Raw genomic sequence first — 115,343 nt, 5'->3', positions numbered from 1 at the left:
CCGTGCCAGATGGGCGGGCTTCAATAAACACCAGTTCACCCAGTTCATCAGCCGCATGGCGAGTGATGCCCACGGTTGCTGTTTCACCCTCAACGCGCAGCCATTCGTGTTCTTTTGTGAAATACAGGGTCATTTCTCAATTTCTCCAGTTAAGCGTAAATTAATGTATCCATGGCCTAGCGTTTGAAATGCGCTGGCACAAAAGGCAGTGTGCTCACGACGGAAGGTACGGAACGCCCCCGCAATTCAGCAAAAATGGTGTGCCCTATTTGGGTATCATTGCTTGCCACATAGCCCATCGCCACCGGGCCACCCACTGTGGGGCCAAATGCACCAGACGTTACCTTGCCGATATGCGTGGCAAATTCTGCATCTGCATATAAAGGTGCATCATGACGCACAGGCGCACGCCCCTCCGGTCGTAACCCAACGCGGCGGCGGCTTACACCATTTTCAAGCTGGCCAAGAATAATATCGGCGCCCGGAAAACCACCTGCACGCGCACCACCATTGCGGCGAGACTTCTGGATAGACCATTCAAGCGCGGCCTCAACCGGAGTGGTGGTTGTATCAATATCCGCCCCATACAGGCACAGCCCGGCTTCAAGCCGCAGACTGTCTCGGGCACCTAAGCCAATCAGTTTGACGTTTGGCTGTTCTAGCAATTTACGGGCAACCCGATCTGCATCCTTAGCGGAAACAGAAATTTCAAACCCATCTTCTCCCGTATAGCCGGAACGAGAGATAACGCAGCGGGCACCATCTACATCCAGCGTGCGCACATCCATGAACACCATCTTGCGCACATCTTCGGCAAACGCTGCCAAAACTTGTTCAGCTTCTGGCCCCTGCAAGGCAAGCAACGCGCGGTCTTCCTGCGGCTCTACAACGCATTCTGCCACCAGTGCAGATTGCAGAAGCTCAAGATCGGCTTCCTTACATGCGGCGTTAACAACCAGCAGAAGACCATCTTCCAGACGCGCCACCATCAGATCATCCAGAATACCACCTTCGGCATTAGTGAACTGAGTATAACGCTGGCGGCCATGTTTAAGGGCGGCAATATCTGCTGGCACCAGTTTTTCCAGCGCCAGAGCCGCATCATCTACATCCCCCGAACGCGGGCGCAGCAGCACTTGCCCCATATGGGAAACATCAAACAGACCAACATGCTCACGCACATGCCGATGTTCGGCCATAATGCCATCTGCATACTGCAAAGGCATGGCATAACCCGCAAACGGCACCATTTTGCCGCCGGATTCTTCATGCAATGAATAGAGGGGAGTATGAAGGAGAGTATCGGTGCCCATGCACGCCGCCTTGCCAAAAAGGCCGGAACCCACTGCAATCTGACAAACACATCAGCACAACACGAGGCTCCGGATTATATAATCCGCTGCCCCTTCTGTGCTTTTGCCTGAGATCGCTATCCCGTCGGCGGGTGCGATTGCACCTCTCTCCAGAAGTTTTAAAACGCAGGGTCCTTCTGCCTGAGAGTTTCCGGGGCGGTTGCTCCTTCGGCGCTGGCTAAGCCAGTCTCTCCCTCTGCGTTAAGGAACCGTGACATCATTTCGCTTTCAAGTCAATCACGGCCCCTATTATGCGTATTACCCCGCAGCTTTAGGCAAATGCTGGGCAATATAAGGCGGCAGATTAAACGAACCTACGTGGATTTCAGGCGTCCAGTACTGGGTTTTTTCCAAAATGCCGGCTTCCTGAGCACGGGCACGCACCCGCTCTACATTCTGCGCTTGCAGGTTGCGGCCTTTGCTGGCGATCCCCAGTGTCATAAACCCACCTACATAGGTTGGCACAGCGGCCACATAGGCAGACACATGCGGGAAAAATTTTGCACGCCGCACACTGGTTTCATGCAGTTCATCCGCCTGCATAAACGGCACACCGCACTGGTTTACAATCAGCCCTTCGGCGGTAAGGATACGTGCGCAATGTTCGTAAAATGAATCTGTAAACAGCACTTCGCCCACACCTATCGGGTCTGTACTATCAACAATAATCACGTCAAACGAGGCATCAGCTGCGCGGGCAACGTAATCTATTCCATCCCCCACAATTACTTCTGCCCGCGGATTATTCCACGCATCACCGGCAATAGATGGCAGATGCTGTTTTGAAAGTTCTATAACAGCACCATCAATTTCCACCATCACAGCTTTTTCGATGCCGGGATGTTCCAGAACGCGGCGCAGTACCCCGCCATCCCCCGCGCCAATAATCAGCACATTTTTCGGGTTGGGGTGGGTAAACAACGGAACATGCGTGAGCATTTCCTGATAAACAAATTCATCCTTTTCGGTAATCTGCACCACGCCATCCAGCATGAGCACACGACCGTGGGATTCACTTTCAAAAACAACAATATCCTGAAACGGGCTTCGCGTGCGGGCCAGTTCCTTTACCACACGGAAATGCTGCCCCCAGTTATCGTATAGGGTTTCTTCAATCCATGTTTCAGCCATACCAGCCTTATCTTCCCACATACGTAATGGGCCGCACTGATACAGCCCTTTTGCAGAACTGTATCAGCACGACAATCAAACAGAGTTTTACAACTTTAAGAAAAACAGCCTTTAGGCGACCACGCGACCACGGCGTTCTTCATCCACCTCAAGCCGTTTGGCCTGAAAGAGACGCTGCATAACAGGGATGGACAGGTGCGGATCACACGCACCACACATAAAGATGTCCACCGCAGCAAAGTTGCGTTCTGGCCATGTGTGAATGGAAATATGGCTTTCAGCCAGCACCACCACGCCAGAAACACCCCCATTGGGTGAAAAATGATGGAAATGACTGTGCAGGATTGTAGCCCCGGCAGCACGCGCTGCTTCGCACAGTGTTGTGTCGATCTTTTCTGGATCATCCAGATTTGTGGCGCCCCACATATCGACAAGCAGGTGAGTACCTGCAAACTTCTCGCCATTCTTTTCGACGAAGTAATCTTTACGCTCTTCGTCAGCAGACGAGACCGGAACAGAAAATGCCTGGTTATTGCTCGGGTGTTCCGAGACCATCCCCAGTTGAGCAAGTGCGTTCATAGACGTACCCCCAAACCAGTAGACAGCCTGTTGGGCAAAAATTGCCCCCTTGGGCCAAGAGCGCGCTTGGTAAGACCCCTGCGCCTGCGTTGCAAGCATTATTTACGTGTTTCATAAATTTTTCAGAAACACGCCACCCCAAAATACAGAATAATCAACGCTCTGTAGAATAATGCACAGTTTGTTTCACAAGCATGTCAAGCTGACGATCGCGCTCTTTTCCCAGCGTTCGCCCGGCTAACCAAGCCTTTAAACGTTGTAAGGTATCTGCATCGTGTGCAGCGGCAGAATCGGTGGCAAGCTGCATGGCAAGGTCTTGCTGCGGTTCTGTTAAAGGCCCTGTTTCTGGTAAAGCACGGCTGGCCAAGCGGCCTACTACGCGCACAGCATCCGCCCATTGCTTGCCTTGCTCATACAATTGCCCGCGCAGCTCTAAACCGGTGTCGGATTCATCATCCGCCAGCAAGGCCAATGCACCAGCTCTATCCCCTTTTGTAAGCGCAAGATGCGCTTCATCATAATGGCGGCGGGCAGCCATATCCTCCGGCAAGCCGGGAACAGTGCTTTGTTCCAATGCTTCCATGGCGGCATTCACATTTCCCGCCTTGAAAGCTGCCTGAACAATCTGCTCCTGTATTTCTGCGCGCGCTACCGGATCAGCCGTCAACACAACGGCTTGTTTGAACGCCATAACAGCAGCCTCGGCTTGCCCTATCTGCAATAGAAGCGTTCCGTAACCTCTTAACAGTTTTGCCTTAGATGTATTATCTTCCAGTAAAGGCAATTGGGTCTGCAAAATATGCACCCGTTGCTCTGCGGATAACGCCCCATCCTCTCCGCTCACAGCTTTACCGGATGGCAAGGTATTAAACACAAGCACATACAAAGCCTGCCGTCGCACAGCCTCCAACCTGTCATGTGGCGTTTGTGCAGAGGCAGAAAGCCCGCCCAGCACAGCTAAAGCCTGCCGTGCCCGACCACATTGTACAAGTGCTGTAGATAATAACAAACTGGTATATGCCCGAGCAGTAGGCGCAAGCTTTCCAACGCCTTCTTTTCCATCAAGAAGGTTTTGAAAGCTCTCGGCAGCCATGGCCGCAGCAATCTGATCGTGCTGCAACAGAAAATTCACCAGATCTGCACGCGCATAAGCGGCTTTTTCTGGATCTGCCGCAGCCGTTAGATTTTCCAGCGTAACCCGTGCAGTTTCTGCATTCCCTTCACGATCCTGCATGCGCGCACGTGCAAGATCATAAACGCCATCACTGGGTAAAGGCTCCAAAATCAGAGCGGCTTCATCCGCACCATAACGCGCGATATAATTTGTAACTTGTGGAAGGAGCAGATCACGCAGCGGTTGTGGATAGCGCAGAATCTGTTCGTAATGACGCGCAAGCAAAACAGAAGCATCTTTGCTGTTTGCGCCACTCATCATAAGATACAATGCGTGCCATATTTCCAGTTCTGGAGGGGCACCATCCATCTGCGCCAGAACGGATGCCGCAGCATCCACATCATGGCTTAATAACGCTGCACAGGCCCGCAGAAAGAGCACTCCCGTTGGGGGGCCTCCCGGTTCAGACCGCTGAGGCATATTTTTTACCAGACGCCATGCATCTGCTGGATACCCGGCTACAAAAGCAGCACGTGCAGCAGCAACCTGCGCAGGCCATCGTAAAGAAGGTGGTGCTTTTTCGGCGTCAACCTTCGCGCTAAGCCAGTTCTTTTGTAAAATGGCAACTGGTGCAGCATGCAACCCTAGCCAGAACCAGTCTAACCCACCTTCCGGTAGCACTGTCTCTGCTGTTCCCTGCCCTACAGGCAAAGCATCCAGCCCTATAGCAGAGAGGAACACGCCTTTATCTGCAACAGCATCTAATCTGATTTGTGATGAATCCGCCGCCACGACAACACCTTGGGCAGAATCTCGCACACCATACCCTATGGCCCGATAAGAAGAGCGATATCCCGTTTCCATGACAGACGGCGTTATCAGCAAACGTGCGCCAGTTGTCGGATCTGGAAACGAGATAGCGTGCCCAGACTGTTTTTGTGGAAACAGAACGGCTTCTGGCATCATAACCGCAGGCGGTGCAGGCCTTACGCTACCTGTATCGCCTTTTGGAAGCTGTTCCAGCAACCAGCCATCCAGCTTTTTATGTAACGCAATATGTGGATGAGACGGTACATGAACGCGCAAAACAGTAGCGTATTCCAGAACCGTCACATCCGTATCTGCAAATATACCCTGCCCCGTAAAATTATGAACTAACGAAGTCACGGGACGGTCTGCCACGATCAGCAAATCAGACCCAGACCAGAAAGCCGCAAGGGCAACCTCCGCTCCTATAGGCAGAAAAAGAGATGCCCCTTGCTGGCCATCGAGAGATTCCTCCTGCACTGCGGGAACGGGAAGCGCATGCAGGCCATCTTCACCCGCTACAGCCGGCAACGTAGGCAGCAACAAATAGGCGAAAAGCATTCCGCACATATATCTGCCCATTACGGATTTACCTGTTGCCACATCTTCTCCAACCTCAAACGTGCTGCAACGCTGCTTTTGGCAGCATACGGCCTGCATGACAAAGGAGCCACGGCCTGTGCTAGAAAAAACTCACCATTTCCATCATGCCGGGGCACTATAAATGCTCGATCGCATCACCAGTATGCAGATTTTTGTCAAAGTTGTAGCTGCGGGCAGCTTTACAGGGGCAGCACGCCTTATGGCGCTTTCCCCAACAATGGTAACCAAACATGTAACTGCACTGGAAACCCGGTTAGGAGTTTCTCTCTTTCAGCGTAGCACGCGGCATCTTTCCTTAACCGAAGCCGGACGCCTGTTTTTGGAAAGCTGCCAAAAAATTCTGGCCGATGTAGAAAACATGGAGCAAACTGTAAGTGAGCAGTACCGTGAACCACGTGGGCAATTACGCCTTAACGCTCCGGTTTCCTTCGCTATTCGGTATGTCGCACCTTATCTGCCTGAATTTAGCAGAAGGTATCCGCAGGTTCAGGTAGAACTTGGCTTGAATGACAGACCCGTTGATCTGGTTGAGGAAGGGTGGGATCTTACGCTGCGTATCCGCAACCTAACAGTCAGTACGCTGCGTGCACGTAAATTGGCTGCTGTGCGTATGATTATCTGTGCCTCTCCTGCCTATTTAGAAAAGGCTGGCACACCCATGCATATAGATGAATTGCAGCAGCACAATTGTCTTGGATACACCCTTAGCGGAAACAATAGCGCATCCCGTTGGCATTTTGGAGAAAGCGGAGAAAAAACCGTTTCTGTTTCCGGCCTACTTTCCGCCAATAATGGAGATGCTTTGCGAGAAGCCGCAGTAGCTGGCGCAGGCATTGCTTATTTGCCGCTTTTTGTTGTGAGCCAAGAACTGCAACAAGGCCAACTTATTGCTTTATCATTGGATTACCCCACCACACCGGGGCCAGACTTACACGCCGTGTATGCACCCGGCACAAGTATTCCCTTAAAAGTCCGCGCCATGATTGATTATCTTGCGCAATGCTATGGCCCGATTCCACCATGGGAAAAAGCGGCATAACCCAAGGGATATATGGGCTAAAACTGTCTTGATATTTTGGAAGATTTTAAAATGGTGAGCCGGGAGGGACTCGAACCCTCGACCATTCGATTAAAAGTCGAATGCTCTACCAACTGAGCTACCGGCTCACACCTTTAACCGTGCAAAACTTAATGTCTGCGCGATGGAGGTGTTCCTAAACGGATTACCTAACCTCTGTCAAGCAGTAGAAAGAATTTTGTGCCATTCCTGAAAAATCAGATGGTTTGATCGGTTTCAGACATAAAAAAAGCGCCACCCCAACCGGAGTGACGCTTTTTTTGCATATCTTCGAAAAATCAGGATTTTTCGCCAACTGCCGGACGCATGCGAGAAATCCGATCCGGATCCTTCACCATGCCGGACATGCCAGACCCATGTTTGATTTTATCGACATTTTCCATACCTTCGATCACTTCACCCACAATGGTGTACTGGCCATCAAGGTGCGGAGAAGGTTCAAACATGATGAAGAACTGGCTATTAGCACTGTTCGGATCAGACGTCCGCGCCATGCCAATGGTGCCACGTTCAAACTTGGCTTTGTTTGTGAATTCTGCGGGCAGATCCGGTAATTTGCTGCCGTGCATACCCGTGCCCGTTGGATCACCACCCTGTGCCATAAAGCCGGGGATAACACGATGGAAGGGTACGTTATCGTAAAAACCTTCTGCCGCCAGCGTGCGAATACGTTCCGCAGCCTTGGGGGCCAGATCTGGACGCAGTTTAATAATAACGCGACCGTGCGGGATATCCATATGAATGATATCGTTTTTATCTTCTGAAGACATCAGAAACTCTCCTTGTGTTTGCAACACCCATGTTTGCCACGTCAGGCAGAAACGTTTTTCCTGTCAGCAAGGTGTGCCAACAAACGCACCTGCGTGCCCGGTGTTACAAATTCCGAAATATCCCCGCCGTAACTGGCAATTTCTTTCACCAGACGGGAAGAAATAAATTGGGTGCGTTCTGAAGCCATAAGAAACACGCTTTCAATTCCGGCATCCAGCTTGCGGTTTACGCCGCTCATCTGGATTTCGTAATCAAAATCAGAAAGCACCCGAAGACCACGAAAAATCAGTGTTGCGCCATGTTCTCGTACAGCTTTCACCAGCAGAGAATCAAATGGCACCACCACGATATCTCCACCCGTGTTCTGACGAATAGCTGGCAAGGCTTCTTCCACACAGGCAATCCGCTCATCCAATGGCATAAGTGGATTTTTGCCCGGGTTATGGGCCACACCTATCACCAACCGATCCACCAAACGGGATGCGCGTTCAATCACATCCAGATGGCCAACCGTTACCGGATCAAAGGTGCCCGCATAAAAACCTACACGTTTGGGCACCACAGAGCCTGCGGGGGCGTTCATTCCCCCTCAGCCTCTCCTGCTTCATCTTCACCATCATCCATAACGGGGAAGACACTGGTTACGCGCTCATCATCATTCAGGCGGAACAACGTTACACCGCTTGCCTGACGCGCCATGACACGCACCTGATCAACCGGCACACGGATAAGGCGGCCCGCATCCGTTACCAGCATAACATCCGTGCCTGCCAGAACCGGCAGGGTGGCAGCCACTTCTTTCCCACGCTTGTTGGCCGAGAACGTCATATTGGTAATGCCTTGCCCGCCACGCCCGCTGACACGGTAATCATACGCGGAAGAGCGACGCCCAAATCCACCATCACTCACGATCAGCAGGATTTCCTCGGCGGCTTCAAGCTGCTCAAACCGTTCTGGAGAAAGCAGAGCATCCGTATCGCTGCCTTCTTCATCCGAATCGGGCTGCACAGTATCCGCGTCTTCCTCTGCCGCTTCCGCAGCATTTTCCGCTCTGCGCTTGGCATTCGCCATCCGCAGATAAGCCGAACGTTCTTCCACCGTTGCTTCAACGTGGTTCAGCACAGCAAGACTGATCACGCGGTCACCCTCGGCCAAGCGGATACCCCGCACGCCAGAAGAGCCACGACCGGCAAAAACACGCAATGTGTCATCGGTAATCTGGAAGCGGATACAACGTGCCCCACGCGTGGCAAGGAACACATCCTGCCCTTCACGGCAGGTAGCAACACCTATCAGGCTATCTCCTTCATCCAACTTCATGGCAATCATGCCAGACGAACGGATATTCCGGAAATCACTCAAACGGTTACGACGCACATTGCCGCTGGCCGTTGCAAAGACCAGATGCAAGGCTTCCCACAGCTCTTCATCCTGCGGCAGCGGCAGCACGGCCGTAATGCTATCAGAGCCCAGATCTGGCAACAGATTCACCAAAGCGCGGCCTTTAGCCGCAGGCCCGGCTTCTGGCAGACGCCAGACCTTCTGACGATATACTTTACCGCCTGAGGAGAAGAACATGACCCACTGATGGGTGTGCGCATTAAAGGACCGCACAACAATATCATCGCCACGTGTGCTGGCCCCCGTACGGCCACGGCCACCACGGTTTTGCGCCCGGAACACATCCAGCGGCGTGCGTTTAATAAACCCTTCCCGCGTGATGGTTACAACCATCTGGCCGGGTTCGATCAGGCTTTCATCGTCCTGATCCCCTGCGTAATCCGCAATTTCGGTCATACGTGGGGTGGCAATTTCCGCCCGTGCGACGGAAAGTTCATCACGCAGCACTTCCATACGGCGGACGTGGCTACCAATAATTTCCAGAAGCTCGTTAATACGCTGAGCAACTTCCGAGAGTTCCTGCTGGATCTTGTCTCGTTCCAGCCCCGTCAAACGTTGCAGGCGCAGTTCCAGAATGCCACGTGCCTGTGCTTCTGTTAGCCGCACTTTGCCATCCACAACCACGTTGCCGTCATCATGAATCAGGGCCAGCAGCGGTTCCACTTCTGCGGCGTCCCACTGGGCGGCCATCAGGGCTTCACGCGCTGCGGCTGCATCTGGCGCGCCGCGAATAAGAGCAATAACCGCATCAATATTGGCAACGGCAATAACCAGCCCAACCAAAATGTGCCCGCGATCTCGCGCCTTATTCAGCTCAAAACGCGAGCGGCGCAGAATTACTTCCTCACGGAACGCAATAAAGGCTTCCAGCACATCCTTCAGGCCCATCAGGCGGGGCTTGCCACCATCCAGCGCCAGCATATTCACGCCGAAGGAAGTCTGAAGCTGCGTGAAGCGATAAAGCTGGTTCAACACCACTTCTGGTGTGGCATCCCGCTTGATTTCGATAACCACACGCATACCGGAGCGGTCAGATTCATCGCGGATATCAGCAATGCCTTCAATCTGCTTGTTACGTACCAGATCAGCAATACGTTCCTGCAAGGTGGCCTTGTTAACCTGATACGGAATTTCCGTAACGATAATGGCCTTACGATCCTTACGGATTTCCTCAATATCTGCCTTGGCACGAATAATAACGGCACCGCGCCCTGTGGCAAAAGCACTGCGGATGCCAGAACGCCCAAGAATAATACCGCCTGTGGGAAAGTCTGGCCCCGGCACATATTCCATCAGATCATCAAGTGAAAGATCCGGGTTGGCAATCAGCGCCAACGTAGCATCAATAACTTCTGATGGATTATGCGTAGGAATATTGGTGGCCATACCCACCGCAATACCTGTGGCACCATTGATCAGCAGGTTCGGGAATGTAGCAGGAAGAACAGTTGGTTCTTCCTCGCTCTCATCATAGTTCGGCTGAAAATCTACCGTATCGCGGTCAATATCATTCAGCAGAAATGTAGAAGCTTTGGCCAGCCGAGCTTCCGTATAACGCATGGCCGCGGGGCTATCACCATCCACCGAGCCAAAGTTACCTTGCCCGTCAATCAGCTTGACCCGCATGGACCAAGACTGCGCCATACGCACCATGGCATCGTAAATGGAGGAGTCACCATGCGGATGGTATTTACCCATAACCTCACCAACTGCACGGGCAGATTTGCGGTAAGGTTTATCGTAGGTAAAACCACTTTCATGCATGGCATACAGGATGCGACGATGAACAGGTTTAAGACCATCTCGCACATCCGGCAGCGCACGGCTGACAATAACCGACATCGCATACGCGAGGTAGGAGGAGCGCATCTCCTCCTCAATGGTTACGGGCAGAAGGTCTGAGGGTTCCGGTACACCCGGCTGGTCAGAAATCTCGGTCAAGGTTTATCCGCTCTGTCATGCTGCACGCCCCGGATTATGGAGCATGTGCCAAATCCACTTCTGCACCGGTTACCCGGCACTTGCAGAATATTTTCTAGCACACAAAACCCGCACCACCTAGCGGCTGAAATAGCAGACTTGCTTCAGGCAAAAGGCTGTGCCCATCATGATGCACACTATAAGGAGTTTCAGCCATGCGCCTGCTTTTGGCATTACTGTTTCCGTGGTTTCAGTTTTTTACAATTGGCCGCCCTTTTTCGGGCATTATCTGCCTAATATTGCAGATAACTGTTATTGGCTGGATTCCGGCAGCCATCTGGTCTGTTTACGCACTCAACCAGTATGAAACAGATAAAAAAATTTCCCGCATGGGGCGATAAGCCTCCAATTTATGAGGTTAGTAAAAAAGGCGGCTCCCAATGGGAGCCGCCTTTTTTATAGAAATCAGCCTTTATATCTGACTGGCTTAACGTCCTGTCATAATCCGATCCACCAACTGCTGCACCGTTGGCACAAACCCGTTGGCATAGAAAGGATCGGTCGCAAAGCGCCAGGCGTTTGTGCCACCGAACATCAGATTATGGTCCAATACCTGAGCAGCATCTGGCCCGCTGGCATGAGCCACAGCCTGAAGCGTTTTCTGAATACAGAAAGAACGTGGATCTGCTTTATGGCCCGTTGAATACTTGGGGCCACGCTGGCTCCAGTTAGAGAACTGACATTCAGACAGGCAGCCCATACAATCAGCCTGATCTGCCAGAATTTCGCGCGCTCTGTCTGGCGTTACAAAAATCAGGGTGGAATCCTGTGTACGCAAAGCTTCGGTAAAACCCTGCTGTTCCCACTGCTGGATGCGCGGCAAATCTTCTGCTTTTACAAACACTTCACGCTTACGTGCGCCAATGCCGTAGGGTGTAACCAGATCTTCTTCTGCCGCCAGAGCAAAAGGAACCTGCCGCTCTGAGCGCTCGCGCAGTTCCTGTAAGAAACTGTTGTTAACCGCAGAAGAGTAAAAGCCCGTAGGAGAGAAGCGGTTCAGATACACATCCCCTTTTTTCAGGGTGAGTAAGCGCTGCTTCCATGCTTCTGGAATAGGGCTTTCCTTCGTCAACAGCGGGCGCGTGCCAAACTGGAACACAATGGGGCCAAGCTCTGGATTATCAATCCAGTCTTCCCATTCTTCCAGCCACCACACACCACCAGCCATGATGATGGGCGTATTATCCAACCCAAACCCGCGCATAAGTTTACGCAATGCTGCAACACGCGGGTAAGGATCTTCCGGCTTTAATGGATTTTCCGTGTTGGAAAGGCCATTATGGCCCCCTGCACGCCAAGGATCTTCATAAACCACGCCACCCAACAGATCGGCGGATTTATGATAGGCCCGCTTCCACAATGCATTGAAAGCACGTGCAGATGACACGATGGGATAATAATGCACCCCAAACCGTGTTGCAATTTCAGACAGCCGATACGGCATACCTGCGCCGCATGTAAGACCGTGAATAAGGCCCGGCGCACCTTCTAGCACGCCAGTAATCACCCTTTCGGCTGATCCCATTTCCCACAGAATATTGGCATGAATCCGGCCTTTTCCGCCGGATATTTCATGCGCTACACGCGCTTGGGTAATACCGCCACGAATGGCGTAATCTACCAGTTCCTCATGCCGCTCACGGCGCGTACGGCCGTGATAGATCTGGGGAACTGGCTGCCCGTTTTCATCATAACTATCTGCATTGACGATAGAAACCGTGCCCGCGCCACCTGCTGCAGCCCATGCCCCGGCCGATACGCCTGTGGAGACAGAAACCCCCTTACCGCCTTCTACCAGCGGCAGGATATCCACACCCCCCATGCGAACCGTATTGATCGCCTTCATGACCGTCCTATCGTTCCTGCAACTATCCGTATGATTGAAAGTGACCCGAAAAAGGATGCTTATTCAGCATCCCGACGGGGGCCACGTGAGGGCTTTTCACCCACAGTTTCCGTGATATCCGCACCCGTGTTCTGATCAACAACACGCATGGACAGCTTAACCTTACCGCGATCATCAAAGCCGATGACCTTAACCTTCACGGTATCGCCTTCCTTCACCACATCCGTGGTTTTACCAACGCGGCCCTGCGCCAGTTCGGAAATGTGCACCAAGCCATCACGTGCACCAAGGAAGTTTACAAACGCACCAAAATCGGCAGTTTTAACAACCTTACCATCGTAAATGCGGCCCAGTTCCGGTTCCGCCACAATGCCGTTGATCCGGTCAATGGCCTTCTGTGCCTGATCATCAGAAGCGGCGGCAATGGTGATTGTGCCGTCATCCCCAATATCAACCTTGGCGCCAGAATATTCCACGATTTCGCGGATCACTTTACCGCCAGATCCGATCACATCACGGATCTTTTCCCGAGGCACCTTCATGGTGGTGATCTTCGGTGCTGTGGAAGACACGTTGGTGCGTGTTTCTGTCAGCGCCTTGCTCATTTCACCCAGAATATGCATCCGGCCATCACGAGCCTGACCCAGAGCAATCTTCATGATTTCCGGCGTGATGGAGGTAATCTTAATATCCATCTGCAGGGCTGTCACACCCTGTTCGGTGCCAGCCACCTTGAAGTCCATATCCCCAAGATGATCTTCATCGCCAAGAATATCAGACAGAACAGCGAAATCATCGCCTTCCTTGATCAGACCCATGGCAATACCAGCAACCGGACGCTTCAACGGTACACCAGCATCCATCAGAGCCAGAGAGCCACCGCATACGGTTGCCATGGAAGAAGACCCGTTGCTTTCCGTAATTTCGGAAACCACGCGCACTGTGTACGGGAATTCCTTGCGGGAAGGCATCAGCGGGTGAATAGCGCGCCATGCCAGCTTGCCATGCCCGATTTCACGACGGCCCGGAGAACCGATACGCCCACATTCACCCACAGAGAAGGGCGGGAAGTTATAATGCAGCATAAAGTTGGTGCGGTATTCACCTTCCAGCGCATCAATAACCTGTTCGTCCTGCCCTGTACCCAGCGTGGTCACAACCAGCGCCTGCGTTTCACCACGAGTGAACAGAGAAGAGCCATGTACGCGCGGCAGAATACCAACTTCCGGCACGATCGGACGGACAGTTACCAGATCACGACCATCAATGCGCTTGCCGGTTTTCAGAACGGAAGAGCGCACAACGTCAGCTTCCAGATCCTTGATCATCGGCTTGGCGGCTGCAACGTCCAGTTCATCAGCAGTCAGCTTTTCAACAATCGCTGCACGTGCTGCTTTCAGCTTTTCGTAGCGCACCTGCTTCTGCTTTTCCTTGTAAGCATCAGCAATCAGCTTGCGCCCAGCTTTTTCCACCTGCTTGCGCAGCTGAATTTCTTCCTTGGTGGGCTCTGCCAGTGCCCATGGTTCCTTGGCTGCGTGCTCTGCCAAGGAGATAATGGCATCCAGAACCGGCTGGAATGCTGTATGGCCGAACGTTACGGCATCCAGCATAACTTCTTCAGACAGTTCGGAAGCTTCGGATTCCACCATCAGCACGCCTTCTGCCGTGCCAGCCACAACCAGTTCCAGATCTGATTCTTTGATCTGTTCCTGTGTCGGGTTCAGGATGAATGCGCCATCCTTAAAGCCAACGCGGGCAGCGCCAACGGGGCCGAAGAACGGGATGCCAGACAGGGTCAGAGCAGCAGAACAGCCGATCAGCGCAGGAATGGAAGGATCATTTTCCATATCGTGCGTCAGCACGGTTGCAATCACCTGCACTTCGTTGCGGAACCCTTCTGGGAACAGCGGACGCAGCGGGCGGTCAATCAGGCGGGAAACCAGTGTTTCATTTTCAGAAGGACGGCCTTCACGCTTAAAGAAACCACCGGGAATCTTACCTGCCGCGTAAGCTTTTTCCTGATAATTAACTGTCAGCGGGAAAAAGTCCTGACCGGGCTTTACGTCTTTTGCACCAACAGCGGTGCACAGCACAACGGTTTCACCGTAAGTAACCATCACGGCGCCATCAGCCTGACGGGCAACTTTGCCGGTTTCCAGAATCAGCGGGCGGCCGCCCCATTCAATCTCTTTACGGAAGTAGTTAAACATTCTGTAAGCCTCTGTTCTATTTCACTTCAGAGCCACAGAACAACAGGACAGACCGGCTGGGCGGACAGCGCCTCGGACGGCATGGTGACTGGCGGAACAAACCTCCCAGGCGCCATGTGGTCGGAAACGCCGTGGCTTACCGGGCACGAAACGCCCTGATGCAAAACCTGTGGCTGTATCCAATATGGTGACGCCAGCAAACAAGTGCTAGCGAAAATTCCGAACGGGAAGAGAGATCATGCCTACACACCCCCTCTTCCCGCCCGTTGAGCCGTTTTTAGCGGCGCAGGCCCAAGCGGCCAATCAGCGTTTCATAACGCGTCTGGCTCTTGCCCTTCAGGTAGTCCAGCATGCTGCGGCGACGACCAACGAGAATCAGCAGACCACGGCGAGAATGGAAGTCCTTCGCGTGAGTCTTCAGATGTTCGGTCAGGTTGTTAATCCGTTCGGTCAGGATTGCCACCTGCACTTCCGGGGAGCCCGTATCACCCGGTGCAGTCTGGTATTCAGCAATAACTTGCGTGCGACGTTCAGCAGTAATCGACATCACATGTCTCCATCAAAAAACATATCAGGTTTTAGAGAATCCGTACCGGCTTCAACCACCCGTCTTCCAGGCGGCCAATACCCAGCACGTGCTCACCGTCCATAACACGCACAACGCCCCCATCCTCGGCGGTCTGTGGGATACGCCCCATCAGATCAACAAGGCCGAGAGCTTGCCCGTGCCGTAGCAGAACCGCTTCATCCTGTGTCAAGGCCAGCGCCGGGATGTCGGCCAGCGCGGTCGAGACCGGACGCAGAAGTTCCGGTGAAGCATGGGCGTTGTCGTCGTTTGGGGTGATTTTGTCCAGCACAATCGCATCGGCTTCTGTAAAAGGCCCCACACGCAGGCGGCGCAGCACGGTAATATGCCCCACTGTTCCGCATGCCAAAGCCACATCACGCGCCAGCGCACGCATGTAAACGCCCTTGCCGGATTCGACTTCAAACACTGCTGTATCCCGATCTGGCCGCTCAATCAGTTCAAACCGATCTACGCGTGCGGGCCGCGGCGGCAATTCTGGCGGACGGCCTTCTCGCGCCATATCGTAGGAACGCTCTCCACCCACTTTCAAGGCAGAAAAAACGGGAGGTACCTGCATGATATCGCCCGTAAGCGCTGGCAAGGCTGCTCGCAGTTCTTCATCAGAAGGCCGCACATCAGATGTACCAATGACATTGCCATCGGCATCATCGCTATCTCGCGCTTCACCCATTTTAAGAGTGAAGCGGTACACCTTGGTTCCATCCATCACGTAAGGCACGGTTTTTGTAGCGGCACCAAAAGCCAGTGGCAGCAAACCGGTCGCCAGTGGGTCCAGTGTGCCGCCATGCCCAACTTTTTGTGCATCAAACAGCCGTTTGGCGCGCCCCACTACCTGTGTTGATGTCATGCCGGAAGGCTTGTCTACTATAAGCCAGCCGTTAAGTGGCCGCCCACGTCTGCGTCGCATGAAAACTCCCGTATGCGATTCATCAAATACCATGCAGCAGCCATGAACGGCTCAGCCAGAAGGTTTTTGCGTTAGTACAACACTTAATTAATGGAATATGCACTCCATCTGGGGGTGCATGTAGCCGAAGGCTGCCATGCCATGCAATGCTGCCATTAGGCGCAACGCTGGCCTGTTAAAAAGGACTGCCGACCAAGTTATTGTTCTTAAACCAAGGCAAACCCAAGGTTTACCACTTCTAGCATGTATGAACCAAGGGGGCTGGTCATAGGCTTGCCTGTGCCGTAATGTCGCCACCAAATTATGGTTGATCAATCTCCCTCTTCCGGTCTTCACAAGACTGCCGACACCCCTTCGTGGTCTCTCCAGAACACGGCAGATGGTGTATGCTTGAACGTCGAAGGGGCTTGGACAGTTCAGGCTGGGGGCGCAACACCCTTCCCGCAAGATAAACTGCCGGTAGAGCCAGGCCATACCCTCCATATTAATACAACCGGTTTAAAAAACTGGGATTCGGCTTTTGTTGCCTTTTTGTGGGATGTCAAACAGGCCGCCAGCAAGGCGCAGCTTCATTTTGATGAGCAAAACCTTCCGGCTCCCGCGCAAAGGCTTCTCGCCCTTTTACCCGATGCACCTGCCGAGCCTGCACAACCTCCGCACAACAACGAAGGTATTTTTGCGCGTGTAGGTGATATGACCCTGAATGGGTTGACCGAAACAGGCACAGTAAGTGAGCTGGCATTAGATACCGCCAAAGGTGCCGCACAGGCTGTGCGTGGCAAAAGTGCCATGCGCATGAAAGACCTGTTGCTGGATATCTGGAATGCCGGGCCAGATGCCTTGCTTATTGTCGGCATCGTCAACTTTTTGGTGGGTGCCATTCTGGCTTTTGTCGGGCTGGTGGAACTACGAAAATTTGCTGCGGAAATTTACGTTACAGACTTGGTAGGCATTGCCTGCGCGCGTGAAATTTCTGCTATCATGACTGCCATTATCATGGCGGGCCGAACTGGCGGCGCTTACGCAGCCCGCATTTCCACCATGCTGGGCAACGAAGAAATTGATGCCCTACAGGTGTTTGGCATTCCCATCTCCAGTTACATTCTGCTGCCATCCATTGTCTCTCTCGCACTCATGATGCCGCTGCTCTATCTATATGGCACCATTGTTGCGATTTTTGGTGGCTTTGCCGTTTCCATGAGCATGATGGATGTTTCCCCCATCGGCTATTGGATTTCCACCTTTGATGGCGTGGAGCTGAAGGAATTTATCTTCGGGTTTATCAAATCCTTCTTTTTCGCCAGCTTTATTGCACTGGCAGCTTGCCGTGTGGGCTTAAAAGCCGGACGCAGCGCGGCTGATGTTGGCGTTGCCGCCACACGCGCTGTGGTTATTGGCATTGTGGGTATTATTGCCATGGATGCCATTTTTGCCGTGATAGCCAACGCGCTTGGAATCTGATGATGTCTGATGCAGAAACCCTTATTTCCGTTCGCGATCTGCAATTATCGTTCGGCCCCAAGATCATTCAGCAAAATGTTTCCTTTGATCTGAAACGTGGCTCCATCTTTGCCATCATGGGTGGTTCAGGCTGCGGCAAAAGCACACTACTTAAAAGCATGATCGGGCTGCTGCGACCAACTGCCGGGCAGATTCTGGTAGATGGGGAAGATTACTGGGCGCAATCAGATAACCGTCGCACTGATATTAACCATCGTTACGGTGTGCTGTTTCAGAGTGGTGCTTTGTGGAGTTCCATGACGGTAGGGGAAAATGTAGCCCTGCCCTTGGAAATGTTCACCTCACTCAAGCCTGACACCATTCGGCGGTTGGTGGAATTAAAACTCGGGTTTGTTGGTATGGAACAGGCGATTGATCTGTTCCCCTCTGAAATCTCCGGTGGCATGTGCAAACGCGCAGGCCTTGCGCGCGCCATTGCTCTGGAACCCGATATTCTGTTTTTTGATGAACCCTCCGCAGGGCTAGACCCCATTACGTCTGCCCGGCTGGATGATCTGATCCTGACATTACGGGATGGGCTGGGGGCAACCATTATGATTGTCAGCCATGAACTGCCCAGCCTGTTTGCCATTGCAGACGATGGCATCTTTTTAGATGCCAAAACACACACACCCATTGCGCATGGTTCACCACGCGCATTGCATGACACCTGCAAGATTCCGGAGGTAACGGCGTTTATGAACCGATCTGCCTCTATTCCCTCCGCAGATAAGACAGAAGGCTGAGCGGCATGTCTCAAAGCACAAACCGGAAAACTCTGATCGGCGCGTTTGTGATCCTTGGCGGCTTGCTGGGCCTGTTCATTATTATGGCTTTTGGGCACATGCGCTTTTTCACACCCTCGCGTGAAGCCGCTGTTGTGTTCCAGAACTCTATCACCGGTCTTTCTGTGGGTGCGCCTGTAAATTTCCGCGGCGTTAAGGTTGGAACGGTTAAAAACATTACGCTGCGTTTTGATCCGCAGGACCGCAAAGCTTACATCCCTGTTGTGCTTACGCTGGAGCCAGATCAGATTCATGTAGTGCGGGATGTGCCGGGGGGCACAAAAGTAAGCATTCAGGAAATGATCAGCAACGGACTCCGCGCTGAACTAAACCTGCAAAGCTTTGTAACGGGCCAATCCAATATTGAACTGGATTTTGATAAATCCGTCACACCCGTTTTACACCCACGCATTACCGACTTGCCGGAAATTCCTGTGCGTCTTTCCACTATGGAAAAGCTGAAAGACACTATCGGCCAGATTCCGATCAAGGATATCAGCCACCATGCTGATCTGGCTCTGCTGTCTATTACATCCCTAAGCGATCATCTGCGTGATGATCTGCCGCCGTTGATTTCCAGCGTAAAGGAAACAGCGGATCGCTCCCACGAGACGGTGCAGGCCGCAACCGATGCCATTAAGGATCTACAGGCTAAGCTGGATGTAACGCTCCTGAAAATGGACAAGCTGATGGACACCGGAAATACGCAGCTTGATGCACGCGGCAAAGATCTGCACGCAACATTGGCTTCTGCTACAAAAACTCTGGATTCCTTGCAGGATATCCTCTCACCACGTTCTATCGACCGAGCAAATCTGGATGCCTCACTGCGAGATATTGCTGCTGCTGCAGCCTCCCTACGTGGCTTCGCCAGCGATGTGGAACGTAACCCGCAACTTCTGCTGATGGGACGCCGTCCATGATGTTTCCTCCTCGCCGTATTGCTCTGGTTTTTCTGGGAGCCTGTACCCTGCTTGCAGGCTGCGCCTCTCCTCCCCTTCGGCTTTACACACTTGGCATGCCGGGAGATCGGGACGTTCAGCAGCCCCACCTTTCTGCCCGCCTGACCACCATAGAAGTTAGCCGTGCGGTACTGCCTGATTATCTTGATAGCCAGGACATGATCACCCGGCAGGGAGAAGAAGTTATCCGTAGCCCGCGCTCACGCTGGGCAACACGCCTTTCTCTCGGCATTACGGATTTGGTGACCAACGAAATTGCATCATCCCACCCCAACGAACTGATTACAGATCAGCCATTGGCCGATGCAGCCAATATGCGCGTTCAGATCAACGTTTCTCGTTTTGATGTGAATGTCGATGGGCAGGCGGTCTTGGATGCAAACTGGGCCGTTATCCCACGGGATCCTAAAAAGCCGCTTATTCGTAACCGTGCGCATCTTACAGCTACCGGGTCTGTTTCTACGGATGCGGATACAGCATCCTTAATGCGCAATCTGGTTATTCAACTGGCAGACCAAGTTAATCTGTCCATTCCATCCACGCAGTAACAAAGCCGCCCGATATAACCACTTACGCGTAATTGCTGGTTATATCGGGTTGGGCTTCTAGCTCCGCCTTTTAGCAGAAGCGGTTTTACGCGGCTTTGCGGCTACTTTCTGAGCCACAGGGCGTATCGTTTTTGCCGCAACAGAAGACGCTGCTTTTTTGGTAGTACGTGCAGCAACAGTTTTACTGGCAGCACGACGAGCCACTGGCTTTCTTACAGGCTTTGCTGGCTTTTGTGTTTCTTCCAATTCTTCAGAATAAGAAAGACCAGCCTCAGCCCTGTGCGTTGCAATCAAACGCGCAATAAGCGCTTCATATTCAGCCAGATATGACTTGATACACAGAGTCTGTTCAGCTTTTTCTCTAACTGCGCGACGCAAACGGGTTGCCAGCGGCTTATTGTTCAGCAGTTCCAGCACACCATCGGCAATTTTGTCTGGTTCTGTAAACGGCACCAGCACAGCCGTTTCCTGATCTGTCAGAAACTCCTGCACTGGGGCTGTCGCGCTTCCAACAATAGCGCACCCCATAGCCATTGCCTCACGCAGAGACCACGAAGCCACAAAAGGATATGTGAGATAAACATGCGCATCTGAACGTTGTAGAAGACGCAGAAAATCTGGGTAATCAACTTTGCCCGCAAAGTGTACCCGGCTTAAATCCAGTTGCCCTTCCAGCTCCTGAAGCATTTTCTCCCGCCAACAACCAGATGCCAGCGGTGCTCCGTAGCTCACACCGTCTCCCCCAACCATAATGACATGCACGTTGGGTTCTTCTTCCAAAATTCGGGGAAGCGCACGCATAAACACATGGAAGCCGCGATAAGGCTCCAGATCGCGCGAGACATAGGTAATCAGCTTGTTCTTAGGTGAAATTTTGATATCACCTAGCTTGAAAATCTTTTTTGCAAGTTTTGGATCTGGCTTACAGGTCTCCAGATCTACACCTTCACGCAACACGGTAATTTTGTCTGCGGCCCATGCTGGGTAAGCGCTCTTCTGGAAATCAGTAGGCGTCTGGCCATAACTAGGGCCTGTAAGAGCCAATAAGTTAATGGCGTTCTTGGCCCGCACAATAGGCAACATTTGGGGCTGAAGCGGAAATTCCGGATCAAACCCAACATCAAACCCAGGTTCTGTATGATAATAGAACTCAAAATACCCCAAGACAGGCACATCAGGGTACACATCCTGAATATTCAGCAGTTCTCCCCACCCGTGGTGGCCGATAATAATATCAGGCTGAAATCCTAGGTTTTTGAGGGTGCGGGCGGCTTTTTCCACTTCATTGGCCCGCACCATTCCCATATCCAGCTCGCGCACGGCCAGATGAGCCTGCGCGGCAGCCCCACGGGGCATACGGTACCTTACGCGACGCACACCCTTAATGGCGTTTTGATTATCTTCACTAATGAAAACAACTTCGTTATCACCGTTTTGCACCAGATGGCGCACAATGTGCAGATACTGGCCGGGAAAATTTTGATGGATAAAAAGGTATTTCAAACCTGCACCTGCGTGCTGCTCTAATCACAAATAAAAAACAGGCCCGATATTTCAACCGGACCTGTTCCTACATATTTAACGGCGAGAAGGCTTACGCCCACGTGCTCCACCGCGCCCTGCTGCTTTAGGCTTTGCCGCTTTCTGAGCGGCAGAAGAAGCACGACGAGGCTGAGGTTTGGCTGCACGCCTTACTGGTTTAACCAGAATTTCCTCTTCAACATCTTCTTCTATTTCTTCTTCAAGCTCTTCTTCCTCAAGAAGTTCTGCAGCCTCTTCCAGAACTTCAGCTTCCAGTTCTTCTATTTCTTCTTCCAACAGAGCGGCCAAGTCTTCTGCAGCATTCTGCTTCCGTTTACGCCCACCCCGCTTGGCTTTGCTTTCTGCATCGCGCGGAAGAATTTCAACAAGGAAAGCTTCTAATGGTGCAAGGCTATCAGCTTCTACGGGTTCACCGTTATCAACAGGCCCAATTTTGGTGCCATCCGTAAAGCTGGCTGTAACTTGGCAAATGAATTTTTTAGCCGCGGCACCTTTCAGGCGCACACACAAACCCAAAATAGGCAATGCCATTCCGCGGCTGCCACAATACTGGCCACCTTCTACCCACGGAGAGAGCCACCCTTTACCCAGAACAGCCTGATATTCAATATCATCAGACTGAATGAGATGAGCGGGTGCAATACCAAAACCTTCAATCCACGCCTGGCTACCCGGCACACCCATCCATTCACCAAGGATACCGGTAACATCACCACGCCGTTGGATATGGGCCCCAATTTCTGGCTTCTGGGCCAGCGGAGCTTCTGTGGGTGCTGTTTCTTTTGGAGCAGCAGCGGCCACTTCAGGTGCTACAGACACCGCAGCAGTGACAGGAACAGGCAGCGGATCAGATTCCGCACTCAGCTGAATCACTTGCAAACGCGGTGCATCATGCCGCGTGTTCATTTCCTGATAAATAGTGATCATCACCTGCGCTGGGCCGCGGCGCACACGTACCAACGCAGCATTGTTTCTGCCGCCCATCCAGCCATCTTGCTCAAACGTTACAATCTGCACATTGCCCGGAGCAGAAACAGGAGAAAGAGAAACACGAACCCCAGGCAAACCGGCAGATGTTGGCGGCTGCTGACCTGCTGCATGGCTGATGCAGAACAGACCGGTCTGGAGTGTCATCAGATGACCTGTGACTTTCAGATCAGTAATCCGCTGCTGGCTTGCCTGAGACATAAAACCTCTTCCATCCTAAATTTTCAGCTAAACTGTAAAACAAAAAAACACCGGTAAGTAAAGAAAGAGTTAGGTAAGCGAAAGCCTTCTTTTTTTCTCCATCTCTCTCCCCTTTTCCAGTAATTTCTTATTCAACTCCTGTATGGAAATACCAAACGGTACCACGCTCCCCAATCCTGTGGAACGAATGCGCTCTGCTGGGGCTCCCAGATCAAATGCAACAACATGTAATCCGGCTTTCCAGATATCCCCCAAAGCAAAACACCATGTTTCCGGCCATACAGACGGAAGCAAAGCGATGTCCGCATCTACTGCATGGATTAAGGAAACAACATCCTCTTTTTGGAATTCACCCGTTACAAAAATGCGTTCTGTTTTTAACAATCGCGCATCATCACGTGTATGGCCTACAACCACAAACTCCAGCGGCAGATCGCGCAAGGCAGCATCCACTGCCGCTTCAAACAAAATGTCATAACCTTTTTCTGGCCCTATGCCACCCACAACACACACCCGAATACGCGGTGCAGTGCGTTTAAGACCTTGCGCCAAAAATGCACTTGCTTGTGCTGTTTTACGTTCAACCTGCTCTGGAAACTGAAATTGCTTTTTTAGAAAGCTGTCTTTTTCCAGCCTTCGCACAGAAAACCGGACATCAGAAAAATATTTTTGCATCCTTCGCCCTGTATCGCGCGAGGGCACAAAAACCTGCTCTGCTTTTTGTAGAAAAATATGTGCCGCTTTACGATAGGCCGCAACACTCAGCGTATCATCCACGCGCCGCCCTAGTACCGTCACGCACACTTCACATGTGGCCACATCGGGTTCACCGCAATAACGATTTTCCCACCCCATTAATGAAATACGCGGGCAAAACCAGATATAATCATGCACAAACACATCATATGCGCATTTTAAACGTGCAGGCAGGTCCATAACTTGCTGATCATGCCCGGCAGTTTGATGGAACTCAATTCGTCCCACACCTTCTGCACGTAAAAGACGCAGCAAAAGCGCCATCTCCTTGGCAAACGTAAAACATAAGGAAGGATATTTTGCCGCGCTCCCTCCATCTTCCAGCACACATCCCTGCTCAGATGGACGTAAGATAAGTGGGCGTATTTTCCGATCACACCAAAAGGCTATGCGCTCTTGCACAACCTTTTCCACACCACCACCTACGGCATGTGTGACCAACAGGACGGCTTGATCTGAAAAATCTTCTGCCCTGGCACTTCTAAAACGGACAAGGTCAAGGCGCCTGCGTTCTGGAAAAAGTGGATCTGCCGCCATCCAGCGCGCAACGTAATCATGATACCCAGGGTGCAATTGCTCCAGAACCTTTTGGTTCCGCACCATTAAAGGGCTCCCACTTTCACCAAACGAACTGCTGCCCACATGCGCCACAAACACGCCGGAAGCAGCCATATGCTTCCACCCAAGAGCACGGGCACGCATACAAAAATCGTTTTCTTCACCATAGCCTTGTGCAAACACATCCTCACGGAGCAACCCGGTCTGCTGCAAACAGTCATGGCGGATATACATGCAAAAACCATGAGCCGTGGGTACTTCCACAGCACGCCCCCTATTGGCTGCCTGTGCCATTTGCATGAGCATATCTGTTTCTTCCTGATCCGGTACCGGATTTGCACCGTTTTTATCTGGATAGGAAAAAATACTGGCATCATTAGAAAGGGGCGTTACCGTTCCTGTATCTGGTGCTGCATAGGCAATTTTGCGTAATGCTTCCAGCCATCCTTCCGCCACCAATGTATCGCTATTCAGCAAGACAGCATCATGCGTAGTGAGATGGCGAAGTGCTTCGTTTACCGCGCATGGGAAGCCACCATTGCGCACCCTTTCCAGATACCGGAAACCTGCCTGCTGGCAAAAATCTGAAACAGAGGTGACCAAATCTGGCTCCGGGGATGCATCATTCACCACCCAAACGTGCACAGCGGCTTTTGGTTTCAGGCTTGCTTGCACACTATGCAAACACGCCAAAGTACGCGTAGCATTTTTAAAAACTGGAATAACAACAAAGGTTTCAGCAGTATCACCCGAAACCTTTGGTTGTGCGCTGTCCTCTTCCATAACTGGAATAGGTATAATTTTTGGAACAGGCACGCATGCTTGAGACAGATCTTCCCCTTTGGTCTGCTCTGCTACGTAGTGTGCAATCTGACTGCCCCCAGAACGCAGCATATCTGGATCTATCGGACTCCCGGCTAGATCTTTCCCATCAGGCCCCACCACCCTTACCGGGCCTTCTGGCAATGCAGAAAAAGGAACTGTGAACGCCCTATATCGCGCTAGTGGTTGTTTTGAACTCACAGAATCACAAAAATCTTCTGCGGAAAACGTTAGAATTTTCTTATTTGTTTTTGCATCTAGGATGTTCAAAAGAGGCGCGTTATCAGAATCATGCGGTAGCCAGACCCAGCCTGTCAGCCCTTCTTCTCCTACATCCACCAATCCTTCGCACTGCATGATTTTTTGTGGACACACACCGCCATCTGGAAAAATCATGCCCTGAGCAGACATTATGCAAAGCGTATGCGCCGTTTGCCACCCTGAGGGACAAAACCAGCCCCCCTTTTTGCGCACGGCTTTTTTTACATGACCATCAACAACCAGTTGCAGCCCTTTTTCTGGAAGGCCTACCCCTACAATTTGGCCATTCCCCCGCACTCCATACCAACAGGGCACACCATTCAAACGCGCAATAATTGTTGCCAATTTTTCTATATCTGGTGTGCAGGCATAATATGTGAGCAAATGCCGTATAGAGAGCAAAGCCTGATACCCAACACCATTGGCCTGCTTTAATGTTGCCCGCAGGCTCCACCCTTCGCGAAAATCAAATTTTTCTAAAAGCTGATCTAAAAGTTCAATAGCAGCGTCATTGTCTCCCACTGCCTGACGCGCCAAAACCAGCGCAAACATAACATGTGGGTTATCACGCGCTTGCCTGTTTGCTCTTTCCAGCCAATCCCGCGCTAGGGCGTAAGCCCCTGCTTGCCAGGCGGCATTTCCCTGCCTGAAAGATTCCTGTGCTGCCGCACTCGCGCGTTGTTCATACGCTGTTCGGTCTGCCTCCGTGACAAACCCTGCCTGCTGACTCTCAGACTGTTTCAGGGCTGCCATAAATATGCACCTACTCTTTTAATGATACTGTAAAATAAAATGCCAAACCTTTTGAAATTTGAAGAACTTTTCTAGGAAGGTGCTTTGACGCCCTCATCAACTCCAAGCTTGGAAAGCTCAATACTTGCCTGCAGAATATTCTGCTTTTCTGCTTTGCGATACCAAGATCTGGCTTCTTCCAGATTCTTGTCTCCACCAATTCCATTGGCCAGATAACGCCCCATCATCAACTGCGCAAGACCATGACCGCCTTCTGCCGCCTGCTGAAACCATGACCGCGCCAGAACCAAATCTTCTGGAATTTCATGGCCGCCACCATACATGGCGCCAATAGAGAACATGGCATCCACATTGCCAGAATCCGCTGCTTTTCTGTACCATTGTAGGGCTTGTGGATGATCTTTTGCACCACCTGTCCCTGTAATAAGCAAGTGTCCATAGGTAAGCTGCGCTTCTGTCATGCCAGATTCAGCGGCCTTTTCTACCCACTCCCGACCTTCTTGAGGGTTACGTTCTGCACCGCGCCCCTCTAGCAGCATACGTCCGTACCAATACTGCGCATTTACAACTTTATCGGCTGCTTTACGTATCCACTTAAGAGCCTCTTCCTCATTCTTCTGAGAGCCAAGCCCTTGGGCAAGCGCAACACCAACATTAAACGCAGCCAGAAAATCATCCTGTGCCGCAGCTTTCCGATAACATTCTAAAACTTCGGCTGCTTCTGCTGTGGGAACAATACCCGCCAAGGCCAGATTGCCCAATTCAGCTGTAGCTTCCTTATCGCCCTGCTCTGCCGCAATTTTAAACCACTGCGCGGCTGCCTGCGGATCTTTCGGCACCCCCGTGCCACTCAAATAAATATTGCCTAATATACGACTAGATGCCGCATGCCCCTGATCCGATGCAAAACGATACCAAGAAATAGCTTCTGCATAATTGGGGGGCATATCGCCTCCCCGTCCGTGCATATCCCCCAAAATGGCAGCGGCTTCACCATCCCCCGCCAATGCGGCGCGCCTTAACCACGTTTCACCCCGCACAGTATCGCGCGCGACGCCTTTGCCAGAAAGCAGGGCCAAACCATATTTTGCTTGCGCACCACGAACTTTCTTTTCCGCTGCTTTTGCAAAATATTGTGTGGATTCAGGAATGTTTTGCGGAATACCTATGCCACGTTCCGCCATAACACCCATAAGATATTGAGCAGTACCCATATCGCCATCAGCAGCTTTTTTTAGCTCAACAGCAGCGGATGCGTAATCTTCCTGCGTTTTTGCTTTAGCAAGCGCTGCAAGACCAAGCCCCAGATGCCCCTGCACGCAACCACTGGCAGCAGCCTTCTGATACCAATCCAAAGCCTGTTCGGGATTACGAATTTCTGCCGGGCCAGCTGTTAAAATATACCCATACAGGGCCTGACCATCAGCATATCCGGCCTCTGCTGCACGCTGGGCCCATTCTGCCGCTTTAAAAAAGTCCGGTTCCCGCTTGGAATATTCGGCAGAATTATCAAAAATCGATTTCGGCGCATGATCTTCCACTTCCTGTGGCAGACCATGCAGATACAACGTTGCAAGAATAAAAGAAGCCTGCGCCCATCCATTCTGGGCAGCACGGCGCATCCAGCGCGCGCCTTCCACCAAATCTGGCGGCGCCCCTTTTGCCGTTAAATAACATTGACCTACTAGAAATTCGGCTTCTGGAGATCCTTCCCGTGCAAGAACAGCCAGTTGGCTGAACGCGACATTAGGTTGGTTTTCCAGTTGTGCTTTGGCCTGCTCAAGCCGCGTTTGTATATCTTTGCCCGACTTGCCAAACGTTTTCTGAAACAGTTTCCAGACCAAAGCACCAACCCTCTACAACTCAGAGTATTATATTCCACCCTTTCTAATCAGGGTTCGCGCATACCATTTGTCATCAATGGCACAAAGCTATTCAGCATATATTGCATGACAGTACGCTTACCAACACGAATATCCGCCGTAACTGGCATACCTGGCTGTGGGTGAAAGAAATTGGGTACATTATGCAATGTATATTTATCTACCCGCAGACGAACTCTGTAAAAGGACTTGGAAGTGTTATCGGGCGTAACATCTTCTGAGCTTGGCCCACTCCCGTTACCCGACACAAAAGAGTCTGCACTGATAGTTTTTACAGTTGCTTCTGCACCACCATATTGCTGGAAAGGGAAAGTCGCAAACTTCACCAAAGCCTTATCACCAAGACGCACAAAACCTGCATCTTCTCCGGACATAGCGGTTTCAATTTCCAGCCCCTTACCTACAGGCACAAGAGTCATGATTTTTTCGGCTGGCGTGACAACAGATCCGACTGAAACTTTGGCAATATTAAGCACAACAGCATCTTCATCCGCTTTAAGCCCTACCATACTGTTATGTAAAACAGCTTTTTGATAAGAGCCTTTGGCTTCGGACAGCTTATGCTGTGCGGAAATCAGATCCTTATAAATCTCTGCTTTCCACGTTTGAATGTAACCTTCTTTTTCAGATATAGCAGCCGCCAGCTTGTTCCGTGTTGAAGATGCCTGCTGCTGGGCCGAAATCTGTGAGCGCTCAACTTCCATCAAATCGTTCTGAGCACTTAAAGTGGAAAGTCGGCTCCCTACCTGATCCTTCTGCAACTGCATACGCATTGTATGCACATCCCCAGCTACCTTTGCGCGGGCGGCATACATGGCAGCATTTGCAACGTACCCCTGTAAATCACTTTGCAAACTGGCAATCTGCCTGTTGTAGTTTTCAACTTTGGCATCAAATTCTGCCATCCGTCGCAAATAGGCTTCGCCCTGCGGCAAGGTTGCAGCATTGTTTAGGTCGGGTTTGTAAGTCTGGCCGTTAGCTTCTGCTGTAAGACGATCCACCTCGGCTTGATACTGATCCATCTGAGTTTTCAGATTTTCACTATCTGCGCCAGTTTGCGTGGGGTCTAGATGCGCAAGAATATCACCTTTATGGACAAAATCCCCTTCCCTCACATCAATAGACCGCACAATTGATGTATCCAAAGGCTGTATTACCAATGAAGCTTCACTGGAAACCAATCGCCCTTGAGTAGAAACAACACGATCCAGCGGAAACACTGTAAGCCCGATTAAGGAAAACAGCATCAATCCGCCAATAATCCAAATCATATACTGAGCGGTGGGCGTAGGTGGCATATTGACCAGCGCCGCAGTTGGAGAATGAAACTCCAACAATGCAACGGGCATATCACCTGGTGCATACGGATCATCCGCCTGCTTAAGGAAATCATCCGAAGAGGGCACTACCTCTTGCTGCTGGTTATTGCCTGAAGAACCTTGTGGCACAATATGTGCATCCTGTTCGCTCATGGGATTATTCTCCTTCCGCGATCAAAGATGCATCTCCAGATTGGGCACGAGATTCCGTATGCCGGTTCTGCTGCATCCAAAGTGTCCGATAAATATCACACCGTTCAAGCAGAACGTCATGTGGCGCAATATCAACCACTGCGCCCTGATCCATCACGCAGATCTGATCACAATTCACCAAAGAAGACAGTCGGTGAGAAACAATCACCATGGTACGGCCTTTACCAATCCGTTCCAGGTTGGCGTTAACCAAAGCTTCACTTTCTGGATCCAAAGCGGACGTTGCTTCATCCAAAATCATCAGCTTAGGATCAGTAATAACAGCACGCGCAATGGCTAGGCGCTGACGTTGCCCACCAGAAATGTTGGTTGAACCTTCCTCAATAAAGGTTTCGTAACCTGCTGGCATACGTTCAATAAATTCTTCAGCACCTGCCATTCTGGCAGCGTGAACGACATCATCTATCGTAAACCCTGGGCGGCCAGCGGTAATGTTATCACGAATAGTGCCGCGGAACAGAAAGTTATCCTGCAACACAACCCCGAACGAACGGCGCAAATGGGTTAGATTGATTTCACGCAGATCAACACCATCCAGCTTGAGGTAGCCTGTATAAGAACGGCTAACACCTTGCAGCAGACGTGTAATGGTGGATTTACCTGAGCCGCTTCGGCCAACAAGCCCAAGCATGGTACCTGCGGGAACTGAGAAGTTTACATCCTTCAAAGCCAGCCGCGTAGAACCCGGATAAGAAAAATTCACATCTTCAAAGGAAAGCGCCCCTTGAATACGTGGACGCATACCCGTTGTAAGAGCCTGTGTTTCTGTAGGCTGGTTCAACACCGAAGCAGCTTCCCCCAAGGATGCCATAACTTCATTGAAGTCATCCATAAGCCTTGCCAGTCCAACCAACGGAGAAGCCACACGGCCACCCAGCATCATGAACGCAATCAAGCCGCCCACGCCCACTGTGCCGGGGCTAACAAGAGCCAGATAGGCACCCACAAGAATGATACCGCGACTGATAAACAGATCTAGCGGCATAACCAATGTCTGAGGCCAGTTTGAAAAACGCCCCACGGCAAGCTTCCAGCGGATAACGTTTGCCGTAGCATCATCCCACGTCTGTTTGCGGATCGGCTCCAAGGCCAGTGTTTTCAGCGTACGAATACCGGCCACGCTTTCATACAAAATAGCGCTTCGTTCCCGGTCTGCAGCCAACTGATTTCCCATCAGCTTGGCCAGCGGCCCCATAGCCACCACCACAATCAAACCAATAAGGCCAGCACATGCCACAGTCATCCATGCCAACGTCGAACTGAGGATGAACAGGAAAGGCAAAATAACAACCAGTGTGAACAAATCCAGAAAGGTCGACATCAGCCGACCTGTCAGAAAATCTCGCACTTTATAAATGGCCATTACACGCCCAAGCACGTTACCCGCCTGTTGCCGTTCAAAATACTCCAACGGCAAGGATACAAGGCGATTAAACAGATGCAGCGAAATACGAGAATCGATACGTGTTGTGAGCACCAGGGACAGCTCACGTCGGGCGTAACTGATTAAAACTTCATAAATCGAAAATATAAAAAGCAACCCAGAAATCGACACGAGTGTCGACATCGAGTGGTAGCCCACAACCTTATCCACCACCTGCATAACAATAAGCGGGGGGAAAATTTGCAGCAAACTCAATGTCATGGATGCAATGCATATATCACGCAAGGAGCGCTTTTCACGCAGCACCATCTTGGCCAGCCAGCCCAGACTGACTGGTGCCTCGGCTTCTGATTCCCCTTTGCGCTGCTTAATAAGCAGAATATCGCCCGTCCAGATTTGGGATAGGCGCAGTTCATCCACCGGCACGGCGGCTACGGCGGCCCCTTTAAGCGGGTCTTGCAGCCAGACAACACCGCGCTCTGGTGTTGCGTTGGTCATCAACGCGGCCGAACCATCACGGAACATCAGAACGATTGGCGGCGAGTTCACCATCTTAACAAGATAACGCCACTTTATCCGTATTGCCTTTGCAACAGCACCCTGATCTTCCAACCAGCGCACCAACGTTGCAGGAGATGGCGTACTTTCCCCCGGTTCTGCCGCAAAATCACGGATATCCAGCTCCAGACCGTGATACTTGGCAGCTGCAATAACAGCTTTCAGCCTGATAACCGGTGCAGAAACAGGAGCCCCTTGGCCGCGCTCTGTATTTGAAGAAGAACCGGCCTGTTCCGGCACATGATCAGTCTGGTCCACGCACAACCCTTTTGGTTAAACCAACTCAACAAACAGCAATACCGTACAAATATAGCAGAGACTTGTTCGCCCGGCACATGCGCCGTTATGACAGGAGAAGACACACTCTCCAAGTTTTTCTATGTGGTTTATCACAAAATCCATAAAGAAAACGAAGCAGTAACTAAAGTTAGAAACCATTTTAAGCAGGAAATTGATAAAAAGAATTTAAAAACCCTTCTTTTCGCAACCGGTTGCGCACTTTTTGTGCTTCATTTTCGCAACATATAACCCATACTGAACGATACGGCTCGCAGCGCCCCAGAACACTTTGTTGGGCCTGCGCCAACAAAAAAGCCGATAGGCTTCCTTGCCCCACACAACAGACGCATTGGGCAGAATGGCGCCCAAATTCTGGCCCCAGCACTCCGCTCCAGCGCCAGACATGCTGCCATTTTGCCTTCTGTTCTTCTGTTACTTCTGTATTAACAAGTAAAAGCGCATCTTTGTGCCCGTATGCTGCATCATCTGGCACTGATGTACAAACATGCAGCATTATCCGGCCATCCTTGGGCTTGGCGCTCTGCTTCATAAGGCTAGTGGACATACGGGCTGCTCTCTGAAATAACGTGAAACCCTGTGCTTTGCGGTGTTGGGAAAGCACTCTTCCCTTTCCTTTTATATTTTATGGTCGCCATGTCTTCTCGTCTGCCTCTTCTTGATGCCCTCCGTGATCAGGTTCTGCTTTGTGATGGAGGCATGGGCTCACGTATCCAGATGCTGGATCTGGATGTCCAGCGTGATTACTGGGGGCAGGAAAACTGCACCGAAATTCTCACGCTCTCACGCCCGGAACTTATCCGTGAAATCCATCGCGGTTATTTTGAAGCTGGCGCAGATATGGTGGAAACCAACACGTTTGGTGGCTCCCCCATCACATTGGGCGAATTTGGTCTGACAGACAGAACGCGGGAGATCAACAAAAACTCCGCCCTATTGGCACGCGAAGCCGCAGAAAGCTTTGCCGATGGGCGCGCCCGCTATGTTCTGGGTTCCATGGGGCCTGGCACCAAGCTACCCTCTCTGGGCAATATTGATTATGATAGTTTGGAAGCTGCTCTGGCAGAGCAAGCACGCGGCCTGATTGAAGGCGGCGTAGATGCCATCCTGATTGAAACCTGCCAAGACACACTCCAGATCAAGGCCGCCGTAAACGGTGTGAAAATTGCCCGGGCAGAACTTGGTGCTTCCACACCTATTTTTGTGCAGGTTACCGTAGAAACCACAGGCACCCTTCTGGTAGGGCCAGATATTGCTGCGGCAGCCACAGTCATTCACAGCCTTGATGTAGATCTGATGGGCCTGAACTGCGCGACAGGCCCGCAGGAAATGGCCGAACATGTAAAATGGCTGTCTGAAAACTGGCCGCGGCTAATTTCCGTGCAGCCCAATGCGGGCCTGCCTGAGCTTGTAAACGGCCAGACCCATTACCCCCTAAGCCCCGCAGAAATGGCCACATGGGTTGAGCGCTTTATTACAGAAGATGGCCTAAATCTGATTGGCGGCTGCTGTGGCACTTCCACACCGCATACAGAAGCCCTGGATGCCATGTTGCGCCGCCGTGCAGAAGGAACAGGCCGCCTGCGCCCTGCCCCTGTGCCGCGCACATCCGTATGGGTGCCTTCTGTTGCCAGCCTTTATTCTCAGGTGCCCCTCCGGCAGGAAAACGCCTATTTCTCCATTGGAGAACGCTGCAATGCCAACGGCTCCAAGAAATGGCGCGAACTTCAGGAAGCGCATGACTGGGATGGCTGCGTAACTGTTGGACGCGAACAGATACGAGAAGGCTCTAATGCGCTGGATATCTGCACGGCCTTTGTAGGCCGTAACGAACGTGCAGAAATGGATGAAGTGATCAAACGCTTCACCTCATCCGTAAACGCACCATTGGTGATTGATTCCACCGAAACACCGGTTATTGAAGCCGCTCTCAAGCTGCATGGTGGCAAGCCCATCATCAACTCCATCAACTTTGAAGATGGTGAAGGCCCTGCTTCAGACCGCATGACACTGGCCCGTAAGTTTGGTGCCGCTGTTGTTGCCCTGACCATTGATGAAGAAGGCATGGCCCGCAAGCCAGAAGACAAGCTGCGCATTGCCAGCCGCCTTGTGGAATTTGCCTGCGAAAAATACGGTCTGCCACAGTCTGATCTGATGATAGACCCCCTCACCTTTACCATCGCCACCGGTGCGGAAGATGACCGCAAACTGGGGCAATGGACGCTTGAGGGCATTAAAATGATTCGGGATGCCTTCCCGGATATTCAGATCGTACTGGGCCTCTCTAATATTTCCTTCGGGCTGAACCCAGCTGCGCGTGCCGTGCTGAACTCGGTCTATCTGGACCACGCCGTCAAAGCAGGCATGACAGCCGCTATTGTGCACGTTTCCAAAATCCGTCCTCTGCACCTGATTGCCCCCGAAGAGGTAAAGGTTGCGGAAGATCTGATTTTTGACCGCCGCACAGAAGATTATGACCCACTGCAAACACTTCTGGCCATGTTTGCAGACCGTAAGGCAGCGGATGCGGTGAAGCGCAAACGGGCTGAAACGGCAGAAGAACGCCTGAAAGACCGTATTGTTGATGGGGACCGAAAAGGGCTGGAAGCAGACCTTGAAGAAGCCATGCAGAACATGGCCCCACTGGACATCATCAACACCGTTCTGCTGGATGGCATGAAGGTGGTTGGAGAACTGTTTGGTGCAGGCAAAATGCAGCTACCATTCGTGCTGCAATCTGCCGAAACCATGAAAGCCGCCGTTGCCTATCTGGAACCGCATATGGAGCGGATAGATGGCCAGCAACGTGGCACAATCGTGCTGGCTACAGTAAAAGGTGATGTGCACGATATCGGCAAAAACCTTGTAGATATCATTCTCACCAACAATGGGTACCGTGTTGTCAATCTGGGCATCAAAGTGCCTGTGCAGGACATGATCGAAGCCGCACGCAAGGAAAAGGCCGATGCCATTGGCATGTCTGGCCTGTTGGTGAAGTCCACCGTTATCATGCGTGAAAATCTGGAAGAAATTTCCCGCGCTGGGCTGGATACACCCGTTCTGCTGGGTGGCGCCGCCCTTACCCGCAACTATGTGGAAGAAGATTGTGTTGCCGCCTATGCGCCTACAGGCAGGGTGGCTTATGCGCGTGATGCTTTTGATGGCCTGACCCTTATGGATCAGGTTAGCCAGAAAAAATTTGATGATTATCTGGCCGCCATCCAGAAACGGCGTGAAGGCAAAGCCACCCGCACCAATGCCCGCATGCCAGAAACAGCAGAAACACGCGGTTTTGGCCCTGTTGATGTTGCTGCAGCCCGCGCACGGCGCGAACGCCTGACTGCAGATGAAGCGCCCATGGTTCCGCCATTCTGGGGTTCCCGCGTTCTGGAAGCTACACCGGAAGCCGTTCTACCGTTCCTGAACGAACGCGCCCTTTACCAGTTCCAGTGGGGCTTCCGTAAACAAGGCCGCTCCTTGGATGACTTCTTGATCTGGGCTCGGCAGGAATTACGCCCGATCCTGCGCCGCATGCTGGACCTGACAGCCAAAGAAAATATTCTCAAACCGCAGGCCATTTATGGCTACTGGAAAGCCGCCGGCGATGGCAACGATCTGGTGCTGTTTGAAGAAGACGGCACAACCGAAGCCTGCCGTTTCACCCTGCCACGGCAGCCAAAAGCGGATGGCGAATGTATTGCTGACTTTGTGCGCGATATATCAGACCCAGAACGTGATGTTATCGGCCTACAGGTTGTAACAGTCGGCCAGAAAGCATCCGACATCGCCCGCGATTGGTTTGAGGAAAACCGCTATCAGGATTACCTGTACCTGCACGGTCTTTCCGTTGAAATGGCAGAAGCCATGGCCGAATACACCCACAAACGTATCCGGGCCGAACTTGGCTTTGCTGGGGAAGATGCCCGCGATATGGAAAAGCTGCTTCAGCAGGGATATCGCGGATCTCGCTATTCCTTTGGGTATCCGGCCTGCCCGCGCCTGGAAGACCAGCACCCCATTCTGGCCCTGCTGGATGCCGAACGCATTGGGGTTTCCCTAACAGATGGAGATCAACTCCATCCGGAACAGTCCACCTCCGCTCTTGTTATTCTCAACAAGCACGCAAAATACTTCACAATCTAACACCATTGACCAAGGGTGAAGATGCAGCGCATCATTCACCTTATGGTTACCTCACCCCCACCTGCCTCTCCTCCAGCCAGCGTTGCTCTCAAGCGGCTCTGCCGGCAGGTTGGGCTGCATGCTACAAACTGTACTGCCGCGTTTATAGATAACCGGCAGCAGGATGTTGTGCATGAAAGTGCCTTGTTCCTGCAAACCCTACACAAATTGTGGGAAAGCCAAGACGTTGATGCGGCTGAAGTATGGACAGAACTGCTGCGTAGGCTGGAAGTGGCAGAATTGCTGATGAAGCTGAACCAACCCCCGCACAGAAAAAAACGAAACGGCAAGATCATGCGCCCTTGGCGCGTCACCACCAGCAAGCTGCCATAAAATACAGAAGCGCATGACAGGTCGCTCATTCATTGGCATAAAGCGTCCCTCATGGCTGCCATAGATGCCCTCTCTCTGCTGATTATTGGCCTGTCTGCCCTGCATGGCGCATGGCGGGGGTTTACGCGGCATGCGTTGGGCTTTGTCAGTTGGGGCATTGCCATTGTGCTGGCCCTGCGCTTTCACGCAGTTTTTCTGCCCTATGTGCAGCGCTTTATTACCTCTTCTGCTGGCGCACAGATAGGCGCCTTTATTCTGCTGCTGCTGGGCGTACTGTGCGCTGGCTATATGCTTTCTGCAGCTATTGTCCGAATCGTGAAAGCAACGCCATTGGATGCGCTGGATCGGCTTCTCGGGCTGCTTTTTGGTATTGTGCGTGGGATGTTTTTGGTGGTCGTGCTCTTCATGGCCGCACAATGGCTTCTGCAACCCCAAGACATGGCCGCCCTGACAGAAGATAGCCGACTGACCCCTTACATCCGGCTCGGCGCATCCCATATCCAGCCATATCTACCGGATTTAAGCGCAAAAGGGGTTGCGCGGAATCCTTCTACAGGTCATGACGCCACCTTGTGATCCCATACGGCCAGTTTCTGACCTTCTGCGGAGGCCCTGCACGCTTATGCTCGCCCATCCCACGCCGTCTGCTTCCTTGCCTGATCCACTGACACTGGATGATGATCATCCACACGAAGAATGTGCTGTCTTTGGTATCTGGAACGCTAAGGATGCCGCTCCCCTTACCACTCTGGGTTTGCACGCCCTTCAACACCGCGGGCAAGAAGCCGCCGGTATTGTGTGTTTTGACCCGCAGGAACGTCGCTTCCACTCTCACCGGGGCCTTGGCCTTGTCAGTGATGTGTTTGCAGATTCCCGCGTTATGGCCACGCTTAAAGGCACACGCGCCATTGGCCATAACCGCTACGCCACAACAGGCGCCACGCTGCTCCGCAACGTGCAGCCTTTGTTTGCTGAATTTGCGTTTGGCGGGTTGGCCGTTGCCCATAACGGCAACCTCACTAATGCAGACACCCTGCGCAGCGAACTTATCCGCCGTGGTTGCCTGTTTCAGTCCACCACAGATTCGGAAGTTTTCATCCATCTGATTGCCATCTCTCTGTATGCAACAGTGGAAGACCGACTGATTGATGCGCTTAAACGGGTAACCGGCGCGTATTCATTGGTTGTGCTATCTGAAGAAGCGCTGATTGGCGTGCGAGACCCAATGGGTGTGCGCCCACTGGTGCTCGGCAAGCTGCCATCTGAAGATGGTAAACAACCGTCTTGGGTGCTCGCATCAGAAACCTGTGGTCTGGACATTATCGGCGCAGAATTTGTGCGTGATGTGGAACCGGGCGAACTGGTTGTGATTGATGAAAACGGTATCCGCTCTTTGCGCCCGTTTGGTGACACGCACCCACGCTTTTGCGTGTTTGAATACATCTACTTCGCCCGCCCCGATTCTGTTCTGGAAGGCTTGCCTGTTTACGAAGTGCGTAAGCAGATCGGCCACGAACTGGCGCGCGAAAGCCATGTAGATGCAGATGTTGTGGTGCCAGTGCCCGATTCAGGTGTGCCTTCTGCTATCGGCTATGCTGAAGCCAGCGGCATTCCTTTTGAACTGGGTATTATCCGTAACCATTACGTGGGCCGCACCTTTATCGAACCCACAGATCAGATCCGGCATTTGGGCGTGAAGATGAAACACTCCCCCAATTGCCCTATTCTGAGCGGCAAGCGCGTTATTCTGGTGGATGATTCCATTGTGCGCGGCACCACATCCCGCAAGATTGTGGATATGGTGCGGGCTGCGGGTGCAACAGAAGTGCATATGCGCATTTCTTCCCCACCCACACGGCATTCCTGCTTTTATGGCATTGATACGCCAGAACGCAGCAAATTGCTGGCTGCCCAGAATGATCTGAAAGCCATGGCGGAACTCATTGGCGTAGATAGCCTTGCCTTTATCTCGCTTGATGGGCTGTATCGCGCTATGGGTTATAAAGACCGTCAGTCTAGCAATGCCCGCTATTGCGATGCCTGCTTTACGGGGGAATATCCTATCCCCCTTATTGACCATGATGCGGAGTTTGGCCCAGGCACCGCCTGAAGCCAGATTCTCACCAAATAAAAAAGCGGCCAAGTTGGCCGCTTTTTTTGTAACCTTTATTCTCCACGCTTTCGCGCAAGATCACCCCTGCTGTGCTTTCTTACGCACAATAGTATGCCGCCCAGTGGATTGCCCGGAAGGAAGCTGGCGCAACTGCTGCGCAGCAACATCTGCCAATTGGCCCAGAAGCTGGCTTAACACCTGTACCATTGGCATGGTGGCACTTGCCTGTGTGCCCTGCAGTGTAAAGTTCTGCATATAATACTGCTCATCCTTACCGGGAGCACCAGCAGAAGCAGGCTGGATGGATAACGTGGCATCCAACTCCACATTACCTGATGGACCAGTTGAGAAGCGGCTGATGGACATATCCACATAGGCCTCTGGTTCTGTCGCCACTGTATCATTCTCTACAAACACGCCTGTACCCGGCAGGCGCTGTGCCAGATCACCCGCCATAACGCGGCTGATCTGCGCTGGCAGGGAATCACTCCATGCATCAGCAGAAGAGACTGTAAGCTTATAGCCACTATCTGCCGTAACAATCCGATCCCGATCCAGACCAGATGCCACGGTTGGCAAGCGCACTTCTACAAAGCGCGGGCCACCCGGCTGCGGTTGGCCAGGCGTCACCGCCAATGTGTAAAGCGAAGGGCTACCGCCAGAGCAAGCCGTTAGCGTAACGGCCATAACACCCAACCCGGCCACACCACTCAGGCGGAGCAACATACGCCGGTCAAGACGGGTGTTCATGGGCTTACAAGAAACAGTTTGCGTCATGATCTTATCGTCCTGAAAGCAGCGCAGAAGGATGGTTGGTCAGGAAGTCTGACAGGAAACGCAGGGAGCGCGCTGTCTGCCCCAACTGCACCACCATGGATTGCAGATTCCGATGGAAATCACTGTTGCCGCCATAACTGGCCAGCAAGCGGTTGGCATTTTGCAGGGTTTGATCAAGCTGCTGTGCCATTTCTGGCAGACGCTTGCTCAACGGTGCCATGCCATTGCGCAGATCCTTTGTAAGAGCCTGTAGGTTCTGCATGGAATTCCGCAACCCAACCAGAGACTGCTTTACGTCTGGGCTAACCAGTGTCTGATCTGCATGGGCCAGTAGATTATTGGCGTTTGTACCAATCTGTTCAAACGGCATCGCGGCCAAACGAGACGTAATGGTGGACAGGGAATCCATAATCCCGCCCATACCACCAGCTTGGCTTGGAATAACCAGCGTTGCGCCTTCCATGCTGGTTGTAGCGGGCGCTGGGTTCTTGATAAAGTTGAGGGAAATCATCCCCTCACCCGTCAGGAAGCTAACGCTATCTGTTGAGGCACGCAGGCCGTTCGCTACCAAAGTGCGGAACATGTCTGTCAGATTATTATTCCGTAGCTCAGCCGAAGACAGCACACGTTCAGGCTGCACTTCCATGCCAATACGTACGCGCGGATGCCCGGGGTTGGAACTTAGATCCAGCTTTACACTGGTTACATTCCCCACCTGAATCCCAAACATCGTCACCTGGCTGCCAACATCCAGACCTTTGACAGAAGACATCACATAAGTCGCAAGGGGCACGCGCTCACGGTAGCCCGCGTTATCTGCATCCTCATGCGTGTCATACAGCTTGAACACCGTATTGGCCGGAGCCTCTGATGCCGGGTGCATGCGGCTTTCTGCAACAGGTGGCAAACCAAAAGCCACGCCACCAGAAAACAAAGCCTGCAAGGATTGCAGCTGCACTTTAAGCCCACCGGCACCAAATCCAACCTTAACGCCAGACACATTCCAGAAGCGGGAATTGGTGTTCAGGTAATGGTCATAAGGTTCGCGCACAAAAATCTGGATCATCACCGGGCCGCGTCCGCCGGGTGGCATGGTGTAGCCCAGCACTTCCCCAACATCCACATCACGGAAGAAAACAGGGGCGCCCTGCCCGATAGACCCAATATTACCCGCTACCAGCGTGTAAATACGGCCCGGCTGATCAGACCGCACACCCGGAGGCGCTTCCAACCCTTCAAACGTTGTGGTGCGTTTGCCTGCGGGGTGGCCATTTTTGTTCAGGCCTGGATCAAACGCAATATACGCACCAGACATCAGGGTTTCCAAACCGGTAATGCTGGCCCCGTTGATACGCGGACGCACAACCCAGAACCGGCCGCTATCCGTAAGCATATCATTCGTACCCTTGTTCATACGGATACGCACTTTGACATGCCGCAGATCATCAGTCAGCGAAACACCTTCCACCGTACCTAGAACCACAGATTTGTTTTTCACCTGTGTCTGGCCGCTGGTCAAACCATCTGCCGTATCAAATACAACGGTAATTTCTGGCCCGTTGTCCATAAAACTGCGCCAGACCAGAAAGCCCGCAATCAGCACGGAAACAATGGGAATAATCCAGATAATGGAAAACCGAATGCGCCTTACCAGAGCATCCTGAGCACTTTCCCCTTCTGGAGGAGAGAAATGATTATGACTGTGTCCGTTCACGCCCTGTCCGGCTCCATGTTGTCCCAATATGCAGCGGCCTCAATTTTTGCCGGACAATTTTGCCCGGCATCGGCTGGGGCCGTATCGCCGTTTTTGCCCGCTGCATCCCACATCAGCCGAGGGTCAAATGCATGCACTGCAAAAATTGTCAGCACCACTACGGCGGCAAAACATACCACACCACCATTCGCACTGATGCTGGCCATACTGCTGAAGCGCACCATAGCCACCAGAATGGAGACCATGAACACGTCAATCATAGACCAGCGCCCGATAACATCTACCAGCCTGTAAAGTCTGGATCGGGCAGGCAGATTTCGCGCAGAATGGCGCTTGGTGCTGATCACCATAAACATCAGCCCGATAATTTTAAGAACGGGCACCAGCACACTGGCAAAAAGTACCAGCAGGGAAAGCGGGATCATGTTGCTCTCCCACAGCTCTATGGCCCCTTCCACAATAGTATGCCCTGTTCCCGCACCCAGCCGGATAACGGTCATAACCGGGTAAATATTGGCCGGCAGGTAAAACACCACCGCAGAAACAAGCAGTGCCACAGTGCGGGCAATGCTGTCTGGCTTGCGTTGCCGCAACACATGCCCACAGCGTGGGCAAAAACCCAGTGGAGCTGTTTGATCCAACTTTTCATCAAACACCAGCACCGCAGAGCAAGAAAGGCAGGATACCATATGGCTGGCTGGCGGGATCTGATCATCCGGCCCGATTTCCTCACAGGTCAGACGCACACGCTGATTATCCATCCGCCGCAAACTGGTATCTGTTTGCCTGCGTCGCCAAATCAGTTCCGTATCCAAAGTGGCATCTGTGGCGGACATGGTGACCATAAGCGAAGCAACCAGAAAGACCGCCGCCCCCACTTGTACGTAAGCCATATCTGACAGCTTGGTGTAGGCCACGAAAACGCCCAGAATATATACTTCCACCATCGACCACGGGCGTAAGCGTTCATACCACTTCAGAAGATGCGGCACCCAGAACGGCAGCTTGGGCTGAAGCGCACCCACCAGCACAAGCATCATCATGCTGATAACAAGCCCCGGCACAATAATGGTGGCTATTGCCACCAACACGCCAATTTCGCCCCAGCCCTCATGCAGCAATTCTATCGGGCCGGTAAGGATATCTACGGTTCTCTCCCGCCCATACAGATCCAACATCATCAAGGTGGAAAGCAGCATGGCCAGGTAGAGAGATGCCGAACTGATGCAGAAGGCCAATGGCGTTGCGATAGGAGAGGTACGATTACGCCGATCCAGCAACTGCCCACACCGGCAACACCGTGCCTGTGTTCCGGGTTTAAGCTCTGAAAGATGCTGGTAATGGCCACAACAGGGGCATTCAACAATGCCCTGCACAAGCCGAACATGCCGCTTTTCATCAACCGGAACATTCTGCCCGGGATTAAGGGCCTCCCGCACCAGGCCAAATAACTGCGACATATTCATACGGATAGTTCTTAAAACGAAAAAACCGTTCCGTCACACTCAAAACAGAATGGCACCCCTGCTTAAAGCCAGAAATGCCGTTTTGTTGTTGTTCAAAGCACCGGGTGAATTGCAATTTCTCCTTGCGTAGGCATGGGGATCATGATAGTCACCGCCCCGCAAACAAAATGTGCCCGCTTAGCTCAGTTGGTAGAGCACGTCATTCGTAATGATGGGGCCGGTGGTTCGAATCCGCCAGCGGGCATTTCCTTTTGCACTTCCCAAAATACTCAATACGCTTTTGCATTATGCTGTAGAATTGCGTTTTATATCCGCCCAATCAAACAGATTTACTGCTTTGGTGGCGTATTCAGCTTGTACAAACTTATAAGCAAATGGCGGCCGTTAGAATAATTCATCCCACCTACAGTGCCCAGACTGACGGCATCTTTCGCTTTATTCCCCAGCGCTGCCATAAATACTGAGGTATCTCGCTTATCAACAAGCGCGACCGTGCACTTTGCATCTGCCTTCATGGCTGATGCTGCATTTTCTGCGCCTGTTAGCAGCACTTTGCCCCCAAGCAAAAAGACCAGACTAGGTTCAGAAAATGATACTGAAACAACATGCGACTCTGCACATGGTTGGTGTGCCTGCACCAATGCTGTTAGGCGTGGTGCCAACCAGATGCTCTGAATCTGCGGCACAACAACTGTAAACAGCCCTACATAAAGCAGTACGGCAGCAGCCACACTGCTTAACGCTGCCTGCTGCAAACGCCCACGCGTAATGTACCATGCAGAAAGACCAACAAGCGGCAACACACCCACAGCCAAAACAATTGCTGCTGCAGATATCTGGTGTTCAAGCACCCAAACAAGCGTTGGACCGGCAACCGCCAAGGCAATGCCTACCAAAGCCCATGCAACAGCATAAATGCCTAGCAATACCCTGCCCCAAACACGAGCAGGCCAATTGCGCCATACATCCCCACCCTGAACCAGAAACGCGGCTGTAAGAATGGCAATAGCTGGATAAGTAGGCAGCACGTAATGCGGAAGCTTTGTAGCAATAGCTTCAAACACCAGCCAATGCGGCACAATCCAGCACAGCAAATAGCGCACAGTCTCTTGCTTACGCGCATGCCAAACCAAGGGCACCACGCACGCAGCAAAAAATGAGCCAGGCCAGAACGCCAGCAGGAAAACCAGCAGATGGTAACCTGGCGGCAGCCCATGCGCCTGCTGCCCGGAAGCCACTTTACCTAAAAAATTAGTGCCAACAGCATTCCGAAAAAATTCACCGTGGCTCACAACCCCAATAGCTACACACCACGGCACCAGAATAGCAGCAGACAAAAGCCAGCCCCATGCCGGACGCATTCTGCGCCACAGACCAAAATCCCGCTCCAGCATCCCCAACACCAGTGGTGTGGCAAGAGATGGGATAAGAATGACCGGCCCTTTCAACATCAGGCCGCAACCAATAGCGCCCCAATACAGCAAAGCCCGCTTTACTGGTGTGGCCGCGCCTTGCTGGCGATCTCGCAAAGCACCTGTTAGCGCCCATTGGGCCAGCAGCACCGTAAACAGCAAGCAGGAATCGATCGTAGCCATCCGGCTTTCTGCTGCCACCAGAACAGAAGCCATAAACAGCAAGCCCGCACCAAGTCCGGCCGATGCCCCAAACAGCATGGAGCCAATAAGCGCCGTTAGAACAACAGCACCAGACATGGCCAAAAGCGAGGGAATGCGATACGGCCAAACAACCCGCTGATGCTGCATGCCTGTAAGAGAAACAGCAGCAGCCTCCAGCCAGTAAATACCAGCGGGCTGTAAATAACGTGGTTTGTCCTGAAAGCGCACATCTACAAAGTTGTGCGATTCTAGCATCTGCGCCGTGGCTTCCATGTATCGGGGTTCATCCCGATCGAATGGTGGCGTAACGGCCCGCCCTGGCAAAAACAGCAAAAAAGCAGCAAGGCCTAACAGCAGCAGGGCTTTAATAGAAAGTGGTTGGTGACCGTTTTTCTGCTTCAGCATTCACGAATCGATTTTGGAAGATGTGTGCGATTCCGTAACCACATCACGCCCAGCAGATCCCGCACCCCAACTACAGCGCGATTGAAATTGGTATATTTAGACTGCCCATGCAAACGCGGCCTGTGTGTAACAGGGTGGCACACCAACGGCACACCGTAAGATGCAAACAATGCCGGAAGAAAACGATGCAAACCTTCAAACTGCGGCAAGCGCAGAAAGTCTGCTCGCTGAAAAATTTTGATCGGCGCACCTGTATCCGGGCATTGATCATTTAGTAATTTTTGCCGTAGCCCGTTAGCGAAACGTGTTGCAAAGCGGCGAGACCACCCATCTTTACGGCGCGTGCGCACCCCTACAACAAGCGGTGGCCTACCCTTGGTAGCCTGTGCCTGCGCAAGGGAAACCAAATTACCAAGTTCACGCGGGTCATCCTGGCCATCGCCATCAATTGTGGCAATCCAAGCCCCTCGGGCTGCTGTAATGCCTGTACGTAACGCGGCAGACTTACCGCAACGCCGATCATGAGAAAGAATGCGCAAGCTCGGCAAACACTCATCCCGCAAGCGTTGCAAAACTTCTACGGTTTGATCTTGGCTGCCGTCATCCACAAAAACAACTTCGGCTGCAGGCAATTGCTGCATGGCCTCGGCTAATTCTCGGCAAACCTGTGGCAGGTTATCCTGTTCATCCAAAACAGCAATAACGATGCTCAGTTCATACTGAGCATCGTTATGCTGTGACGGTGCGGCTGAAACCAGACCTGTCACGTATTCACCATTCAGCTGATAATGTTTCAGGCTGCCTTGCGCGCAAGAGCGGCAGGCAAACCAGCCAGCGCCTGATCAACAAGCCCTGCGGCTTTCTGTTCATCAAGCGTCTGAGGAATAACACCGTTGGCGGCCTGTACAGCCACATCAATTGCAAGCTGGCGCACTTCTTTAACAGCAGCACGTTCTACAGCAGCAATACGATCACGTGCCATTTGTTCATGGCGCTGCACAGCGGCTTCTGCCTCTGCACGTGCTTTCTGGGCCATTTCGGCAGCCTGCTGATGAGCCTGCTCCACATAAGATTTGGCTTCTGCCAGTGCCTGCTCACGATCACGCGTGGCATCTTCTAGCATCTGCTCTGCTTCTCTTCTCAAGCGGGCAGCTTCATCCAGTTCTTCACGGATACGGTTGGCGCGGCTATCCAGAATGGTGGCGATAGGCCCCCAAATCTTTTTACCAACCAGCACAAAGAACAGAACAAACGAAACAGCGACCCAGAAACCCGCTTCGTGAAAAATGCCAGACATGACGAAAATTCCCCCGGAGCTGGTCAGATAGTGCTGTGCGCCGAAGCGCTTTCAACCTTCTGGGCAACAAGCTGAGCATCAGGCACAATACCCGTCAGACGCTGAACCAGAGCCTGCGTGGTATCACCCGCAATTTCTTTAAGCGCGCTTAATGCACGCGTTTTTTCCTCAGCCACGCGTTTTTCGGCATCAGCAATTTCTGCTGTGACCCGCGCGTTGATTTCCTGCATCTGCTGTTCGGCTGCTTTATGTTCTTCTGCCAGAACCTGATCAAGATGCGCCTGAGCTTCTGCCATGGCATCTTTACGGGCCTGCTGAAGTTCAGCAACAGCTTTATCGGCGTCCTGCTTGGCCGCACGTGCAATTTCCAGATCCCCGGAAATACGCTTGCTACGGTCTTCCAGCACCCGGGTAATACCGGGCAGCATGGCTTTGCTGAGCACCATATAAAAGACGAAGAAAATTACCGCGCCCCACATAACCTGACCGGTTACAAGGGGGTTGGCAAAATCTAGCTGAGGCATTCCCGTGGCGTATGCACCAGGCGCGGAAACGGCCAGAAGAGACACACCGGAAACCGTTGCGAACAGGCCGGCACGAAGCATCTTCTTAATCACACCCACAGGAATGTTCTCCTCTTTCCTGAAAGCTTTCTCAGACGAACAGGATCAGGAACGCGATCAGCAGCGCGAACAGAGCGATAGCTTCTGTCAGAGCAAAGCCGAGCATACCCAGACCGAACACATGCGGACGGGAAGCCGGGTTGCGCGCAATGCTGCTTACCAGCGTGGAGAAGATGTTGCCGAGGCCGATACCAACGCCGGCAAGGGCGATCACGGCGATACCTGCACCGATTTCCCGGGCTGCAGCGATGTCCATATCAGTCACTTCCTTGTTTCAAGTACAGTTCAAACGAAACGGGCAAAGCAGCTCCTCAGTGAGCCACGGCCTCCCGCAGGTAGATGCACGTTAGAATGGCAAACACATAGGCCTGCAACACACCAACAAGCAACTCAAGAGCCATCAGTGCCACGTTAATGGCAATCGGCCCAACCGCAAACACGTCACCCACCACACCAAAACCGGCGAGCATGACAACAAAGCTTGCGAAAATATCGAACATGACATGCCCGGCAACCATGTTGGCGAACAGTCGGATGGAGAGGCTGACAGGACGCGAAAGAAAAGAAAGAATTTCAATCGGGATCAGCAGCGGAGCCAGGAATGGGCTAGCGCCTTCCGGCATAAAGTGCGCAAAGAAACGCAGCCCCTGCACCTTAAGGGAGACAATAACCGTAAGCACAAACACCATCATGGCCAGTGCAAAGGTTACAGCAATATGGCTGGTAAACGTAAAGGAAAACGGCAGCAGACCAATATAGTTACCGGCCAGAATAAAGAAGAACAGCGTGAAGATGAACGGGAAGAAAGCCGTGCCTTCTGGCCCGATCGTATCAACCGCCATGTTATGAATAAATTCGTAACAAACTTCTGCCGCAGCCTGCAAACGACCGGGAACCACCGCAGCTGGGCGCATACCAAAATACAGGAATGCCAGAACCAGACACACTGCCACAATCATGTACAGGGGGGATTGGCTGAAACGCAATGCTTCACCCAGCCCACCAAGAACGGGATGAAGCTCAAACTGTTCAAGTACGTTGATGCTGGAACCGCCCGCCACAACCGCTCTCCTAAAACCCTTTACCGCATCCGAATCGTATCCGGATTACAGCTTCTTACTTGCCGTCTATCGACTTGACCAGCCGCCAAACATTCAGCACGCCAGCACCTCCGCCCATCAGTGCGAAAATAATGAGAAAAACTGCCCGGGTTTTCAGCCAGTGATCCAGCTCCCACCCAATGGCAACGCCCACTATCAGTGCTGAAAGCATTTCTGCCCCAGCTCTTAGCGCCAACCCAGGAAGAGATTGCTCTACAGCATCTTCTTTCTCGGCTGAATCTTCCTTTTTTTCCAGGCCGGAGCGGCGTTCTGCCGCCTTTAGCCGAGCATCAAAGGAATCGTTACCGTTCTTACTCATTCTTCGCCCCTTCAGAGGGGTGCAGGCGCTTGCTAACGGGGCTGTCATATCCTGTCAAGAAACCATGATGGGTAGATGCATCAAAATCTGTCTTTTCCATCATAATTCCCCACAAAAAATCAGACTGTGTCCGTCACACCCACTAAACCGCGCGCATAATCCACAGCGGAGAAAGGCCGCAGATCTTCTGCCTGTTCACCCACACCCACAGCATGCACAGGCAGCCCAAACTGATCAGCCAGCGCCACCACAATGCCCCCACGGGCAGAACCATCCAATTTTGTCACCACCAAACCGGTCACATTCACAAGTTCGCGAAACACCCGCACCTGCTCCACGGCATTTTGGCCAGTTGTGGCATCTAGCACCAACAACACGGAATGTGGCGCCGTTTCATCGAACTTACGCATGACGCGAATAATCTTGGCAAGTTCTTCCATCAACGCACTTTTATTGTGCAGACGGCCAGCCGTATCTACAAACAGCAGATCAGCCCCTTCCGCCTTACCGCGCTTAAGTGCCTCAAAGGCCAGACCAGCCGCATCTGCACCGGGAGGACCAGCAATAACCGGGCAACCCGTTCTTTCCCCCCAGATCTGCAACTGCTCTACAGCAGCGGCGCGGAAGGTATCACCCGCCACCATCATCACCTTCTTACCTTCTTCGGTAAAAAAGCGGGCCATTTTGCCAATGGTGGTGGTTTTACCTACGCCATTTACACCCACCACCAGCACAACATGGGGTTTGTGTTCAGGATCAGGTTCAAAAGGCTTCGCAACGGGCTCAAGAATCGCGGCAATTTCGTCTGCCAAAGTTGTCCGGATTTCCTCATCCGTCACTTCGGTTCCGAAACGGGAGGAACGGAAGGATTCGATAATACGCTCTGCAACAGCCGGGCCCATATCTGCTGTAATCAGCAGATCTTCCAGCTCTTCCAGCGCTTCGTCATCCAGCTTGCGCTTGGTGAAAATGCCCGTAATCCCCCCACCCAGCTTTTGGGTGGAACGTGACAATCCCTGTTTGAGACGAGAGAAAAAACCAAGCGCCATCTCAGATCCTTTCCACCACCAGCCCGGCCTTATCGGCCATTGTGGGCTGAAGGGTTATAATTTCCCCCACTTCGGCTTCACCCTGCGCAAGCCGCACCGGCGCAAACTGTTCACTATGGCCGGTTATGGGGGTTTCCATCAGCACACGTAGGGGCTGACCTATAAGACTTTCATAATACCGAGCGGCAGAAACCGCCCCCACCTCCCGCAACTGCGCAGCACGTGCCTTACGCTCGGGCACAGGCACCGCACGCATACGCGCAGCAGGCGTTCCTGGGCGCTCACTATACGGAAAGACATGCAGATACGGCAGCGCCTGCTGGGCAAGAAAATTGCGTGTTTCTTCAAACAGCGATTCGTCTTCTGTTGGAAAGCCCGCAATAATATCGGCACCAATTCCAATATCTGGCCGCAAGCCCCGGGCACGTTCCACCACCCGCGCCGCATCGGCCACCAAATGCCGCCTCTTCATACGTTTGAGAATAAGGTCTGACCCAGCCTGCAAGGAAAGATGCAGATACGGCATAAAACGCGGCTCTTCTGCCAGAAGCTGCCAAATATCCTCGTCAATCTCTACCGGATCGACCGAAGACAGACGCATCCGCTCCAACTCTGGCACCAAACGCAACACGCGGCGGCAAAGCTGACCAAGCACCGGTTTGCCGGGCAGATCTTCCCCCCAGGATGTCATATCTACCCCGGTGAGCACGACTTCCCGATATCCAGACTGCACCAAAGCACGCACCTGCTCCACCACCGCACCCACGGGTACAGACCGGGAAGGCCCACGCCCAAACGGAATGATGCAAAACGTGCACCGATGATTGCACCCTTGCTGAACCTGCACAAAGGCCCGTGTGCGGCCTGCAAATTCAGTAACCAGATGCGCAGCGGTTTCCTTGGCGGCCATGATATCGGATACAGCAAGCGGCTGAGACAAAGCAGAAGCAGACCAACTTTCGGCCTTTAGCTTTTCCTCATTCCCCAACACACGGGCTACGCCGGGCAGATCACTCCAGCTTTCGGGGTTAATCTGGGCAGCACACCCGGTAACCACAATACGGGCATCCGGGTTTTCACGATGCGCCCGACGAATAGCCTGCCGCGCCTGCCGCTCTGCTTCTCCCGTAACGGCACAGGTGTTCACGATAATTACATTATCCAGTGAAGCTGCGTGATTACGCATCACTTCACTTTCCCATGTATTCAAACGGCAGCCAAATGTGAGAATTTCCGGCTTGCTCATTCCGGGTACACGGCCAGATCAACCGTCCCTTCAAAAGCTGTTGTTGCAGAGCCTGTCATGAGCACATGATTGTTAGGTGCCCATTCAATCTGCAAAATACCACCATCCAGCTCGACTTCACACACACGTTCTATCAAGCCGCGCCGCGCCGCATTCACCACCGCGGCACATGCGCCAGAACCACAGGCCTCCGTCACACCAGCTCCACGTTCATGCACCTTAAGCCGCATACGTGCAGGCCCATCAATACGCGCAAACCCAATATTGGCTCGTTCAGGAAAAAGCGGATCATGTTCCAGCGCCTGCCCTTGGGAGAGACGCGCAAAATCTTCCACAAAAAACGTTGCGTGCGGGTTCCCCATAGATGCAGCCGCAGGATCACCCGCCAATGGCAGATGCAACGTATCCATTTCCGCAACCAAAGGCACATCCTGCCAGTTCAGGCGGGGTTCACCCATATCTACCGTAATCAGGCCGTTTTCTTCTATCCGTGCGGGCAAACGCCCAGCGCGCGTTTGCAGCACAGGCGTTCTGTTACCCGTTTCACGCCAGATCAGATCAGCCACACAGCGTGACGCATTTCCGCACGCGCCTGCCTCTGATCCATCGGGATTAAAAAAGCGCACAAAAACGTCTGCCCCTTCCGCACAGGCCGGACGCAACGTTACCAACTGGTCACACCCAATACCACGGCGCCTATGCGCCAAGGCAGCAATACGGGCTGGCGTAAGGGACAAATGCCCACCACGCTCGTCCAGAATGATGAAATCATTCCCCAGACCATGCATTTTACGGAAAGATGTCAGCATGCTGTGGCTTATACGCCACTTTAAGCGCCGATGCCATGAGAGAAAGCAGCCAACAGGCCCGGAAATCAGTCTTTTCCGCGCCCTGCTGGCATAATTGTAACGTGCTTACACAAAGCGCCCCGGAGCGCCGCGCTGCAATACTTCAATTTTATAACCATCCGGGTCTGTCAGAAAGAAGAACTGCCCAACCACCTGGCCTTTGTTTTCCAGCGTTTTAACCGGTGTAACCGGGTGCCCGGCAGCTTCCATACGCGCATGTTCACGCTGCACATCTGCAACAGACACGGCAAGATGGCCGTAACCCTCGCCTAAATTATAAGGCTCTGTCCGCCCGTGGTTAATTGTAAGTTCAAGCTCAAATGTCTGCTCATCATTTGCCAGATATACCAATGTAAAACTCTCAAATTCAAACCGGCCCACAGGTTTAATGCCTAGCGTATCTGCATAAAAATGTGTGGATCGTGCCTCATCCAACACCCGCAACATGCTGTGGATCATCTTGGCCATAAAAATATTCCTTTACCAAACAGAGCATAATAAAAACCGAAGCCTGTGCTTAACGCACATCTTTTTTCCCTGAAATTATTTTTTAAGGAGAGGGCTCTTTACGGCAAGCCAAGGAAAATGGTTCACATTCATATAAGAACCACTTCAACAATATTTGAAAAGCGAATGCGCATCTTCCGCCAGTTTTCCTGCCGCATGGCACATCATATTAAAACAGGCCTATGCATGGGCACTGTGCTGGCTTCTGGCGGAATGGCCATGAATTACGCTTTTCCGGCTTATGCCGCGGCAGATGATGCGGCCTCTCTTGATGCGTTAGAACAGCAAATTTCGCGCATTCAAGCCGAGCAGCACGAATTGCAAAAAGCGTTGGTAAGCGTGCAAAAGCAGATCGCCCAGCGGCGCGGCACAGCACATGCCAGCAATGGCAATTCCTCTACGGGCAGAGCTGTTTCTGGCAGCCACCACGCAGTTGCCAACTCAGGTTCAGGTTCTGGTGTTACCGTTGCCATGCAGGATGGTACAATTGCCAGCACAGCCTCCACTGATCCGGGCATTAGTGCGCCAGCCTCAACGCGTTCTAGCGGCTCCTTGCGCCATGCTATAGGCCCAGATGCACAACCTGTGTTTTCTGGCAAAAATGATACCCCGGAAGTGGAATCTGTTGTCGGGCATCGCGCAGAAGACATGATTGCCCGTATTGCAGACAACCAGGTTGGCGCGCATCAGCGTGAAACTGCTGGCGCACAGGCTGCTGGCGCGCTGGGTGACCACGGGGTGTTCCACCTTGGGCCGCTTACCCTGATTTTGGGTGGTTTTCTGGATGCAGCAGCGGTGGAATCAAACCGCCACACCTCCACTGGCACCTTCAACTATTGGGCGGACATGCCTTACAAAGGGGATGCCCGTTACCATACCGACAACTTTGAAGGCAGCGCACGTTACAGCCGCATTTCCCTTATGGCCCGCGGCAACGTAGATAAAAACTCCACCATTTCCGGCTTTTACGAAATGGACTTTGGGGCTGGCGCTTCCACAACAGATCCGTACGAAAGTAACAGTTACACTTTCCGTATGCGCCAGCTTTATATGGCCTACGACAACAGTGCTCTGAACTTCCACTTTCTGGCTGGGCAAGCATGGAGCATGCTCACACCAGGCCGTGTGGGTATTATTCCTCGTCAGGAAAATCTGCCGCTCACCATCGAATCCTCCATGCTGGCAGGCCAGACATGGGCCCGGCAGCTACAGTTCCGGTTTGTAAAAGACTTTTTCCAACACAGACTGTGGGCCGGTCTTTCTATCGAAAACTCGGCCACGCTGTATAATGTTGATAGCTTTTCCAGTGTGACGGATGGGCAAGTGCGCTTGCCAAACGGGCGTATTGCAACCGTGGGGTATGACGGCACCGGCCTGACCAACGATGCCCTTTTCCCCAACGAAATTGCTCCAGACATTATTGGCAAACTGGCATGGGACCCACACTGGGGCCACTACGAAGTTGAAGGCATTCTGCACTTTCCTCATACGCGTGTTTCTGAACTTGGGGGCGGACGCAACCATACTGCCATTGCTGGTGGTGGCGGTGGCTCTGTTGTCCTTCCGGTTCTGCCGCATAAGGTGGAAGTGCGTCTTGCTGGTTTGGCTGGGGTAGGTATTGGCCGTTACGGGTCTGTGCTGCTACCGGATGCCACGCTTAATTCTAAAGGTGAGCCCTCACCAATTCCATCCATACAAGGCACGGCTGGTGTCATTGCCCATCCTAACCAACTTATCGATGTGTATGGTTACTTTGGGTATCAGCAGGCTGGACGTCGTTACTTTGATGCCAATGGCTCTGCCTATGGGTATGGCAATCCATCGTTTGATAACAGCGGCTGTAATGTTGAAATGGCCACCGAGCTTTCAACCCTTGGCTGCACAGGCAACACCCGCAGCGTGATGGAAGCCACCGTTGGCGCATGGTATCGTTTCTTCAAGGGCCATTACGGCACTGTGGAAGCCGGTTTGCAGCTTGCTTATTCCCGCCGCAAGGCTTGGGAAGGGCTAGGTGGCGCGCCAAGTGCTGGTATGAGCCAGGTTTTTATGGATTTCCGCTATCTTCCTTTCCAGTAAAAGCGCATAATTCCTGTGCTATAAAATCATGCAGTACAGGGTTCTGCCGTCAAACTACTAGCTTTTCCGGGCAGGAACCTTTATCTCGCATTTCTATTCCCGTTGCCCGGATCCGGATTGTATGCCTTTTCAGAATGCTCCTGCCCCTCTCGCTCGTGCTCTTGCTGCACGTGGCTTTACTGCTCCTACCGCTGTTCAGGCCGCCGTTCTGGCCGATGATGCCAAAAATCGCGACCTGCTGGTTTCAGCCCGCACCGGATCTGGCAAAACTGTTGCTTTCGGCCTAACGCTGGCTGACCTGCTACTGAATGATGCAGGCCGCTGCGTGCCGTCTGGCGCGCCTATTGCTCTGGTTATTGCCCCCACGCGTGAACTTGCTTTGCAGGTACGCAGTGAGCTGGAATGGCTGTACGCCGAAACCGGCGCACGGATTGTTTCTTGCGTTGGTGGCATGGAACCCCGCAAGGAAGCCCGCGCCCTTGCCTCTGGCTGCCACATTGTTGTGGGCACACCAGGCCGCCTGTGTGACCATCTGCGCCGTGGTGCACTTGATCTTTCACACCTGAAAGCCGTGGTGCTGGATGAAGCAGACGAAATGCTTGATCTGGGCTTCCGTGATGAGCTGGAAACCCTGCTGGACGCCATGCCCAAAGAGCGGCGTACCCTGCTGTTTTCCGCAACCATTGCCCGCGATATTGCAGCCCTTGCACGCCGCTATCAGCAGGATGCCCTGCGCATTGACACGGTGGGGACAAACACCCCCCATGCCGATATTACCTACCGCGCCGTTCTGACAGAACAGGGCGATATGGCAGGCACGGTTGTCAACGTGCTGCGGCTAATGGAATCCTCCGCTGCCATCGTGTTCTGCCATACGCGTGAAGCTGTACGCCAGTTGCAGGCGATTCTGACAGAGCGCGGTTTTTCCTCCGTCGCCATTTCAGGTGATCTGGGACAAAATGAACGTAGCCGCGCCATAGAAAGCCTGCGCCACGGCCAAGCCCGTGTATGCGTGGCAACAGACGTGGCCGCTCGCGGTATTGATATTCCAGATCTGGGGTTGGTTATCCATGCCAGCCTGCCTTCCAATCCCGCAACCTTGCTGCATCGCTCCGGTCGTACAGGCCGCGCAGGCAAAAAAGGCACCTGTGTACTGCTGGTACCGCCAGCACGCAGAAGATTGGCAGAACGTCTGCTTCAGGCCGCCAAGGTAACCGCAGAATGGAGCGGCGCCCCTACTCCGGCAGCTATTGCTACTGCGGATGCCGAACGCCTTTTGGCTGCGCCATTCCTTTCTGCTCCAGCACCAGAAGATGCAGAAACACAAACGCTGATCGGTCGCCTAGCTGCCGAACACACACCAGAACAGCTCGGAGCGGCCCTTGTTGGCCTGTGGCATAAAAGCCTGCCGGCCCCTGTTTCCGTGCGGGTGCTCACGCCAGATGCACGCCGTGCTGCCCCGCGTGAGCGTGATCCCAACCGCCCTGTGCGCGAAAGAGAACGCGCACCTGCCATGGATGGCAAATGGTTCCGTCTTTCTGTTGGTCGTGAAGATCGGGCAGACCCCAAATGGCTGGTGCCTATGCTGTGCCGGTTGGGGAACATTAAAAAGCAGGATATCGGGTCTATCCGTATCACGCAGGACCATACACTGGTTGAAATTTCTCCAGATAAAGCCGAGCAATTTGCATCTTGCGCCTCTGCTACGGACCCGGATGAAATTACAGTGGAACCCGCAGCAGCACCCCGCAAAGGTGGTGGTGGTGGCGGATCTCGCCCAGCCTATGCTGATCGGAAACCAAAAGGTGGTCGCTCTTTTGCACCACGTCGGGAAGGCGCTAGCAAAAGTAATTCTTCCCGTAAGCGTAAGCCGAAATAAACTTTATACGCATCAACTCATCAGGCCGCATTCCAGCGGCCTGATGTCTTTTAAGCCAGCCTTACAAAGGCGGTAGAGTGGTTGCATCCCGAAGGTCGGAAGAAACCCGGTCTCTCTGAGCTTTCCAAGCCTTCCGCGTATTTTCCCCTGCATTATTCCAACGATCTGTAACGTTCTTTTCTGCGTTGGTTACACGGTCACGCTGAGCTTGCAGCTTCTCACGCGCTTCCTCGCCACTGTTGTTCCAACGGTCACGCACATTCTTTTCCGCGTTGGTTACACGATCGCGCTGAGCTTGCAGCTTCTCACGTGCTTCCTCGCCGCTGTTGTTCCAACGGTCACGCACATTCTTTTCCGCGTTGGTTACATTGTCGCGTTGCTGCTGTAGCTGTTCACGTGTTGCTTCGGTGCTGTTGTTCCAACTATTTCGCACCTGATCCCGCGCAGCCTGACCACTATTTCTGAAACCAGATGTCAGATTATTTGCATCATTACGCACGCTGTCACGCGTTGCATTCAATTGGTCTTTTGCATCCTGCTGTAAGCAACCTGTTAGAGACAGACACGGATCAGCATGTGCCAAAGATGTCGTACCCGCCAGAGCTGCTACAGATAAACTCATCACCGCAAATTTCTGAACAAATCGCATAATAACCTATTCTTTCTTCAATCCTGTCCACATGAAGCGGAGCGTTGATGAATTTTTAGACATGTAATTCTGGCAAAAAATAGTCCACCCCGGCCCTTGCTAGAACACGATTGCAGACGCAGCATAGCGGTAAGTATTTTCGACAGAACCGAGGATCATGCGTATCGTGATGAAACCTGTTTTCTACCCGGCAAAATGGCCAAATTTTAACAAGCTGAAGCTTGCTGGCTCTTTGGCTGTTGCCCTTAGCCTCTCCACTACAGCCATAGCCGCAACTGAACCATCACCACCGCCCGCCAAGCCCGCTCCTCCGGTAACGGGGCCTGCCCCAGCGCAAATCCAAACAGATACATTCCACAATGCAGCCGCCCTGCTGCCGCAAGATGCCATCACACATCACACTGGCATTTTTGATAAACGAAAGATCTCCTACACAGCCCATACCGGCACCCTGACTTTACGGGATGATGATGGCGCACCTACCGCACGTGTTTTTTACGTTGCCTACACGCAGGATGGCGTAGATCCGGCACATCGACCTGTTGCCTATTTCTTTAACGGAGGGCCCGGCGCAGGCACGGCTTACCTACATCTGGGCGCTGCTGGCCCCTCCATTCTTTCTTTCCCCAATGGCAACCCGGCAGACGGCGCCAACGCCCAGCTTATCCCCAACACAGAAAGCTGGCTGGCTGCGGCGGATCTGGTGTTTATAGATGCCCCCGGCACTGGCTGGTCTATCCCCACTGATACCAAAAAAGCTGCCAAAACATTTTATGGTGTCAAACAAGATGCCCACGCATTTGCCAAGGCCATTCAGCTTTGGGCACAAAGCAATAACCGCCAGATTTCTCCGCGCTATCTTGTAGGTGAAAGCTATGGTGGCCTACGCGCCATTGAGGTGGCAGACGCCTTAGCGCAGGATCAGAATATTCTGGTGAATGGGATCATTATGATCTCACCTGCACTGGATATGACATTGCTGGATACGGCCAACGATATTCTGGCAACCAGCTTTGTCCTGCCTTCCTTAGAAGCATCTCAACTAGCGCTCCAACATAAACTGACCCCAGAAAACGCTGCGGGGCATTTGGATAGCGCATACCATTACGCTATTGGCCCTTACCTGAGCACATTGGCCAACGCGCCACTTGCCGGAAACGCCGCGCAGGATTTTTACGAAGACGTTGCCACGCATTCCGGCATACCGCTTGAAACGGTGGCAAAAGAACGCGGCATGCTGCAACCAGAAGCCCATGATGTGCGCAGCCGCAATGGGCGGCTTTATTCTCTGTATGACGGCACGTTTTCTATTGCTGACCCGTTCCCCGAAGGTGTGGAAAATGGTGCAAGCCCTGACCCCATTCTGGATGGCTTTACCCGTGCCTATGGCAGCGCGTTTGAGCAATATGCCGCAACCAGCCTGAACTTCCGCACATCACTGAGCTATTCACTTTTGAACATGAAGGTGAATGAGGTGTGGGATTATCGGGATGGTGGCAGCCCCATTGTCCGCCCTATTCCAACACTTCGCCGCCTTCTGGCACTTAACCCAACCCTGCGGGTTTTTATTGCCAACGGGTATTATGATCTGGTCTGCCCTTTTGCCTCATCCCGCTGGGTGGCTGAGCATATTCCAGTCGGCAGAAACCGCATTGCCCTGCACACGTACCCCGGCGGACATATGATTTACATCCGGGCAGACAGCCGCGCAGCACTTGCGCAGGATGCCAAAACTTTCATGACACCATAAAAAAAACGGGTGGGGAATTTCTTCCCCACCCGTTTTTGCCAAACGGTAAACCGTTTTTCCTGACAGATCAGCGCTTGCTGAACTGGAAGGAACGACGAGCCTTGGCGCGACCGTATTTCTTACGTTCCACCTTACGAGAGTCACGCGTAAGGAAGCCAGCAGCCTTAAGGATGCTGCGCAGTTCTGGTTCGTAATGTGTCAGCGCACGGCTGATACCATGACGAACAGCACCTGCCTGACCAGACAGACCACCACCCGTTACGGTGCAAACCACATCGAACTGGTTGTAACGGTCAGACACAAGGAAAGGCTGGGTCAGCAGCATGCGCAGCACGGGGCGCGCAAAGTAAGTGCCAACCGGGCGACCGTTAACGGTGATTTCACCCTTGCCAGGCTTGATCCACACGCGAGCAACTGCGTCCTTACGACGGCCTGTTGCATAGGAGCGGCCCTGAGCGTCACGCTTGGCTTCATAAACCGGGGCATCAGAAGCAATTTCTGGAACCACGGTCTTCAGATCGGCCAGCGTGCCTGTACGTTCCTGAGTTTCAGACATTCTGCTCAGCCCTTCTGCACGTTAACAACGTTCTTGCGGTTCATGGCCGCAACATCAAGCTGCTGGGGGTTCTGGCCAGCATGCGGGTGTTCTGCACCAGCATAAACATGCAGGCTGCGCATCTGCTGACGCTGCAGCGGACCGCGCGTGATCATGCGCTCCACAGCTTTTTCAACCAGCTGACCCGGATTTTTGCCTTCAAGGCGCTGCTTTACAGTGCGTTCCTTGATGCCGCCGGGGTAACCGGTGTGATAGTGGAAGAGCTTCTGATCAGCCTTGCGGCCTGTCAGGGCAACTTTTTCCGCGTTGATGACAACAACGTGGTCACCGCAATCAACATGCGGAGTAAACTGAGGCTTATGCTTGCCGCGCAGGCGCTGGGCAATGATGACGGCGAGACGACCTAGAGCGAGACCTTCGGCATCGATCAGGATCCAGTTCTTCGTCACCTCCGCGGGCTTCAGCGAGAGGGTGGTCTTCATGACACTGATTCCATACTAGAACAGTTGTGTATCCAAGATGGCGCCTTATGCGGTGCCTAAAACAAAACGTCAAGCATTGTTTGCGTTGATGTCTGTATTTTCAGGGGGTTTTCTATAGGTAACATGTTACCGTATCAGCGCTTGCAGCCCCTTCCGCCATGCACTAAAGCTGGTTTTGTGTCCCGAAACAGTAGGATTTCCAACGGGTGAAGAAGAACGTTCTGGTCATGATTTCCGGCATTGCCATTCTAGGTGGCATTGGTTGGCTTGGTGCACGCCATGCCGAACACCTTATGCTGGACAAAAGCATAGAGCGTTTTAGGCAAACCTTGGGGCCTGATGCTTCTTTTACCTACAAAAAAGCCACCCCCGGTGTGCTGGGGCGCAGTGTAAAATTTACCAGCCTTGTGTTCCGCCAAGGGCCAGAAACCATAACGGCAGATGAAGCAGAGGTTTCTAAACCCGTTACCAAGGGTTCCGAGTCTCCGCTTATCGAGCATCTTTCCTTCCGCAACTTTCAGATGGCAGATACGGCGGGCAGCCTGCATCTGGCAAAGCTGGCCATGGAAGGCGTTACACTTCCGGTAAAGGAAGACGTGCACACGCCAGCCCATACGCTTTCCATCCAACATGCAGAAGCCACAAAGCTGCACGGGTTTATTGATAGCCTGCAATCCGATATCTCTGCTGATACTGTTACAGTAGATGATTTTGGAGAAAGCATGGCCTCGCACCTTGAGGCCACAAAGCTGCAATTTTCTGCGGATGTCCCCCCTGCCCGCCATGTTTCTGCTGATCATGTTGGCATTGATGGCCTAGATCTGGCTGGGTTGTACAATAGCCTCACAACCGGTGCGGCTTATACTGCCCGCAACGGCACCCGCGATATCCAAATTGATCATCTTGCCATTGATGGCGACAGCCCACTTTTACGCGCTGTGAAAATTCTGTCTCATTCCAGCAAATCCGAATCTGCTGAGCAGGAAGTTTCCAGCGTGCAGGATGCAGAACTCTGGCCGAGCATGCCTAATCTCGCATGGTTACCCACCCTGGGTTATGATCGCCTACACGCCTCTCTGGTTTTGAACGACACGCATGATCTAAAAACAGACAAACTGCATATTGAAGAACTGAGTATAGATGCTGCCCAAATGGGCCGTCTGCACTTGGATGGAGATTTTGCGCAAGCAGGTTCCCACGCTGTTGTGGCTGCAAACGCAGATATGCAGGTTTTACACATGCACATGAACTATATGGATCATGGGCTTGTGCCTAAAATATTGGATCAGGCTGCCAAGGCCCGCAACATGAACCTGCACGATATGCTGGCCACATGGCAGGAACAGACCAAGCAGGGCAATAACCCGATTTTGACCCAAGCACTTACCTATGCCCTACACCCTGAAAAAGGTCCGTTGGATATTTATATCCAGCCGCAGCGTCCGCTCCCACTCATGACAGTTCTGGCATCTTTAGGGGCTGTGGGTGTGGCACCACAAATTGCGCAGCAGGTTGGCCTTTCCCTGCATACGCCGTAATGCTGCCTCTTTATACACTTCAGCCTGCGCCAGATCCGGTTCATGTTATTGGGGCCTCAGGCCGTTCTGGGCGAGCTGTGTGTCAGGCTTTGCTGGCACAGGGTATTCCCATCATCCCGGTTGTGCGTAACGCCAGCCGGGCTAACGGGTTAGAAAATATTCGCATTGCCGATCTGACAGCCCCTACCGAGCTTTTAAAACCCGTGTTGGCAGATGCCACGCGCATTGTCTGCACAGCGCACGCGCGTAATATCCCTGCCTTGTTGGCCGCTGCACCGGCTTCTGCCAAACTGGTATGCCTTGGCAGCACACGTAAGTTCACACACTGGCCCGATGCACATGGCAATGGCGTTCTGTTAGGTGAAAAAGCCCTTATGGCTTCGGGGCGAGACAGCATTATTTTGCACCCCACCATGATTTATGGCGCTCAGGGTGAAAATAATGTGCAGCGCCTAGCTGCACTCCTACGCTTTTTGCCAGTTATCCCTTTACCAAATGGCGGAACAGCTTTGGTGCAGCCTATCTGGCAGGGAGATGTAACCGCCAGTATTCTGGCCGCACTTGCACAAACATGGCACGGCCCACGCAGCCTTGTTATTGCTGGAAAAAACGCCGTAACCTACAAACAGTTTGTCACTTTGGTGGAACAGGCCAGCGGATTACGCCCGCGCCCATTTATTTCATTACCTGCCAAACTGCTGATGGCGTGCGCCCATGTAACCTCTCGGATTCCGGGGTTACCTGTAATCGGGCCAGACGAAATTCGCCGCCTGCTTGAAAACAAGAATTTCGATATTTCACCAATGCAGCGTTTTTTAGGCGTGCAGCCCATAGATCTGCAGGAAGGATTAGCGCGTACCTTTAAAGGCTGATACGCGCCAACCTTATGATCTTATACAATCAAGATTCTTTATGAGTGTCTTTTCTGGCAGCGCCACCGCGTGGGCGCACTGCTGGCAGCATATTGCCGGTTACAGCGTAGTAAACCCGCTCTGCAATGTTGGTGGCGTGGTCACCAATACGTTCCAGGTTTTTCGCAACAAACAAAAGATGGATACATGGGCCGATCTTACGCGGATCTTCCATCATATACGTGACCAGTTCACGGAACATGGCTGTATATAGCTCATCCACAGCGGTATCTGCATTCCACACTTCCATAGCGCGGGTGCTGTCATTTTCCACCATGGCTTCAATGGCCTTGTGCAGATTTTCCTGAACAAGACGCGCCATTGCCCGTAACGGGCTAAAGGAAAACGCACCGTCCAGCGGCTCCACCTTCATGGCGCGGCGGGCAATACTAGAGGCGTAATCGCCAATGCGTTCCAAATCACCGCTCATTTTCAGAACGGCAACAATCATGCGCAAATCCACCGCCATTGGTGCGCGCAGAGCCAGAATGCGGATCGCCAGCATTTCTGCCTCACGCTCCAGCGCATCCACCTCTGTATCCAGTTCGGGTGGTTCAATAGCGGCTTCTTCGTCCTGATCCACTACTGCGGCAATGGCCTGCGCGGTCTGGCGTTCTACCAAGCCACCCATGCGGGCAACAATTCCACGCAGTCGATCAAGCTCCTGATCGTATCGGGTAACGGTATGTGCGGGTTCGTTTCCCATAACGTGTTCCTTTCTGCTTACCCAAAGCGGCCGGTAATATAATCCTGCGTCTGCTGTTCACGCGGGGTTGTGAACATGCGCGCTGTGCTGTCCACTTCAATCAGCTTGCCCATATAGAAAAATGCGACCTGATCCGCACACCGCGCAGCCTGCTGCATGTTGTGCGTTACAATAGCAATGGTGAACTCTGTTTTCAGTTCATCCAGCAACTCTTCAATACGGGCTGTAGAAACTGGATCCAACGCACTTGTGGGTTCATCCAGCAGAATAACTTCTGGCCGTACGGCAATCGTGCGGGCAATGCACAAACGCTGCTGCTGGCCGCCAGACATAGCCGTAGCAGAACTGCTGAGCCTGTCCTGCACCTCAGACCACAAAGCCACGCGCCGCAGAGCATCTTCTACCCGCCCATCCATTTCTGAACGGGAAACACGCTCATGCAGCCGAATGCCAAAAGCAATATTATCGTAAATGGACATGGGGAATGGTGTGGGTTTCTGGAACACCATGCCAATGCGTGAACGCAGCACGTTCAGGTCCACTCCGGCAGCCAGAATATTCTGGCCATCAAATATCACCTCGCCCGTGGCCTTTTGCCCCGGATACAGATCATACATCCGGTTCAGCACACGCAGCAGAGTAGATTTACCGCACCCTGAAGGGCCGATCATACCCGTTACGCTGCGTTCGGGAAAATTAAGAGAAATATCGTGCAGCGCGTGTGACTTGCCATAATAGAAATTCAGATCCCGCACTTGCAACGCAATCGGGCGGGCATCTTTTTCTGTCTCGGCAACAGTCACTGTCTGCTCTGCGGCAACGGTTTCCGTTTGGACCTCTATGCTCATGTCCGTCCTCCACGGGTTCCGACCCGCACCACAATATTAATAACCAACACACCGAGTGTAACCAGCAGCGCGCCTGTCCAAGCCTGCTGCATCCAATCCTGATAAGCTGAACCTGCATACTGGTAGATAGCCACAGGCAGGCTGGCCATGGGCCGGTTCATATCAACAGACCACTCAGAATTCCCCAGTGATGTAAACAGCAGCGGTGCTGTTTCACCCGCCACACGCGCCACAGCCAGCAGCACACCTGTAAGAATGCCGCCACGTGCTGCGCGCAGGCAGATAAACAGGATCACCCGCCATTTTGGAGCCCCTAGCGCAATACCGGCCTCACGCATGGCAACGGGCACCAGATAAAGCATATCTTCGGTTGTGCGCACCACAATCGGCATGGCCAGAATGGCAAGGGCCAGAGAGCCTGCATAACCAGAAAAATGTCCTAGCGGCGCCACCAGCACCATATAGATGAACAGGCCAATCAGAATGGATGGAGCAGAAAGCAGCATGTCAGAAACAAAGCGCACCGTGCGCGCCAGCACGCTGTTTGTTCCGTATTCTGCCAGATAAATACCTGTCAGCAGACCTGCTGGCGTGCCCAGCAGAATTGCCAGCCCGGTTTGCAAAATGCTGCCCATAATGGCATTGGCCAGGCCGCCATTCTGGCCCGGTGCGGCCATGGAATGTGTAAACAGGTTAATGCTTAGGCCAGCTAACCCGTTTTTAAACAGTGTCCATAAAATGGACCCCAGAACACACACAACAATCAGCATGGCCAACCAGCTCAGGCCGGTTGCCATTCTGTCGGTCACTTTCCTGCGCAACAGAAGCGAGGCAGAGCGATCGGACCGAAGCAGGGAACGTGATGTGGCCATCCTTAACCTCCCGCAGCTTTCTGCCCACGGGCCAGAAGCCAGCGGGAGAACCAGAGTGTCAGGAACGAAATCGCCATCAGAATAGCCCCCAGCGCCATAAGAGACGCCAGCTTCAGGCTCCCTGCCGGGCTTTCGGGAAATTCCAGAGCAATAAGAGAGGCAATAGTGTTGGCCGGTGCAAAAAGTGACCAACCAATATGGTTGCTATCCCCAATAACAAAGGTCACAGCCATTGTTTCACCCATGGCACGGCCCATGCCCAACACAACAGCGCCAATCACACCCTGCCGAGACCACGGAAGCACCACGTTGCGCATAACTTCCCAACGCGTTGCGCCCAACCCGTAGGCACTTTCACGCAATACCGTGGGCATGGAAACAAACACGTCCCGCATAACGGCGGTAATGGAAGGCGTAATCATAATCGCCAGAATAAGGCTGGCAGTGAACAGGCCGGTGCCAAACGGTGCGCCTGCCACAAGCGCGGAAAGCCCAGGCACATGCCCGAACAGATGCCGTGCTGTAGGCTGCACATAGTGGGCCACCAACGGCACCACCACAAAAAAGCCCCACATCCCGAAGATAATGGAAGGAACAGCAGCCAGAAGCTGCACAGCCATGCCAATAAAAGCTGCCGCTGCCGGAGGCGCAAGGGCTGCCAGCCAGAATGCAGTGCCAAAAGCCAATGGCACCGCCACAACAAGTGCCATCGCACTGCTGACAATGGTGCCAAAAACGGGTGCCGCTGCCCCAAAATGCTGGGTAACGGGGTTCCACACCGCAGATATAAGGAATTCAGGCCCAAACACAGCAAAGGCTTTCCAGCCTCCTACTGCCATCACACCAATAATGGCCCCTAGCACCACCAGAACACCAACACCGGTTGCTATCACCAGCATCCTGAAGAAAGGATCTGCTGTGCGAACACCTCCGGCTGGGTGGTTCTTTTTTGCTGCGGGCAGGGGCTGCCTTGCGGAAATTTCCATCTGCTCTCCGTTCCGAACGTCCGCCGGATGCGAGGAGGAATACTGAACGCCTCCGTCTCCTGCAACATAATCCCCGCAAGAAAGCTGGGTAAAAGCAGATTTGTCACAAAACTGTAGCAGGAAAAACCACTATCCGCGGTCTGGCCACAATCCCGGCCTGACAGAAGTTTCTTTGTAGTCTAATGTGCAGCCCCCATATATCTGGCGGAAGCCAGATTGCTCCGGAACCACACAGCAGACAGAAACCAGAGAGAAGACCCCACCATGGCCGGTTACAGATCCCGCACCACCACACACGGGCGCAACATGGCAGGCGCTCGCAGCCTGTGGCGTGCCACCGGGATGAAAGACTCCGATTTTGGCAAACCCATTATTGCGGTTGCCAACTCCTTTACCCAGTTTGTGCCCGGCCATGTGCATCTTAAGGATATGGGCCAGCTTGTGTGCCAATCCATTGCAGAAGCTGGTGGAATTGGCCGTGAGTTCAACACCATTGCGGTGGATGATGGCATTGCCATGGGCCACGGCGGCATGTTGTACAGCCTACCCTCGCGCGAGCTGATTGCCGATGCTGTGGAATATATGGTGAACGCACATTGCGCGGATGCATTGGTGTGTATCAGCAACTGCGATAAAATTACGCCGGGCATGCTTATGGCCGCCATGCGGTTGAATATTCCCACCATTTTTGTTTCCGGCGGCCCGATGGAAGCCGGGCGCGTAACATTGGCGGATATTGAACAGCGTGCAGACCTTGTGACCTCCATGGTTTCTGCTGCCAACCCGAATGTGAGCGATGCCGATTCGCTGGCTATTGAACGCTCAGCCTGCCCCACCTGTGGCTCCTGCTCTGGCATGTTCACGGCCAATTCCATGAACTGCCTGACCGAGGCACTGGGCCTCTCTCTGCCCGGCAATGGCAGCCTTGTGGCCACACATTCCGCACGCCGCGGCCTGTTTGTAGAAGCAGGCAAGCGTATTGTGGATATGGCCCGGCGTTATTATGAGCAGGACGATGCCTCCGTGCTGCCACGCAGCATTGCCACAATGGATGCGTTTGAAAACGCAATGTCCGTGGATATCGCCATGGGCGGCTCTACAAACACCGTACTGCACCTTCTGGCTTCCGCCCATGAAGGTGATGTGCCTTTTACAATGAAGGACATTGATCGCCTTTCCCGCAAGGTGCCGCATCTGTGCAAGGTTTCTCCTTCCCGCCCGGATGTGCATATGGAAGATGTGCACCGCGCTGGTGGTGTTCCGGCCATTATGGGTGAGCTGGATCGGCTTGGCCTGTTGCATCGCGATGTGCCCATGGTGCATGCCGCCAACTTGCCTGAAGCCCTGAAAAATTGGGATATCCGTGCACCGGGTGCTGAAACCAACACCATAGCACGAGACTTCTTCCGCGCCTCTCCGGGCGGGGTGCGCACCACAGAAGCATTCTCGCAGTCCAGCCAGTATCATGAACTGGATATGGATACGGAAAACGGTGCCATCCGTAACGGTGCACACGCGTATAATCAGGATGGTGGCTTGGCTGTTCTGTACGGCAATCTGGCCGAAGATGGCGCTATTGTTAAAACGGCAGGCGTTGCCGCTGGCTTGGAAACATTTTCTGGTCCGGCACGTATTTTTGAAAGCCAGGATGCCGCTGTTTCCGCCATTTTGGGCGACAAGATCAAACCCGGTGATGTGGTGTTGATCCGCTACGAAGGCCCCAAAGGCGGCCCCGGCATGCAGGAAATGCTCTACCCTACCAGCTATCTGAAATCCAAAGGGCTGGCTGAAAAATGCGCCCTCATTACAGATGGTCGCTTTTCGGGCGGAAGCTCCGGCCTGTCTATTGGCCATATCTCCCCTGAAGCAGCCGAAGGCGGGGTTATCGGTTTGGTAGAGGAAGGCGATACTATTGAAATTGATATCCCCAACCGCAAACTGGCTGTAGCTGTGCCGGAAAGCGAGTTGTCTGACCGCCGGGCACGTATGGATGATCTGGGTGATCAGGCATGGCAGCCTAAGCGTGACCGTGTGGTTTCCAACGCCCTGAAGGCCTATGCGGCCCTGACCACCAGCGCGGCCCGTGGCGCCGTAAGAGACGTAAGCCAGCTTACGCGGCGGACACCGCGTTAATACGCAGCTTTTCAGCACATTAAGCAACAAAAAGCCCCGGTGGAAAAAATCCACCGGGGCTTTTTGTTGCCGTTTCATCCAGACCGGATATCACCTCAAAAAGATGATATCCACGCAGATAAACTCTTACTGGCCAGCTGCTGCCGGAGCTTCAAGCGGAGCTGCAGGAGGAGCTGCCTGTGTTGCTGGGGCTGCTACGCTATCACCACCCGGAGCGGCAAGCTGCGGCCCATTGGTGGGCGGCTGGGGCACGTTTTCATTGGTGATGACGTAAGAAATGGATTCCGCACGTGTAATATCCACCACGTCACCAATTTTCAGAGTCGCCAGAAAATCCTGCATAGCCTGCGTACGCAAAACGGCAACATGCAGTGCGCCATCGTCCGTTACAAAGGAAGCTGTGTGGGTTTTCAGGTCAATCGCCTTAATGGTGCCACGTTCACGATTGAAAGCTGCAATAACACCACGCGGATGGCCATGCGCATAACCACGGGCAGTTGTTAGTGTGGATTCGGGCAGCGGGCTATCTGGGGGGGCCATCTGGGCACCCAGTGTTTCCACAAAGCGAATTTTGAGGTGATCACCTTCATGCAGATGCGGCAGATCACGCACAGCACTACCATATTCAATAGTGATCAGATGCCCATTGCCTTCACGCAGCAGCACTTCACGCGCATCACGGTCCACTGTTTCAACCACAGCGGTTGCGGTCTGGTTTTTCAAAAGCACGGAAGCCTGAGCATGAGCTGCGGAAGGAGCAGCAGCCAAGCCAGCTACAGCGAGCGTGCACACGGCCACAGAACCTGTGACCAAAGAAGACATACGGGAAACGAGAGGATGCAACGCTCTTAATCCTTTCCAACATCAGTCTGATGCAGCCATGCGCCAGACACTGGGTTATTTTAATGCCCGTGATACAATGGTTTCACCATAACACAAGCCATGACGCCATGTTATGGGGTCTGACAACGACGCGATCAGAAAACAGAAAGCCCGTCTGGCAGACCAGACGGGCTTTGCTGCATGAAATCTGCAAGAAGCAAATTTTATGCGCAGGACTTCTTCTTACGCAGAAAATACACCACTGTTGCAATCAGTCCGGCAACCAGAAGGCCACGCACACACGGAGATTTCGGGCACTTAACCGCACACTTGGACATGTTTTGTTATCCTTGATCTATTCCGCCCGTTACAATCAGGCAGATAAGTTATCCTACCCTATACGGGCCTGCACGTCATGCCATTGAAACAGATGTTGGCACATGTTCATGACAGCTGCGCAAAAATCTAGACTGTCAGAATCGTACTACCTGTTGTGCTGCGCGATTCCAGCGCCCTATGCGCTTGCTCGGCTTCTGCAAGTGGGAAGCGTTGGCCAATTGCTGGCTTCAACACCCCCTGCTCTACCATTGCAAACAGTTCCTGCGCCCCAGACTCCAGCTCCTTGCGGTCTGCAATATATGTCATCAAAGATGGGCGTGTCAGATACAAGCTTCCATGGGCACTTAAGGTACCTACAGACACCCCGGTAACCGGCCCGGATGCATTACCATAACTGACCATAAGCCCACGTGGCGCAAGACAGTTCAGGCTGGTTTCAAAAGTATCCCGCCCAATGCTGTCATATACAACGGGTACCATTTTCCCGTCAGTCAATGCCCGTATCCGGGCAGGTAAATCTGATATGCCAATAACAACATCTGCCGCACCGCAAGCCTTGGCAATAGCCGCTTTTTCCTCTGTAGAGGTTACGCCTATCACCCGCACACCCAGATGCCGCGCCCACTGGCATACAAGCTGCCCAACACCCCCTGCCGGGGCATAAACCAAAATATCCTGTCCTGTACGAACCTGATAAACTTGGCGCAACAACATATGGGCCGTAAGGCCACGTAAGGTAACTGCCGCAGCAATCTCAAATGGAATAGCATCTGGCAGCACCACCAGCCTGTCTGCTGCAATGGTGCGATAACGGGCATAAGCCCCCAAAGCTCCGGCGTAAGCAACCCGCATACCGGGCCGAAGGTGTTGTACCCCTTCACCCACTTTTTCCACCACGCCTGCGCCCTCATTCCCGGGAATGGCTGGCAAAGTTGGAAACGGGTACAGACCGGAACGGAAATAGGTATCTATAAAATTAACACCTATGGCTTCCTGCCGTAGCAGCACTTCCCCTTTTTGAGGCTGGGGAACAGGAAGCGTTTCAACACGCAATACATCTGGTGGCCCTGTGTGATGTACACGCACAACTGTGTTGAGATCACTTGCCATTTCTTGCCTCATTTTCCACTGCCCGCTGCATGCCCCTCCGTCATGTTTCCAAGCAACACAGCGGCCAATAAGTTTACAGCGTTCCAGACATGCAGGGCCTGCCTTCCTGAAAATCAGGGGCGGTCTGCGTCATCCTCACCCAGAAAACTGATAATATGCTTCAGATCCGTCAGCAGGATTCCCACAACAAAACGTATGATGGGGTCTGCCGTTTCATCTTCTGCTGGAAGGGCAGAAATAACTTCTGCCGCCACACGGCTATCATCACCTGAACGGGCAGTGGCTTCATCATTGCAGCGCTGAATAACCCATTGGAACCCACGCAGCAGGCCAGCACTAATGGTGGCCACCTGTTGTGGAGGGATAGTGGACCCTGAATGTGGAAAACGCAGCATGGCGCGCGCTACCACCAATGCATCCATCTGCAATTGCCGCACTTCCTTGGGCAGTTGCGCAAGCATGGGGTCTCGTTGCTCCAACGGTTTCCAGTGTTCGCGCCGCGCCTCTTCCAACGCGGCCTGAACCTTGCGCAACGATGCCGCGCAATCATCATTCATGTCCTGAATGGTCACCCAGTCTGTATCTCCAGAGCGGGCTTTTTGCAGCATGGCTACAATTTGCGTCACCGTTTCCGCAGCGTTGCGAAAGGCATCTCGTCGTGCCTGCTCATGCAGCACAACGTAAGTAACCAGTGTGGAAACACCTACCCCGATCAGAATAGCCAACACGCGCTCGATAGGCCGGAGGTAAGGATCTCCTTCTGAAGGAAACAAAGTGGCAATCATAAGCGTAACCACGCCCATGCGTGCTGCGGGCTTCCAACTGACCAACACAGCCAGTGGAATAAAGGCGATTGCAAAGGCCTCCCATAATGGCCAACGCAAAAACATCATCAGCGTAATGGGTACAATACTGGCAACCGCTCCAATCAGGGTGCCAACAATCTGATCCCGCCCTTTGGAAATAGTGTCCGTAATGCTGTTTTGCGTGACAATGACGGAGGTAATAATGGCCCAACCCGGCTCCTGCAGATTGGTAAGCCACACCATAAAGCCAGAAAGACCAACGGCACTCAGCAGCCGTACGGTCTGCCGCGCCACAGCATTGTTCAGCCATGGCGCCTGAATAGAAAATGGAACCATTTATTGAGACGTATCTTCACCCGTTAGGGAAAACGGAATCCAGCGCAAACCATCCGAATCATGCACAAGCAGCAGCACTGAACGCTTTTTGTCCTTTTTGGCTGCTTCAATCCGTTTTTTCAGGTCTGCTGGCGTATTTACTTCTGCCTGCTGCACTTCGGTAATCACATCTCCGGGCTTTAACCCTCGGTCTGCTGCAAGACCATCATCCTGCACCGATGTCACCAGCACCCCTTTCTGATTTGCAGACAGGCCGTATTTCTGCCGGGCTGCTGTATCAATCACACCAACAGAAAAACCAAAATCTGCAAAACTGACAGTTTCCTTGGTTTTAGATGGGGCCGCTGGTTTCTGCGGCGTATCAGCCGCAGGTTCTGGCAATGCTGCAATAGTTACAGGCAGATCCAAGATTTTACCGTGCCGCCATACGCCAAGATGGGCCACACTGCCTACCGGCAGTTGGGCAGAAAGGCGTGGCAATGCCTTGCCTTCAATCGGCTGCGCATTCAGCGCCTGAATAACATCGCCGGTCTGCAAGCCTGCTTTGGCAGCGGGGCCATTTTTTTCCACCCCAGCTACCAAGGCGCCGCGTGCAGGCGTAAGCCCCAGACCATCCGCAATATCCTGCGTAACATTCTGAATTCTCACACCCAGCCATCCGCGTGAAACCTTGCCGGTTTTACGCAGTTGCTCGACCACATTGCGGGCCTCGTTGGAAGGAATGGCAAACCCAATACCAACAGATCCGCCGGAGGGCGAATAAATGGCTGTATTTACGCCAATAACCTGCCCATTCATATCAAACAGCGGGCCGCCGGAATTGCCTTTGTTGATAGGCGCATCTGTCTGGATGAAATCATCATACGGGCCTTGGTCAATATTGCGCCCGCGTGAGGAAATAATACCTGCCGTAACCGTGCCAGACAAACCAAACGGATTGCCAATAGCCAGCACCCAATCCCCCACCCTGTGGCTATCACTATTACCAAACTGCACAAAAGGCAGAGGCTTTTTGCTTTCTACCTTCAGCAGCGCCAGATCTGTTCTATCATCATGCCCAACAGCCTTGGCCGTTAGTACCGTGTTATCCTGCAAGGTAACCGTAATACGGTCTGCCTTACGGATAACGTGGTTGTTGGTCACGATGTACCCGGTAGGATCAATAATAAAGCCAGACCCCAATGCCTGCATCCGCCGTGGCGGCGCATCTGGCTCGGTCTGCCTGTTCATGAAATCATGAAAGAACTTCTCAAACGGAGAGCCCTGCGGAAAATTGGGCATCTGTGGCAGTTGGTCATCTTCATCATCATCGTCCGAATCTGCCCGCACTGTCTGGGTGGTGGAAACATTCACCACAGCAGGCAAAAGCTTTGCCGCCAGATCTGCAAAGCTTTCCGGCACGCGCTGCGCAACCACTACAGGTGGTGCAGCCGTGGAAGCCTGATCTGCCTGCGCAGGATGCACAAAGCTTGCCCCCGCCAGCAAAAGACCAGACAGAGAAAAAACACGGGCAAAACGGGCAGATATACGCATGAAGAAACAGTCTTTCTGTCAGACAGCGGCAGGAAAGTATATTGTGAGTTTATGGCATGAACATACTGAAAGGTCAGCCCGATTTACACATGCGGTTTTTTGTTCTGCCCATATCAACCCAATTTGAAGCCGTTATTCCGCCGCCAAATCCAACACCCACTGAGCCACGGCCTCACCTAACAGGCGGTAGCCCGTATCCCCCATATGAATGCCATCGGGGGAAAGGTCTTCCCGCCCTAAACCGTATGTTTTGCTCCACAGCTTCATCAGCTCAAAACGCGGGAACACGGGCATTTCCAGTTCCTGCCCCAGCGCATGCACCGATGCCTGAAAAGCCGGTGCCACGGGGCATTCATCCAACAAACGGCACCATTGCAAATCCATAAGCGCAACATCTGCTCCATTTTTGCGCAGGGCAAGCAGATCATCCCGCGTTATCTGTTCAAAATCTGTCAGATTTACGCCTGTCAGCGGATCATTTACACCGCCTTGCCAAATTACAAGATCTGCCTTGTCTGCCAGAACCTGTGCCAGCCGTGCATGCATCTGCACGGCCCCTTGCCCACCAATACCGCGATTGATGACTTCCAGCTTATCAGGCACCGCAGCGCGCATTTTTTGCTCAAAAATACCTGCGTAACTGGCAGCGAGTGATGAGGCTCCTACCCCTTCTGTGGAGGAAGATCCAAACAACGTCATTCTTACTGGCTTTTTGTGCCGCAAAAGCTGGGCCACATGCGGTAGGGAAGAAGCCTTGGTTAAGGACATGGTGTTTCCTTCACAATAATCGCTGGCGCTGTCTTACTTACTGGCAGCCAATGCAGCCCGTTGGCGTGTACGGCGGGCATCCAGCCAAGCGGCCAGCCAGAACAACACAGCCAGCCCCACAATGTTGACCGCCACCTGCAAGCCCCAACCTTCACCAAACGTGCTAAAAATGAGCCGTGCGTACAGATCCAGCACCGTGCCCACCACAAAGATTTCTAAGGAATGACGGCCAACCCGTGCCAGAATTTGCCCCAGCTTGCTTTCCGCCGCCCACTGCCGCGCTTTATCTGAGGACTGAACCAGATAAAAAATGGCCACAACATCCAGCAGACGAAACGGAGAAAGCCATGTTTTGGCAGGCGCTATGGAATCTCCAAACGGACGGAAATCTGGCAGCCCCCACAATGTCCACGGAAAAGCCTGAATGGCAGAAAACACCAGATACAACACGCTGGCTATCACCAGTAACCGCTTCTGCGGCAGATCACCCCCACGCCGTTCGGTTTCGGCAGAGGCCGTAAGACCCAGCGCAAACAGAAACTGCCATGCAAACGGGTTGAAGTACCACCCATCCGGGTCCAGCCAGTTAGGAAAGTTTATTTCCGGATCAAAATTGACGAACAACCATACGGCACCAGAAAGCACGAGTGCGAGCGAGCGATGCACACGCATTAGCACATAAAAAAGCGGGAACCCGCCCAGCAGAACAATATAAAGAGGCAAAATGTTAAGGTTGCTGGGCAAGGCATCAAACATCATCACACGCCAGACCCAGCCCATGCCATGTGCCAGTTCAGGCTCCAGATAATCAACTGAAACCGGAGTGAAATGACGCCATGCCCTTACGGTGAAGACATAAGCCGCCACCATAATAGTTTGGCCAATATAAAGCTGCACACACCGGCGGAAAATCCGCTTTAGAATTGTGGGTACACCGTATTTTCTAAAGCCACGCCCATATGCCAACCACGATGCATACCCTGCAAGCAGCACAAATACTTCCGCCGCATCTGCAAACCCGACATTGCGCATGGTAAAACGGTTGAGCAGGTTTTGAGGGATATGGTCTATAAACATCATCAGCAGCGCCACACCACGCATGGCATCAATCCGATGATCTCGCCCTCGGCCCGCAACAGGTTTGGGTGGCTGTGCAGAAACAACACCAGATCCTGAAGTTTTTTCAGCCTGTGAGGTCATTTTGTCCACCCGGCCATCCGCCACTGCATTTACCATGTGCGTCATCTACCGGCCTCATCTGTTCTGTGCCAGAAAAAATCTGTCACACGCAGGAAACACGCTAAGCCTGCACACCACCCCGCGCAGCCCTGCCTCTTGACGGCAAGCCATGCTTGCTGTTGCCAACACATCAAACCTCATCACCTTCAACAGGAGCAAAATTGTGGCCCAGCCTCCCTCCATTTCCTCTCAGGACATCGCGCGCGTTCTGGAAAATGTAAAAGACCCACAAACGGGCAAAAACCTGCTGGCTTATGGGCATCTGGAAGGCTGTTCACTCACAGAAGGTAAACTTTCTGTGGCCTTTGCTGTCGCGCGCGAACACGCCCAAACAATTTCTGCTTTATGTGATGGTGCAGCCCGCCAACTAGAAACACTCCCGGGTGTGCAAAGTGCAAGCATCATTCTCACCGCACATCGCCCCGCCGGAGCAGCAGCCAAACCCAAATCAGCATCTGGCGGACATCGCCCTTTAGGGGGCACGGCACCGGCTGATGGCAATGCCCCCATTCTTCCCGGTGTAAAAACCATTATTGCCGTAGCTTCAGGCAAAGGCGGTGTGGGCAAATCCACCACTGCAACCAATCTGGCTGTTGGGCTTGGTTTAGAAGGCCTGAAAGTTGGTCTGCTGGATGCCGATATTCATGGTCCTTCCCTGCACCGCATGTTGGGCGCAAGGGGCAAGCCTGAAGTTGTAGATGGCAAGCTGCAACCCGTTGAAGCATGGGGCATCAAGGCTGTTTCCCTCGGCATGCTGGTAGATGAAAAGGCCGCCATGATCTGGCGAGGCCCCATGGTGATGGGCGCCATCAACCAACTGCTGACAGATGTGACATGGGGAAATCTGGATGTGATGGTGGTGGATCTTCCACCCGGCACTGGGGATGCGCAGCTCTCTCTTACGCAAAAAGTGCCTCTAACTGGGGCTGTTATTGTTTCCACTCCGCAGGATATCGCGCTGATTGATGCGCGCCGTGGGGTGACAATGTTTGAAAAAGTAAATGTGCCCGTATTGGGGCTAATTGAAAATATGTCCTATTTCTGCTGCCCGAACTGTGGACACAACACAGAACTATTCGGCCACGGCGGCGCCAAAAAAGAAGCCGAAGCCATGGGCGTGCCTTTCCTTGGGGAAGTTCCTCTACTGGCAGACATTCGCGCCAGCGGAGACAAAGGCGTGCCTGGCATTATTGAAAACCCAGAGGGTGAAGGCGCCAAAGCGTGGCGCCACATTGCACATACAGTTGCAGAAATGCTGCGACCACAGATACAAAAGTAAACAGTTTAAAAAACAGAAACCGGCCTTTCCGTTAAGCTAAGAGAATGGCCGGTTTTTCTATAAACCCAGCAAACAGTTTATTTGGATTTCGGCTTATGTGCCGGAGATGTTTTTGAACCTTTCTTGAAAAAAGCCCGGCACTTGGGGCTAAGCTTATCCTGCTTACGTTCCATACATGCTGTAATTTTCTTTTCATTGGGAATAGCCAGAGCACAAAGGCGCACAGCATCCCCTTTACAGGCTTCTGTCTGCTTATCCCGCAATGTGTCTGCATGAACGGGATATGCCAGCCCGATCATGGCCACACCAGAGAATACCATAGAGATACGCCGCATAAAATTTGTCATTCTATACTCCATTAAATTTCAGAATTTTCCAGGCACTTGTAACATGCCGAGATTAAGGATTTGTACATTTAAAAATACTCACAAACCCAAGCAGGTTGAAAGACATATCCTTACCTGCCCCGTTGCATGACATCCTTACGGACCAAGCTGAGGGCAGATATTTTTCATTCCACCTTGCGCATGATCACAGAATTGAAAATGCCAATTATCTTTGGTGGCTGGAGCATTCAAAAACAGAACACCCCACACAACTACAAGCGCTACGGCAATAACTACAAAAGGCCACAGTGGCGGCAAACGCCCTGCCTTCAAAGATTTCCGTAGCGTTGTACTTTGCTGGCCTTCCTGCACAATCTGCTCAAAGAACGGTGTTCCCCCCTTTGATGCATCTGTATCGTCCGGCGTGTTTATCATGATCAGGATAACACTCTAGCAATCAGCCTTTCAAACTGGCCAGCATTTCATCCCATTCACGGCGGCTAAGGCCAGAACCTTTCTGCTCCACCGTTTCTCCAGCCAGCATACGGCGCAAAACCTGCATCATTGTTGCCGAGAACGTGACAGCACCACGGCGATATTCTTCAAAGGCGCTGGCCGTTACCGGCACCCATGCATGCAGAATTTTCAGCATGATTTCTGCATAAACACGGATTTCATACTGCGCATGCGGGTCTATCCGCAGGGCCAGAAAGTGCATAAGGTTATGGAGGTCTATTTTCCAATACCACTGGGTATAGGTGTTCAGGGTCAGATTGATACGCCCCAGTTCACGCGCCAGACCGTATCCATTTTCTGCATCCAGCATTTTTTCGTAATCACGATAGGTGCGCATGGCATCATCACGCAGGATATCCAAAACTTCCGCTGCCTGCTCTGGAGCCAGAATCTGCCCTCGGCCCTGCCGGTTTACTTCGCTTTGGGCGGCCATATGCTCTGGCGCAGGCAGGTAAAATTCACTGTCCAGAATGGAATAGCGTGCCGAATATTCATTCACGCTGGCCATACGATGGCGAATCCACTGCCGCGCCACAAAAATCGGCAGTTTGACGTGAAATTTCATCTCACACATTTCAAACGGTGAGGAATGGCGATGGCGCATCAGATACCGGATCAGCCCCGCATCTTCTGAAACCTTGCGGGTGCCCCGGCCGTACGAAACGCGCGCAGCCTGCACAATGGCAGCATCGTCCCCCATATAATCAATAACGCGCAGGAACCCATGGTCCAGCACTTCCTGCGGCTCATACAGCATGGCTTCCAGCGCCGGCACGGTGGGCCTGCGCGTGGCAAAGGTTTCCTGCCCGTGAGCTGCGATTTCCGCCCGCTGTTCTTCCGTAAGTGCCATGCCGCTTTGTTCCTAACCGTGGTCTAAATTTAGACTTCCATACTCCATAGAGCACCATGGATGCTACTGTCGCACGCTGTAATTTTCTTACCACAAACACCTTGCGCACCCCTGCGCACCTGCCTATGTTTGGTGTGTCGGAAGTTCACTTCCGACTATGGCAATAAACGGGGTATGGAATAGGCGTAGTGGACCCGGGGGCGGTACCCGGCGTCTCCACCAATCATTCAGCCTGTAAAGGTTTGGACAGATGGGGACGAAATAGGCTCGACACGCGCAGTAAAGATATTCTTTTTGCCCGGTATTGTACCACCGTTATCGGGCTATTTCTACAAGTGCCAATGATAACACTGAGGTGCTCGCTGTCGCTGCATAAGCGATAAGCGCGGTTCGGGAGGGCACCGGGCAACAGAAGCCCTCCCACCTCATTCCCCAGTTCAGTTCTGCTTCAAACACCACGGCTTGCATGGCTGGTGTTGCAACAAACATGCCCGGCGTGCTTGCGCTTGCGTGATCTTTCGCGCATCCCTGCGTTATATAGATATCGATCAAAAAGCCGGGGTCTCCCCGGTGGCGGCAAGGAGCAAATGATATGGCTGATGACCACGACCCCACACAGGACGAATCCCTTTTCCCGGCCACCAGCCTGCTGCCTTATGAACGCTGGCTGAACGATGCCTCACGCAGCGTGATGCTGAATGCGCTCGAACATGTGAGCCGCGAAGGGCTTGCAGGAGAGCACCATTTCTATCTGACTTTCCTTACGGATTTTCCCGGCGTGGATATTCCTGCCCGACTTCGCGCCCAGTATCCGCATGAAATGACCATCGTGCTCCAGCACCAGTTCTGGGATCTGAAGGTGGACCGGGCAGCCAAAACTGTTTCTGTCGGCCTTTCCTTTGGGGGTGTTGGCTCCATACTGGTTATTCCCGTGCAGGCCATTACTGGGTTTGCTGATCCTGCCATAAGGTTCAGCCTGCATTTTGCTGCCATGGAGCCAACGGAGGAACCCACACCGGAAGAACCCACCACTGGCCAGCCCGAACAGGACGGGCCGGAGGAAAGCGACTCGTCCTCACAGGTCGTGAGTCTTGACGCTTTCCGCAAGAAAGGACCATCACCCGCCTGAAGCCCCGGCGCAAACGGGGCCAGGTTGACGGAGAAGACACGAAGAAATGACCAGCCAGCCCCCTCGCCCCCCGGTGCCGGAATTTGCCTATTCTCCCCTATTCCCGATGGGAGAGGATAAAACCACCTATCGCAAGCTGGATCTTGCAGGTGTGAGCACATCACAGTGCGGTGGCAAAACCGTGCTGCATGTTACCCCCGAATCCCTTACAGAACTGACAGCGCAGGCTTTTCATGAAGTGGCGCATTTTCTGCGGCCAGCACATCTGGCTCAGCTTGCTTCCATTCTGAAAGACCCCGAAGCTTCAGATAATGATCGCTTTGTGGCGCTTGATCTGCTGAAAAACGCCTGCATTGCGGCAGGTGGCGTGCTGCCCATGTGTCAGGACACTGGCACCGCTATTGTGTTCGGCAAAAAGGGCCAGCGCGTCTGGGTGGAAGGGAACGAGGAAGTTGCCTTCTCCAAGGGTGTGTACGAAACCTATACACGCACCAATCTGCGCTATTCCCAGATGGCGCCGCTAACGATGTTTGATGAAAAAAACACCGGCACCAACCTGCCCGTTCAGTGCGATCTTTTTGCCAGCCCCGCTGGTGAGCACGATGAGCAGATGGATCTGATGTTCGTGGCCAAGGGGGGTGGCTCTGCTAACAAAACCTTCTTGTTCCAAGAAACGCGCGCCCTGCTGGGGTCTGAACAGCAGCTGCTGGATTGGCTGGACACCAAAATCAAGACGCTTGGCACATCTGCTTGCCCGCCGTACCATCTGGCCATTGTTATTGGCGGTATGTCTGCCGAACAGACACTCAAAACAGTTAAGCTGGCTTCCACCCACTGGTACGATTCCCTTCCGACCAAAGGGGATATGACCGGCCACGCCTTCCGTGATGTTGAGATGGAACAGAAGGTGCTGGAACTTACCCGCAAGTTGGGCATTGGCGCACAGTTTGGCGGCAAATATTTCTGCCACGATGTGCGCGTTATCCGCCTGCCCCGGCACGGTGCATCTTTGCCTGTTGGCATTGGCGTTTCCTGTTCAGCAGATCGGCAAATCAAGGCACGCGTTACAGCCGAAGGTTTCTTTTTAGAACAGTTGGAGCATGACCCTGCCCGCTTCCTGCCTGAAACCACAGATGAACATCTGGAAGGCGAAGCCATCAAAATCGACCTGAATCGGCCGATGGATGAAATCCGCAAGGAGCTTTCCAAATATCCCGTCAAAACCCGTTTGGCTCTTACGGGTACCGTGGTGGTTGCGCGTGATATTGCCCATGCCAAATTCCGCGAACGCCTGCAAAAAGGCGAAGGCCTGCCGCAGTATTTAAAAGATCATCCCGTTTATTACGCAGGACCGGCCAAAACGCCGGCTGGCATGCCTACAGGCTCCTTTGGCCCCACAACTGCTGGCCGTATGGATTCTTACGTAGCAGAACTTCAGGCCAATGGCGGTTCCTACGTCATGCTGGCTAAAGGCAACCGCTCCAAGGCTGTAAAGGATGCCTGCCAGAAATATGGTGGCTTCTATCTGGGATCTGTCGGCGGCCCTGCCGCACGCTTGGCCAAAGACTGCATCCGCAAAGTAGAAGTGCTGGAATACCCCGAACTGGGCATGGAAGCTGTCTGGAAAATTGAAGTAGAAGATTTTCCTGCGTTTATTGTTATTGATGATAAGGGCAACGACTTCTACGCTGAGCTGTAAGACAGCAGCCTTGGCCCCTTTGCTGCAAAGGGGCCAACAGCAAGGGAGCGATGCGGGTTCATGCGTTTTACAGTAGATCGGTTAGACCATGTGGTGCTGACCGTAAGGGATGTAGAAATTTCCGCCTCATGGTTCCAGCGCGTGCTGGGGATGGATCGGGAAGAATATGGCCGTAACAATCGCACGGCGTTACGTTTTGGGGGGCAAAAACTTAATCTGCGCCCTTACAACGCCGAAGGGTGGGAAACTGCCACCCACGCCCTGCCCGGTGGAAACGATTTATGTTTTGTAACTGCCATTACCAGTGAAGATGTTTGCGAACACCTGAAAACCTGCGGTGTGACCATTGTAGAAGGCCCCGTGGCACGCTTGGGTGCATTAGGCCCTATTACATCCGTTTACTGCCATGATCCGGATGAAAATCTTATCGAAATTGCATCTTACCAAGGTTAAAAAAAATGGCTTCCCTCTTAAAAGTTATAAAAGAGGGAAGCCTGTTATTTTCAGCCTTTACGGCGCACAACTGATGAAGGCTGTTGCGCAACCTGTTGCAGCCACCCGCCATGAAAACCAGCTTGAAGCAGGCCGCGGCGAATAACGGTGCTTTGCCGCATTGTGTCCCACACAAGGCCACTCCGCCAGTTTTCCACCATCAGCAAAATAGGCCCTTGGTCGATACCCAGGTAAGTATTATCCGCCCAGTAATCCTGCTTTTCATCATGAAAACTGGGATTGAACGAATCTGCAAAACCATACTTGCCATAAATATGGTTTCCGTATTTGCTTTTCATGGTGCGTAGCGCTGGAATAGCAATTTCTGGCGCAAAGGCAACAGAACCACCGGCGGCCGTTGGGGCAATGGTGCCATCATCCTGCGTATAATCACGCCCAACACCGCGTGCACTGTAAGACAGAAAATGGCGCGTTTGCCCGTTTTCTGTTTTGGTTACATCGCCGGGGCCATCACTGGCTGTCAGGCCCCATGTATTGGCATCGTATCCCTGCCATTTACCGGGGTTAGACACAGCATAATTACGTTGTGCGTACACAGCGCGCCGGCTGTTTTCAAAATAATCAATGCCCTTGCTGCTAATCCAATTATCCTGAATGCCACGGAAATCTATCCATGCGTGGGAATACTGATGCCCAAACAACGGCGCAAAATTCAGGAATGTCTGCCCGTATTCCTCGCCCCATCGTTTATCATTTGTTGCCAACCACGCTTGCCAAGAAGCAGGCTGCAAGCCATGTTCTGGGGCACCTAAAGCAAGAATATACAGCATCATCCCTTCGCTGTACCCTTCCCAATAATTGGGGAGGAAGCCATGCTCGGGTGACCACCCCATGCTCAACCGATGGTCCGGACGTTCCATCCACTGCCAGTCCACCCGATTAAAAAGTTGGTCTGAAAGCTGGCGAATTTCTTTTTCCTGCGTTGTATCCTGCGTATAAAAATTACGACAGAACAGAACACCCTGCATTAATAATGCGGTATCAATACTGGAAAGTTCAATATCCGGATTCAGACGCAAGCCTGTGCGGTTATCCAGAAAATGATAAAAAAACCCGTGATAACCAGAGGCTTTATCCGCACTCTCATTTTGCGGTAGTTTCCACATATAGCGCAGCGTTGTAAGCGTACGTTCTACAGCCTGCTGCCGCGAAATATAATGGCGCTTAACACCAATACCATAAGCAGTTAGGCCAAAGCCTACGGAAGCAACACTATCCTGCTTTTGATCTGATGGATAGCGATCTGGAATAAGCCCCGTAGCTGGATCTGCTGAATCCCAAAACCACTGGAATGTACGTTGTTCCAGATCCGATACCATAGCCACATCAGCCGGTGTGGGAACATAAGCCTGTGGTGCCTGCACAGAAGGTGCAAGCGCATAGGCCGGCTCACTGATACTGGCAACACCAAGAAAGAGGCTTCCGGCAAGGAGCAAAGCTCCTGTTTTTAGAAAAGATTTTCTTTTTTCAGAAAGATCCGGCTTTTTACTTTTCCATACATCAGGCACGCACTTTGTTTTCATAACCGCCAAAAATCCGATTGTTACCCCAAACCGCCCCGACCATTACGTTACAAAACCGCACTGCCACGGCTTGTATGCAAGACGCATGAAAACATTCCAGCAACTGTGTAAAGTTCCCACAAACGCGAGCATGAAACACAGAGCATGCAAAAACAATGTTTTTTAGGATAGATTTTTTGCGGTGCGCACAAGCGGAAAACGCATAAAGCACTTTCCGCCCGCACCTAAAAACAATTTCTGATAATGAAATTATGACTGACGATAACGGAAGATATTCAAATCAGCCGTATCAATATCTGGCTTTTTGTTAGACATAAGATCCGCCAAAACTTTGCCAGACCCACATGCCATAGTCCACCCTAACGTACCGTGCCCAGTGTTCAGGAACAGATTATCCAAGCCTGTGCGCCCGATAACAGGGGTGCCGTCTGGAGTCATTGGGCGCAGCCCTGTCCAGAAAAGCGCCTGCTCTACATCGCAACATCCGGGAAACAAATCTGTTACGGAATGTTCCAGCGTTTCACGCCGCGGTTTCCGTAAACGGCGGCTAAAACCAGCCAATTCCGCAGTGCCCCCAATACGCACTCTGTCTCCCAGCCGGGTAATACCAATTTTGAATGTTTCATCCATAATAGTAGAAACCGGCGCAGCATCTGCATTTTGAATAGATGCTGTTAAAGAATAACCTTTTACAGGATAGACCGGAAGATCAATCCCCAAAGGCCGTAGAAGTGCGGGAGAAAAACTGCCTAATGACAGCACATAGGAATCTGCCGTTAATACGCCGTGAGACGTTTCTACACCCGTAACACGCCCACTTTCTGAGCGAATGCGGCGCACAACCGTATCGTACAGAAACTTCACGCCTGCTTCCTGCGCCATGCTGGCCAAACGCTGCGTGAACTTAAAGGCATCTCCGGTTTCATCACCCGGCAAACGCAAACCACCAACAATCTTTTGGCGAGATGCGGCTAAACCTGGTTCGGCAGCCACGCAGCCTTCTACATCCAAAAGTTCGTAGGGCACATTGTATTGTTTAAGAACAGCAATATCCTTGGCTGTTGCATCAAGCTGTTTCTGGGTTCTAAAAACCTGTAGCGTGCCTTGCTGACGGTCATCATACGTAATGCCTGTGCTGGATCGTAAATCCTGCATCACATCACGGCTATATTCTGCCAACCGGACCATACGGCCCTTATTGCGATCATACGCAGCAGCTGTACAGTTTTCCAACATCTGGAAAAGCCATTTCCACAAATGCGGGTCTGGCATTGGCCAAAATACAAATGGCCGATACTTCATCATCAACCAGCTAATGGATTTTAGCGGCACGCCCGGTCCCGCCCATGGCGCAGAATAACCGGGGGAAACCTGCCCCGCATTAGCAAAACTGGTTTCCATACCAGCTTCTGGCTGGCGGTCCACCACTGTAACCTCATGCCCTGCCTTGGCCAAATACCAGGCAGAGGTAACCCCTACAACACCACTTCCCAGAACCAGAATTTTCATTTCTGCTTATCTTTCTGTTGGGTAAACTGTTCAGGCGGCCGTTGTGTAAACACGGTGATAACGCCGCCCCAGAGATGTCAGTACTTCGTAACCAATTGTGCCTTCTGCTTTGGCTACAGCATCCACGCCGTAAGACGCGTTTAAAAGTTCCACCATGCTATCTTCCTCCAGCAACCCTTCGGGCACTTCAGAAAGATCAACAGTCATGGAATCCATAGAAATGCGGCCCAGAATTGGCAGCCGATACCCTTTATACCAAGCACAGCCAGCCGCAGCCCCAGCTCGGGCAAAGCCATCTGCGTAACCAGTTGCAATGGTGGCAACACGGCACGGACCATGAGCTTGCCATGTCAGCCCGTAACCTACCCGATCCCCTTTGGATAAATGACGAATTTGCAGAATATGGGCTTGCAGGCCAACCACTGGCTTAAGTGGGTTCTCACCCTCATTTTGTGGTGCCACGCCATACAAAGCCGCACCGGGGCGCACGAGATCAAACTGAAACTGCGGCCCCAGAAAAATGCCAGATGAGGCAGAAAGGCTTAAAGCCGCTTTGGGCAGCATACGCGCATATGCCTCAAACCGTTCACGCTGCATGGTATTTGCTGGGTTTTTTGGGGTATCTGCGCAAGCAAGATGGCTCATCACCAAGCTGACGGATAAACCTTCCAGAAGTTCTGGAGATACTGCCAGTTTATGGATATCAGCCTCTGAAAGACCAAAACGAGACATGCCCGTATCAAGCTGAATGGCCACATCCAGCGGCTTATCTATTTTAGCCGCCAGCTCTCGTAAAACAGCGACTTGTTCTAAACTATTCAGAACAGGCCGCAAATTATTGCGCACACAAATTTCAGCTGCATCTGGCCGAGGGCCATGCAACACCGTTACCGACGTTGTGGGAGATAAATAGGGCCTAAGAGCAAGCCCTTCATCTACGTGTGCAACAAAAAAATGTTCTGCACCCGCTTTTTCCAAAACAGGAGCCACCTGCGCAACACCCAGACCATAGGCATCCGCTTTAACCACTGCGGCACAAACTGTTTTGCCTAATCGACCCTTAAGGTAACGGTAATTTTCAGCAATGGCGGATAGATTTACCGTAAGAACTGCCCCAGCGCGAGATGCTGGCCACAGTGTTCTAGCTGAGGACGAAACAGTATTCACAACCGCCACCCTTATTTGTTTCGATTCCAGAATTTTAACAGGTATTTTATAAGATATCCTGTCTGTGTGTTGCAGAATATATTATTTTTCCTGTATTTTAGAATAAAATTTCAATATCAGCCCACAAAAGGCAGATTATGCCAGACCGTGTAACAGAAGCTATTTTACGGCACCTTGAACATAATGGCCGCCTAAGCAATGCTGAACTGGCTGAAAAAGTGGGTCTTTCACCCTCTGCTTGCCTACGCCGAGTACGCATGCTTGAACAACAGGGCACCATACAAGGCTACCGCGCCCTTATTACCCGGCAAAAAAGCCCGGCAGTTGCCACGATTATTGTGCAGATCACGCTGGAGAAGCAGACAGAAGAATGCCTTCGGCGTTTTGAAAGCCGTATCAAGGAATGTGCAGATGTTAAGGAGTGTTACCTGATGACAGGTGATGCCGACTATCTACTGCGCGTAGAAGCCCGAGACATGCAGGATTACGAACGTATCCACAAAGAGGAATTATCCCGCATGCCGGGTGTTGTGCGTATTCAAAGCAATTTTGCCATTCGCCCCGTTGTGCAGCAGGGCAAATGTAACTGAAGAATTAGTCTTCCGGCTCTTCATCTTCTGATGAAGCACCCAAATCACGCTGCACTTCGGGTGAGCGCAGCAGTGTATCCATATGCATAGCCGTATCCAGCGCTGTATCTGGCTGGAAATGAAGCTCTGGCACAGTACGCGCACGTATTTTATGCGCAAGCTGTGTTCTTAACCACGGAGCCACCCGTTTTAAAGCAGGCAGAAGCTCAGCAACATCACTACGCCCCAAACGGGTAATAAAGACCGTTGCGTGACGAAAATCTGGAGAAAGCCGTACCTCTGTTACCGTAAGGGCAACATCTACCAGATCCGGATCACGAAACGTGGTGCGTGCAAAAACTTCAGCCAGCACACGCCGCACTTCTTCCCCTACCCGCAACTGACGCTGAGAGGGGCCAGATGGAGCAAGACCGGCGAGATACCCCGCCGGCCCTGCTACTTTACTGCCTGATCCGTTCTTACGGCTCATGCTGGAACCAGCTCACTTTCAAAGCATTCCACCACGTCGCCTTCGCGCAGATCATTGTAGCCTGCAAAGGAAAGGCCACATTCGTAACCTTTGCTGACTTCCTTCACATCGTCCTTGAAGCGCTTGAGCTGGCTCAAATCACCTTCATGAACCACTACGCCATCACGCAGCAGACGCACGCCACAGCCACGTTTGACAACGCCTTCTGTAACGTAACAGCCAGCCACTTTGCCCACCTTGCTGATTTCGAACACACGGCGGATTTCGGCATAGCCAAGGAACTTTTCACGATGCTTAGGTGCCTGCTTACCGCGCACAAGCTGTTCCACATCATCAGCAACCTGATAGATGATGGAATAGTAGCGGATATCCACACCTTCGCGCTGCGCCAGTTGGCGCGCCTGCGCTGTAGCACGCACATTGAATGCAATAATCACTGCATCCGATGCCTTGCCAAGCTGCACATCGCTTTCCGTGATCTGACCGACAGAAGCATTAAGAACGCGAACGCCCACTTCTTCATTTGCCAGCTTGAGCACGGTTGTCTGAATAGCTTCCGCAGAACCCTGAACGTCTGCCTTGATCAGAACAGAAACTTCTTTCTGATCACCCGCCTGAATACGGGCTAGCATCTGATCCAACGTGCCACGTGCAGCAACCTGACCAGCCACCTGATGTTCTTTCAGCTTACGCTGACGGAACTCGGAAATCTCACGTGCGCGGTTTTCGTTTTCAACCACCACGAACGGAGCACCGGCAGATGGCACACCAGAAAGACCCAGCACTTCAACCGGCATGGAAGGCCCTGCATCCGTAACCTGGCGGCCACGATCATCCAGCAGAGCACGCACCCGGCCCCATTCGGTGCCAGCAACCACGATATCGCCTTTATGCAGCGTACCTTTTTGCACCAGCACAGAAGCAACAGAACCGCGACCACGATCCAGACGGCTTTCAATAACGGCACCTTCAGCAGCCCGATCCGGGTTTGCCTTCAGCTCCAGAATTTCTGCCTGCAGAAGAATAGCTTCTTCCAGCTTGTCCAGACCAGTGCGCTTAAGAGCGGAAACTTCGATATCCTGAACGTCACCGCCCATGGATTCCACCACAATTTCGTGGCTCAGAAGTTCCTGACGCACCCGATCAGGTTTAGCACCTGGCTTGTCGATCTTGTTGATAGCAACAATCATCGGCACGTTTGCAGCCTTAGCGTGCTTAATGGCTTCAACCGTCTGAGGCATAACACCATCATCAGCCGCCACAACCAGCACCACTACGTCCGTAATGGATGCACCACGAGCACGCATAGCCGTAAAGGCTTCATGGCCCGGGGTATCCAAGAATGTGATCTTGGAGCCGGAAGGCAGAGTAACCTGATAAGCCCCAATATGCTGGGTAATACCGCCTGCTTCTCCACCCGCAACGTCTGTTGTGCGCAGAGCATCCAGCAGTGATGTCTTACCGTGGTCAACGTGACCCATGATTGTAACAACTGGCGGACGCGGACGCAGAGCTTCTGGTGCGTCTTCCACACCTTCAATCCCCAGTTCAACGTCTGCTTCAGAAACACGGCGCACGCGGTGGCCGAATTCTTCAACAATCAGTTCAGCTGTATCTGCATCAATCGTCTGGGTAACAGTTGCCATCACGCCCATTTTCATCAGCGCTTTGATAACTTCACCCTGACGGGCAGCCATACGGTTTGCCAGTTCCTGCACGGTAATGTTTTCCGGCAGAACCACATCACGCACAACCTTCACCTGATCGGAACGCAAACGTTCCAGTTCAGCCTGACGGCGTTCACGTTCGCGCTGACGACGGACAGATGCGAGTGACCGCGTCTTATCGTCATCACCTTCAATCGCGGCCTGCACGTCAATACGGCCTGCACGACGGCCACCACCGACATCGGACTTACGCCCACCACCACTTTTACGATGGTTGCCAGGAGGTGCCTTGCGAGATGCACCACGGCGCGGCGCATCATCACTTTCCATGTCACGGCCACTACGCAGACGCAGTGTTTGCGCAGCCGCTGGTTCTTTTTCCTTAGCTTCAGCAGGCTGAGAGCGTGAGGGAACAGGCTTCAGCGGCTTGGCTGGCATAATCGCACGTTCAGCCAATGGACGCAGGCGCCCAACCGGCGGAGCCAGTGTGACTTCACCCGGAATGGGCACAGCCGAAACAACTGGTTCTTTCACGGCGATAGGCTGAATGGAATCAATGCGCGATTTGCGCTCATCCTCTTCAGCAGCAGCCTTTGCTGCTTCGGCTTCTTCAGCCGCGCGCTTGTCTTCCTCTTCCTTACGGCGCGCTTCTTCAGCAGCCGAAAGAATACGGATTTTTTCAGCTTCGCGCTGCTCGGCTTCACGCCGGGCGGCTTCTTCCGCTGCTTTTTTCTGTTCCGCCAGCACACGCTGACGCATGGCCAGTTCAGCGGCTGTTAGCGTACGACCGCCACCGCGCGCTCCACCGGCACGTCCGCCAGAACCACCCGGGCCGGCACCACGTTTTTTGCGCACTTCAACCTGCACAACCTTGGAACGGCCATGACTGAAACTCTGCCGCACGGACCCGGCATCAACCGTCCGTCCGACCTCCGAACGCCCTGCCGGCCGAAGGGACAAACGCCCCTTACCCTGATCCTGATCCTTGCCTTCGCTCATTGACCCGCCTGTTCACACCCATGCGCCGGAAAGGTCCGGGGCATGCGAGGGCCGCCTTCAGCAACCCCCGTAAAACGCTTATTCTCACAACGTAAGCGCTGTGCCAGCCCACCGGCTGAAAGCGCCACGTTCACCACTCGTTCCCGCCCAAAAATCTTTGCCAGATCTTCAGATGACAACGCCTCAACGACAGGAATATCGCGTTGGCCGGAAACCAGCCTCTCCCGCTCTTCCCTGCTTCCATCCAGTGCATGAACAACAATGGCAGCTTTACGCTGCACCAGCCATTCCCGCACCTTCATAAATCCACTTGTAGCCTGACCAGCTCTGCGAGCCAGCCCTACAAGTTCACTCATCCGCCGGAGCAGTCCTGTTTCTACACGGGCTACTATATCTTCCGGCACCTTAACCTGTTGGCGTGCGGCACGTGAAAAAACGCCCCGAACACGCGCCTGTTCTATCACATCCCGGCGGGGGCTCAACCATATTCCCCGCCCCGGCAGACGTGCATCTAGATCAGGCACCACTTCACCAGATGGTGAAATCACAAACCGGATCATTAAAGAAGGTTCGCCTTCTTCACGCGTTACCGCGCACCTCCGAAGGCTGCCTTTCTCTTCTGTTTCTGGCAAGAAATCACCACCCACTTTATATCAGGCCTCAGGCGTTGGCCTCACCTTCCTTGGTATCGGAAGGCTGCTGATTTTCATCCTCAAACCAATGAGCACGTGCTGCCATGATGATTTCATTGGCGGCATCTTCCTCAATGGCATCGGTGCCCAAGATCTCAACCAGCTCATCACCGGCCAGATCTGCAAGGTCGTCTAAGGTTTTTACACCCTTTTCACCCAATGTCACAAGCATCTGGTTTGTAAACACGCCCATATCGGCAATATCGTCCACAACACCTAGCTCTTTCCGCCGATCATCCAGCTTTTGTTCCTGCTGAACGAGGTAAGATTCAGCACGCTGAACCAGCTCCTGAACGACCGACTCGTCAAATCCTTCAATGCCAATCAGCTCATCTGGATCTGCAAAAGCCAGTTCTTCGATGGAATGGAAGCCTTCTGTGACCAGTAGACCTGCAATGACGTCATCCACATCCAGCGCTTCAACAAACAGCGCTGTCCGACGGCGGAACTCTTCCTGACGGCGTTCGGATTCTTCCGCTTCGGTCAGAATATCAATATCCCAACGCGTCAGCTGGCTGGCCAGACGGACATTCTGCCCACGGCGACCAATAGCCAAAGAAAGCTGCTCATCCGGCACAACCACTTCTACGCGACCGGCTTCTTCATCCATCACCACCTTGCTGACTTCAGCAGGTGCCAGCGCATTCACTACAAAAGTAGCGGCCTGCGGGCTCCACGGGATGATATCAATCTTTTCGCCCTGTAGTTCGGCCACAACGGCCTGCACACGGGAACCGCGCATACCAACGCAAGCCCCAACAGGATCGATAGACGCATCACGAGAAATCACGGCCATTTTGGCGCGAGAACCAGGGTCACGCGCAACGGCTTTAATTTCAATAATGCCATCGTAAATTTCTGGCACTTCCTGCGCAAACAGTTTGGCCAAAAAGGCCGGATGCGTGCGGGAAAGGAAAATCTGCGGCCCACGCGGCTCATCACGTACATCGTAGATATAGGCGCGCACGCGGTCCGAGTTACGGAACGTTTCACGCGGGATCAACTCATCGCGCCGCAGCAGCGCTTCTGCCGAACCAATTTCAACCAGCAGGTTCCCGTATTCGGTCCGCTTAACGGTGCCGTTTACAATTTCACCTACGCGATCCTTGAATTCGTTATACTGGCGCTTGCGTTCATATTCACGCACGCGCTGCACAATCACCTGCTTGGCGGTTTGCGCGGCAATACGCCCAAAATCAATCGGGGGCAGCGGATCAATCAGGTATTCGCCTGCCTGAATTTCTGGGCGAAACTTACGGGCAATGGAGAGCGCAATCTGCGTATCTTCATTTTCCACTTCATCCACCACTTCCGTCCAGCGGGACAGGCGTACATCGCCTGTCTTGCGGTCGATGGTGGCACGAATGTCCTTTTCGTGCCCATATTTGGCGCGTCCGGCTTTCTGGATCGCCTGTTCCATGGCTTCCAGCACTTCTTCACGCTCGATACCTTTCTCGCGCGAGACAGCGTCTGCAACCAGCAAAAGTTCAGGACGGGAAACAGAGGTATCCATACTCTCAGCTCTCCAAAACAGGCAGCTTTATCAATGCACCTTGGGCCCGGAAGAATCGTTGTCATTCTTCTGGGCGGGATCAGTGCCGGGCGCAGATTGCACCATACGGGCACTAGCTTCAATCAGAGCATCTGTCAGCACCAGCCGTGCACGCCGGAGTTCTTCCAGCGGCAAGGCAACTTCCGTGCCATCATCCAGACGCATCCGCGCAACAGTTCCATCAGACCCCAGAACCGTACCAGAAAAGCGGCGGCGCCCATTTACCGGCAGCAGAACTTCTGCCTTGGCCTGGTGCCCGGCAAAGCGGTTCCAGTCCTTCGCACGGGTAAGGGGCCGATCTATTCCGGCAGAGGAAACTTCCAGCGTCCACGCCCCGGGAATGGGGTCTTCAACATCCAGCACGGCACCTACCGCGTGGCTGATCCGTTCACAATCTTCCACATTAATCAGGGAACCATCTTTGCGGTCTGCCATGATCTGCACGGTCGGACGCTCACGCCCCAGCACAGCAACACGCACAATCTCATAACCCATATCCTCAACGGCAGGGGCTATCAGCGCAGCAACGCGGGCTTCTAGGCCAGAGTGAGTAGAAAGGTCTGTATCCAATGCAAAAAAGGCGGCCGTCAAGGCCACCCCCCGAAACGTAAAACAAATTGAGAAGGATGGCTCTTTATGTAAGGGATGTGGAGTGAAACCGCAAGGGTAGAATAAAGCTACTGCCCGCCATGCAAATCTTTGCCCTTTATAAAAAACAATTTTACGGGCTGGATGCAAATTGCACATTGCAGGGCACGCCGGACATGCTTTTATTAACCCTATTGCGACATATTTGCCATCCTCCACACTGCAAGGGCTGACCTTTCAATATGCACAAAGAGCCAGAACCCGCATGGAAGCCACAACCGCAGCCACAGGCAGCAGACAAACCTTCTGGCGTGCGTATGGCTCTGATTGGGCTGGCCACATGCGTTATCATGGCCGGAGCTGGCGTGCACTTTATGGGCGGTGGGCACGGAAATACCGCTGCCCCTGCGGCAGAAAACAATACGCAAGATCATGATAACAGCGCCAACCGTATGGGAATCCCCCTTACGCTAATTGCCTCGCAAAAAGCTGCTCAAGCGCTTGCCAAATCCGATTATACGGAACAGGAACAGGCAGATATTCTGGCAGGTATCAAACGGCGAGACATTCGCTTAGTAGCTATGCCTGTTTACGATGCCACAGGCGCAGGTGGCACAATTACGCTTATTTGTGGGCCGTGGCACCATACAGTGCATTTGTCCCCCACCCCGCAAACCGTCATTCTGCCCATTACGATCAGTGGCAATGTTGATATCATACCGACATCAGACCCCGGGCCTGCTGGTATTGGGAGCGGTGCCATTACGGTATTTGGCCCACAAACACTGCCGATTATGTATAAAGGGGATACTCTGCCACTAACGGTGATTGCGCAATGAAGGGACTGTTACCCGCCCTAAACCGGCTGATGCCGTTGATGATGGTGATCTTTCTGGTGCTTGCCAGCATACAGATTGCCCTCAGCCTGCATCTTTCCCTGCATTCCATTACGCATGTTTTGCAGTGGTGCGCACCAGCATGGCCGATTTTGGCCGTAAGTGGCATTATACTTACAGTAGCGGGGCTGCTGTTTGAAACACGCGCCGAGAAGCTGGCGCGCAAAGGGCTTTTACGCCGACGGGGATTCATCATGGACGTTCTTGCCAGACTGACCAACCGCGCCGCACTGGAAGAAATGATGGCGCGCGAGCAGCGTGAAACCACCATTGATGCGGAAGAACTGGCAGCCAACCTGCGCGCCCGCGTTATTGGGCAGGACCAGGTATGCGAGGATGTGGCTGTGCAGTTGCGCCGCCGCCTTGCCTTGCAGGTACGCGGTAAACCAGTAGGCATTTTTCTGCTGGCAGGGCCTCCGGGCACAGGCAAAACCTATCTGGCCAAACAACTTGCCCGCCAGCTTGAACGCCCCCTGCTGCATTTTGATATGACACAGATGAGCAGCCCCCACGCGGCAACCCAGCTATTTGGTTCCCCCAAAGGTTATGTGGGTTCAGACACTTACGGAAAGCTGACTGGCGGCCTGAAGGAAAAACCGGATGCCGTTGTGCTTCTGGACGAAATTGAAAAAGCACATCCGGATGTGTTCAAAAAGTTCCTGACAGCATGGAACGATGGACACATTACCGAGGCCTCTACCGGGCAACAGATTTCTACCGTGCGCGCAATTTTTGTGCTGACATCCAACATTGCAACAGATGCGCTGACAGAAATTGCAGACCGCCTACATGATGACCCAGACCGTATGCGCGCCGAATCGGTAGAAGCCTTGCGTCAGGCTGGGTTTGCGCCGGAAGTTCTAAACCGGTTGGATCGTATCTTTATCTTCCGTCCGCTACAGGGGCTGGATATCGCCCGCGTGGCCGCGCTGGAAATTGAAACCATGATTGAAAGCTACGGGCTTAAAGTGGAAACCGGCGGTATTGATGCCACTCTGCTGATGGACGTTATGCGCCGCCAGAGCCGCATGGGAGATGCTGCCTCTGCCCGAGATCTGGTGCGTTCGATTGAAGATATGATCAGCGAATCCCTGATTGTAGCCCGCCAACAGGGTGCCAATATGGTGCGGCTGGTAAAGGAAGATGATGGTGCAGTTGTTGCAAAAGTGGCGGACAACCGCACGGATGAAGGCGATGGCATTCATGCGCGCCTGATCCCATAAGCGGCCCTTTACTGTTTATTATTCCGGCACAAGGCTGTTCTGCATGTCTGCTTTTACCCGATTGTGGCAACGCGCTCCTGTTTGGCGTGTAGCGCTGTTTACCGCTGGCGCATGCAGTGTGTTTTCCGTGATGTTTCCTGCCCCTTGGCTAACTTCACGCTTGCCGGCTTATGCAAAACTTACATCCAAAATCAGCCATATGCTGCCTGCTGGTGCATCTTCTGCCGATTCGTCGGAAGATGCACTTCGACCGGATGAAGATCGGCGCACCGTTTCCGCGCCCCCTATGGATGCACAATTTGAAGGCACGCTTTCTTTTGCGGGCCGCCAGCTCCCCTTACCTGCTGGTAAATGGCACCCACTCCTGAATTATCAGGATGATGTTGCACACGGAGAAATTCTAACATCCCTTTATGTGCGTTCCGAACAAGGCATTGTAACAGGCTTACTGATTGCTCAGGCCACCACACAATCCCTGCCCATTACAGATACGCAGCTTGTGCAGGATGAATGCCACAGCAACTTTAACTTTATGTCAGAAGCCCTCCCGCAAGATGGCACGCACACAGAATGCTGGATGACATCCCCTATTCGAGTAGTGAATAACGTTTTTCTGACATCCAACCCCGCATTACAGGCTTTACTGGGAAGCCCCATGTTTATTCCCCCTGCTGTGCAGCGCCTGACAGGTATGGGCTTTGATCTGCCCCCCGTTCTGGTGGATGCCGGTTGGAATCGGATTGAAAAAAGCAAATCCGGCCCGGGTGTGGATTTCATGAGTGTTCACATGCTGACAAGTCCGGCAGAAGCCGGCAGCAAAACCGTACCTGGTGCGCCAGAAAACTGGTCTCGCGCAGGTATGTCCGATTCGTCTGCTGTGTCAGACTTTGTCCGCCGCACCAACGCATGGCTACGCGGATGGAGCCCTTATCTACGCCAAGGGTTTGACAGCAAGCTACCGGATACTGCCCTGCCCACAACTGTATCGGCAGATCCGGCGTTCCACGGTTAAAAACCGTTAAACGGCCTGATGCATCTTACCTTCCCGCAAGAGATCTGCGGAAACTTCTATCAGAAAATCCAGAACTGTCCGGGTACGCAGGGGGAGTGTACGCGGGCCAGTATGCACAGCATAGAATGGCAGGGAAGGAATATTCCAATCTGCAAACAGGCGAGTAAGCCGGCCATCGGCAACAGCCTCACGCACCTGAAACTCTGGCAACAGGCCAATGCCCAATCCAGATTCCACCGCATACAACACAGCTTCACTGCTATTGGCACGGAAAACAGCTGATGGTGCAATTACGCTTTCTTCACCATCCCGCTCAAAATTCCAATCCAACCTGCTAGAGCCGTAATTATATACGACTCCCGGATATTCAGGCAGATCACGCGGGTGCGTTGGCGTGCCACAGCGGGCCAGGCAAGATGGCGCGGCCACCAACCATTTGCGCACAACGCCCAGTTTACGGGCAATAAGAGAACCCTCGGCTATGTCCCCTACACGCACAGCCAGATCCAGCCCTTCTTCTACCAGATCACCAAATGCATCGCGCATGACAACTTCAATGGCCAGATCAGGGTGCCTTTCTAGCAACTCCCCTATCCGCCGTGTCAGACACAATCCAAAAGCTGTGGTTACCCCCAGGCGCACCAGACCAGATACAGAAGCACGACGGCGCCCCAGCACTGTTTCTGCCGTTTCCAGAATTTCCAGCACTTCATAAGCATGAGGAAGAAGGCTTCTGCCATCTTCCGTCATGGTAAGGCTGCGCGTGGTGCGCGCAAACAAAGTTGTACCATAATGCGCCTCTAACAACGCAATATGGCGGGAAATTGTGGGCTGACTAACACCTGTCTCACGCGAGACGGCAGAAAACGAGCCTGTAGCCGCAACGCGAACAAAGCTGTGAAGCGCGGAAAGAAGATCCATTGAAGTCCAGCACTGTTCCTGTGAACACGCGGACATTACATTACAACTCCTTACCAGCAAGAAGTGTATCTAATGTTGCGCGTATTCCTGATTTATCGGCAATTTTGGAACAAGCTGGCAGGTCGCACAACATCCGTCAGGCTCTATTCCGCCATGTGACAGATGCACTTGCATTTGTCTTGCATGACGGAACAGATATCCCAAACAGGTTTTACCGGCGCCGCATATGCGGTTGTGCCAGCTTTTTTTCTGCCATACGTGCCAGACGCACAAAAGGCAGCCCCAGCAACAGATAAGCTGCGCCTACCATCAGCCCTGTTCCGAAATAGTCGAAATAGGAAGAAGACAGACGGATGTAAGTCTGGGTCAATTCTGTCAGCGTGATCACGCTGACCAGTGACGAATCTTTCAACAACGAAATAAAGTCGTTGGTCATAACAGGCATAACCAGACGGAAGGCCTGCGGCACAACCACGTAACGCAATGCCTGAGCGTGCGTCATATTCAGAGCCAAAGCAGCTTCCATCTGCCCATGCGCCACAGATTGCAGGCCTGCGCGATAGTTTTCGGCCTCATACGCCGCATAGTTCATACCCAAGCTGACAACACCGGCCAGAAAGGGGGTGAGGCTGATGCCAAATTCAGGCAGGCCGTAGAAAATGAACAGAACCTGAATCAGCAATGGGGTGCCGCGCACCACTTCCACGTATGTGGTCGCCAACCAGCGCAGCGGTGTAGGACCGTACAGGCGCAAAAGCGCCAACGCCAAGCCCGCTCCAACCGCCAGCACCATCGCACACAAAGAAACCAGCAAAGTCAGCCATGCGGCTTTTGCCAACTGCGGCAGAAATCCAACATAGCGGTCCAGCTTAATGCGCCAGCCGCCCTTACCTTCCAGTTCCGCTACATATGCGTTCCACGCCGCAGGCGTAACGTTAAGCGTGGTGTGATCATTGGTGAACTGCGCCATTTCTGGCGTCCACAGATCCCACCGCAGCAATACACGATGGAGCGTGCCATCATGCTGCATGGTTGCCAGCGCGGCATTCACCTTTGCACGCAGGGCTACATTCTGCCCTTTGGCAAAAGCTATGCCATATTCTACACGGCCAATGGGCTCACCCACCACCTGCAAGGCTGGGTTGGTATCACCGTAATATTTGGCAATGGGGCCATCAATCAGAATGGCATCCGTGCGGCCATTTGCCAGATCCATGAACGCATCGGTTTCTTCATCATACGTCCGAAGCTGAACCTTGGCGTTTTCGGTCAGGATACGCTCAGCTTGCGTATCCTTGATTGTGCCAATGGCATGGCCATTCAGATCCGCGAGGTTTTTAAGTTGCGGGCCATTGCGCCGCACCACAATCCGTTCGGATGTGATGTAATATGGGTTTGAAAAATCAATACCTTCGGCATGCTCATCTGTCATTTCAATGCCACAGATGACCATTTCATACAGGCCACGCTGCAAGCCGGGAATAAGACCATCCCAATCATTCTGCACGAACTGAAGCGGCGCACCCATGTGCTTGCCCAGCTCCTGCATCAGGTCGTATTCAAACCCGGTCAGCTTGTCCTGATCTTTCAGATCATGGAAGGTATAGGGCACGTCTGATGAAGCATCCGCAGCCCAGCGGATCGGCTTTTCTTCCTGTGCGTGTGCCACATGCGCGCCAGCACCCAGCCAACTTACGGCCAGCAGCAGACAAACACAGCGCAAAAACAAACCCCAAAGGCGTGGCGGGCAGTGCTGTGCGTTCTGTTTCACAGAAGTGTCCTCAAAAAGCGACGTGTCTGTTCATGGGCCGGGTTCACACACAGAACCTCCGGCGGGCCAGATTCAATAATGTGGCCGCCATCCATATAGACAATGGTATCCGATGCCACCTGGGCAAAGCGCATATCGTGGGTGACGATAATCTGCGTCATCCCTTCATCATCAAGGGTGCGCATCACCCCCAGCACTTCTTCCGCAACAATCGGGTCCAGCGCTGATGTGGGTTCATCATACAGCATAATTTCGGGCCGCATGGCCAAGGCGCGTGCAATGGCGGCACGCTGCTGCTGCCCGCCAGAAAGCGAAACTGGGTAGCGTTGCGCCACGCGTGCCAGCCCTACTTTTTCCAGCAGAGCCATGGCCTCGGCGCGCTCAACTTCTCCGCCCTCACCCTTAACCACGCGGGGGGCCAGCAGAACATTGTCCAGAACTGTAAGATGGGGAAACAGGTTAAAGCTCTGGAACACCATGCCCACATGGGTGCGCAAGCGGTGTGCCATATGCTCATCTGCGCGACGCCAGACGGCATCTTTGCGCTCTATGGTCACCCCCATGGCGGTTATCTTACCGCTATCGGGAATTTCCAGAAAATTCAAACACCGTAGAAAAGTGGATTTTCCGCAACCGGATGGGCCAATAATAGAAACCAGCTCACCCTTTCGCACCTGCATGGATACACCACACAGGACATCCCCCTCGCCGAAATTTTTGTGCAGATGTTCCGCACTCAAAACGACTGGGTCTTCCACAGAAAACGCCGACCCGGTGCGTACCGGGTCGGCATCTCGACGTTCACCTTGAACGAAATGGTTCTCAGGCAGCTTTCGTCATCCCTCGCAAGACGTACTGAAGGATGCCACCATGCCTATAATACTCGACTTCGTCTAGAGTATCGACACGGCAAAGCAGTGGTACTTCCTGCGTGGAGCCGTCATTTCTTGTAATTGTCATAATTACATCCATGCGCGGCGAAAGTTTATCAACACCCTTGATGCTGATCACTTCATCACCCTTCAGACCAAGGGTCTTACGGGTTGTGCCATCCTTGAACACCAGCGGCAGAACGCCCATGCCCACAAGGTTGGAACGGTGGATACGCTCAAAGCTTTCAGCAATAACAGCTTTTACGCCCAGCAGCAGGGTGCCTTTTGCGGCCCAGTCACGGGAAGAACCCATGCCGTATTCCTTGCCACCGATGACCACCAGCGGGGTGTGTTCCTTTTTATATTCCATGGCCACATCGTAAATGGCGCCTTCCTTCCCATCTGGGAAGTGCTTGGAATATCCACCTTCCGTACCCGGCAACATTTCGTTTTTGATACGGATGTTGGCAAAAGTACCACGCACCATCACGCGGTCATTCCCACGACGGGAGCCGTAAGAGTTGAAGTCTTTCGGTTCAACCCCGTGTTCCATCAGGTAACGACCAGCCGGTGAATCCTTTTTAATGGAACCAGCCGGAGAGATATGGTCGGTCGTGATGTTATCACCCAGCAGGGCCAGAATACGCGCACCTTCGATATTGCCGGGAGCTTTAGGCTCAACGTCCATATGCTTGAAGTACGGCGGATCCTGCACGTAGGTAGATTTTGGATCCCACTTATAGGTTTCAGAACCCGTAGCAACCTTCAGGCCCTGCCATTCCTTTGTGCCCTTAGACACGTTCTTGTAACGGTTGATAAACTCGTCACGGCTGATGGCAGAAGCAATAAGGTCTGCAATTTCCTTATTGGTGGGCCAGATATCCTTCAGGTAAACCGGCTTGCCATCCTTGGATGTGCCCAGCTGTTCCGTTGTAATATCTTGCCGCATGGTGCCCAGAAGGGAATATGCAACCACCAGCGGCGGGCTTGCCAGATAGTTGGCCCGAACGTTGGGGGAAATACGGCCTTCAAAGTTACGATTGCCAGACAGGACAGAAACAGCAACCAAGTCGTTGTTTTCAATCGCATCCACAATGTGGGAAGGCAGCGGACCGGAGTTACCAATACAGGTGGTGCAACCATACCCAACGGTATTGAAGCCCATGGCATCCAGATCTGTCGTGAGGCCAGAACGGTTCAGGTAATCCGTAACAACCTGAGACCCCGGAGCCAGAGAGGTTTTCACCCAAGGCTTAGGCTTCAGGCCCAGAGCGCGTGCTTTACGGGCAACCAGACCAGCCGCAATCAGCACAGCCGGATTGGATGTGTTGGTGCACGAGGTAATGGCGGCAATAACAATATCGCCCTGCCCCAGATCATAGTTTGTTCCGGCAACCGGCACCTTTTTATTGGCATCGTTGGCGGCCACACCCAAAGAGCTGGTCAGTTCTTTTTCAAACGCGGTTTTGGCGCTTTTCAGCTCCACGCGGTCCTGCGGACGCTTGGGGCCAGCCAGAGACGGCACAACCGTGCTGAGATCCAGTTCCAGAACATCCGTAAAGACGGGTTCGGGTGTTTCGTGCGTGCGGAACATACCCTGTGCACGCAGGTATTCTTCAACCAGCTTAATGCGATGTTCATCACGGCCAGTCTGACGCAGGAAGTCCAGCGTAAGCGCATCAACCGGGAAGAACCCGCAAGTTGCACCATATTCCGGAGCCATGTTGGCAATGGTTGAACGGTCAGCAACCGGCAGATGGTCCAGTGCCGGGCCAAAGAATTCAACAAACTTACCAACCACGCCTTTTTTGCGCAGCATCTGGGTAACTGTCAGCACCAGATCGGTAGCTGTTGCGCCTTCTGGCAGCTTGCCTGTCAGTTTAAAGCCGATCACATCCGGGATCAGCATGGCAATGGGCTGGCCCAGCATTGCGGCTTCAGCCTCAATACCACCCACACCCCAGCCCAGCACACCCAGACCGTTGATCATGGTAGTGTGACTGTCTGTGCCGTAAAGGGAATCCGGGTAAACGTATTCCTTACCACCAACATTGGCGGTCCATGCCACCTGGGCAATGTATTCCAGGTTCACCTGATGGCAGATGCCCGTATCTGGCGGCACAACAGAGAAGTTTTCGAAGGCTTCCTGGCCCCAGCGCAGAAAGGCATAACGTTCTGCGTTGCGTTCAAATTCCAGGGTGATGTTTTCCTGCAGCGCTTCTTTTGTGCCTGCATAGTCCACCATCACGGAATGGTCGATCACAAGGTTGACCGGAACCATTGGGTTCACCTTCTGCGGGTCCCCCTTCAGGCTCACAATCCCGTCGCGCATGGCTGCAAGATCCACCACACCCGGCACGCCGGTGAAGTCCTGCATCAGAATGCGTGAAGGCTTGAAAGGCACTTCCTTGCTGCTGCTGCCTTTTGGCAACCAGCCTGCAATGGCCTTGGCGTCATCTACATTGTAGGAGCGCCCATCTTCAAACCGCAGAATATTTTCCAGAAGAACCTTCAGCGAAACCGGCAGGCGGCTTACGTCGCCAATGGTTTTTGCCGCTTCGGGAATGGAAAAATAATGGTAGGTCTTGCCGTCAACCTCAAGGGTGCGGCCTGTCTTTAGCTTATCGTGCCCAACCGTTTTCATAATCGCTCTCTCCCCGATCACAGCCGATGGCTGGTGATGCGTTCAGGACACCGTAAACATGCCATTCGGCGCCGAGTGCCTGCCTGATCTGCCGGGCAACCGGCTTGATATCCCGTTGGGCCTAGAACATACCGGCAGTTGGAAAAGGCACAAGGCGGGGAGCGACCACGAGAACGCGAGCACCCCGGCTTTTGCGGCCTTGCACGGTAACAATAAGGAGAAGTGTTATCGCCGACAGTCCTTTCCCTGCCGGGCAACCTGCCCCAACCAGGCCTGTAACTGGTGCATTTCCGGCACTTTATGCTGAGGATCTTTGTGTTTTCCGTGGGGAAAGACTGGTACTGGACGGTGTCAGCTTTCAGATGGAAGCCGGAGCCGCCATGCTGCTAACCGGCCCTAATGGTGCAGGAAAGTCCACTTTGCTGCGCGTTCTGGCGGGCCTACGCAAACCCGATTCCGGCCAGTTGCTCTGGCATGGCGAATCGGTTTTTGCAGATCGCGCTGCCCATGCCAGCAAAGTGGCCTATCTGGGACATCAGGATGCGCTCAAGCCGGGGCTGACCGTAACCGAAAACCTCGCATTATTCGCACGTGCAGGCCAAGGCGACATGCAGGCGGCCCTTGAGGCCATGGACCTGCTGCCACTTGCCAATCTGCCAGCCCGCCTACTTTCTGCTGGACAGAAGCGGCGCACGGCGCTTGCGCGTGTTTTGCTGGCCAATGCACCTTTATGGCTGCTGGATGAACCTAGCCTTGGCTTGGATGCCAATGCCATTACCCTGTTAGGACAAGCCCTTACAGCACATAGGCAACAAGGTGGGTTGGTCATTGCCACCACACATGTGCCCTTACCGCTAGAAAACGTGCAGCCCCTTACATTGCCGGGCGCGGGCGATTCGGCTGCTTCCACCTTTTACCAGCAGGAAGATGACGCATGATCGGGCTGTTCTGGGCCATTGTTGGGCGTGACCTCCGCCTTGCCCTCCGGCATGGGGCAGACACAATGGGGGCCATTCTCTTCTTTATCGTTACGGCCACCCTGTTCCCGCTTGCTCTTGGCCCATCCCCAGAATTGCTGCGCCATATGGCGCCCGGCATTATCTGGGTTTGCGCCCTGCTGGCTGCTCTTCTGCCACTAGATCGGCTATTTGGTGCGGAGCTTGAAGATGGATCACTGGATCAGCTCCTACTTCTGGGCGTTCCGGCTTCCCTTGTAGCCTTAGCCAAAATAACCGCACACTGGTTGACCACAGGCATTCCCCTGCTTTTGGCCGCCGTGCCATTGGCCACCATGCTGGGCTTGCCAGCTTCTGCCTTGCCTGTGCTTTTGGCCGGGCTTTTCCTTGGGTCCGTTGTGTTATCTCTGATTGGAGGGATGGGCGCATCTATTGTGCTGGGCGCACGACGCGGTGGTGTGCTGCTACCACTGCTTACGCTGCCTTTGGCAACACCTGCGCTAATTTTTGGGGCTGCGGCTATTGATGCCGCATCAACCGGCCTGCCTTGGCAGCCAGATTTGGAACTTCTAGCAGCTTTTGTGGTGGGGGCTCTCCCACTCTGCCCGCTGGCAGCCGGTGCTGGGCTGAGAGCAGCTGCAGAATAATACGCATCTGCTGTTATGGCCTATTCAAAGGGCCATAACAGCAGCATATTTGGCAAAATTACTTAGATGTATTGCCAGATGTCGTCTGCTGATGGCTGACAGCCTGAATATCAACAGAGGCATAGCGCACAGAATTTTCCGCATCACGCAGGGCTTCACTTGCCTTGTACGGATCGTTCTTGATGAACTGTGCAGCGTGGTCCACGTCCTGCCGTGTCTGTTCCAGCGGCACAGCAGCAATAACGTAATCTGCATCCACACCAGAAACTTTTAGCACTTCAGAAGCGCGGTCCGGGTCACCTGCACGCAGGTGGCGGTTAGCCGCGGCAACAGCTGCGCTTTTTTCTGTTGTGGGTTCAACTGTTTCATCCAGAACCAGTTCGCCATCAATCGGCAACCAAGCCACAGGCGTAGTGCTGCCCGTGCCTTTTTTAGCTGTCTGAGCCTGCTTGGTTTTCACCGGCATCAGTTCAGCTTCTGCTTTCTGGAAAGCGGTATTATCGGCCCGTGCCCGATCCAATGCCTGCTGTGCGCTTGTAATCAGGGTTTTAGCCCCTTTAAGGTCACCATCAAAAATGGCGCGGCGTGCCAGCATCAGTTCTTCAAACGCTGTGTTCCCATCGTCTGAAAGGCGGCCGAAATCCTGCGTTGCTGCCGCTGTTGCAGCATTTGTTGCAGGCACAGCGGCCGTAGATGCTGCCTGCTGCTGTGCCCATGCTGGCGCAACAGCCGTTGTTGCTGCCAGTAGAGCGCCCAACAGCATACCCGTTTTCTTCATGATTTCTCCCTTTCTGAACGCCATCCATAATGGCCTTGTTTGCGTTCTGATTGTTGAGCGAGAAAGCACGAAAGCAAAGGCAGGCAAACACAAGGCTGGCCTGCCCTCACATCGGATCAGATATAATGCTCGGTTAATGGCGCAAAACCATTAAACCCCGTCGCACAGTAAGTGGAGACATAAGCACCGGCCCCCAGCAGATCGACCTGTTCCCCCGCAGCCAAGTCCAGCGGCAGTTCGTAATGCGTTTTCTCGTACATGATATCCGCACCATCACAGGTTGGTCCGGCCAGCGCCACACGCCCTGTGGGAGAACCATCCCGACTGGTGCGAATCGCGTAACGAATGGATTCGTTTTCTGTTTCCGCCAAGCCGCCAAACCGCCCGATATCCAGATACACCCAACGCAGCCCATCCTTACGCCCACGCGCACTGACAAGCACAACTTCCGAGCGCACCACACCGGCTTCACCCACAATAAAGCGGCCAGGTTCCACCAGCATTTCTGGCAATGCATTGCCAAAGTGCTCTGTCATGGCGCGGAAGATGGCCGTAGTGAAGTGATCGATTTCGGGCACATCATCCCGGTAACGGATGGGAAAACCGCCCCCCAGATTGACCATACGCAAATCCAGCCCGGCTGCACTTAAATCTGTAAACAGAGCCGCCGCACGGGCAATGGCAACCTCATAAGCTTCTGCAGAAAGCTGCTGGCTGCCCACATGGAAGGAAAGCCCATACGGGTCCAGCCCCAGTTCTCTGGCGGCCAGCATCAGTTCCTTGGCGGATTCGACTGTGGTGCCAAACTTGCGGGAAAGTGGCCATTCTGCCCCGTAGTTATCCACCAGAAGGCGGCAATAAACGCGGCTTCCCGGTGCGTGTGCAGCCAGTTTTTCCAGCTCTTCCCGGCAGTCAAAAACAAACATCCGCACACCGGCTTCATAAGCAGCACGGATAGCAGAAACCTTTTTAACCGTATTACCAAAGGAAATGGCATCCGGGCTGGCGCCTGCCTGCAAGCATAGGGAAACTTCTTCCCACGAAGCGGCATCAAAGCAGGAGCCAAGCTCAACCAACCGCCGCAGAATAGGCTGCGCTGGATTAGCTTTAACGGCATAGTAAATACGAGCCTGCGGCAAAGCTTTGCCCAATGCATGATAGCGGTCTGCTACTGCATCCACATCGAGAACAAGACAAGGCGTTGCCGGCTTTTGCTCGGCGAGAAAACGGGTGATTTTGGGATTCATATCCCCACTCCCCCAGATCAGGCTCCTCCGCCTGAACAGCGCGGAGAAGGACGTTGCGAAACGGTCTAACGGACCAGCGACCAAAGGCAGATGCACGAAACATCCCGATTGCCAGAACGCTTGACGTCGTTGCGTAACCTCAGAGGGCCAGTGGCACGTGCGTTGCTGCGTAGGGGCGTGCATATGAGGCCAAAGCGCAACAAGTGCAAGTCAAAAACATTCAAAAAACAAAAAAACATGGCACTTGGCCATCATGCCCGATAAGACAAGGCAAGCTTTATACACGGCATTTATGCTCGTTTTTGGCAAAAGCATGCAGAGTTAACTTTTTGTTCCTGCAAGAAAGCATGCCTCTTTACCGCACACCATGCCGTTATTGTTTTGGTGTGCTGCTACAAGTTTATCGCTGGTGCCGCAGAAGGTGCCTCTTACCTTAACGAAGGACGCTCCAATCCCGATGCAGGTTATCTGTCAGCCCGATACGCGCCCATCTGTGCACCCGGATTCTCACTCCCACACGATTCATGAAAACGTGCAGCCCAATTTTTCTCGCCCTTCTGAACTGGGGCGGAAAGATTGGAAGATTATTTTACAGCGCACAGTTAAAAGCCTTATTTCAGGCCCCACCACGTTGGTGGCCGCGGGTTGCGCATTTTATACCACGCTCTCCCTGTTTCCGGCCATCAGTTCCCTGATCTCCATTTACGGGTTGGCTTTTGATGTACAGACCGTGGCGCCACAGATGGAAGTCTTGCGCAACCTGCTGCCACCCAATGCCTTCACTCTGCTTTATGATCGGGTGCAAACGCTTGTAGCTGAGCCGCCCTCATCCCTCACATTCAACCTGATTATTTCAGTCAGCGTGGCTTTGTGGTCTGCCTCTGCGGCAACGCGGTCTATTATTTCTGCCCTGAATATCGCGTATAATACGCGTGAAAATCGTAATTTCTTTATATTTCAGATTACTGCCTTTGCCCTTACTCTTTGCGGCATTCTGGGCGCAGTGCTTACCTTGGCCCTTATGGTGGCCATGCCGCTGCTGCTTAACCTTCCAGCATTGCTACACATTCCCACCCCTCCCGGTTCCATTGAATTTATGGCCCGGTGGAGCGGCCCGGTGGTGATGTTTACATTTGAAACGCTGGCGCTTTCCGCACTGTACAGATTTGGCCCCAACCGGCACATTTCCACCCAATGGCGCTGGGTTCTGCCCGGAGCCGTCTGCTCCACGCTAACGTGGATTGCGGCATCACTCGGCTTTTCCTACTACGTGGCACATATTGCCAGTTACAGCGCCACTTATGGGCCACTAGGTGCCTTTATCGCCATTATGATGTGGTTTTTTGTAACCGCGTGGGTGGTGCTTATGGGGGCTGAACTGAACGCTGAGATGGAAAGCTACGCCCGCGGCATTACGCGGCAGCCTCTGGAAGTTTGATCAACCAGAATCCAGACATCATCAAAAAGGGGTATCCTGATCAGGATACCCCTTTTTGATTCTCTACAGATCTTTTTATAAAAACTGGCCACACGCTCTTAACGGCGATGACGAGCCCTATGCAGGGGGCGCGCTGTGTGCGGTGCAGTGTCCTGCAAGGAAAGGCTGCTATCAGCCAAACCACCTCCATCAGGCGCAGATGCCACTTCAACAGGCGCGGGTTCTAGCCGCACATGGGCAATGCCACTGTTCAACATACCCAGTTCCGCAGCGGCCGCTTTGGAAACATCAATAATACGGCCACGGCTGTACGGCCCACGATCATTGACTGTAACCACCACAGAACGCCCAGTATCCTCCGAAACAACCCGGAGCTTGCTACCCAGTGGCGCTGTTGGATGTGCGGCTGTGAGGCTGGCCTTATCAAACCGCGCACCAGAAGATGTGCGCCGGTTATGAAAGCGCCCCCCATACCAACTGGCCACACCTTTTTGAAAAATGTGCTGCGCCTTATTTGTATCAGAATCCGCAGTGGCGACTGTCTGTGCGCTACGCCCAGCCAATGCACGGCGGACAGAATCTGCCCACGCCGTGCCACCTTGCCCGGCTTCTGCTGCCTGAACAGCGGAAGCCGACAAAAGAGAAGACATAACAAACACACTTCCAAGAAGTGCCCGGCGCAGGGCTGACATCCGCCTGTTTACTCCATTTTCTGACATCATTCTGTTCGCCAGAAGACCGTGTTCACACTGTAAAAGCAATCTTTTTCAGCCTTCAGAATGCAAATACAGATTTATAGTCACTTATGTTCAACACGCTTATCGTGACAAAAATATGGCCTTAAAGCGCGTAACTCCGCTGCACGTATTTTTGCTAGACTGCATTTTCCTGTCCACCAGCATGCCTCTTCTCTTGGATACGGGGCAGCATCGTGCTACGGCCCCTTCCTGTTATGGAAAGACCTCTTATTGCTGTGCTCAACGGCCCCAACCTGAATATGCTTGGCCAGCGCCAACCCGAAATATACGGGCGGGCAACGCTGGACGACGTGGAACAACTTTGCCTGCAAACAGCTGAAAAGCTGGGTCTGGCCATAGATTTCCGCCAGACCAACATTGAAGGTGAGCTGATTTCCTGGGTGCAGGACTGCCGCAAGCGTGCGCGGGGCATTATCATCAACCCGGCTGGCTATACACATACGTCTATCGCCCTGCTGGATGCCCTGCTGACAACAGACTTGCCTGTGATAGAGGTTCATATCTCCAACATTCACCGCCGCGAGCCATTCCGCCATCATTCCTATGTCTCTCGTGCTGCTACAGGCGTTATCTGTGGGCTAGGCGTGGCGGGGTATTCTCTGGCATTGCAGGCAATGACCGATCTTATTCTGAATGAGGATGACTGATGAGCGGATTGCTCGTGGATGCGGAGGCCATTCGGGCTCTGGCTGAAATTCTGGCCGAAACCGGCCTGACTGAAATTGAAGTATCGGAAAAGGACAGCCGCATTCGCGTTGCCCGCATGCCCGCCCCTGTGCAGGCTGTGGCCGCCGCGCCTCAGGCCGTTGCAGCTCCGGCACCTGCCGCAGCCCCGGCGGAAGCCGCAGTGCCTGCCGCCCCGGCAGACCTTTCCCGCCATCCGGGCGCTGTAAACAGCCCAATGGTGGGTGTGGCTTACCTGACACCAGATCCGTCCTCCCCTCCTTTTGCCAGCGAAGGCCAGATTGTGACCGCCGGCCAGACCCTGATGCTGATTGAAGCCATGAAAACCTTCAACCAGATCAAGGCTCCTAAAGGTGGCACGCTTAAGGCCCTGCTGGTGGCTTCTGGCGATCCGGTAGAATACGGCCAGCCGCTTGCTATTATTGAGTAATGTTTTCTAAGATCCTTATCGCCAACCGAGGCGAAATTGCCCTTCGTATCCTGCGCGCCTGCCGGGAGCTAGGGATCAAGACCGTAGCGGTACATTCCACTGCGGATGAAGACGCCATGCACGTTCGGCTGGCAGATGAAGCTGTTTGCATCGGGCCGCCGGCCTCGCGCGATTCTTATCTGAACGTAGCTGCTATTCTTTCTGCAGCCACCATTACCGGGGCGGAAGCGATTCACCCCGGCTATGGTTTTCTTTCAGAAAATGCTGATTTTGCCGAAACGGTGGAAGCACACGGCCTAACCTTTATTGGCCCTACGGCGGAGCATATCCGCATGATGGGGGATAAGATTACCGCCAAAACCACCATGCAGATGCTGGGCGTGCCCTTGGTGCCCGGTTCTGATGGTGAGCTGACAAACCTGGAAGAAGCCCGCGAAGTTGCTGATAAAGTGGGCTACCCAGTGCTGATCAAGGCTGCAGCTGGCGGTGGTGGCCGCGGCATGAAGGTGGCCCAAACGGCTGACGATCTGGAAGATGCCTGGAAAATGGCCCGCGCCGAAGCACGTGCTGCTTTTGGTAACGATGCCGTTTATCTGGAAAAATACATGGATCGGCCACGCCATATTGAACTCCAAATTCTGGGGGACAATTACGGTAACGTGGTGCATTTTGGGGAACGTGACTGCTCTCTCCAGCGCCGCCACCAAAAACTTCTGGAAGAAGCGGGGTCTCCTGCCCTTACGGCAGAACAGCGCGATGCCATTGGCCAGACAGCCACGCAGGCCCTTTCCAAAATGGGCTATCGCAACGCGGGGACGCTGGAATTCCTGTATCAGGATGGACAGTTCTGCTTCATTGAAATGAACACCCGCCTTCAGGTCGAACATCCAGTAACCGAAATGGTGTGTGATGTGGATTTGGTGCGTGAGCAGATCCGCTTGGCCGCTGGTGAGCAGCTTGGTTACACGCAGAAAGATATTTCATTTTCTGGCCATGCCATTGAATGCCGTATCAATGCGGAAGATCCAGACAGCTTTACCCCCTGCCCCGGCACGGTTGCTGTTTACCACCCACCCGGCGGTTTGGGTGTGCGTGTAGATAGCGCCCTTTACACCGGTTACCGCGTACCGCCATTTTACGACAGCATGATTGCCAAGCTGATCGTACACGCCCCTACGCGTGAACAGGCTATTGCCCGCATGCAGCGTGCGTTGGATGAATTTGTGGTGGAAGGTATTAAAACCGTTATTCCGCTGCACCGCCGTATTCTGGAAGATCCAGAATTCCAGAAGGGTGAGTACACCATCCACTGGTTGGAGCAATTTACGGCCAAGCCACACTAAACTGCGGTTTGACTGTTTTCTGGTGACCACAAAAAACCCGGCGCATCTTTTAGGATGCCGCCGGGTTTTTTGTATTTGGATATTAAGATGAGCAATTAGGCACTAGGTGTAACCCCAACCGCTTCCTCTTCTTCCTCATCATAGGAGCGAATGCGCGGATCTTGCCCCACACGCGGGCGGAATTCACCACGGCGCAAAGCTGTTTCAATATCTTCCAACGTTGCCCCAGCTGTTTCCGGCACACAGAAGAAAACAAACAAGACAGATGCAAGGTTAACACCAGCATAAATCCACATGGTGCCTCCCAGAGACACTGTCTGCACCAATGTAAGAGCCGTGGATGTTACCAGCAGATCAGCCCCCCACAGCATGGCCGCATGTATACTGGTTGCCGCAGCACGCATAGGCAGCGGAAACAACTCCGCACCCAAAAGCCAGCCCACAACCTGAATACCGCCAGAATTAAACAGCATAAACAGCAGCAAGAAGGCCACAATCAACCAGCTTCCCACACTCCCCTGAGCCGGGTGCATGGCAAAAACAATACCCAGGCCAATAAGGCTTACAACAGAGCCCGGCCCCATAATCAGCACCAAGCGCCGACGGCCAATTTTATCGACAAACAAGCACCCAAGCAGGGTCATGATGAGATAAACAAGCGCAATTCCCAAGCTTGTCAGCAGTGCTGATGAACTTCCAAACCCTGCATCAGACAGAAAGGTAGGGGTATAGTAGATCATCATCTCCAACCCACCAGCCTGCGTAAAGAAGGCAATCCCTAAGGCAGCTATCACCGCAGGGCGCACCCAAGGTAGCTTCAGGCCCTTCCAGCCACGCTCATCTTCATCCAGATTTACAACATTGGCGTGGATCTCGTTGATCTCGCGCTGAATGACCTTGCGGGAAGAACGCACACGCCCAAGCTGCTCTACCGCAGATTCCAGCCCTTCATTTTCAGCAGTCCAACGTGGGCTTTTGGGCAGAAAAAACATGCTGATAAAAACAAAAGCAGCCGGGATAGCGGCCACAGAAATCATGGGCCGCCAACCCCATTTTTCACGCATGGTAAAACCAACCAAATTGGCCAGAAAAATGCCAATCCCAATAGCCACGTTAAACAGCGTTACCAAATTGCCGCGCTTGCTGGCTGGGGCCAATTCCGAAATATATGTTGGCACCACCTGCGTGGCCCCACCCACTGCGCAGCCCAAAAATACACGGGCAATAATGAGGCTGGTAAGATTGGGTGCGTAAGAACACGCTAATGCACCAATTACAAAAACCGCGGTAACAACCATAACCGAAACACGGCGGCCAAAGCGTTCTGATAAGTTGGCAATGCCCATGGCACCAATAACAGCGCCCACCAGAATAGCTGATGTAACAATTTCCTCCTGACCAGCAGTCAGATGAAAATCTTTTGTAATAAGAAGAAGGGCACCAGAAATAATACCGGTATCGTAGCCGTAAAGACCACCACAGATGGCAGAAACAAATGCTGCAATCCACAACACGTGCTTGGCATACGGAGAAATATCGAGATTTTGTATAGCTTCTTGAGCTCGTTTCTTTTCAGATTTCATGCCGTGATTATGCCACGATTAGAAAATTATTGCATAGCTGACATAATTTTATTTATTATGTCACAAATAGGCTTTTATGCCTTACGCATTTTACCCTTCTAAAACGCACGCATACGTTTTTCGTTTCCCTTTGATTTTTCTTGACATAATTGCACTTAAAGCTATCTGCTGTCCGATACCAAGGGGGGTTCCGGTAAGGAACTGAGAGGCCACTTTTTGCACGATTCGTTCGGGCACCGTGGCGACCCTGCCGCCAGAACATGATGTTTTGGCGGGGAACCTGATCCGGCTTATACCGGCGGAGGGACTGGTGCCTGAAAAGACAGATATGTTCTTCCCGAACCTAGCCGCCCATAAAAGCGGAGTCTCTTCAGACCTGTCCTCCTCGGCAGAGGAGACGATGACGTTATGTCTTCAGTTGATTCCAAACAAAACACGGCCCCTTCCAGTGTAGGGGGCAACCCTAAACCTGCCAACACGGCTGCACCTGCTCCAGGGCATGTCACCACCGGTGCTATCCGTGGTTCATGTAAAGTGTATTCTAGCCCCGCAGATCGGCCAGATATGCGTGTGCCGTTCCGCGAAATCATGCTGGAACCTTCTGCAAACGAACCACCGGTGCGTGTGTATGATACTTCCGGCCCCTACACAGACAGCACTGTAGAAATTGACGTTAACAAAGGGCTGCCCAAAATTCGGGCACCGTGGCTGACTGCCCGCGGTTTTGAGCACATCAAACCGCGTGACATTAAGCCAGAAGATAATGGCAATGCAGAAGGCACCTACCTTGTAGCCCCCTGCCCTGCTCCGCATACCGTGCTTAAGGGGCGAGAAGGCCAGCTTGTTACACAATATGAGTTCGCTAAAGCAGGCATTATTACAGATGAAATGATTTACGTGGCCCACCGCGAAAATCTGGGCCGGCAAAAAGCTGCTGATGATGCCGCCCAATGCTTGGAAGATGGCGAATCCTTTGGGGCCAGTATTCCAGAATTCATTACGCCTGAATTTGTCCGGCAGGAAATTGCCCGCGGCCGAGCCATTATTCCGGCAAACATCAACCATCCAGAGTTGGAACCCGTTATTATCGGGCGTAATTTCCTTGTAAAAATTAACGCCAATATCGGCAATTCCGCCATTACTTCATCAGCAGCAGAGGAAGTTGAAAAGCTTGTATGGTCCATTCGCTGGGGTGCGGATACCGTAATGGACCTTTCCACAGGCCGGAACATCCACAATATCCGTGACTGGATTTTACGTAACGCGCCCACACCTATTGGCACAGTGCCACTGTATCAGGCTTTAGAAAAAGTCGGTGGTGATGTCAGCAAACTGAGCTGGGAAGTTTTTCGCGATACTCTGATCGAACAGGCAGAACAGGGTGTGGACTACTTTACCATTCATGCGGGTGTGCGGTTGCAGCATGTGCCGCTAACCGCTCATCGCGTTACAGGCATTGTTTCACGCGGCGGCTCCATCATGGCAAGCTGGTGCCTGAATGGTCATCGTGAAAGCTTCCTGTACGAACACTTTGCAGACATATGCGACATCATGCGCGCCTATGATGTTTCCTTCTCTTTAGGAGACGGCCTACGCCCAGGCAGCATTGCTGATGCTAATGATGCCGCACAGTTTGCCGAACTGGAAACCCTGGGTGAACTCACAGAGATTGCTTGGGCAAAAGGCTGTCAGGTTATGATCGAAGGGCCGGGCCATGTGCCCATGCACAAGATCAAGGCCAACATGGATAAGCAGCTTAAAGAATGTAAGGAGGCCCCCTTCTATACGCTTGGCCCGCTGACCACAGACATTGCACCGGGGTATGACCACATTACATCTGCCATTGGCGCAGCCATGATCGGATGGTTTGGCACCTCTATGCTCTGCTATGTCACACCCAAGGAACATCTGGGCCTACCAGACAGGAATGACGTAAAAACAGGTGTGATCACCTACCGTATTGCAGCGCATGCCGCTGATCTTGCAAAAGGTCATCCATCCGCAAAATATCGGGATGATGCGCTTAGCCGTGCGCGCTTCTCCTTTAGGTGGGAAGATCAGTTCAATCTTTCTTTAGACCCAGATACAGCCTGCGCGTATCATGATGAAACCATGCCGCGTGAGGCACATAAAAGTGCACATTTCTGTTCAATGTGCGGCCCTAAATTCTGTTCAATGCGTATCAGTCAGGATCTGAAACAAGACGCCATACGCATTGCTGGCATGGAACAAAAAACAGAAGAATTCCGACAAGCTGGCGGCAAAGTTTATGTGCCCGCAGAGTAAGTTGCCAAGCTGATAACAAAAAGCCCCGGGCCAATAGTCCGGGGCTTTTTTATGCCATCAAAAATCACGTTGTTAGAAATAGTGCCTTAAATAAACTTTCGGCACGCCTTCACTATTCAGGCATGAAAATACAATAACAGCGGCCCATACCACGCAGGACGCCACGCAAAACGCTTTTGTCCATTTTGGCAGATCATTATCCCGCCCAGCCATCACCGGCCAGTAAATGGATTTATGCCCAAACCATGCCAGAACACCCGCCACGGCCAGTGCTATCAATTTAGGAGAAAGATACGCCCGATTGCCGATATGCACTGGATCATAAAAGAACAAAGCGAAACCAGAGATCATCGCCAAGGCATAACTGATATGCAGTGGCTTCACCATAAACCGTGAAATGCGCACCACTGTTGGCCGATCCAGATTTTGAATAACAGCAAGAATAAACAGAAATTCCAGACCAAAAAACGCTGCCATTGTAAGAATATGTACAATTCTTGCAAGGTAATGCACTGGCTGGAACCAGAAATGATAAGCCCGACTATCTAACGCCATAAGCAAGGAGTTGGGCAGGCGCAGGAACGCCAAGGGATGAGATGACATAAGCGTTAAGCTCGCGGGTTATCTGGTGTGATTGACTTTGACAATGATTCGCACTAATCCAAACGGCATGACTGATGGAGTATCATACAATGAAACTGCTTGTAGCAGCCATTCCTCTGTTAGCAGGTGCATGGATATGTTTCCCTCAGCAGGCCCATTCTCAAACAGTTTTTCAGCTTACTGTCAAAGATCATCATTTTGAGCCTGATCATATCACCGTTCCTGCTGGTGAGCGATTCATGATCGAACTCAATAATCAGGACACAACAACTGATGAGTTCGAAAGCTACGATATGAAATTTGAAAAAATTGTTGTTCCACAAGGAACAATCAAAGTGCATGCCGGGCCTCTTCACCCTGGAACCTATACTTTTTTTGATGATTACCATCCAGACGAGGCCAAGGGTACAGTTACAGCAGAAGAAAAGAAGTAAATTATGCTTGGAAGCCTGATTATTGTCTTTCGCGAGGTTATGGAAGCCGGGTTGATTGTTGGCATTGTGCTGGCAGCCACACGGGGCATTCCGGGGCGCGGATGGTGGGTTTCCGGCGGCATTGGCGCAGGTGTTGTTGGCGCAGCAATTGTAGCCATGTTTGCGGGTGAACTCTCTCAGGCTTTTTCAGGCAACGGGCAGGATATTTTTTCTGCTGTTATCCTGTGCATCGCAGTTCTTATGCTTTCGTGGCATGTTATCTGGATGGCCAGCCATGGCCGCGAGCTTGCTCAGGAAATGCGTAGTGTTGGCAATGAGGTATCAGAAGGAAGCCGCTCTCTTTTCGCCTTGGCTACTGTTGTTGCAGTAGCTGTTCTGCGCGAGGGGATGGAAGTTGTGTTGTTCCTTTATGGTATTGCTGTTTCCGCACATACCGGTTTTGTGCCCATGTTTACAGGCGGCCTCCTTGGTGTTCTGGGGGGAGCTGCACTTTCATGGGCTCTTTATAGAGGTTTGATTATCATTCCTCTGAAACATCTTTTTGCAGTCACGAATGTTCTGGTCTCCTTTCTGGCTGCTGGCATGGCCAGTCAGGCTGCTGCCATCCTTGCGAATGATGATCTGATCCCCGCCATGGGTTACGATATCTGGGATACATCTTGGCTGCTGTCTGATGGCAGTATGCTTGGGCGTACGGCCAAAGTTCTGATTGGATACACAGATAGACCAATGGGCATTCAGCTGCTCGTATGGGTGCTGACACTTGCCGGACTGGTTGTTGCTGAACGCTTTGTTCGCACACGTCCTCAATCCAGCGCTTCATAATCAGTCACAGGTGCGCAGAAAATATCTGCCACTGTGCCTTACAAAAACTTGAGGTGCAGACATATGAAATCCTATCTTTCAATTCTTTCCGCGGCATCGGTTCTTACCCTTGCTATCGCGCTTCCGGCTGCAGCCCGCGAATACCCAGTGGGTGGCCCCGTGCATGCACATGACATGGAAATTGCAGCAAACTACCTGCTTGATATTGACATGATGCCCATGACATCTGACATGGCGATGGGCAAAGATACCATTCATCTGGAAACCGATGTGCATGCCACGGCAGATAACCAGTGGGGCTTTCCTGATGGTGCTTGGGTTCCCTACCTGAAGGTAGATTACACTCTGACCAAAAAAGGATCCAGCTGGAAAAATCAGGGCACGCTGCACCCCATGACAGCAAAAGATGGCCCACATTACGCCAACAATGTTAAAATGGATGGCCCTGGCAGCTACACGGTTGTGTTTAACTACAGCTCACCGGAAGCCAACGGGTTCATTCATCACACAGATAAAGAAACCGGCACGCCGGGCTTTTGGCAGCCCTTTACAGAATCATTCACTTTTGAATACCCACAGAAATAATAATGACGTTTTAAAAGAGAGGGCATTGCCCTCTCTTTTTTACATTCCAGCCCTGCGCTTATGAAGACAGTATTCTAATTGCATTTTTATACGCTCTAATTGAGAATGATTATCCATTGCTAAATGCAGATCATCCGCGCCAATTACCAGAGCAGCTTACAACCATGCAAAAATTCCGTAAAAATAATAGAAAATTTCTAAAGTTTTTTTGTCTTTACGCGACAATCCTGACTACCCCCGTCTTAGCGCATGGTGAGGAGACGCAGATTGAGCAGGACCGTCGTCGGTTAGGCAATTCCGGGCCGTTGATTGAGCAGATTGACCCGGCCACGGTGCGGGATTCCCAGCGCGCATCCGAAGATGCGGCTGCCGAGAAAAAGGGCGATGACACACCCGACATGAGCGACCACCTGCTGGGCAACATGTGGGGCGCGCGTGACTGGATGGCCAAACACGGCATCAGCTTTGACATTCAGGAAGTAGATGAGCTGTGGGGCAACGCCACGGGGGGCACGGCCTCGGGGGCTGATGGCGCCAGTGGATCGGGCACCGGCCCCGCCTATGATGGGGTGACCATGCCCACCCTGACAGTGGATTTGGAAAAGCTGATCGGCCTGAAGGGCGGCACGTTCAATGTCAGCGCCCTGCAGTTGCGTGGGCGCTCTATCTCGCAGGATCATCTGGCCAACTTCAACCCCGTCAGCGGGT

Annotated in this window: 101 protein-coding genes, 2 tRNA genes, 1 other RNA gene and 1 riboswitch (1 of these 105 running past the window's edge); of the genes, 37 read left to right on the top strand and 67 right to left on the bottom strand. The window is 52.8% G+C overall.

What is annotated here, in order from left to right:
• The 5 genes from gcvH to ACP7IZ_RS09985 form a co-directional block, all read right to left on the bottom strand.
• A protein-coding gene (gcvH, locus tag ACP7IZ_RS10005; RefSeq protein ID WP_150178492.1) for a glycine cleavage system protein GcvH crosses the window boundary here: on the bottom strand, window positions 1–133 show its start. Its footprint begins 233 nt before the window's first position; the window shows 133 of its 366 coding nt (coding positions 1–133); the start codon lies at window positions 131–133; its stop codon lies off the left edge, out of view.
• Between the two features lie 43 nt (window positions 134–176).
• Window positions 177–1,313 carry a glycine cleavage system aminomethyltransferase GcvT gene (gcvT, locus tag ACP7IZ_RS10000; RefSeq protein ID WP_426848975.1) on the bottom strand — a complete coding sequence of 379 codons (1,137 nt, stop codon included), beginning with the start codon at window positions 1,311–1,313 and terminating at the stop codon, window positions 177–179.
• A 159-nt stretch (window positions 1,314–1,472) separates the two neighbouring features.
• A riboswitch (glycine riboswitch) is annotated at window positions 1,473–1,558 on the bottom strand.
• 52 nt (window positions 1,559–1,610) lie between these two features.
• Entirely contained in the window at window positions 1,611–2,483 is an 873-nt protein-coding gene (speE, locus tag ACP7IZ_RS09995) for a polyamine aminopropyltransferase (protein WP_426848974.1), read from the bottom strand.
• 111 nt (window positions 2,484–2,594) lie between these two features.
• Complete coding sequence (gene speD, locus ACP7IZ_RS09990; RefSeq protein ID WP_035352291.1) at window positions 2,595–3,062, bottom strand: adenosylmethionine decarboxylase; 468 nt, start codon at window positions 3,060–3,062, stop codon at window positions 2,595–2,597.
• A gap of 154 nt (window positions 3,063–3,216) precedes the next feature.
• Window positions 3,217–5,643 (bottom strand): tetratricopeptide repeat protein, encoded by a 2,427-nt coding sequence (locus ACP7IZ_RS09985; protein ID WP_426848973.1) that lies wholly within the window; start codon window positions 5,641–5,643, stop codon window positions 3,217–3,219.
• Between the two features lie 64 nt (window positions 5,644–5,707).
• On the opposite strand from ACP7IZ_RS09985, the gene ACP7IZ_RS09980 reads away from it, so the two are divergent.
• Window positions 5,708–6,625, top strand: a complete 918-nt coding sequence (locus tag ACP7IZ_RS09980; protein WP_426848972.1) for a LysR family transcriptional regulator — start codon at window positions 5,708–5,710, stop codon at window positions 6,623–6,625.
• A 52-nt stretch (window positions 6,626–6,677) separates the two neighbouring features.
• Here ACP7IZ_RS09980 and ACP7IZ_RS09975 read toward each other — a convergent pair.
• From ACP7IZ_RS09975 to gyrA, 4 genes are all read right to left on the bottom strand, one after another.
• Window positions 6,678–6,753: transfer RNA gene (locus ACP7IZ_RS09975), tRNA-Lys, on the bottom strand.
• A 189-nt stretch (window positions 6,754–6,942) separates the two neighbouring features.
• Window positions 6,943–7,434 carry a peptidylprolyl isomerase gene (locus ACP7IZ_RS09970; protein WP_014457518.1) on the bottom strand — a complete coding sequence of 164 codons (492 nt, stop codon included), beginning with the start codon at window positions 7,432–7,434 and terminating at the stop codon, window positions 6,943–6,945.
• 41 nt (window positions 7,435–7,475) lie between these two features.
• Window positions 7,476–8,018, bottom strand: a complete 543-nt coding sequence (gene coaD / locus ACP7IZ_RS09965; RefSeq protein WP_426848971.1) for a pantetheine-phosphate adenylyltransferase — start codon at window positions 8,016–8,018, stop codon at window positions 7,476–7,478.
• Window positions 8,015–10,777 (bottom strand): DNA gyrase subunit A, encoded by a 2,763-nt coding sequence (gene gyrA, locus ACP7IZ_RS09960; RefSeq protein ID WP_426848970.1) that lies wholly within the window; start codon window positions 10,775–10,777, stop codon window positions 8,015–8,017. Before gyrA ends, coaD begins: the two co-directional genes overlap by 4 nt.
• A 194-nt stretch (window positions 10,778–10,971) precedes the next feature.
• Between gyrA and ACP7IZ_RS09955 the strand changes: the two genes are divergently transcribed.
• Window positions 10,972–11,157 (top strand): YqaE/Pmp3 family membrane protein, encoded by a 186-nt coding sequence (locus ACP7IZ_RS09955; protein WP_006115375.1) that lies wholly within the window; start codon window positions 10,972–10,974, stop codon window positions 11,155–11,157.
• Between the two features lie 86 nt (window positions 11,158–11,243).
• Here ACP7IZ_RS09955 and ACP7IZ_RS09950 read toward each other — a convergent pair whose 3' ends face one another.
• The 4 genes from ACP7IZ_RS09950 to truB form a co-directional block, all read right to left on the bottom strand.
• Window positions 11,244–12,662, bottom strand: a complete 1,419-nt coding sequence (locus tag ACP7IZ_RS09950) for an NAD(P)H-dependent flavin oxidoreductase (protein WP_426848969.1) — start codon at window positions 12,660–12,662, stop codon at window positions 11,244–11,246.
• Between the two features lie 59 nt (window positions 12,663–12,721).
• Window positions 12,722–14,872, bottom strand: coding sequence for a polyribonucleotide nucleotidyltransferase (gene pnp / locus ACP7IZ_RS09945; protein WP_426848968.1), 2,151 nt, complete (start codon window positions 14,870–14,872; stop codon window positions 12,722–12,724).
• Window positions 14,873–15,149: 277 nt separating this feature from the next.
• Entirely contained in the window at window positions 15,150–15,419 is a 270-nt protein-coding gene (gene rpsO / locus ACP7IZ_RS09940; protein ID WP_014457520.1) for a 30S ribosomal protein S15, read from the bottom strand.
• Window positions 15,420–15,450: 31 nt separating this feature from the next.
• Window positions 15,451–16,368: a tRNA pseudouridine(55) synthase TruB gene (truB, locus tag ACP7IZ_RS09935; protein WP_050820276.1), complete on the bottom strand. Its 918-nt coding sequence runs from the start codon at window positions 16,366–16,368 to the stop codon at window positions 15,451–15,453.
• A 303-nt stretch (window positions 16,369–16,671) separates the two neighbouring features.
• Here truB and ACP7IZ_RS09930 point away from each other — a divergent pair, with 303 nt between their 5' ends.
• Genes ACP7IZ_RS09930 through ACP7IZ_RS09915 form a run of 4 tightly spaced genes read left to right on the top strand, consistent with a single transcriptional unit; the run spans window position 16,672 to window position 20,163 of the window.
• Window positions 16,672–17,829, top strand: a complete 1,158-nt coding sequence (locus tag ACP7IZ_RS09930) for an MlaE family ABC transporter permease (protein ID WP_426848967.1) — start codon at window positions 16,672–16,674, stop codon at window positions 17,827–17,829.
• Window positions 17,829–18,614, top strand: coding sequence for an ABC transporter ATP-binding protein (locus ACP7IZ_RS09925; RefSeq protein WP_006115380.1), 786 nt, complete (start codon window positions 17,829–17,831; stop codon window positions 18,612–18,614). Before ACP7IZ_RS09930 ends, ACP7IZ_RS09925 begins: the two co-directional genes overlap by 1 nt.
• Window positions 18,615–18,619: 5 nt before the next feature.
• A complete protein-coding gene (locus ACP7IZ_RS09920) occupies window positions 18,620–19,576 on the top strand; it encodes an MlaD family protein (RefSeq protein WP_006115381.1) in 957 nt (318 codons plus the stop codon).
• The gene (locus tag ACP7IZ_RS09915; RefSeq protein ID WP_426848988.1) at window positions 19,576–20,163 is read left to right on the top strand and encodes a PqiC family protein; all 588 of its coding nucleotides are present in this window, start codon (window positions 19,576–19,578) and stop codon (window positions 20,161–20,163) included. Before ACP7IZ_RS09920 ends, ACP7IZ_RS09915 begins: the two co-directional genes overlap by 1 nt.
• Window positions 20,164–20,220: 57 nt before the next feature.
• Here the strand turns inward: ACP7IZ_RS09915 and ACP7IZ_RS09910 are convergent, their stop codons facing one another.
• The 7 genes from ACP7IZ_RS09910 to ACP7IZ_RS09880 all read right to left on the bottom strand — a co-directional run bounded on the left by ACP7IZ_RS09910 (window position 20,221) and on the right by ACP7IZ_RS09880 (window position 32,244).
• Window positions 20,221–21,666, bottom strand: a complete 1,446-nt coding sequence (locus ACP7IZ_RS09910; protein ID WP_426848966.1) for a glycosyltransferase — start codon at window positions 21,664–21,666, stop codon at window positions 20,221–20,223.
• A 75-nt stretch (window positions 21,667–21,741) separates the two neighbouring features.
• Complete coding sequence (locus ACP7IZ_RS09905; protein WP_426848965.1) at window positions 21,742–22,893, bottom strand: hypothetical protein; 1,152 nt, start codon at window positions 22,891–22,893, stop codon at window positions 21,742–21,744.
• A gap of 69 nt (window positions 22,894–22,962) precedes the next feature.
• The gene (locus tag ACP7IZ_RS09900; RefSeq protein ID WP_426848986.1) at window positions 22,963–26,049 is read right to left on the bottom strand and encodes a glycosyltransferase; all 3,087 of its coding nucleotides are present in this window, start codon (window positions 26,047–26,049) and stop codon (window positions 22,963–22,965) included.
• Between the two features lie 65 nt (window positions 26,050–26,114).
• Window positions 26,115–27,887: a tetratricopeptide repeat protein gene (locus tag ACP7IZ_RS09895; RefSeq protein WP_426848964.1), complete on the bottom strand. Its 1,773-nt coding sequence runs from the start codon at window positions 27,885–27,887 to the stop codon at window positions 26,115–26,117.
• A gap of 47 nt (window positions 27,888–27,934) precedes the next feature.
• A complete protein-coding gene (locus tag ACP7IZ_RS09890; RefSeq protein WP_426848963.1) occupies window positions 27,935–29,398 on the bottom strand; it encodes an HlyD family type I secretion periplasmic adaptor subunit in 1,464 nt (487 codons plus the stop codon).
• A gap of 4 nt (window positions 29,399–29,402) precedes the next feature.
• Complete coding sequence (locus ACP7IZ_RS09885) at window positions 29,403–31,658, bottom strand: peptidase domain-containing ABC transporter (RefSeq protein WP_426848962.1); 2,256 nt, start codon at window positions 31,656–31,658, stop codon at window positions 29,403–29,405.
• Window positions 31,659–31,839: 181 nt separating this feature from the next.
• Entirely contained in the window at window positions 31,840–32,244 is a 405-nt protein-coding gene (locus ACP7IZ_RS09880; RefSeq protein WP_426848961.1) for a hypothetical protein, read from the bottom strand.
• A gap of 89 nt (window positions 32,245–32,333) precedes the next feature.
• Here ACP7IZ_RS09880 and metH point away from each other — a divergent pair, with 89 nt between their 5' ends.
• The 4 genes from metH to purF are packed head-to-tail and all read left to right on the top strand — an operon-like array spanning window position 32,334 to window position 38,322.
• Complete coding sequence (gene metH, locus ACP7IZ_RS09875; protein WP_426848960.1) at window positions 32,334–35,840, top strand: methionine synthase; 3,507 nt, start codon at window positions 32,334–32,336, stop codon at window positions 35,838–35,840.
• 21 nt (window positions 35,841–35,861) lie between these two features.
• Complete coding sequence (locus tag ACP7IZ_RS09870) at window positions 35,862–36,212, top strand: phosphoribosyl-ATP pyrophosphatase (RefSeq protein ID WP_426848959.1); 351 nt, start codon at window positions 35,862–35,864, stop codon at window positions 36,210–36,212.
• Window positions 36,213–36,263: 51 nt separating this feature from the next.
• Window positions 36,264–36,788: a CvpA family protein gene (locus ACP7IZ_RS09865; RefSeq protein WP_426848958.1), complete on the top strand. Its 525-nt coding sequence runs from the start codon at window positions 36,264–36,266 to the stop codon at window positions 36,786–36,788.
• A 46-nt stretch (window positions 36,789–36,834) separates the two neighbouring features.
• A complete protein-coding gene (gene purF / locus ACP7IZ_RS09860; protein ID WP_426848957.1) occupies window positions 36,835–38,322 on the top strand; it encodes an amidophosphoribosyltransferase in 1,488 nt (495 codons plus the stop codon).
• Window positions 38,323–38,403: 81 nt separating this feature from the next.
• Here the strand turns inward: purF and ACP7IZ_RS09855 are convergent, their stop codons facing one another.
• Genes ACP7IZ_RS09855 through ACP7IZ_RS09845 form a run of 3 tightly spaced genes read right to left on the bottom strand, consistent with a single transcriptional unit; the run spans window position 38,404 to window position 42,282 of the window.
• Complete coding sequence (locus ACP7IZ_RS09855; RefSeq protein WP_426848955.1) at window positions 38,404–39,102, bottom strand: PqiC family protein; 699 nt, start codon at window positions 39,100–39,102, stop codon at window positions 38,404–38,406.
• A 4-nt stretch (window positions 39,103–39,106) separates the two neighbouring features.
• On the bottom strand, window positions 39,107–40,816 hold the full coding sequence (locus ACP7IZ_RS09850; RefSeq protein ID WP_426848953.1) for an intermembrane transport protein PqiB: 1,710 nt from the start codon (window positions 40,814–40,816) through the stop codon (window positions 39,107–39,109).
• Entirely contained in the window at window positions 40,813–42,282 is a 1,470-nt protein-coding gene (locus ACP7IZ_RS09845; RefSeq protein ID WP_426848952.1) for a paraquat-inducible protein A, read from the bottom strand. The genes ACP7IZ_RS09850 and ACP7IZ_RS09845 overlap by 4 nt, the downstream gene beginning before the upstream one ends.
• Window positions 42,283–42,453: 171 nt before the next feature.
• On the opposite strand from ACP7IZ_RS09845, the gene ACP7IZ_RS09840 reads away from it, so the two are divergent.
• Window positions 42,454–42,526, top strand: a tRNA-Thr gene (locus ACP7IZ_RS09840).
• An 85-nt stretch (window positions 42,527–42,611) separates the two neighbouring features.
• Here ACP7IZ_RS09840 and ACP7IZ_RS09835 read toward each other — a convergent pair.
• The 11 genes from ACP7IZ_RS09835 to ACP7IZ_RS09785 all read right to left on the bottom strand — a co-directional run bounded on the left by ACP7IZ_RS09835 (window position 42,612) and on the right by ACP7IZ_RS09785 (window position 51,253).
• Window positions 42,612–44,303 (bottom strand): ArnT family glycosyltransferase, encoded by a 1,692-nt coding sequence (locus ACP7IZ_RS09835; protein WP_426848951.1) that lies wholly within the window; start codon window positions 44,301–44,303, stop codon window positions 42,612–42,614.
• Complete coding sequence (locus ACP7IZ_RS09830) at window positions 44,297–45,070, bottom strand: glycosyltransferase family 2 protein (RefSeq protein ID WP_426848950.1); 774 nt, start codon at window positions 45,068–45,070, stop codon at window positions 44,297–44,299. Before ACP7IZ_RS09830 ends, ACP7IZ_RS09835 begins: the two co-directional genes overlap by 7 nt.
• A 26-nt stretch (window positions 45,071–45,096) precedes the next feature.
• Complete coding sequence (gene atpF / locus ACP7IZ_RS09825; protein ID WP_019088569.1) at window positions 45,097–45,600, bottom strand: F0F1 ATP synthase subunit B; 504 nt, start codon at window positions 45,598–45,600, stop codon at window positions 45,097–45,099.
• A 23-nt stretch (window positions 45,601–45,623) separates the two neighbouring features.
• Window positions 45,624–46,205: an ATP synthase F0 subunit B' gene (locus tag ACP7IZ_RS09820; RefSeq protein WP_035352300.1), complete on the bottom strand. Its 582-nt coding sequence runs from the start codon at window positions 46,203–46,205 to the stop codon at window positions 45,624–45,626.
• Window positions 46,206–46,254: 49 nt separating this feature from the next.
• Window positions 46,255–46,479, bottom strand: coding sequence for an ATP synthase subunit C family protein (locus ACP7IZ_RS09815; protein WP_003624142.1), 225 nt, complete (start codon window positions 46,477–46,479; stop codon window positions 46,255–46,257).
• A gap of 55 nt (window positions 46,480–46,534) precedes the next feature.
• A complete protein-coding gene (locus ACP7IZ_RS09810) occupies window positions 46,535–47,284 on the bottom strand; it encodes a F0F1 ATP synthase subunit A (RefSeq protein ID WP_006115401.1) in 750 nt (249 codons plus the stop codon).
• 55 nt (window positions 47,285–47,339) lie between these two features.
• Window positions 47,340–47,642 (bottom strand): AtpZ/AtpI family protein, encoded by a 303-nt coding sequence (locus tag ACP7IZ_RS09805; protein ID WP_063354691.1) that lies wholly within the window; start codon window positions 47,640–47,642, stop codon window positions 47,340–47,342.
• Between the two features lie 119 nt (window positions 47,643–47,761).
• Window positions 47,762–48,691: a signal recognition particle-docking protein FtsY gene (gene ftsY, locus ACP7IZ_RS09800; protein ID WP_089179731.1), complete on the bottom strand. Its 930-nt coding sequence runs from the start codon at window positions 48,689–48,691 to the stop codon at window positions 47,762–47,764.
• A gap of 1 nt (window position 48,692) precedes the next feature.
• Entirely contained in the window at window positions 48,693–49,937 is a 1,245-nt protein-coding gene (gene mtaB / locus ACP7IZ_RS09795) for a tRNA (N(6)-L-threonylcarbamoyladenosine(37)-C(2))-methylthiotransferase MtaB (RefSeq protein ID WP_426848949.1), read from the bottom strand.
• Complete coding sequence (gene dapF, locus ACP7IZ_RS09790) at window positions 49,934–50,746, bottom strand: diaminopimelate epimerase (RefSeq protein WP_426848948.1); 813 nt, start codon at window positions 50,744–50,746, stop codon at window positions 49,934–49,936. The genes mtaB and dapF overlap by 4 nt, the downstream gene beginning before the upstream one ends.
• 105 nt (window positions 50,747–50,851) lie before the next feature.
• Window positions 50,852–51,253 carry a VOC family protein gene (locus tag ACP7IZ_RS09785; protein ID WP_426848947.1) on the bottom strand — a complete coding sequence of 134 codons (402 nt, stop codon included), beginning with the start codon at window positions 51,251–51,253 and terminating at the stop codon, window positions 50,852–50,854.
• Between the two features lie 45 nt (window positions 51,254–51,298).
• Between ACP7IZ_RS09785 and ACP7IZ_RS09780 the strand changes: the two genes are divergently transcribed.
• Together ACP7IZ_RS09780 and ACP7IZ_RS09775 are read left to right on the top strand one after the other, a co-directional pair.
• On the top strand, window positions 51,299–53,368 hold the full coding sequence (locus tag ACP7IZ_RS09780) for a hypothetical protein (protein WP_426848946.1): 2,070 nt from the start codon (window positions 51,299–51,301) through the stop codon (window positions 53,366–53,368).
• A gap of 121 nt (window positions 53,369–53,489) precedes the next feature.
• A complete protein-coding gene (locus tag ACP7IZ_RS09775) occupies window positions 53,490–55,247 on the top strand; it encodes a DEAD/DEAH box helicase (RefSeq protein WP_426848945.1) in 1,758 nt (585 codons plus the stop codon).
• Window positions 55,248–55,308: 61 nt separating this feature from the next.
• Here the strand turns inward: ACP7IZ_RS09775 and ACP7IZ_RS09770 are convergent, their stop codons facing one another.
• The gene (locus tag ACP7IZ_RS09770) at window positions 55,309–55,869 is read right to left on the bottom strand and encodes a hypothetical protein (RefSeq protein WP_426848944.1); all 561 of its coding nucleotides are present in this window, start codon (window positions 55,867–55,869) and stop codon (window positions 55,309–55,311) included.
• Window positions 55,870–56,053: 184 nt separating this feature from the next.
• Between ACP7IZ_RS09770 and ACP7IZ_RS09765 the strand changes: the two genes are divergently transcribed.
• Entirely contained in the window at window positions 56,054–57,646 is a 1,593-nt protein-coding gene (locus tag ACP7IZ_RS09765) for a S10 family peptidase (protein WP_426848943.1), read from the top strand.
• 67 nt (window positions 57,647–57,713) lie between these two features.
• On the opposite strand, the gene rpsI is transcribed toward ACP7IZ_RS09765, so the two are convergent.
• Both rpsI and rplM read right to left on the bottom strand, forming a co-directional pair.
• Entirely contained in the window at window positions 57,714–58,202 is a 489-nt protein-coding gene (gene rpsI, locus ACP7IZ_RS09760; protein WP_003624653.1) for a 30S ribosomal protein S9, read from the bottom strand.
• A gap of 5 nt (window positions 58,203–58,207) precedes the next feature.
• Complete coding sequence (gene rplM / locus ACP7IZ_RS09755) at window positions 58,208–58,684, bottom strand: 50S ribosomal protein L13 (protein WP_006115057.1); 477 nt, start codon at window positions 58,682–58,684, stop codon at window positions 58,208–58,210.
• A gap of 206 nt (window positions 58,685–58,890) precedes the next feature.
• Between rplM and ACP7IZ_RS09750 the strand changes: the two genes are divergently transcribed.
• Both ACP7IZ_RS09750 and ACP7IZ_RS09745 read left to right on the top strand, forming a co-directional pair.
• Complete coding sequence (locus ACP7IZ_RS09750) at window positions 58,891–60,222, top strand: hypothetical protein (RefSeq protein ID WP_063354698.1); 1,332 nt, start codon at window positions 58,891–58,893, stop codon at window positions 60,220–60,222.
• Complete coding sequence (locus ACP7IZ_RS09745; RefSeq protein WP_426848942.1) at window positions 60,222–61,094, top strand: NAD(P)H-binding protein; 873 nt, start codon at window positions 60,222–60,224, stop codon at window positions 61,092–61,094. Before ACP7IZ_RS09750 ends, ACP7IZ_RS09745 begins: the two co-directional genes overlap by 1 nt.
• Window positions 61,095–61,122: 28 nt before the next feature.
• Here the strand turns inward: ACP7IZ_RS09745 and phoU are convergent, their stop codons facing one another.
• From phoU to pstC, 4 genes are read right to left on the bottom strand one after another with little or no spacing between them, the layout of a single operon-like run.
• A complete protein-coding gene (gene phoU, locus ACP7IZ_RS09740) occupies window positions 61,123–61,839 on the bottom strand; it encodes a phosphate signaling complex protein PhoU (RefSeq protein ID WP_006115060.1) in 717 nt (238 codons plus the stop codon).
• Between the two features lie 17 nt (window positions 61,840–61,856).
• Complete coding sequence (gene pstB, locus ACP7IZ_RS09735) at window positions 61,857–62,687, bottom strand: phosphate ABC transporter ATP-binding protein PstB (RefSeq protein WP_063354700.1); 831 nt, start codon at window positions 62,685–62,687, stop codon at window positions 61,857–61,859.
• The gene (gene pstA, locus ACP7IZ_RS09730) at window positions 62,684–63,559 is read right to left on the bottom strand and encodes a phosphate ABC transporter permease PstA (protein WP_426848941.1); all 876 of its coding nucleotides are present in this window, start codon (window positions 63,557–63,559) and stop codon (window positions 62,684–62,686) included. The genes pstB and pstA overlap by 4 nt, the downstream gene beginning before the upstream one ends.
• A gap of 2 nt (window positions 63,560–63,561) precedes the next feature.
• A complete protein-coding gene (gene pstC, locus ACP7IZ_RS09725) occupies window positions 63,562–64,545 on the bottom strand; it encodes a phosphate ABC transporter permease subunit PstC (protein WP_006115063.1) in 984 nt (327 codons plus the stop codon).
• Window positions 64,546–64,809: 264 nt separating this feature from the next.
• Between pstC and ilvD the strand changes: the two genes are divergently transcribed.
• Window positions 64,810–66,678 carry a dihydroxy-acid dehydratase gene (gene ilvD / locus ACP7IZ_RS09720; protein WP_426848940.1) on the top strand — a complete coding sequence of 623 codons (1,869 nt, stop codon included), beginning with the start codon at window positions 64,810–64,812 and terminating at the stop codon, window positions 66,676–66,678.
• Between the two features lie 126 nt (window positions 66,679–66,804).
• Here ilvD and ACP7IZ_RS09715 read toward each other — a convergent pair whose 3' ends face one another.
• The 6 genes from ACP7IZ_RS09715 to ACP7IZ_RS09690 all read right to left on the bottom strand — a co-directional run bounded on the left by ACP7IZ_RS09715 (window position 66,805) and on the right by ACP7IZ_RS09690 (window position 73,637).
• Window positions 66,805–67,500, bottom strand: a complete 696-nt coding sequence (locus tag ACP7IZ_RS09715) for a hypothetical protein (RefSeq protein ID WP_426848984.1) — start codon at window positions 67,498–67,500, stop codon at window positions 66,805–66,807.
• 465 nt (window positions 67,501–67,965) lie between these two features.
• Window positions 67,966–68,961 (bottom strand): quinone oxidoreductase family protein, encoded by a 996-nt coding sequence (locus ACP7IZ_RS09710; protein ID WP_426848939.1) that lies wholly within the window; start codon window positions 68,959–68,961, stop codon window positions 67,966–67,968.
• 101 nt (window positions 68,962–69,062) lie between these two features.
• Window positions 69,063–70,091 (bottom strand): FUSC family protein, encoded by a 1,029-nt coding sequence (locus tag ACP7IZ_RS09705; RefSeq protein ID WP_426848938.1) that lies wholly within the window; start codon window positions 70,089–70,091, stop codon window positions 69,063–69,065.
• Complete coding sequence (locus tag ACP7IZ_RS09700) at window positions 70,092–71,624, bottom strand: DegQ family serine endoprotease (protein ID WP_426848937.1); 1,533 nt, start codon at window positions 71,622–71,624, stop codon at window positions 70,092–70,094.
• A gap of 132 nt (window positions 71,625–71,756) precedes the next feature.
• Complete coding sequence (locus ACP7IZ_RS09695) at window positions 71,757–72,392, bottom strand: SGNH/GDSL hydrolase family protein (protein WP_426848936.1); 636 nt, start codon at window positions 72,390–72,392, stop codon at window positions 71,757–71,759.
• Window positions 72,393–72,425: 33 nt separating this feature from the next.
• Complete coding sequence (locus tag ACP7IZ_RS09690; protein ID WP_426848935.1) at window positions 72,426–73,637, bottom strand: OpgC family protein; 1,212 nt, start codon at window positions 73,635–73,637, stop codon at window positions 72,426–72,428.
• Window positions 73,638–73,794: 157 nt separating this feature from the next.
• Between ACP7IZ_RS09690 and ACP7IZ_RS09685 the strand changes: the two genes are divergently transcribed.
• Window positions 73,795–74,910, top strand: a complete 1,116-nt coding sequence (locus ACP7IZ_RS09685; protein ID WP_426848933.1) for an Mrp/NBP35 family ATP-binding protein — start codon at window positions 73,795–73,797, stop codon at window positions 74,908–74,910.
• 77 nt (window positions 74,911–74,987) lie between these two features.
• On the opposite strand, the gene ACP7IZ_RS09680 is transcribed toward ACP7IZ_RS09685, so the two are convergent.
• From ACP7IZ_RS09680 to thyX, 3 genes are all read right to left on the bottom strand, one after another.
• Window positions 74,988–75,269, bottom strand: coding sequence for a hypothetical protein (locus ACP7IZ_RS09680; RefSeq protein ID WP_426848932.1), 282 nt, complete (start codon window positions 75,267–75,269; stop codon window positions 74,988–74,990).
• Window positions 75,270–75,392: 123 nt separating this feature from the next.
• Window positions 75,393–75,671, bottom strand: a complete 279-nt coding sequence (locus ACP7IZ_RS09675; protein ID WP_426848931.1) for a hypothetical protein — start codon at window positions 75,669–75,671, stop codon at window positions 75,393–75,395.
• A gap of 22 nt (window positions 75,672–75,693) precedes the next feature.
• Window positions 75,694–76,602, bottom strand: a complete 909-nt coding sequence (gene thyX, locus ACP7IZ_RS09670; protein WP_426848930.1) for an FAD-dependent thymidylate synthase — start codon at window positions 76,600–76,602, stop codon at window positions 75,694–75,696.
• Between the two features lie 97 nt (window positions 76,603–76,699).
• On the opposite strand from thyX, the gene ssrA reads away from it, so the two are divergent.
• The 4 genes from ssrA to ACP7IZ_RS09650 all read left to right on the top strand — a co-directional run bounded on the left by ssrA (window position 76,700) and on the right by ACP7IZ_RS09650 (window position 79,883).
• Window positions 76,700–77,025, top strand: a transfer-messenger RNA (tmRNA) gene (ssrA, locus tag ACP7IZ_RS09665).
• A gap of 169 nt (window positions 77,026–77,194) precedes the next feature.
• Window positions 77,195–77,731 (top strand): SspB family protein, encoded by a 537-nt coding sequence (locus tag ACP7IZ_RS09660; protein WP_426848929.1) that lies wholly within the window; start codon window positions 77,195–77,197, stop codon window positions 77,729–77,731.
• Between the two features lie 46 nt (window positions 77,732–77,777).
• The gene (locus tag ACP7IZ_RS09655) at window positions 77,778–79,430 is read left to right on the top strand and encodes a fumarate hydratase (RefSeq protein WP_426848928.1); all 1,653 of its coding nucleotides are present in this window, start codon (window positions 77,778–77,780) and stop codon (window positions 79,428–79,430) included.
• Window positions 79,431–79,490: 60 nt separating this feature from the next.
• Complete coding sequence (locus ACP7IZ_RS09650) at window positions 79,491–79,883, top strand: VOC family protein (RefSeq protein WP_006115077.1); 393 nt, start codon at window positions 79,491–79,493, stop codon at window positions 79,881–79,883.
• A gap of 50 nt (window positions 79,884–79,933) precedes the next feature.
• On the opposite strand, the gene ACP7IZ_RS09645 is transcribed toward ACP7IZ_RS09650, so the two are convergent.
• The 3 genes from ACP7IZ_RS09645 to alr all read right to left on the bottom strand — a co-directional run bounded on the left by ACP7IZ_RS09645 (window position 79,934) and on the right by alr (window position 84,151).
• Window positions 79,934–81,466, bottom strand: coding sequence for a glucoamylase family protein (locus ACP7IZ_RS09645; protein WP_426848927.1), 1,533 nt, complete (start codon window positions 81,464–81,466; stop codon window positions 79,934–79,936).
• Between the two features lie 249 nt (window positions 81,467–81,715).
• Entirely contained in the window at window positions 81,716–82,975 is a 1,260-nt protein-coding gene (locus tag ACP7IZ_RS09640) for a D-amino acid dehydrogenase (protein ID WP_426848926.1), read from the bottom strand.
• Window positions 82,976–83,005: 30 nt separating this feature from the next.
• Window positions 83,006–84,151, bottom strand: coding sequence for an alanine racemase (alr, locus tag ACP7IZ_RS09635; RefSeq protein WP_426848925.1), 1,146 nt, complete (start codon window positions 84,149–84,151; stop codon window positions 83,006–83,008).
• Window positions 84,152–84,279: 128 nt separating this feature from the next.
• Here alr and ACP7IZ_RS09630 point away from each other — a divergent pair, with 128 nt between their 5' ends.
• Window positions 84,280–84,732 carry an Lrp/AsnC family transcriptional regulator gene (locus ACP7IZ_RS09630; protein WP_006115081.1) on the top strand — a complete coding sequence of 151 codons (453 nt, stop codon included), beginning with the start codon at window positions 84,280–84,282 and terminating at the stop codon, window positions 84,730–84,732.
• Between the two features lie 4 nt (window positions 84,733–84,736).
• Here ACP7IZ_RS09630 and rbfA read toward each other — a convergent pair whose 3' ends face one another.
• From rbfA to rimP, 5 genes are read right to left on the bottom strand one after another with little or no spacing between them, the layout of a single operon-like run.
• Window positions 84,737–85,201, bottom strand: a complete 465-nt coding sequence (rbfA, locus tag ACP7IZ_RS09625; RefSeq protein ID WP_006115082.1) for a 30S ribosome-binding factor RbfA — start codon at window positions 85,199–85,201, stop codon at window positions 84,737–84,739.
• Window positions 85,198–87,867: a translation initiation factor IF-2 gene (gene infB / locus ACP7IZ_RS09620; RefSeq protein ID WP_426848923.1), complete on the bottom strand. Its 2,670-nt coding sequence runs from the start codon at window positions 87,865–87,867 to the stop codon at window positions 85,198–85,200. Before infB ends, rbfA begins: the two co-directional genes overlap by 4 nt.
• Window positions 87,864–88,514: an RNA-binding protein gene (locus ACP7IZ_RS09615; protein ID WP_035352270.1), complete on the bottom strand. Its 651-nt coding sequence runs from the start codon at window positions 88,512–88,514 to the stop codon at window positions 87,864–87,866. Before ACP7IZ_RS09615 ends, infB begins: the two co-directional genes overlap by 4 nt.
• A gap of 13 nt (window positions 88,515–88,527) precedes the next feature.
• Window positions 88,528–90,072: a transcription termination factor NusA gene (gene nusA / locus ACP7IZ_RS09610; RefSeq protein ID WP_003624601.1), complete on the bottom strand. Its 1,545-nt coding sequence runs from the start codon at window positions 90,070–90,072 to the stop codon at window positions 88,528–88,530.
• 30 nt (window positions 90,073–90,102) lie between these two features.
• Complete coding sequence (gene rimP / locus ACP7IZ_RS09605) at window positions 90,103–90,708, bottom strand: ribosome maturation factor RimP (protein WP_426848922.1); 606 nt, start codon at window positions 90,706–90,708, stop codon at window positions 90,103–90,105.
• Between the two features lie 233 nt (window positions 90,709–90,941).
• Here rimP and ACP7IZ_RS09600 point away from each other — a divergent pair, with 233 nt between their 5' ends.
• Genes ACP7IZ_RS09600 through ACP7IZ_RS09590 form a run of 3 tightly spaced genes read left to right on the top strand, consistent with a single transcriptional unit; the run spans window position 90,942 to window position 93,830 of the window.
• Window positions 90,942–91,538 carry a hypothetical protein gene (locus ACP7IZ_RS09600; RefSeq protein ID WP_426848921.1) on the top strand — a complete coding sequence of 199 codons (597 nt, stop codon included), beginning with the start codon at window positions 90,942–90,944 and terminating at the stop codon, window positions 91,536–91,538.
• Window positions 91,535–92,818: an AAA family ATPase gene (locus ACP7IZ_RS09595; RefSeq protein WP_426848920.1), complete on the top strand. Its 1,284-nt coding sequence runs from the start codon at window positions 91,535–91,537 to the stop codon at window positions 92,816–92,818. The genes ACP7IZ_RS09600 and ACP7IZ_RS09595 overlap by 4 nt, the downstream gene beginning before the upstream one ends.
• Window positions 92,819–92,861: 43 nt before the next feature.
• Window positions 92,862–93,830: a hypothetical protein gene (locus tag ACP7IZ_RS09590; protein WP_426848919.1), complete on the top strand. Its 969-nt coding sequence runs from the start codon at window positions 92,862–92,864 to the stop codon at window positions 93,828–93,830.
• 6 nt (window positions 93,831–93,836) lie between these two features.
• On the opposite strand, the gene ACP7IZ_RS09585 is transcribed toward ACP7IZ_RS09590, so the two are convergent.
• The 4 genes from ACP7IZ_RS09585 to acnA all read right to left on the bottom strand — a co-directional run bounded on the left by ACP7IZ_RS09585 (window position 93,837) and on the right by acnA (window position 100,038).
• Entirely contained in the window at window positions 93,837–94,787 is a 951-nt protein-coding gene (locus tag ACP7IZ_RS09585) for a LysR family transcriptional regulator (RefSeq protein ID WP_426848918.1), read from the bottom strand.
• A gap of 175 nt (window positions 94,788–94,962) precedes the next feature.
• Entirely contained in the window at window positions 94,963–96,522 is a 1,560-nt protein-coding gene (locus tag ACP7IZ_RS09580) for an ABC transporter substrate-binding protein/permease (protein WP_426848917.1), read from the bottom strand.
• Window positions 96,519–97,280: an amino acid ABC transporter ATP-binding protein gene (locus ACP7IZ_RS09575; protein WP_426848915.1), complete on the bottom strand. Its 762-nt coding sequence runs from the start codon at window positions 97,278–97,280 to the stop codon at window positions 96,519–96,521. The genes ACP7IZ_RS09580 and ACP7IZ_RS09575 overlap by 4 nt, the downstream gene beginning before the upstream one ends.
• Before the next feature lie 64 nt (window positions 97,281–97,344).
• On the bottom strand, window positions 97,345–100,038 hold the full coding sequence (gene acnA, locus ACP7IZ_RS09570) for an aconitate hydratase AcnA (RefSeq protein ID WP_035352276.1): 2,694 nt from the start codon (window positions 100,036–100,038) through the stop codon (window positions 97,345–97,347).
• 191 nt (window positions 100,039–100,229) lie between these two features.
• On the opposite strand from acnA, the gene ccmA reads away from it, so the two are divergent.
• A complete protein-coding gene (ccmA, locus tag ACP7IZ_RS09565) occupies window positions 100,230–100,976 on the top strand; it encodes a heme ABC exporter ATP-binding protein CcmA (protein WP_426848913.1) in 747 nt (248 codons plus the stop codon).
• Window positions 100,973–101,641 (top strand): heme exporter protein CcmB, encoded by a 669-nt coding sequence (gene ccmB, locus ACP7IZ_RS09560; protein ID WP_006115092.1) that lies wholly within the window; start codon window positions 100,973–100,975, stop codon window positions 101,639–101,641. The genes ccmA and ccmB overlap by 4 nt, the downstream gene beginning before the upstream one ends.
• 58 nt (window positions 101,642–101,699) lie before the next feature.
• Here ccmB and ACP7IZ_RS09555 read toward each other — a convergent pair whose 3' ends face one another.
• Both ACP7IZ_RS09555 and ACP7IZ_RS09550 read right to left on the bottom strand, forming a co-directional pair.
• Window positions 101,700–102,488, bottom strand: coding sequence for a YfdX family protein (locus tag ACP7IZ_RS09555; RefSeq protein WP_426848911.1), 789 nt, complete (start codon window positions 102,486–102,488; stop codon window positions 101,700–101,702).
• A gap of 47 nt (window positions 102,489–102,535) precedes the next feature.
• Window positions 102,536–103,849 (bottom strand): type III PLP-dependent enzyme, encoded by a 1,314-nt coding sequence (locus ACP7IZ_RS09550; protein ID WP_414145274.1) that lies wholly within the window; start codon window positions 103,847–103,849, stop codon window positions 102,536–102,538.
• A gap of 184 nt (window positions 103,850–104,033) precedes the next feature.
• On the opposite strand from ACP7IZ_RS09550, the gene ACP7IZ_RS09545 reads away from it, so the two are divergent.
• Window positions 104,034–105,104 (top strand): YihY/virulence factor BrkB family protein, encoded by a 1,071-nt coding sequence (locus tag ACP7IZ_RS09545; protein WP_006115095.1) that lies wholly within the window; start codon window positions 104,034–104,036, stop codon window positions 105,102–105,104.
• A 98-nt stretch (window positions 105,105–105,202) separates the two neighbouring features.
• Here the strand turns inward: ACP7IZ_RS09545 and ACP7IZ_RS09540 are convergent, their stop codons facing one another.
• Entirely contained in the window at window positions 105,203–105,796 is a 594-nt protein-coding gene (locus tag ACP7IZ_RS09540) for a septal ring lytic transglycosylase RlpA family protein (protein WP_426848908.1), read from the bottom strand.
• Between the two features lie 260 nt (window positions 105,797–106,056).
• On the opposite strand from ACP7IZ_RS09540, the gene aroQ reads away from it, so the two are divergent.
• The 3 genes from aroQ to accC are packed head-to-tail and all read left to right on the top strand — an operon-like array spanning window position 106,057 to window position 108,319.
• Window positions 106,057–106,509, top strand: a complete 453-nt coding sequence (gene aroQ / locus ACP7IZ_RS09535; protein WP_035352282.1) for a type II 3-dehydroquinate dehydratase — start codon at window positions 106,057–106,059, stop codon at window positions 106,507–106,509.
• Window positions 106,509–106,976: an acetyl-CoA carboxylase biotin carboxyl carrier protein subunit gene (locus ACP7IZ_RS09530; RefSeq protein ID WP_332339850.1), complete on the top strand. Its 468-nt coding sequence runs from the start codon at window positions 106,509–106,511 to the stop codon at window positions 106,974–106,976. The genes aroQ and ACP7IZ_RS09530 overlap by 1 nt, the downstream gene beginning before the upstream one ends.
• Window positions 106,976–108,319: an acetyl-CoA carboxylase biotin carboxylase subunit gene (gene accC, locus ACP7IZ_RS09525; RefSeq protein WP_426848906.1), complete on the top strand. Its 1,344-nt coding sequence runs from the start codon at window positions 106,976–106,978 to the stop codon at window positions 108,317–108,319. The genes ACP7IZ_RS09530 and accC overlap by 1 nt, the downstream gene beginning before the upstream one ends.
• Before the next feature lie 95 nt (window positions 108,320–108,414).
• Here accC and ACP7IZ_RS09520 read toward each other — a convergent pair whose 3' ends face one another.
• Window positions 108,415–109,902 (bottom strand): sugar porter family MFS transporter, encoded by a 1,488-nt coding sequence (locus ACP7IZ_RS09520; RefSeq protein ID WP_006115100.1) that lies wholly within the window; start codon window positions 109,900–109,902, stop codon window positions 108,415–108,417.
• 408 nt (window positions 109,903–110,310) lie between these two features.
• Here ACP7IZ_RS09520 and thiC point away from each other — a divergent pair, with 408 nt between their 5' ends.
• Window positions 110,311–112,188, top strand: a complete 1,878-nt coding sequence (gene thiC, locus ACP7IZ_RS09515) for a phosphomethylpyrimidine synthase ThiC (RefSeq protein WP_426848905.1) — start codon at window positions 110,311–110,313, stop codon at window positions 112,186–112,188.
• Between the two features lie 72 nt (window positions 112,189–112,260).
• Here thiC and ACP7IZ_RS09510 read toward each other — a convergent pair whose 3' ends face one another.
• Entirely contained in the window at window positions 112,261–112,791 is a 531-nt protein-coding gene (locus ACP7IZ_RS09510) for a hypothetical protein (RefSeq protein WP_089179756.1), read from the bottom strand.
• Window positions 112,792–112,865: 74 nt separating this feature from the next.
• Between ACP7IZ_RS09510 and ACP7IZ_RS09505 the strand changes: the two genes are divergently transcribed.
• The 4 genes from ACP7IZ_RS09505 to ACP7IZ_RS09490 form a co-directional block, all read left to right on the top strand.
• Window positions 112,866–113,225, top strand: coding sequence for a cupredoxin domain-containing protein (locus tag ACP7IZ_RS09505; protein WP_014457553.1), 360 nt, complete (start codon window positions 112,866–112,868; stop codon window positions 113,223–113,225).
• Between the two features lie 3 nt (window positions 113,226–113,228).
• Window positions 113,229–114,050: an FTR1 family iron permease gene (locus ACP7IZ_RS09500; RefSeq protein ID WP_006115104.1), complete on the top strand. Its 822-nt coding sequence runs from the start codon at window positions 113,229–113,231 to the stop codon at window positions 114,048–114,050.
• Between the two features lie 33 nt (window positions 114,051–114,083).
• The gene (locus ACP7IZ_RS09495) at window positions 114,084–114,635 is read left to right on the top strand and encodes an iron transporter (RefSeq protein WP_006115105.1); all 552 of its coding nucleotides are present in this window, start codon (window positions 114,084–114,086) and stop codon (window positions 114,633–114,635) included.
• A gap of 164 nt (window positions 114,636–114,799) precedes the next feature.
• On the top strand, window positions 114,800–115,343 hold a 544-nt coding region (locus tag ACP7IZ_RS09490; protein ID WP_426848983.1), incomplete at its 3' end, for a carbohydrate porin.

The sequence above is a fragment of the Acetobacter sp. AAB5 genome (genome assembly GCF_050106715.1).
GTDB classification, from domain to species: Bacteria; Pseudomonadota; Alphaproteobacteria; order Acetobacterales; family Acetobacteraceae; genus Acetobacter; species Acetobacter oryzifermentans.
This window is presented reverse-complemented; position numbering and strand designations above follow the sequence as displayed.

Coding starts and splice junctions, on each gene's coding strand:
- ACP7IZ_RS09880 (WP_426848961.1), bottom strand. CDS start 32,244: ATGTCCACTAGCCTTATGAAGCAGAGCGCCAAGCCCAAGGATGGCCGG.
- ACP7IZ_RS09915 (WP_426848988.1), top strand. CDS start 19,576: ATGTTTCCTCCTCGCCGTATTGCTCTGGTTTTTCTGGGAGCCTGTACC.
- gcvT (WP_426848975.1), bottom strand. CDS start 1,313: ATGGGCACCGATACTCTCCTTCATACTCCCCTCTATTCATTGCATGAA.
- ACP7IZ_RS09815 (WP_003624142.1), bottom strand. CDS start 46,479: ATGGACATCGCTGCAGCCCGGGAAATCGGTGCAGGTATCGCCGTGATC.
- thiC (WP_426848905.1), top strand. CDS start 110,311: ATGTCTTCAGTTGATTCCAAACAAAACACGGCCCCTTCCAGTGTAGGG.
- ACP7IZ_RS09645 (WP_426848927.1), bottom strand. CDS start 81,466: ATGAAAACAAAGTGCGTGCCTGATGTATGGAAAAGTAAAAAGCCGGAT.
- ACP7IZ_RS09745 (WP_426848942.1), top strand. CDS start 60,222: ATGCTGCCTCTTTATACACTTCAGCCTGCGCCAGATCCGGTTCATGTT.
- ACP7IZ_RS09660 (WP_426848929.1), top strand. CDS start 77,195: ATGGCTGATGACCACGACCCCACACAGGACGAATCCCTTTTCCCGGCC.
- ACP7IZ_RS09925 (WP_006115380.1), top strand. CDS start 17,829: ATGATGTCTGATGCAGAAACCCTTATTTCCGTTCGCGATCTGCAATTA.
- ACP7IZ_RS09585 (WP_426848918.1), bottom strand. CDS start 94,787: ATGTCCGCGTGTTCACAGGAACAGTGCTGGACTTCAATGGATCTTCTT.
- speD (WP_035352291.1), bottom strand. CDS start 3,062: ATGAACGCACTTGCTCAACTGGGGATGGTCTCGGAACACCCGAGCAAT.
- rplM (WP_006115057.1), bottom strand. CDS start 58,684: ATGAAGACCACCCTCTCGCTGAAGCCCGCGGAGGTGACGAAGAACTGG.
- ccmB (WP_006115092.1), top strand. CDS start 100,973: ATGATCGGGCTGTTCTGGGCCATTGTTGGGCGTGACCTCCGCCTTGCC.
- ACP7IZ_RS09855 (WP_426848955.1), bottom strand. CDS start 39,102: ATGACGCAAACTGTTTCTTGTAAGCCCATGAACACCCGTCTTGACCGG.
- nusA (WP_003624601.1), bottom strand. CDS start 90,072: ATGGATACCTCTGTTTCCCGTCCTGAACTTTTGCTGGTTGCAGACGCT.
- aroQ (WP_035352282.1), top strand. CDS start 106,057: ATGGAAAGACCTCTTATTGCTGTGCTCAACGGCCCCAACCTGAATATG.
- ACP7IZ_RS09930 (WP_426848967.1), top strand. CDS start 16,672: ATGGTTGATCAATCTCCCTCTTCCGGTCTTCACAAGACTGCCGACACC.
- ACP7IZ_RS09640 (WP_426848926.1), bottom strand. CDS start 82,975: ATGAAAATTCTGGTTCTGGGAAGTGGTGTTGTAGGGGTTACCTCTGCC.
- ACP7IZ_RS09595 (WP_426848920.1), top strand. CDS start 91,535: ATGAAGGGACTGTTACCCGCCCTAAACCGGCTGATGCCGTTGATGATG.
- ACP7IZ_RS09630 (WP_006115081.1), top strand. CDS start 84,280: ATGCCAGACCGTGTAACAGAAGCTATTTTACGGCACCTTGAACATAAT.
- ACP7IZ_RS09820 (WP_035352300.1), bottom strand. CDS start 46,205: ATGCTTCGTGCCGGCCTGTTCGCAACGGTTTCCGGTGTGTCTCTTCTG.
- rbfA (WP_006115082.1), bottom strand. CDS start 85,201: ATGAGCCGTAAGAACGGATCAGGCAGTAAAGTAGCAGGGCCGGCGGGG.
- pstA (WP_426848941.1), bottom strand. CDS start 63,559: ATGGCCACATCACGTTCCCTGCTTCGGTCCGATCGCTCTGCCTCGCTT.
- ACP7IZ_RS09865 (WP_426848958.1), top strand. CDS start 36,264: ATGGCTGCCATAGATGCCCTCTCTCTGCTGATTATTGGCCTGTCTGCC.
- ACP7IZ_RS09985 (WP_426848973.1), bottom strand. CDS start 5,643: ATGCAGGCCGTATGCTGCCAAAAGCAGCGTTGCAGCACGTTTGAGGTT.
- ACP7IZ_RS09650 (WP_006115077.1), top strand. CDS start 79,491: ATGCGTTTTACAGTAGATCGGTTAGACCATGTGGTGCTGACCGTAAGG.
- ACP7IZ_RS09715 (WP_426848984.1), bottom strand. CDS start 67,500: ATGTCTTCTTTGGTCACAGGTTCTGTGGCCGTGTGCACGCTCGCTGTA.
- ACP7IZ_RS09920 (WP_006115381.1), top strand. CDS start 18,620: ATGTCTCAAAGCACAAACCGGAAAACTCTGATCGGCGCGTTTGTGATC.
- ACP7IZ_RS09540 (WP_426848908.1), bottom strand. CDS start 105,796: ATGTCAGCCCTGCGCCGGGCACTTCTTGGAAGTGTGTTTGTTATGTCT.
- ACP7IZ_RS09510 (WP_089179756.1), bottom strand. CDS start 112,791: ATGTCATCTCATCCCTTGGCGTTCCTGCGCCTGCCCAACTCCTTGCTT.
- ACP7IZ_RS09950 (WP_426848969.1), bottom strand. CDS start 12,662: ATGAAGGCGATCAATACGGTTCGCATGGGGGGTGTGGATATCCTGCCG.
- dapF (WP_426848948.1), bottom strand. CDS start 50,746: ATGCTGACATCTTTCCGTAAAATGCATGGTCTGGGGAATGATTTCATC.
- ACP7IZ_RS09890 (WP_426848963.1), bottom strand. CDS start 29,398: ATGAGCGAACAGGATGCACATATTGTGCCACAAGGTTCTTCAGGCAAT.
- ftsY (WP_089179731.1), bottom strand. CDS start 48,691: ATGGCGCTTGGTTTTTTCTCTCGTCTCAAACAGGGATTGTCACGTTCC.
- rpsI (WP_003624653.1), bottom strand. CDS start 58,202: ATGTCTGAAACTCAGGAACGTACAGGCACGCTGGCCGATCTGAAGACC.
- ACP7IZ_RS09680 (WP_426848932.1), bottom strand. CDS start 75,269: ATGGAGTATAGAATGACAAATTTTATGCGGCGTATCTCTATGGTATTC.
- pnp (WP_426848968.1), bottom strand. CDS start 14,872: ATGTTTAACTACTTCCGTAAAGAGATTGAATGGGGCGGCCGCCCGCTG.
- ACP7IZ_RS09775 (WP_426848945.1), top strand. CDS start 53,490: ATGCCTTTTCAGAATGCTCCTGCCCCTCTCGCTCGTGCTCTTGCTGCA.
- ACP7IZ_RS09550 (WP_414145274.1), bottom strand. CDS start 103,849: ATGCACGCCCCTACGCAGCAACGCACGTGCCACTGGCCCTCTGAGGTT.
- speE (WP_426848974.1), bottom strand. CDS start 2,483: ATGGCTGAAACATGGATTGAAGAAACCCTATACGATAACTGGGGGCAG.
- pstC (WP_006115063.1), bottom strand. CDS start 64,545: ATGGAAATTTCCGCAAGGCAGCCCCTGCCCGCAGCAAAAAAGAACCAC.
- mtaB (WP_426848949.1), bottom strand. CDS start 49,937: ATGAGCAAGCCGGAAATTCTCACATTTGGCTGCCGTTTGAATACATGG.
- ACP7IZ_RS09690 (WP_426848935.1), bottom strand. CDS start 73,637: ATGACGCACATGGTAAATGCAGTGGCGGATGGCCGGGTGGACAAAATG.
- ACP7IZ_RS09970 (WP_014457518.1), bottom strand. CDS start 7,434: ATGTCTTCAGAAGATAAAAACGATATCATTCATATGGATATCCCGCAC.
- ACP7IZ_RS09600 (WP_426848921.1), top strand. CDS start 90,942: ATGCACAAAGAGCCAGAACCCGCATGGAAGCCACAACCGCAGCCACAG.
- ACP7IZ_RS09785 (WP_426848947.1), bottom strand. CDS start 51,253: ATGGCCAAGATGATCCACAGCATGTTGCGGGTGTTGGATGAGGCACGA.
- ACP7IZ_RS09905 (WP_426848965.1), bottom strand. CDS start 22,893: ATGTCTCAGGCAAGCCAGCAGCGGATTACTGATCTGAAAGTCACAGGT.
- ACP7IZ_RS09870 (WP_426848959.1), top strand. CDS start 35,862: ATGCAGCGCATCATTCACCTTATGGTTACCTCACCCCCACCTGCCTCT.
- thyX (WP_426848930.1), bottom strand. CDS start 76,602: ATGGCACTTACGGAAGAACAGCGGGCGGAAATCGCAGCTCACGGGCAG.
- ACP7IZ_RS09675 (WP_426848931.1), bottom strand. CDS start 75,671: ATGATAAACACGCCGGACGATACAGATGCATCAAAGGGGGGAACACCG.
- truB (WP_050820276.1), bottom strand. CDS start 16,368: ATGCGACGCAGACGTGGGCGGCCACTTAACGGCTGGCTTATAGTAGAC.
- acnA (WP_035352276.1), bottom strand. CDS start 100,038: ATGAAAACGGTTGGGCACGATAAGCTAAAGACAGGCCGCACCCTTGAG.
- accC (WP_426848906.1), top strand. CDS start 106,976: ATGTTTTCTAAGATCCTTATCGCCAACCGAGGCGAAATTGCCCTTCGT.
- ACP7IZ_RS09530 (WP_332339850.1), top strand. CDS start 106,509: ATGAGCGGATTGCTCGTGGATGCGGAGGCCATTCGGGCTCTGGCTGAA.
- ACP7IZ_RS09520 (WP_006115100.1), bottom strand. CDS start 109,902: ATGAAATCTGAAAAGAAACGAGCTCAAGAAGCTATACAAAATCTCGAT.
- ACP7IZ_RS09710 (WP_426848939.1), bottom strand. CDS start 68,961: ATGAGGCAAGAAATGGCAAGTGATCTCAACACAGTTGTGCGTGTACAT.
- atpF (WP_019088569.1), bottom strand. CDS start 45,600: ATGTCTGGCATTTTTCACGAAGCGGGTTTCTGGGTCGCTGTTTCGTTT.
- ACP7IZ_RS09545 (WP_006115095.1), top strand. CDS start 104,034: ATGCCGTTATTGTTTTGGTGTGCTGCTACAAGTTTATCGCTGGTGCCG.
- rpsO (WP_014457520.1), bottom strand. CDS start 15,419: ATGTCGATTACTGCTGAACGTCGCACGCAAGTTATTGCTGAATACCAG.
- ACP7IZ_RS09765 (WP_426848943.1), top strand. CDS start 56,054: ATGCGTATCGTGATGAAACCTGTTTTCTACCCGGCAAAATGGCCAAAT.
- ACP7IZ_RS09500 (WP_006115104.1), top strand. CDS start 113,229: ATGCTTGGAAGCCTGATTATTGTCTTTCGCGAGGTTATGGAAGCCGGG.
- ACP7IZ_RS09505 (WP_014457553.1), top strand. CDS start 112,866: ATGGAGTATCATACAATGAAACTGCTTGTAGCAGCCATTCCTCTGTTA.
- coaD (WP_426848971.1), bottom strand. CDS start 8,018: ATGAACGCCCCCGCAGGCTCTGTGGTGCCCAAACGTGTAGGTTTTTAT.
- ACP7IZ_RS09980 (WP_426848972.1), top strand. CDS start 5,708: ATGCTCGATCGCATCACCAGTATGCAGATTTTTGTCAAAGTTGTAGCT.
- infB (WP_426848923.1), bottom strand. CDS start 87,867: ATGAGCGAAGGCAAGGATCAGGATCAGGGTAAGGGGCGTTTGTCCCTT.
- ACP7IZ_RS09845 (WP_426848952.1), bottom strand. CDS start 42,282: ATGAATATGTCGCAGTTATTTGGCCTGGTGCGGGAGGCCCTTAATCCC.
- ACP7IZ_RS09655 (WP_426848928.1), top strand. CDS start 77,778: ATGACCAGCCAGCCCCCTCGCCCCCCGGTGCCGGAATTTGCCTATTCT.
- ACP7IZ_RS09835 (WP_426848951.1), bottom strand. CDS start 44,303: ATGCTGAAGCAGAAAAACGGTCACCAACCACTTTCTATTAAAGCCCTG.
- ACP7IZ_RS09705 (WP_426848938.1), bottom strand. CDS start 70,091: ATGGTTCCATTTTCTATTCAGGCGCCATGGCTGAACAATGCTGTGGCG.
- metH (WP_426848960.1), top strand. CDS start 32,334: ATGTCTTCTCGTCTGCCTCTTCTTGATGCCCTCCGTGATCAGGTTCTG.
- phoU (WP_006115060.1), bottom strand. CDS start 61,839: ATGGGAAACGAACCCGCACATACCGTTACCCGATACGATCAGGAGCTT.
- purF (WP_426848957.1), top strand. CDS start 36,835: ATGCTCGCCCATCCCACGCCGTCTGCTTCCTTGCCTGATCCACTGACA.
- ACP7IZ_RS09770 (WP_426848944.1), bottom strand. CDS start 55,869: ATGAGTTTATCTGTAGCAGCTCTGGCGGGTACGACATCTTTGGCACAT.
- ilvD (WP_426848940.1), top strand. CDS start 64,810: ATGGCCGGTTACAGATCCCGCACCACCACACACGGGCGCAACATGGCA.
- ACP7IZ_RS09805 (WP_063354691.1), bottom strand. CDS start 47,642: ATGAGTAAGAACGGTAACGATTCCTTTGATGCTCGGCTAAAGGCGGCA.
- ACP7IZ_RS09700 (WP_426848937.1), bottom strand. CDS start 71,624: ATGCGTATATCTGCCCGTTTTGCCCGTGTTTTTTCTCTGTCTGGTCTT.
- ACP7IZ_RS09955 (WP_006115375.1), top strand. CDS start 10,972: ATGCGCCTGCTTTTGGCATTACTGTTTCCGTGGTTTCAGTTTTTTACA.
- pstB (WP_063354700.1), bottom strand. CDS start 62,687: ATGAGCATAGAGGTCCAAACGGAAACCGTTGCCGCAGAGCAGACAGTG.
- ACP7IZ_RS09590 (WP_426848919.1), top strand. CDS start 92,862: ATGTCTGCTTTTACCCGATTGTGGCAACGCGCTCCTGTTTGGCGTGTA.
- ACP7IZ_RS09695 (WP_426848936.1), bottom strand. CDS start 72,392: ATGTCCTTAACCAAGGCTTCTTCCCTACCGCATGTGGCCCAGCTTTTG.